Genomic DNA, 104,820 nt, shown 5'->3' with positions numbered 1-104,820 from the left:
GACCAGCAGTTTTTGGTTAATTTATACTTGTCTTAACATGAGACTACATATTAGTTATGAATTTCATATGAAAACATTCACTCCAAAGAGATTTTTCAGTAGAAACGCTTTCATATTTTTACCGTATGCTCAATTTCATTTTCCTATATTCCTCTTTCTTAAGAATAGTTAAACCAATTTGAATGAATTTATATCAACTGCTCATTGCCATAACTGTTGCATTTCAATTTCTCGCTATCCGGGGATTTGCTCAAACCACCGAACCCATTCCCGCTCCTACCGACTTTGAAGTCCATGCCGTATTTACTGAAAATCCGCCTTTCATAGATGGAAACCTGGATGATCCGGCCTGGCAGGATATTCAACCCATTACAACATTTACCCAGGTATGGCCACAGGACGGAGCTCCGGCTACGGAGGATACCGAAGTACGCATCGCCTACGATCGCGACAACCTCTACTTTGCATTCCGGTTTTATGATGAAAATCCGGATCTGATCCGAGCCAAGAATCTGGAGCGCGGCGGTCGAAATAACCGCGATGATCACGCCTATATCGGGATCGATACCTACCTAGACGGACGAAACGCCTATCTGTTTGAAATGAACGCCTTGGGAACTCAGGATGATGCTCTAATAACAGATGAGACCCTGAACTATGACAGTTTTTCCTGGGATGCCGTTTTTCTAAGCGAGACCACCATCGATGATGAGGGATGGACGCTGGAAGTTGCCATCCCATTTCGTCAGCTTCGTTTCCCGGAAGGAGAAGAGCTGGAGTTTGGCCTGATGGTTTCGCGCATGATTAATCGGAAAAATGAAAGGGTTCTCTGGCCTGCCATCGGAATGGAGTATGGAGGAAGTTTCGGAGCTCTTGCCGCCGCTTCTCAGTATGGGCGCCTTAAAGGTTTGAAGGGAATCAACAGGGGGAAAAATATTGAGATCAAGCCGTACCTCATTTCCGGTGCGCAGGAGATCCGTCCCGATCTTCAGAATGAAGAAACAGATATCGACTACAACTACGATTTTGGCGGAGACCTCAAGTACAGCATCTCCTCCAATATGACTCTCGATCTTACCGTAAATACCGACTTTGCCCAGGTGGAAGCCGATAATGTTCAACTGAATTTAACCCGTTTCAATCTTTTCTTCCCTGAAAAGAGGGAGTTCTTTCTTGAGCGTGCCGGACTCTTTGAGCACGGAAATGTCCGGTCCACTCAAACATTTTTCTCACGGAATATTGGCCTGACCGATCAGATACTCACCGGTGCCCGGGTAACGGGTCAAACAGGACGCTACTCCATCGGACTCATGAATATTGAAACCGGTAACGGTATGAGAGATCTTTTTGGAGTGAATTCCACTAACAATACTATCGCCCGGCTGCAGGCAACCCTGTTTCCCCGTGCAACCGTTGGCACCATTTTCACCAATGTGGAACGTCCGGGTGGCTACAATCGCGCCATTGGAGTCGATACCAAATATCGATTCTGGAGCTCCAGCCAGTTCGACGCATGGTTTACAAACGTTTGGGACAACAACACTCTCCTGAACGATGCGGCCGGAAACATCTCAATTCAACTTGAAAACGACCTCTACGAAGGCGGGACTTCATTTACCTCTGTTGGAGAAAATTACCGACCCGAACTTGGTTTTGTACGCAGGCTTGATTTCCGCCAATACTCCGCTAATCTTGAGTATAAACCCAATGTGGACTTCAGTCTGATACCCTCCACCTCCATCCGCAAGCTATACCTCCGATCTTCCTACGACTATTTTGAGGGTCAGGACGGAACACTTCAAACAACGGAGTTTTCAGCTTCCATTCGTTCCGAATTTGGAAACCGTCAGTCTTTTGAAATAGAGTACGAACGACAATTTGAACGTCTTGTCAGTGATTTCGCACTTCGGTCGAATGCAATCATCCCTGCAGGTGATTATACCTTTCACACTTTCTCAGCCCAGGGAAGAACAGATGAAGCCCGGAATGTCTTCGGATCGTTTGATTTTTCAACCGGTCAATTTTATGACGGAAACCGCACCGATTTTGGCGTCGATTTCGGATTCCGACAGTCCAAACATTTACATGTGGAAGGCGGGGTGAGTCACAATATTATCCGGCTACCCTTCGAAAACGGAGATTTTGAAGCCACGACTATTCGTACGTCCATTTTGGGCGCCATCAGCCGAAAGCTGTTTGCCAGGGCATTGGTGCAGTACGATAACTTTTCCCGGAATCTTCAGACCAATCTTCGCATCAACTGGATCCACCGACCCGGCAGTGATCTCTTCCTGGTGTTTAATACGAACTATCACATTTCCGGAGATAATGAAGATCTGTTCGATCCGCGAAAGAATGTCATCCTGAACAGCCGCGCCGGAATTGTGAAACTGACCTACCTTATCATGATTTGATCCACCGGTTTGCTGGTTAATGTGGTGAAATAAAGGAAGCCCAAGTGGGCTCAACATAGGAGCCGATCATTCATGGCCGTTTTATTTCTCGCTGAGTTTCGCAGATTATTTCGCAAAGCCTCGCTGATAGTTTATTCATCCAATTTATAAACTTTCCACTTCTTTATTCCAATGAATAAACGTTTTGTAAAGCAATTCATACAGAGCCCAGAATAGGTTCAAAACGCGAGATGGTCATCAATGGCCGGAAGATCCAATCTGAACGAAATAGCCGGTTTGGGGTTTTTAACAATACTCTGTAACCAACTACAATCCTATGAAATACCTGATCATCACCATTTCTCTTTTATTTGTGAGTCAAACGCTTTTTGCGCAAGATTTTGCTCTTGAACAACTGGAAGATTCACCTCGTCATCATGAGTGGGTTGAAGTTTCAGATGGCGACCGTACCATCCACAACTTTGTGGTCTACCCTGAAGTTTCTGAAGACGCCATGGCTGTTATTGTCATTCACGAAAACCGCGGACTGACCGACTGGGTTCGCAGTTTTGCAGATCAGCTTGCGGCTGAAGGTTATATCGCCATTGCCCCGGATTTGCTGTCAGATTTTGATGAGGAGCATCAAAAAACATCCGATTTTGAATCTTCCGATGCCGCCCGGAATGCACTTTATGAACTGGACCAGGACCAAATTACACAAGACCTGAAAGCTGTTCAGGATTATGTAACACAGCTGCCGGCTGCAAACGGAAATGTTGTGGTTGCCGGGTTTTGCTGGGGTGGATCTCAGACTTTCAGATATGCAACCAACGCGGATGGACTTTCCGCAGCTCTGGTGTTCTACGGCAGTGCTCCTACCGACGGTGAGCAGATCAGCCAGATCTCAACTCCGGTCTATGGTTTTTATGGTGGAAATGATCAGCGCATTAACTCCACGATTCCCGAGACTTCCGAACTGATGCGCGAATATGACAAAGAGTATATTTACAATATTTATGAAGGAGCAGGTCACGGTTACATGAGAACCGGCGATGCCCCGGATGCTTCTCAACTTAACAAAACTGCACGTGACAGCTCATGGGAGTGGATCCGTGGAATTTTGTCTGATTTAGATGAATAGAGCAGGTTTCTTAAACAACGTGAGTTCGATATGTCTTATACATAAAAAAGACTTATTCCTGTTTTTAAAGTACAAGATAGCCACGGAAACACGGAAGGCACTGAATAATCTCTGTTTTTCCTGTTTCAGTGGCTAATATATAACCAATTTCTATGAACAAATGATGTTTAAGGACTTTTAGCTCAGATTTTATCTCGAACTCACGTTAATTACCTGTAAGCCAGTTTGATCTTATCTGAAGTTGTGCCGAACCGGCAGTTTCGTCCAATTTTGTTTGAATGGTTGGATCTGCCGCAAGTTCTACCTCAACCATTCGCTCCTCTCCCATCCGTTTGAATCGAATTTCAACACGATCGCCCGGTTTTTTAGTGCTGAGAATTTCATCCACGCTCTCCACTTCAGACAACAAGATTCCGTCAATCGAAACAATCTCATCATTCCGATTGATACCTGCTTCGTAAACAGGAGAACCGACAAGCGCATTGGTGCTCAGCTTCCCTACCCCATTTTCAATCGTGATTGGTGTACCTAACACCGCTTTGTCCGGATTCGCTTTCTCCAGGCTGACGCCCGCCGTCTTCAATAACTGCTGATAGTCCGGCAGCTCGCTGTCATAGATGTAGCGTCTGAAAAACTCATTTGAAAATTCCTCCCCGGCGTATTCTGAAAGTGCATCCCGAATATCGCGAACCGTATATGGAATTTCTTCCCGACCGTATTTATCCCAGACCAATCTCATAAAATCATCCAGATTCAGGCTTCCCCCTTCATTTCTAAGACTTAAGTCGAGTGCTAGTCCCAGGATACTGCCATAGGTGTAGTATGAGATAAATGTGTTTTCGCGGTTGGTTGGATCCACTGATCGGGCTGCATCCACAAACGGCGCCTGATAGCTCATTTCAATCGGGTTGTGATAGTTTCTACCCGGTGAGTTCTTCACATAATTAATTCCGCCTGAAAGTCCCTCAACATAGTCTTGTTCTGATATGATGCCGGCCCGAACCAGCGTCAGATTTGTATAGTAACTGGTAAATCCTTCGGCGAACCAGAGTTCACCGCTCATGTTTGCCTCTTCAAAATCGAACGGTTCGAGGGAAGCAGGACGAATCCGCTCCACATTCCAGACATGGAAAAACTCGTGAGAAATGGTGCTGATCCGGTAGTTGCCCAGCTCCCGGTCCATCGGTTTGGATCCGGTAACTACGGTTGAATTACGATGCTCCATCCCGTCACCGCTGGCGTTGGGCATGTAGCAGTTCAGAAAAGTGTACTCTCCGTAATCGAACTCCGGCAGCTCCCCAAACACCTCACGCTGTTGGTGAACAATAGCCATCACATTCTCGAAATACGCATCAACCTCTTCATCTGAGGCATGCGTATGAAGTACCATCCGGATATTCTGTCCATCCACTTCCTGTTCCCGCAGATGAAAGTCGGCAATCTCTACCGGGCTGTCGAGAAAATAGGCCAAATCCGGTGCATGGTATCGATTTCCTTCCAGGTGCTTAAGCTGAGTGGCCACTTTCCAGTTTTGATCAAAGTCTGTATTAAAAGTAATTTCGATGGGCCGGTGCTCATAATTTCTGGCCCAGGCAAACGTCGCCGGCATATTCAGGTGGGCGTGGACTTCATCAACTTGTGAATACGTGCCGCCTCCACGGTTTGCAAAAAGCGTGTACTCAAAACGAACGGTTCCGTTATGGCCGCTAACATTCCACTGATGCGGATTCGGGCGCGTTACCGGAAGCTCATTTCCATCTTCATCATACGCTTTCACGTTATAGACATTCTTGGCGAATTCATGAAGAGCATAGCGTCCGGGCGAAGTACGGCTCATCCGAACTTCCAGCACCTTCTCTTCCAGGTTATCAAAATGAACCGAAATTTCCGCCTCGTGATGTATGGCATTCTCGAAGGAGATATCGTATTTCGTAGTGGTTTGAGCAGTTACAACACTGTGCAGGCAGAAAATGAAGACGAAAAAGAGGAACCGTTTTTTCATAGAATGAGATAGATATGGTTAACAGAATCAATCTGAAAGTAAGAAACGATCTCCTCTATTAGAAATCAGCTTTGAAAGCTCTGAACCGGTACGAAATCCGGTTCTATTCAGCAGCGATCAAACTGCTCATTTCCCCCGTATGCGTAAGCGTGAGCCGGTGCATGGCTCGCGTGCAGGCGATGTACAGCATGCTGCGATCCACAGCGGTCTGATAGTTTTCGGCCGATACATGCGGCACAATCACACGATCAAACTCAAGGCCTTTCGCAAGGTGCGCACTGGTAATCAAAACACCTGAACTCAACGCGCTGCTGCCGGGAGTGAGCAGGTGCAGATCCTCTTCGTGTTTCGACAGATATTTGAACAGTTTCTCTGCCTGTTTCTGCGTTTTACAGAGAACGCCCAGCGTATGATCCTCCGATTTTTTGAACTCCCTGATCTTCTCCAGGATCTATTTTCTTTTCATCCACCGGTTTTTCAAACGACAGAATTTGCGGCTCTTCACCGTGGCGTTCAACCGGTTCAACATCCGCCCGCGGTGAAACTCTCAATGTAAAGTTTGTGATCTCAAGCGTTGAACGATAGCTCTTCATCAACGTAACCGACTGAGCGTTCTGAAATACCTCTTCAATATCATCGGCAGTGGTGGAACTGTAAGGATTCACGTTTTGATTGGCATCTCCCAGAATGGTTTTATTGCATGGAAACAGGCGTGAAAGCACCGCGTACTGAACCGGCGTATAATCCTGCATCTCATCCACAATAAGGTGTTTCACCTCACCGAAACTATCCGCTCCTTTAAGCTGCATTTTCAGATACATGAGCGGGAAAAGATCGGCGTACTCATAGGTAGATCCTTTCGCGTACTGAAACATATCAGGCCGGTCAATTCTATCGTAGAACTGCTCATAAAGCACTCTCAGATTATCGCTGCCCATCATATTTTTGATTTTCTTGCGAACCTCCTTTTTTTCCTCCGCCTTCAGGTCGTACTTGTATTTCCTCTTTACCATTTGCAGCACATCGGTTGCAATCGCGCGATGGCGCTTCATCAGCGGCAGGTGATTATTGGCGTTGTAGCGTGCTTTTAAATAGTTCGAGTGAATTTTCTTGAACCGGATTTTCAGATCGTGTGCCCTGAACCGCTCTCTTTTGAGCCAGTTCGAGTAGGATGTCAGTTTCTGCAGAAAGTCAGGAGTAGATTTGAACTCAATCCTGCGTATGTAATCCTCATCATGATTTTCCAGCAGCTGATTAACCTGCTCGAAAAAGCCCTGAAAGTTATACTTGTCGTTCAATACCCGGTTGGCAAGCTCCTCCATTCCCATCTCCGGGATGGTATCCTCACCCAGTTCCGGAAGTACGTTGGAGATGTAATCGGAAAAGACCTTATTTGGGGAGATGATCATAATATCCTTAGAACTGATCTCCTCCTTGAAGCGATAGAGCAGAAACGCAATTCTGTGTAACGCAATAGACGTTTTTCCTGATCCGGCCACACCCTGTATAATCAAAACCGATGACGTCTCATCTCGAATAATTTTGTTCTGATCGCGCTGAATAGTTGCGACAATATTCTTCATCTTATCGTCGGCCGAGCGGCTCAGTTCTTTCTGAAGCACATCATCTCGGATATAGAGATCCGACTCCAGCATCATCTCCATCTCGCCCTCTTTGATTCGGTACTGACGCTTCCGCTCAATCTCTCCTTCTTTCTTGCCCGATGGTGCCTCAAAGGACGCCTGTCCCGGTTCAAAATCGTAGAACATGCTCGATACGGGTGCGCGCCAGTCGTGAATTACATTCTCATTCTCCTCTTCATCAAAAAAGGAGTGAATGCCCACATAGACCGGCTCGCTCTTTTGGCTTCGCTCTTCGCGAAAATCGATCCGGCCGAAGTAGGGAGTTTTTATCAGTTTCAGCAGACGTTTTTTGTATTCAACGGCGGCCTCTCCGGTGATCGCCTGCATATTTACAGACTGTTTGATCGAGGCTTTCTCAGCCGCGTCCATCCCGGTTTTATTTTCGTAGAGATAGTTTTTCTGCTCCTGCAGCTCTCTGGAATAGCGCTCTACATTTTCATCAACGTCCTGGTATGCGTCTTCCAGTTTGTCAATGACTTCGTTTAGATAGTTTCTCTCGTCTTCTTCGGTCTTGTTGAACATCTGTACTGTATAGGTTCGCTTTAAATAAAATTGAGGGAGTGAAGATAAGGCGATTCGGGCTGAAAGTTTAACACTGATAAAAAATCAAAAATAAAACCGCCGGTCTCATCAACCCTGCAGATTTTCAATCCATAAAAAAAGGCGAGCCGCACTGACTCGCCTTTAAAACCTGAGCTCGATTAATGAAAAAAAATCTTCACTAACAAGCTACCGTGTGTACAAATCTTAAAAAGATATTGAAGAAGGTATCAAGATCAATATGAAGTATATCAGCCATTATAGCCTCTATTAATGAGATCCCTCCGTGCGTTCGCTACGCCTGCCTGTGCTAAAGCTTCAGCAGACAGGCTCTCTTAGTCGGGACGACAAGGCATTGGGTAAGGCAGCAGCGGGCCTGTCCTCCGTAGCATCAGCGCAGGCGGGCATAACTGACTGTGTTTTGGAAAAGCTTGGGAGCTGCCCGCTGCCTATTCCCAGACTCAGCCTGTCATTCCGACCGGAAACCCCGACTGCTTTTTTGTCGGGGTTGCAGTGGAGGAATCTCCGGAAGACCATTTATGATTTACTAAGGCGATGATCTATAAACAAATTTATTAATCGAACTAAGGTTTAAACAATCAGAATGAATATAGAATATTACTCAAAATCTGTAATCAGTACCTCGGAAGGTTCTGTTTCCTGCTGAAGACGTTCAGCTGTTGCTTCAATACCTCTCAGTACCCGCAGCATATTTTCACCGGCAATTTTTCGGAGATCATCCTCACTGTACCCTCTTTTGAGAAGTTCCGCAAAAAGATCCGGATAGGTAGAGACGTCCTCAAGACCGGTTGGAAGGGAGGAAACTCCATCATAGTCACCGCCAATCCCGATGTGGTCCACACCAACTTGATCACGGATGTGATCGATATGATCCGCAACCTGTTCCAGGGTGGATTTTGGCATCTCATTCTCTTCGCTCCACTCATCCATCATTTCGCTGATGATATCCGGCTGACCGGGATAGAGCGACTCCATTTTTGCAAGATATCCGCTTCGTTCGGCATACCACTGTCGAAGTTCTTCGGAAGTGAAAGACTCCACAAATGTGACCATTACAAGGCCATCTTTTTCAGGCAGAAGTGCCAGTACATCATCCGGTACATTTCGGGGGTGGTTGGAAATCGCACGGGCATTGGAGTGTGAAAACATAACTGGAGCTTCGGATAATTCAATAGCGTCTTTCATTGTGGCCGGAGTTACGTGCGACAGATCCACCGCCATTCCAAGCCTGTTCATCTCCCGTATAACTTCCTCACCAAACTCGCTTAACCCGTCGTGCTGCGGTTCATCACCTGCAGCATCAGCCCAATCCAGTGTACGGCTGTGTGTAATTGTCATATATCTCGCACCCAGGTCATAAAACATCCGAAGTGTTGCAAGGGAATTTGAAATCGAATGGCCACCTTCCATTCCAATGAGAGATGCAATTTTACCTTCTGCAAAAATACGCTCCACATCATCAGCGGTGTAGGCCATTTCAAACTCATCCGGATATTTTTCGGCCATACGGTAGACAAAGTCAATCTGTTCCATGGTGCGTTTTACCGCTTCATCTTCCGGAATGCTTGCCGGAACATAAACCGACCACCATTGAGCTCCCACATATCCCTCTTTAAGTCTCGGAATATCAGTATGCATGGGATTTTCAAGCTGGGTTGTATCGTAAAAATCCAGTTCGCTGAATTTGTATCCCACACGATTACGGTACTGGTACGGAGCGTCGTTGTGCCCGTCAAAAAGCGGTACACTTTCCAAAATTTCAATTGCCTGCTGGCGATACTCGTCACGATCTGTTTGTGCAGACAGTGAAGCGCATCCCATAAACAGGACAGCTGTAATAAAAATTGCGATTAGTTTAGTAGTGTTTTTGAGCATATGATTTCGATTGATTTAATATTTCTTACTAAAATAGTGCTTCTGCTGACGAAGGCAAGCCGTAAAACAATCTATTACAATTCCTGTTCTTCAAATGATTCGTATGGAACGACTGCCGTTCGTATCCTGATAAACGGATCCGTTTGTGTCCACGCAAATAACAGACCATCATCAAACGCTTCCATTTGCGGAAATCCACTGGATCGCGACGGTGAAGTTACACCCACTGTTACAGAATTTTTCACGTTCCCGTCAGGATCCACTTCCGAAGCGACTACATCACCCACATCTCCGCGATGACGCAACCAACTCACATAGAGTGTGCCGTTTTCGAGCATGGCCAAATCAACGCGTCCGGTTGAGCGATCTCCGGCAATCAGAATCGGCTCACCGAATGTCTCGCCGCCATCGTCAGACCGAATCAGGTACGTTCGTGATTCATTCTCCTCCATTGTGTACCAGGCCACAGCTACCTGATCTCCATCAGCAACAATTTTGGGTCCGTTTACAGGGCAAGCCCCAATTTTCCACTGATCATCATGAACAGCTTTTGGCTCACTCCATTCACCCGTTTCCAGAGTGTATCGCGAAATATAGATATCCCGGATTTCATCTTCAGTCCGATTACGATAAACCGCAAGATATCCGTCCTCTGTTCTTACCAGGTCGGTCGGGCAGCAGTCACAAACAGAATCATCTATCAATCTGCTTCTTAAAATCTCGCCATCCCGGGTAATTTCAGCAGAACGGAGAGTCATGGATTTATTCATATCCTCGTACTCATCATCGGCTCTGCCATCAGTATCTCTACCGTCCAGCCAAATAGCCAGGATTCGATTTTCATCAATCGGGCGCATACTTACAAACCCATGCTCAGTTGGCGTATTATCCATATGAGGCGTTATGGCATCTCCCCACCGGTTGGAATCTTCCTGAGGAAAAGCGACCTGAACGTGATAGGCGTAAGGCCCGCCTTCAACTTTCTTCAGCCAGTGCGCAGCCGTTACCTCTCCGTCAAAACCGGTAATTGAAGGGAAATCTGCCCAGTTAACGAAAAAGTCAGTTCCCACTTTTACAGTGCCGGGTCTTGTCCAACCTCCATCATTATAGGTTGAATATTGAAAAGCAAACATATCCTCCTCTATTCCCATCAGCCAGCTCATATAAATTTTGCCGCTCTCATCCTGATGCATATATGGATAGCGTGATCCCGTTTCTGCAGGGCTGGTCAGGGCATACTCATAAACAGGCTGCTGTAGTTGATCCCCATTGCATGAGATCATAAACAAAAAAAGAATAGCCGCGCTAATATGTAACAATAACTTCATTTGAGAATAATTTAAATCAGATCAGAATGATTGGTATTTTTCAGGCTTAAAATAACTTTGAACGGCCTAACATCCTAAACCGGTTCAGGCTCCGAAAACCTTTTTGAAGAGTATTATTCACATCTATGCTTCAACTCGATAAGATTACACTTTATTTTGGCGACCGTCCGCTTTTTGACGGAATTTCTGCAACAATTAATCCCGGTGAACGAATCGGTCTTGTTGGACCCAACGGAGCCGGAAAATCCACGCTTCTGAAAATAATTGCAGGAGAACAAGAGGCAGACTCCGGCAGTGTGAATATGAGCAACAGCGCTACAGTCGGTTATCTTCCACAAGATGGTGTAGATCCCGATCCTGATCTTACGGTTTACCAGGAAGTTGAACAGGCTTTTTCAGAGATTTTATCATTGCGGAAAAAACAGGAGCAGCTTCAGCATCAACTCGATACGTTAGACCCTGAATCGAAGGAACACGAAAAAACTCTGGACGAATTCGGGCAAGTACAGCATCAGCTGGAAAATATCGGAAGCTATACGCTGCAGGCCGATATTGAGCGTGTGCTGATGGGACTCGGCTTCAATGAAAAGGATTTCTCGCGATCCACTACAGAATTCAGCGGTGGTTGGCTGATGCGTATCGCCCTGGCAAAATTACTGCTCAGGCAACCCACCTATCTCCTGCTTGATGAGCCGACTAACCACCTCGATATTGAGTCGCTTCAGTGGATTGAATCCTTTCTGAAGAACTACAATGGAACAGTGATCATTGTTTCTCACGACAGGGCTTTCCTGGATTCTGTTATAAAACGCACCCTCGCACTGCGCAGAGGTAATCTGGATGACTACGCAGGCAACTTCAGTTTTTATGAAAAGAAATATGCGGAAGAGCAGGAGCTTCTGAAAAAACAGTACGAGAATCAGCAGAAAGAGCGGAAGCAGACTCAGGAGTTTATCGATCGATTCCGTTATAAAGCAACCAAAGCGAAACAGGTTCAGAGCCGGATCAAGCAGCTGGAAAAGATGGAGGAGATTGAGCTGGATGAAGAACAATCTGAAATTTCATTCAGCTTTCCGCCTCCGGAGCGATCGGGACAGGTTGTTCTAAAGCTCAGAGACCTGGTTAAAAAGTACGATGACAACACGGTATTTGACGGCATCGATTATGAAATAGAGCGCGGCGATAAAATTGCGGTTGTAGGTCCAAACGGAGCGGGTAAATCAACACTCATTCGAATTCTGGCCGGTATCGAACCGATCACATCAGGAAAGAGAGAAGTCGGTTACAACGTTACACCCGGATATTTTGCACAGCACCAGGCAGAAGAGCTGGATCCGAAAAACAACGCCCTGGAGGAGATGCGCCTGGCCGGATCCGGAGAAAATGACACAAAACTGAGAACAATACTGGGCTGCTTTCTTTTTGTGGGCGATGATGTGTTTAAAAAAGTCGGCGTGCTGTCCGGCGGTGAAAAGAGCCGGGTTGCACTGGCAAAAATGCTGCTCAACAGCGGTAATTTTCTGATTTTTGATGAGCCGACCAACCACCTGGATATGCAGTCGAAAAACATTCTTCAGCAGGCTCTACAGCAGTATGAAGGCACCTTGATGATTGTATCCCACGACCGGGATTTTCTGGACCCGATTGTCAACAAAACACTAGAAATTCAGCCGGGCTATATTAAAACATGGCTGGGTAATGTGAGCTACTACCTCGACAAAAAGCGGGAGGAACGCGAAGCTGAAGATGTTCAAGCCGTAGAACAGAAATCAGAAAAAAAGAAAACTTCGGATCCGACCGAAGGAATGAGCCGGAAAGAACAGCGCAGGTTCGAAGCAGAAAAACGAAATACATTATCAAGAAAAGTTAAGCCGCTCAAAAAGCGCCTGCATGAATTTGAAAACGACATTGAAGAACTTGAGGAGAGAAAGATGGAAATTGAAGAGCTGATGGCGGATCCGGGTTTTTATGATGATGAAGACCGGGTAAAAGAGATCTCTTTGGAGTATGAGTCGGTAAAGGCAGAATCCGCTGAAAAGATGGAGAAGTGGGAAGAGATCGCCGGACGTATTGAACATATCGAAAACTCTTTCGATCAAGAGTATAAAGCTTCTCTTTGATATGAAGCTCGCTATCCTTCAGCCCGTTTTGATTCCCGACCTGCACGATATCGCCACCATGATTTCGGTTGATCAGATTGTCTATCAGGATAGCGAACAATGGTCACGAAAAGGCAGAACGCACCGGGCATTGATTAGAACTCCGGAGGGAACCGATTACGTCTCCGTGCCGGTGATGACCGCAGATAAGAAAAAACCGATCAATCAGGTGCGGATTGATCACGGCCGTGAATGGATCAATCCTCTTCTTCGCTCATTAAAGTTCAACTACAGCAACAGCGTCTATTATGATTTCTATGAGCCGGAAATCCGTGCGGATATCGAGATGGGACACAATTTCGAGCATCTGCTCGATTTTTCACTCTTTTTAAAAAAGCGCCTTTTTCAATTTCTTGAACTTGAGATTCCGGCTGAGATTCAATTTTCAAGCGGGATGGAGCAGTACACTTCTGATCCTGATGAACTGGCAAACAGATTGGGGGCAGATCTATATTATCAGGAGCATGATGCCCGGCACTACCAGCGGCAAGGCAAAAACAGAAGTAAAGTAAATTTCACCCATCCTGAATACCGGCAACACTTTGAAGGCTTTGAACCCTATTGCTGTCTGCTTGATCTGCTATTTCAATACGGCCCGGAGAGTTTCCGGATATTTGATGAGTTGGTTTGAAAAATCGTCAATTTGAAAAATACGGCTCCGGATCCACGGAGAGCTGGCTGTGAACTGCATCTCTAAAATCTTCAGCATTTTTCAGTCCCTTAATTCTTTTCTTTTGAATACCAATTCCAAACAGAGTCAATATTCCTTTGTTCCACCACTTATCTGTCAATGTCTGGTAAACTGTCACGTGTTCAATTTTATCGATCGGTATACTTTCGGCTCGCAAGTAAAAATAGCCGGAAACAACTACCAGACGCTTATTAGTAAGAATGTATTCCGTATATGTCCATTTAATCAATCCGAAAAGAGTCCAAATAGCCCCAGCAGAAATAAAAATCGTGTTTGCTATAGGATTCCCTCCACTTATGCCTACAACAATCATATAAGTTAAATAAAACACACCTCCATAAAACATTGCGGGATGTTTGCAACTCCGAAAAAGAATCTCTTCTTCTGAATCGAGCTGGATTTTCTTTTTTACCATCAATAAGAACTTAGATATTCAATACATACTTCCGGCACGAATATGGAAGGCCTCAAGTATTCACTACTTTCCAAAAAGTTTTCGATCCAAAGAGTATTTACCGGGACCCGTCAAGAAAAGAACGACAAAACTGATCAGAAAAAACAGCCCCAACTCTTTATCACTGAATGGATCACCCGCATGAGCTACGAAGACGGCAACAATCATCGTGATGATCAGTGGTATTAAGGAAATTCGGGTCATCAAACCAATCACTACCAGTGCAGCGCAAATCGCTTCGGCAAATGCGACCAGAATTAATGAGGCTGTCGGACCAATGCCGATGGGATCGCCAAAGCTGAAGTCTCCTTCCAAAACCTTCAACAGTTTAGGAATTCCATGAGTGAGCATCAGGGCCGCGGCACCGATTCGAAGTAAAAGAATAGCAACATCAGGTCTGACAAATTCATCAAGACGAGTAGAAAAAAGTTTTTTAATCATGATCTGTTTATGGGGTTAAAAAAAATTATAACAGAGACTATCTTAAGAACAAATACACTCCAATCTTTCTCTGTTTGTAAGTTCAACCATAACCACGATTAAAAAGCTCCATTTGCGACTCTCAAAAATTTGATAAGGTGAAATAAGCGACAACAGGACGCACCTACGGAGCATGATGGTAATCCCATCACATTTTCTATAAACAGGTGATTCCTCCGGAATATTTACTTTTTGGTTTCATTTTGCTCTATGACCTAATAACTATATTGCGGTTCATTTGTTTGAAATCCAGACCAATCCAGCAGATCACACTTCTTGAATTTGCTTAATCAGATCATCCAATACTCGCCGGTCGGGGTGCTCTTCATCCAGGCCTAATGCATCCAAAACCTCTCTGGCAGAAGATGCATAATCGGCAGCCTGTTCCTTGTTACCCTCAGCAAGTTCAAGTTCGGCCAGGTTGCGAAGATTGTCGGCAACGTGCCGGTGTTCCATACCCAATTCACGACGATTCATTTCCAGTGCCTGTAACAGCAGCCGCTCAGCTTCCGCACTATTCCCTTTTACCTGCATTGTTTGCCCCATATTTGCAAGCACAAGAGCGATATCATGGTGGGAATCGCCGAAAACCGAACGATAGATTGATAAAGCCCGTCTCAGCCACTGTTCGGCCTGATCCACTTCTCCCATGTCTCTTGCAACAACTGCTGCCGCATTCAGGATTACCGCTGTAGAGGGATGGTCAGGTCCGAGAACCCGGCTACGAATTTCAAGTGCTTCTTCGAGATGTATTCTTGCCTGTTCAAGTTCACCCCGGCGCGATTGCAGCCAGCCAATCTGATACAGCACACTGGCTACAGCCGGATGATCATCACCGAAAATGTTGCGACGGATGCGCAGTGCTTCCCGGTAACCGGCTTCAGCCTCTTCCAGCCGATTCATTTGATCCAGAAGAGTAGCCAGATTGGTCATTGAATAAGTAGTAGTCGGATGTTCATCACCCAGAACTGACCGTCTCATTTCCAGCGCGGACCTGTAAAGTGGCTCGGCCTCTTCACGCTTGTCTTGTGCAGCCAGTACCAGAGCCAGGTTATTGAGTGATGCTGCCAACTCAGCACTTTCAGGAAGCTCAGCCCTTCGCAGAGTAAGTGCCTCCTCCAGCAGTTCTTGTGACTCGTCAAGCTGCCCGAGTGAAAACAGTGCCAAGCCAAGATTGTTCAGACGTTCAGCCAGCGCCGGTTTATTTTCAGGGCTTGTCAGCTCCAAAGCTTGCCTGTGCGCCTCCTCTGCTTCATTGTAACGGCCTAAGGAGGACAAGGTGTATGCCCGCATTGTCCAGGCATTTGCCAGGCTTACTGAATCAGGGGATGCCTGTTCCTCCAGCAATGAGAGCGCCTGACCCGATAGATTATGTGCGGTTTCATGCTCAGCCAGTGAACGGTACACTCTTGCCAGAACCATATACATTTCGGCCTGAACCAATGGCGCTTCATCCAGCGTTTCTATCCTGTCTCTTCCCTGTGCCAGTAGGCTGCCAACAGTAAGTTCTTTTCCGGAGCTGGAGTAGGGATCGGATTGTTCAAATAGGCCTACCACAAATTCGCTGACCCGCGCCGTTTTAGCAGCTTCAAGCTCGGCCAAGTCACGCTGTATTTTTGCGATATCGCGCTCTTTTCTTATTTCGGTGGTATGATAGTATAAACCCGAAATAATGATGATAAGAAGAAGAGCTGCAAAGGATGAAATCTTCTTATTACGCTGTATAAATTTACGAGACCTGTAAACAATCCCCACCGGCCGGGCCGATACCGGTAAATTATCCAAATATCGTTTCAAATCGTCAGACAGCGCCTCAGCTGAGCGGTAACGGCGGTCGGGCGATTTTTCGAGAGCCTTCAGAATAATGTTATCCATATCCCCCTTAAGCTGCCTGTATAAATCCTTAGACTTTCGAACTACAGAGCTTGGTTTCGGTACCGGATCATCACATATTTTTCGCTCAAATTCGCCGTAGGTGGTTTGTTCAGTAATTGTGTACGGCAACGAACCGGTTAATAGTTTATAAAGCAGAACTCCCAAAGAGTAGACATCGGTAAGGGTATTTACCGGTCCATTTTGGATCTGCTCAGGTGCGGCATACTTCATTGAGAAATATTGCTGCCCCGACCGGGTTAATTCAGGCAAATCCCCATTCTGATCTAGCAGTTTTGCAATGCCGAAATCCAACAGTTTACATTCGCCTTCCGGATTAACCAGGATATTTGAAGGTTTCAGGTCCCGGTGAATAATCAGATTTTGATGGGCATATTGTACGGCTTGGCAAACAGAGATAAACAACTCAACGCGCTGCCTTACTGACAAATTATTTTCATCCGAATAGGTGGTGATGGGCTGGCCATCCACGTATTCCATTACCAGGAACGGAACACCGTGCTCATCGGTACTTGCATCGTAAAGACGAGCAATAGAAGGGTGATCAAGCGATGCCTGAATCTTCTTCTCACGGTTGAATCTTTTTTTGACCTCGCTGTTGTTAAGTTCTGTTCGAACAAATTTTATAGCCGTTTTCCGTTCAAACAGTCCGTCAGCTCGCTCGGCCAGGTAGACATTACCCATTCCACCCCTGCCAATCGGTTTAAGGAGTTTATATCTGCCAACTTTTCTAGGCATGAACTCTTCTTCTGTTTCCAGAACCGATTCAGATGCCAGATCTTTGTACAGACTGTTCAGGTATTTATCCCGACCCTCTTCAAGAAAATTTTGGGAGTTTTCAGTTAGTTCAAGAAGGTGCTTGAGATCCTTATAAAGCTGCGGGTTCTCTTCACGCAGAGTTTCTAGCCGTTTCTTCTTTTCACTCTCACTAAGGTCAAAAAGTGCATCAAATTCAGCTTCAGTATTTTTCCACCTTTTTTTATCCATGCCCCCTTAATATCTGATAAATGTTGTCATAATCAATCTGTAATTGATAACGACCTGCCTCAACAATAAGTAATGAAGTCATTTAAAAAATTCATCATCGGAATAACACGAATATTTATCTAACAACTATAAAAGTGTTATAAATACCCGCAGTTATTCCAATTTGATGAAATCTATCATTTACACATCAAACTCAATTCCCTGCGCCAGCGGCAGTTCATCGCCCCAGTTGATGGTATTGGTTTGTCGGCGCATATAAGCTTTCCATGCATCAGAGCCGGATTCTCGTCCGCCGCCGGTCTCTTTCTCACCGCCGAACGCTCCGCCAATTTCAGCACCGCTCGTTCCGATATTGATGTTCGCAATTCCGCAGTCTGATCCGGCATGGCTCAGGAATCTCTCCATTTCGCGCATATTCAGCGTAAACATGGATGAGCTGAGTCCTTGTACTACACCATTGTGAAGTTTGAGAGCCTCATCCAGTTCGCTGTATTTGATCATGTAGAGTATCGGTGCAAACGTTTCATGCTGTACAATCTCAAAGTGATTTTCAACTTCACAGATAGCCGGTTTCACATAGTGACCTTCCATGTTTTCCAATACGTCACCGCCGCAAACAACAGATCCGCCCTCTTCTTCAACTTTCTTCAGGGCTGACTGCATCATATCAACGGCATCCTGATCGATAAGCGGGCCTACCAATGTATCTGAATCGAGCGGATTACCGATTTTAATACTCTTATAGATATTCACAAGACGATCCTTCAGCTCATCGTACACATCTTCATGAATAATCAGTCGCCGGGTACTGGTGCAGCGTTGCCCGGCTGTCCCAACCGCGCCAAATACAATCGCGCGAATGGCCATTTCAAGATCTGCTTCTTTACTGATGATGATGGCGTTATTTCCGCCCAGCTCCAGGATGGTTTTACCCAATCGGGCAGCTACGGTTTTCCCAACCTGCTTACCCATCGGGATGGATCCGGTAGCAGAAATCAACGGAATCCGCCCGTCGTTGGTCATCCACTCGCCCACTTCACGGCCGCCTGTTATCATCCCAAAAACTCCTTCAGAAACATCATTTTCTTTCAGTACTTCTCCAACTATATTCTGAACCGCAACGGAGCATAACGGAGTTTTTTCTGATCCTTTCCAGATCACCGTATCACCGCATACGGCGGCAATCATTGCGTTCCAGCTGTAAACGGCAACCGGAAAGTTAAACGCTGAGATAATTCCCACAGGACCCAGCGGATGCCACTGCTCATACATTCTGTGCTCGGGCCTCTCGGAGTGCATCGTTTTTCCATAGAGCATTCGTGACTGCCCCACGGCAAAATCGCAGATGTCGATCATCTCCTGTACTTCACCCAATCCTTCCTGGTAGATTTTACCCATCTCATAGGAAACAAGCTTGCCGAGCGGTTCCTTGTACTCACGCAGTTTTAGTCCGATCTGGCGAACGATCTCACCTCTCTGCGGAGCCGGCATCATGCGCCACTCTTTGAACGCTTCCTGCGATGCTTTTACAACCTGCTCATAATCCTCTTTGGCCGTTTCGTAAACAGATCCAATTTCTGATCCGTCAGACGGAGTTCGGCTTGTAATCAGTTTGGCAGACGTGTTTTCAATAAAATTCTGACCGGTAGACGTTCCGGCATTTTTCTCTTTAATACCGAGCTTGCTCAAAAAATCTTTCATACTATATCTTTGTCTTAATTATTAGTTTCTTGGAATATAGAATGTTGAATAGCGAAACCCAATTTATGCTAAGGAGTTAGATTAAATTTATGGCCATTTCATCCCCATCAAATCGTCAGCTCACCGAATGGCGAAAACTGCTTCAGGGAAAATACCGCAAGCGCGAAAACAAGTTTATTGCTGAAGGCTTACGCTGTGTTGAACAGATCCTCAGTCAAAATCGCATTAAAATTGAAGCCGTTATCGTTGAAAAAGACTTTCATTTGGACGATTCTTTCAAGAGCTCCGATCTGCCGCTCTTTGAATTGGATACTGATGATTTCAACTCTATGTCTGATACAGATACACCACAGGGTGTCCTCGCCATATGCCACACACCGGAGGAAACAACCCTGGAGGAATTAACACAGTCCGATGGACTTTTAATTGCGGTTGATGCCGTTCAGGATCCCGGAAATCTGGGCACGATGATCCGAACCGCATCCTGGTTCAACGTATCCGGTTTACTGATCGGCCATGGAACCGTTGATCCGTTTCATCCCAAAGTAGTACGAAGTACCGCAGGTGCAACCGGCGCCCTTCCCTACATAAAAACAGATCTTTCCGAAGCGCTGAAAAACTTTGAAGCAGTCGGTTGGAATGTCTCCGCATTGGATGGTGGAACGGAATCTGTTTCTTTAAAAGAGGTTCAAACTCCAAAAAACAATATCCTGATTGTTGGAAATGAGGGGAATGGAGTAAATCCGGAACTTATGACAGCGAGACAAAGAATCAGGATTGACGGAAACGCAGATAATGTGGAAAGCCTGAATGCGGCAGTTGCCCTGAGTATTGCCCTGTATCAATTTTCTCAATAACGTGTATCTGATATAAATTCATTGTATTTAGCAACATCAGAAGTGAGGCTGTCCAAAAAGGTACATCAGTTCGAATAGCGCTTAAATAATTTGGTTTTCTCCTTCAGACTCACCCTATATCCCTCTCTAACTAATAGAGAGGGATATAAAGTTAAATTATTTAAGCTTGGTTATGTGTTGATTCACTTTTTGGACAATCTCAGATACTTTATCTAAATCCCTATACCAAACTTAAGTTAAATAAATATGCTGCAATTATGAGGCCAAATCCCGTTCATTAAATCAATATTAAGTTTCTCACTTTTGTTGATTCTATCAGGCCGTTTAGGTATTGTTTAAGTAGCAATCTACAGAAATAATATCATCAACCTGACCCGCTTTGCCTATGCCACGCGCCAAAAAAGCGAAGAAGATATTTGTACTCGACACCTCTGTTCTTCTCTACGATTCTGATGCTGTAAGAAACTTTGAAAAGCACGACATCGCTATTCCGATTACTGTGCTTGAGGAGCTTGACTCCTTCAAAAAAGGCAATTCGGTAACCAATCTTCACGCCCGGGAGTTTATTCGATATCTGGATAAGATTTCCGACGCCAATATGATTGAGAAGTGGATCCCGCTGAACGGAAAAACTCATGGAAAAATACGCGTGGTCAGTGATGAAGGATTGGATGATGTTGCGTCCAGACTTTTCGGATCGGTAAAAAATGATCACCGGATTCTAAATACAGCTCTTCATTTACGAGAAGAGGAATCCGGTAAGAAAGTGGTGCTGGTATCCAAAGATATCAACCTGAGATTAAAGGCTCGTGCATTGAAGCTGGATGCCGAGGATTATGAGACCATCCGGATCAAGGATATCGACCATCTCTACAAAGGCAAAACCGAGCTGGAGTTTGAAGACAATGCGCCTATCAACGATCTATACAAAAAAGGGCATATTAAACACAGCAAACTGGAGAAGAGTGAACCGATTAGCAATCACTACTACATCCTGAAGAATCACTCCAGCTCTGCTTTGGGACATTACAACGCCAAAAATGAAAATGTTGAGCTGATCAAACCGATGTGCGCCTACGGGATTTCACCGAAAAATGCCGAGCAGACATTTGCGCTTCACGCCATCATGGATCCTGAGATTCAGCTCGTAACCATCACCGGTGCAGCCGGAACCGGAAAAACGCTGCTGGCACTGGCCGGGGCACTTGAGCAGCGAAGAGAGTATCGCCAGATCTATCTCGCACGGCCCATTGTGCCTCTGAGCAATCGCGATATCGGATATCTCCCGGGTGATGTGAAGTCAAAAATTGATCCCTACATGCAGCCGTTGTGGGATAACCTGAGTATCATCAAAAATCAGTATAAGGAGAGCAGCTCGTCCTATAAAAAAATTGATGAGTTGATACAGACGGAGAAACTCTCCATCGAACCTCTGGCCTACATTCGCGGACGATCTCTGAATAATGTGATTTTTATTATTGATGAGGCTCAAAACCTGACTCCGCATGAGATCAAGACGATTATTACACGTGCCGGAGAAAACACAAAAATCATTTTTACAGGGGATATCTTTCAGATCGATACCCCATACCTCGATACCCAGACGAACGGACTCTCCTATATGATTGACCGGATTCACAACAATAAAATCTACGCTCACATCAACCTGGAAAAAGGCGAACGATCGACACTGGCAAACCTGGCGAGTAAGTATTTGTAGTTGATAGTCGTGAGTCCACAGTCTTGAGTCGTGAGAACTCACGACTCACATCTCATGACTCAAGACTAGCAATAGCATTCGCCGCCAGCCAACCGTTTGTCCATGCGGCTTGAAAGTTGAATCCGCCGGTCACACCGTCGATATCCAGAACCTCTCCAACAAAATAGAGATTGGGCACAATTTTACTTTCCAGTGTATCCGGGTTCACCTCATTCAGAGGAATCCCCCCGCAGGTAACAAACTCCTCTTTATAGGTGGTTTTTCCCTGAATATTATAGCGGCTTCGAAACAGCGTCTGCGTCAGATCGTGGATCTCTTTATTTGAAAGGTCAGCCCATCGCTTATCGGTTTTGATACCCGACAGTTCCAGAAATCGATCCCATAATCTGTTGGGAAACGGAAATTGATCCTGCTTCGATACTGTTTTTCGGGCATTTTTTTCACGAAGTTTGATCAATTCTTCTCTCGTCTCCTGCTCATTTAAAGGATGAACCCAGTTCACCAATGCATGAAACCGATACTCCAGATCGTGCAGATCCCGTGCTGCCCAGGCAGAAATTTTCAGAACAGCCGGACCGCTCAATCCCCAGTGTGTAATCAGAACGGGGCCTGCTTCCTCAAAGGATAACTCCTCAATTTTTACATGCGCATTTTTAACAGAGATTCCGGCAAGATCAGATAACACTTTCTCGCGAAAGTTAAATGTAAAAAGTGACGGTACCGGTGAATGAACCGAATGCCCCAGTGTTTTGAGCCACCCATACGCTTTCTCCCGATTATAACCGCCTGTGGCAACTACCACTCTGTCAAAATATTCTGGACTGCCTTTGTGAATTGACAGCTGAAAACCGCCATCCGCTTCAGGTACAACGGCATCAACTTTTGTTTTTGTGCGAATTTTCACCCCATACTTTTGGGCATCACTCATCAGGGAATCGATAATTGTTTGCGAATCATCCGTGATTGGAAACATTCGCCCATCCTCTTCGGTTTTCAAATTTACGCCCCGATCTTCAAACCACTCCACTGTGTCTTTGGCTTGAAACTGTTCAAAGCTCCAGCGCAGAACTTTTTCTCCCCTGGGATAGTGTTTTGAAAGCATATCAGGATCAAAACAGTGGTGCGTAACATTGCATCGTCCACCGCCGGAAACCCTAACTTTTGAAAGTACTTCCCTCGACTTCTCAAAAATAGTGACGTCCAATTGCGGATTTTGTCTTGCGGCATTCACCGCTGTAAAAAAACCGGCGGCTCCTCCACCAATGATTGCAATTTTTCGTGGCTCATTCTTTTTCATGAGCCAAAAATACAAAAAGAATCATTCGGGTTGAGATTAGATCAAACAAAAAAACCTCTTTCCAATTTACATGAAAAGAGGTTTTTGTACTTACAGGCAGAAACTATTCATTTGATGAATCCGATTGTTCGAACACTCTGATTTGTTCTTCAACAGGATCTCCTGATCTGTTTCTAAACTGAATCTTCATTTGTCGTTCGATCAAATCACTCTCAAGAATTTGGTATTCATCAGTCAGATCTGCCAACTCTTGGTCGGTCAACTCACCGCTATCTACGGTGCCATCTTCTTCCACTTGCAGATACATTTTATTTCCCAGCGAACGCACTTCGCCGGTCTCCCTGATTGTTACTTCTACTTCTCCCTCTTCTACCCAGATTTTATCATCGGCTGTTACACCAAAGCGTGTTCCTTTCACAGAAGCCACAGCCCGTGTTGTAGTTATCTCAAACTCACGGTTTGGGTTGCTCTCTACATCCAGAAACATACCGCCAAGTAACATGCCAACATGAGTACGTAAATTCAGATTTTTTTCGGGGTTGAGTTCACTACGAATAACCATCTGAGAAGATGGACTCACCCTCGCAATGGATTCATCCAGAAACAGAACCATTGCGTAACCGCTATTACCGGTCGTTAATGTATCACCGGAAATCAATGCTCTTCCAACCTCTTGTAATGAGTCAGCATATGAAACATTCGTTACAGTTACTGAAGGCACATATCTTCTTACAAATGCGACCTCATCATCTGTTTCATTCAAAACCGGCACTTCATAGCTGTCATCGCCGCTGTCTGATAGCAGCACAATAATTCCGGTTATAATCGCACCTATTATTACAAGTGTTATAATTGTTTTTTTCATTTCTGCCACCTTTCGTTAGCTAACTACTTTTAGTTGATTATTTTCAATTTTTTCTGACATTTCTCTTAAAATTTGAAGCACTTCATCTTTAGAGTATGTTGCACCGTCTACCTGAATCTGATCAAGCAGCAGACCGTTTTCTATAAACTCATTTGTTCGCTCTTCACCAAAAATGTTAACCAGCAATTCACGAATTTCACCTTCAATAGGGAAACTTGTAGTAAACTCAAGTCGATCCGTATAGGCTTGAACAAAATTATCCAGAACCGTCTGTTTAGTGGATTGTACTTGCCATGCATATGTTTTTCCGGGCTCAAACAGTCCTGCAAATCGATCCGGTATTTGATAGCTGGATTCACTGGCTATCACATCCAATACTACTCCGGCCTGTTCATCACGGATATCACTTTCAGAATGTTCCCTGGCAAATCTTTCGGAAAACAGAGCATCCGCGTTTTGTGCTCGATCATTATCTACAATTATCAGTCGATACGCCCTATTCTGTTCTCCGCTCCACGAAAATTCAGGAGCTTCGTTTGATACATTAAGGCTCATCAGCTCAGCTACAATCTCACGGTCTGTCTCAATAACAAGTTCACGTTCATTAAGAGCTGTCTCAAACGAAACAGATTCCTGTGTCACCGTTTCCCGGTTGTCCATTATATCTTGCTCTATTCTAACATTTAACGTGAAGAGATCATCGGTAATCAGATAACCTCTTCTTAAATTTTGAATAAGTTTCCTTCCATTCGATGTAATCACCAAGTCAAATTCGGGCTCACCTTGAATCTCAAGATTCGATATTTCCGTTATGCTCAAGTTTGAAAAGGTAATTTGCCCACCCGGGTTCAGACTAAAAAAACCGGATGATGATTGCTCTGCAGTGAGAATTGTTCCAAAAGCCTCACTGTGTATTTCAAGAATTACAAAATTATTTCTCAGGATGCCGCTGGATCTGTTTTCTGCAGTAATTTGGAAAAACTGAGCTGCACCATTTTGCTCAATCACTGCACTGAACATTTCAGACAGATCCTCTTGCGAAAAATCGGAATCCATTCTAATATCAAGCTCCATATCGGTTGACTGCGCTACTGCAGAAACCGAAAAAATGAGCAGTATCAGTATTGAATTAAATATGTTATTCACCATTTTGGTAAAACAGGCCTGTAATAAGTTCCTTGGTTTAGAATAGCAGAACCTACGCATTTATGCTTATAGATCTGATTAACAATCGCAGAATTTTGTTAAATCTATCTAACTCACTACATGCCATTGAGTATTATCTTTCCGGCATTTTTGTTTTTACTCATCATTAGATGTGCTTTCTCTACATCACTCCAATCGAATATTGCGCTGATAACCGGCGCAAGTTTCTCTTTTTCAAATAGATCTCTTGTGCTGTTCCAAAATTGCTCAGTAAGCTGTTTTTTATAATCAAGCGAGCGATTTCGCAGAGTAGACCCCCGAACGGTCAGTCTTTTCCTTAATATTGGCACAAGATTCATCTCTTCAACTTTGGCTCCTCCAAGCATAGACAGATAAACTAATCGTCCGTCCATCCCCAGACTGCTAATATTATTTTCCCAATAAGGCGAGCCCACAAAATCGATGATCAGATCAACGCTGTTTTCACCAAATCTCTCCCGAATCTTTTCAGCAAAATCCTGCTCTTTATAGTTGATCTGTAGCGTGGCTCCCAATGATCGACAGAGATCCAGTTTCTCTTTACTGCCGGCTGTTACCGCAATTTGAGCCTTTTTTAAATGTTTAGCGAGTTGAATGGCAGCCGTACCCACCCCACTTGCGCCCGCATGAATCAAAACCGTTTCTTTATTCTTTAATTCACCCAGCCACATCAGTGCCTGGTAGGCCGTTAAAAAAACCTCCGGAATTGCCGCTGCTTCCTCAAATGACATAAAATCCGGTATAGAAAGAGCCATCTCTTCATGGATCGTGCAGTACTCGGCATATCCTCCGCCGCCAAGAAGGCCAAACACACGATCACCTTCACTGAATTTTGTAACACCTTTTCCAGCAGACTCAACAACACCGGACATTTCCAATCCCATAATCGGGGACTCACCCTCAGGCACAGGATATTTCCCTTTCTTCTGAAGCAGATCAGCCCGGTTAAGTGCCGTGGATTTAACCTTCACAAGCAGTTCATTCTCCGCGGGTTCAGGAGTTGGATAATCTCCGAACTCCATTACCGGTTCATCCGATTGATTATTGACCAGTAATACTTTCATTTTCGATTTCCTTTTTTGAGTTAAAAATCAGCTGATGTATATCCTCCGATACCCGATAATAGAGTAACGGTGCCACAAAAAGTGCTAAGTAGATCAGGGACTTAAGCGTTCCGGAAATCCACAGGTTTTCAAAGCCAAAATTACTAAGCCCTGAGATGTACAGTGCAACAGCTCCCAAAAACAGTACTACAACTGTTTTGATTGTAAAAGGCGTCATTTTCATCCGGAATTTTACATATAAATACTTAACCCCGTTGTAGATAAATATTGCTCCTGCAGAGGCAATCGCTGCACCTTCAATCCCATACTGCGGTATAAGCAGATAGTTCGCCCCGATTGTTACCAATACTAAAATTATGTTCGTATAAAAACTTACTCTGTAGTGTTTGGAGTTGAGTAAGATTACACCGTTTGAGCCATTTCCAATGTCGATCAGTTTACCGATACCGATAATAAACACTACCCATTTACCATCCTGATATATTTCCGGTAAAAAAGTGAAGAGCAGATCTACATTCAGCCAGACGATTCCAAAAATTGTGAGCCCGAGAATAAGCTGATTAAGCGATGTCTTCTTGTAGATTTTGTCAACTTCTCCCCACTTTTTCTGTTTGATAAAGTCAGAAATTAAAGGAGTCGCAATTTTGTCGATGGAGCGCTGCGGTACAGCAATGACTGATCCTATGTAAAATGCAATTGCGTAAATGGCTGTACTTTCGAGCCCCGCCATTGAGCCAAGCATCAATACATCCACATTCCAGACCAGAACCGTTGTCAAACCGCCCAACAGTGAATAAAGGCTGTAATTAGCCATACCCTTCACCAAAGGCTTTTTCAGAATCCGAAAGTTTGGTTTAATCTGAAACTCTTTTTTACGGATAATCTGTGCCAGAATGATCATTGGTTGTGATGCATAGCTGAGCACAAACAGTGCTACAAACTGCGCGAAACTGATCCATCCAAAGAAATAGAAGCCGAGAAACAGTATCGCAAACAGCCGCTGTGAAACCTCATTTACGATGGAGCCCGTAGTTGAGTCACGAAGCGACCTCAGATAGTTATTGAGCACTTCAAAGTAGAGTACAAAAAGTGTTAGCGGCAGCAACCAGAGGTAGTAGTCCACAAAAAGCGGTGACCGCTCGTCATAAACAGAGATCAACAGTTCATCAAACAGAAAGAAGAGAATCGTAAAGAGTAAAAAACCACCAAGCGGAACCGTCAATGCCCAGAATAGAAAACCATGCTTTTTTGGAGATGCATTTTTAAAAAATGGGAAATAGCGCAGAATCAGATTCTGAAATCCCAGATGTGCAAACTGAGATAAAATTAAAGCCGCAGAAACCATCACGCGGGTAAGCCCGTATTGGTCAGGATTGAGAATATGAGGATAGAGAAAGATCGTCAAAACAAAACCCAGACTGATTCCAACATAGGTGATCAGGCTGTTCCAAAAACTCTGTTTTGCAATGATCCCCAACTCTACGCACCTCCACGATCAGATTTTATAAATCCGCTCATAACCCAAATCCTGAACTTTAATATAAAAGAAGCCGCTTTCGTTTTTCCTTTCAAGAGATACCCGAAACTCAATATTAAACTGCCTGCAAATTTCACAAATTCACTCAATATCTTTGCTGCTTTTTTCAGGGATGAGTGTTTCAGTCGAACTTTTTCACTGTATCCGATTCCAATCGACTGATTTTTAAGATACTCGTTGGTCAGACGTTGTTGTCCGATTCGGTGCTGCAAACTCATTTCAGGCCAATAGTGAAGCTTAAACCCGTGTGCCCTGGCCCGATCAAAAAAGGCCTTCTCCTCGCTACCCAAAAGCTCTTTCCCGATTCTGCCCAAATCCGTATCAAACCGTCCGATAGTATCAAAAACCTCCTTTTTGATCATCATGTTACCGCCTCGCGGAAAATTCGTCTTTGGATACACTTTGTGCCGATCTCCCAAATCATGCAGTCCAAACATCGGCATCAACTCGTCCGGTATCCAGTCGGGTTCACCGTCATCAAACGAGACCTCAATTCGTCCGCCGGCACATTTTACATCCGGATTTTTTTGCTGATTACGAAGAGCTGTGTTCACAAAATCCTTTGATAAATGAACATCATCGTCAATGTAGAGTATCGAATCAAATGTTGCTTCATCAATTGCCCTGTTTCTGGCAAACGACAGTCCCTGCTTGGTTTCTTCAACTGCCTTATAGTTCAGATGGGGATTCTCTTCTCCAAAATCGGCACATACTTCTGCTGTTTGATCTGAAGAGTTGTTGTTAATCACCAAAATCTCAAAGTGATTGAAATCTGCAGTCTGTTCAGACAAATATCTTAGTGTATCACTCAGATATTCTGCACGGTTGTAGGTGCAAATCGCGATCGTTATGGATGTGTGGTTTATCATATGTATTTTGTTCGGCAACAAATATAACGAAATGGTAGCAGAAGAAAATTGAGCTCAGAAAATCATTCCAAACCGCTGGTTTCGGCAATTATTCCAACACATAACAGGTCAGAACTCCTGAAGCGCGCTATTCAATCTGTTTTGGATCAAACCTGGGAGAATATGGAAATTGTAGTTGTCGACGATGCTTCCGGCGACGATACACCACAACTGTTGCAATCTCTTTCTGAAAAGCACAAGACTCTGAAAGTTATACGAAACAACGAGTCTAAAGGCGCTGCCGCAAGCCGCAACATTGCTATAGAAAATGCTGAAGGTGAGTATGTTGCCGGGTTGGATGATGATGATGTTTGGAGACCCAAACGCATTGAGCTTTTGATGGAAGAGTTTCAAGAAGGCTATTCAGCCGTTACCTCCAACGATAGAATGGACTTCGGGGAAAAGGAGATTGTCTGGAAGAAAAAACCGATCATCACGCTACATGACCTTCTTTTTTACAATCAGGTGGGAAATCAGGTATTGACTAAAAAAGAGTACCTGGAACAAGTTGACGGATATGATGAATCTCTTCAGTCCGCTCAGGATTACGATTTATGGATTCGACTGGCGCACGATTTCGGACCGATCAAGACTGCACCACACACGCTACAAGTTGTAAACATGAGCGATGAACGGGAAAGCATCACAACATCCGAACATCAAATAGACGGGTACATAGCCTGTTTCCAGAAACATCGGGATAAGATGAATGCGGAGCAGATTAAATATCAAAACTACCGCATCAAAATTACCGAAGGAAAAGAAACAGGATGGATTGAACTCTTTAAAGCAACACCGCGTCACCTTTTAATAAAGGAGATTACCAGGAAGCTTTTTCTCTAAAAAGAAGCCTAAACTGTTTGAAACCTAGTAAAAAACTTTTACACGATAGGTTGTATCTCTTTCTTTAGAGAATCCCCAACTTCATCATAGGTTTTTTCCAGTTCAAAGCGGTCTTGAAGACGGAGCCAAAATTCCGGTGAGGTATTCAATGCCAATCCGAATCGTATAGCTGTATCTCCTGTAATGGCACGTTTTCCATTTACGATTTGATTCACTCTATTGGCAGGTACTTTAATAATACGTGCAAATTCTCTTTGAGAAATATTCATTGGATCTAAAAATTCCTCCTTCAACATTTCTCCGGGGTGTACAGGTGCTAACTTTTCCATATCTGTTTCGTTAATGATAGTCTACAATTTCAACGTCAAACGCATCCCCTTCTTGCCATTTAAAACAAATATGATTTAATCTACAATTTCAACTTCTTACCCAGCTCAAAATCAAAACTATCCGGCTGATATGGTATAAACCCATTACCGGGAAAATTGGTCAACTCACCAAAATAAATTCTGTTGCTTAATGAGTAAAGATCAACTCTGATGAAATTAAACTCTGATGCAAGTTTTTCAGCAACTTCTAGCATTTCATGCAAATTCTGAGGTTTTGTAACCGGCTTTTCTGAATTTGGGTAAAGGCATTTGGCATCGATCAATTGAAAATCGCGAGTGTATAAATTTCTTCGCTGGTTTTTAAAACGCCCGATATCAATCTGTATCATCTCAACCCGGCCGTGAAAACAGAAAAATTTATAGTCTTCAGGAATCTCGTTTTCACTGTCAGTAATCAACTTTTCGGCAACAATTTTCCGAGGCACCTCCTCATACACCCACTCCCTTCCAAATTTTGCGTAATCGAAGTTAAGCCAGTCCTGAGTCAGTAAATAAATTTGATCATACTGAACAGCTGACTTCTCAAAAACAAGTTTAAGCATTCCACAGCCGTGACTGGCTTTAAGTACAAATCTGTTAGGCAGAGATTCCCAATCGGATAAACTCAGCTCATCGGTTTCCAGCAACAATGGAATCAAATACCTCTCGCCCACTTTCTCCCTTACATATTCTCTAACCTCTATTCGATCGGCAGCTTTTTGCCTGTAAGGATTACGGTTGTTTAGTTTTAAATATTGAATTTTTTCTGTGAATGCTGAAGGCTCATTCAGATTGAGCGATCGTCCAACATCAAGCCAATATCTTATTTTAGCGTACTGCCTGTCAGAAAGGATTTTGTGCAGACCGCCCCAAAAGACTTTTCTGGTGACCCCTCGTGCAATATTAGCTATTACTGACGGGATTTTTGGTCACCTTTCTCTTTTCGATACCGGATTAGGCCAATGCCTAAAATTAAGAAGAGTATCAACGTACCCGCACGGGATACCCACTTACCCGTTTCATACCAAACCGGTTCCATTTTCATATTCAATGTGTGATCACCGGCCGGAATTTCAAATCCTCTTAAAACATAGTTGGTTCGAATCACGTCGATTTCTTCCCCATTAAGGGTGGATACCCAGCCTTTGGGATACCAGATTTCACTTAGCACCAGAAAACCGGGTTCTTCAGTGCTTACCTGAAGCTCAATTTCATTCGCGTTATATGTCGAAACAGATACAGATCGATCATCTGCTGCAGAGACTGCATTTACCTCTTCACTCACAAACGCTACTTCTGAGGGATTAAAATCCTGAGAAATACGGTTTAAAATTTCGGTTTGATTTTCAACCGTTTCAACACGTTCTACAAACCATGCTTTCGGGAGTACATTTTGGTTTTCCATTACAACGCCATCCTGCCCCCGGTAAACTACTTCAAATCCGGGAATATTAAATGCTCCCTGAGCTGATAAATATTTCACATTCAGCATATTCAATACCCCTGTATTGATTCCAAATGATCCGGAAAAAATAGCTTCATCAATCAGGTCCTGATAATACCCCAGTTTTGCCCCGGAATAGCCCCCGGCAGATGGATAAAAATAAGCGGGTGTCGCGTTGTTAAACGGATTATCAAGCAGTGGTAAAACTCTGTATTCCCAGTTTTCATCCGTATTGACGTTTTCCTCTAAAAACTGATCTAACGGGCGTTCATTCCTCTCCAGAACCTGTTCTCGTTCCAATTCCTGGCTAACCAGTGAGCGTTCGCTCATGTATCGCTGATCAACGCGGATAAAATCAAATGCAAGCAGTACGCAAAACAGCATTCCACCAATGGAAAGTGAGAGTTTTTGCAAACCTACTGCAAATAAAATCCCAACGCCGGCAAAAAGTAGAAATGCAAATCGAAGAGTATCCCCTCTTGCAAGCTCCTCCCGCTGTGGGATCATTTCGTTCTGCAAATACCGGTCTACAGCCTGCGAAACCCGGGGATCATCGACAGGCACTTCATTTTGTGAGGCGATCTGCTCTGCAATATTCTCTCTCTCACCCGGCTTTTCGAACGATAGAAACTGGAAACCAATCAAAATTACTACAGCCGCCAATCCGGACGCAATATATACCGGCTTTTTCCACTGAAGTGAATTCTTCTTCTCTTTAATCTGATCCAAAATCCAGTCCATCCCAAAAACGGCAGGGACCGAAAAACAAAACACAGAGATCATCAACCACATTTCCGGCACTCTGAATTTATCAAATAGTGGAAAATAGGCAAACATGACATTGTTGAGTGCACCAAAATTTTCACCCAGCGAAAACAGCATCGTGGCAATACCGGGACCTAGAAATACCCACTTCAGCCTATGTGTTGATTTAAGTACTCCTACGATCAAGAAGAGAAAAGAGAGTGCACCAAAATAGTGAGGACCGCTCGTAAATGTTTTTGGGCCCCAGTATAGCTCAGAACCTCCGTAGGCTCCGGGGATTATAAGTGTCAGTAACTCCCCCCAGCCCTGCGACCATGCAAAGGCATAATCTCTTGCGAGACCGTCGTTACCGGCAAGCTCTGATCCGCCACGCATGCTAAATGTAGAATATTCAAGCGTGCTCCAATAGAGTTGAATGGTTACCATCACAGCAATAACCGCAGCGGCAACCAGCCATCCCGTTTGAATGGCAAACGGTTTAACCTCACCCTCACGAATCGCTTTTACCAGATCGTACAAAAAGAGTGTGCCCAGAGGGAAAAGGAAGAAATAGGTAACCTGCGGATGGTAGGCGCGAAGATGAAGAGTGAGCGCCCAGGCGAAAAGAAACATGGCAAGCCAGGGATTCACCTTCGATCTCGTTAGAAGAAAATATCCGTTGTAGAGCCAGGGAATATAGATGTAGGCCAAAAATTTTGCATTATGACCTGCCCCAATAATAATGGGTATGTAGGTTGAAAAACCGATTATGATTGCTCCAAAAACTGCTGACAGCGGTTTGGCACCCATCAGTATAAACATGAGATAGGCACCTCCCAATAAAATCCACATCTCTGCCGCCGGATAGATAAACTGAAGAAACCTCAACAGCGTATTATCGAGGTTACTGATTTGGGGAGGGTGTGAAATGGTGGTGGCCGGCATTCCCGAAAACATATTCGTTGCCCAGTGGGCCGGCTCATCATACTGTTCCTGATGCTCTATCAAAGATTCGGCACCGGCTCTCCACTGTAACATATCATGGCCCATATACTGCTGCCCGCCTAAAACCGATGAATAGAAAAGTACTACAGGCAGGATAAATAGAAAGGCTAAACAGAAGAGATGTTTTTTCCGGGCGGAAAGCGACTCCCAAAAGTCAGGTTTTTGAACCTTTTTTTCTTTGCCTTTACTTTTTTTGGAAGCCATTTATGAGATTAGATTAGAGTTGGAAAGTGACTCGCTTCAATAAAAAATATGACTACTCAATAACTCTTGGAACCCTAAAGTAGTCGGAGTCGGCATCCGGAGCATTTTTCAGAGCGTCATCATGGCTTAACGGCTCTTTCGCTTCATCCTTTCTGAAATCTGTAGATATCACTTCAGTCACGTGCTCAAGCGGTTCAACATCGGATGTATCAAGCTCGTTGAGTGTCTCAATATAGCCGAGAATATTATTCATATCCTTTTGAAGACCTTCAGCTTCATTGTCATCCAACTGCAGGCGGGCAAGATTGGCCACGTAATAAACATCGTCTTTTGTAACTGACATATACGGTTCTTTCTTTAATACAACTAATTACTTTTTTCGGTTGATAAAGGTAAGAAATCCTGATCAAAAGCTTAAGCCCTGGCACAGTATTTCTGCGATCAAAACCATGTTTAGCATTTTTTAGCTTTATTATTTCCCTGCTTTTTCTTTGCTTGATAGAAATATGATCAAAAATCACACTCTATGCTAATCGGCATTTGCTCAGATACTCACGATCACGTTGAACACATTAAAAAAGCCGTAACTAAATTTAAAGAACTTAACGTCAGCAGAGTCATTCATGCCGGAGATTACTGCAGCCCTTTTACCATTCCTCATTTTGACGGATTAAAACTGGACGGCATATTTGGTAATAATGACGGAGATAAATTTCTGTTGATGAAAAAGTTTGATGAGATCGGCGCAACTCTGCACGGTGGCTTTTACTCTTTTCAGGAAGAAAAACTAAAGTTTGCCGTCTACCACGGAACCTATCCGGAGATCACGGAAAGCCTCGAGAACTGCGGAAAATATGATGTGGTTATCTCAGGGCATACACATCAGGCGAAAGTTGGGGCAGCCGGTGACACTATTACCATCAACCCTGGAAGCGTGAACGGGTTTGATCAGGATCCAATGATCGCCCTGTTTGATACGGATACCAAACAGGTGAAATTCATTGAACTAACCGACTAAAAACAGAAAAGGCCGTATGAAATTCACACGGCCTTTTGAATAATATAGATTGACTAAAAGAGAGAATTAATCCCTTAATAGCTTGCAGATTGCCTCTGTATAGCTTTCAGTATTTCCTTTTCCGCCAATATCCAGAGTGCACTCTTCTTTGTGCTCTTGCAGCACGGTGTAAATTGCTGAACGTATTTTTTCAGCAAGTCTGTCTTCGCCAAGATACTCAAGCATCATAAGAGCTGAAAAGAGAAGAGCTGTCGGGTTGGCAAGTCCTTTGCCCGCGATATCCGGCGCTGAGCCGTGAACCGCTTCAAACATTGCGGCGTCATCACCGATATTGGCAGCTCCTGTTACACCTAAGCCTCCAACCAAACCGGATGCAAGATCAGAAAGAATATCACCAAACAGGTTTGTTGTAACAATTACATCAAACTGCTGTGGATACATTACCATCTGCATGGCCATGTTATCTACAATCAGATCTTCGAACTCAATCTCAGGATAATCTTGAGCAATCTCTTTACCAATTTCTAGGAAAAGTCCTGTCGTCAGCTTAAGAATATTTGCCTTGTGAACAAGCGTGACTTTTTTACGGCCTCGATTCTTGGCGTATTCAAAAGCTGCGGTGATGATTTTTTCACTTGCCTCACGGGTCACTACTGCTATGCTTTCTGCATGCGTCTCTTCTTCATCCACCCAATGTTCTTTTCCAATATACAGTCCCTGAGTGTTCTCTCTGAAAAGAACCAAATCCACTTCCTGAAATGGGCTGTGAATATTCGGCAGCGACCGGGCCGGACGGATGTTGCTGTATAAGTTAAATTGTTGACGTAAAGCCACATTAATAGATCGAAAACCCGCTCCAACCGGTGTGGTAAGGGGTCCCTTCAGCGCTATACGGTGCTCCTTTATGGCATCAATTGTTTCCTGCGGTAAAGGAGTTCCCAGTTCATCATTTGCACCCTCTCCTGCTTTGCACTCAATCCAATTAATTTTAGCGCCGGCTGTTTCTAAAATTTTGGTTACCGATTTTGTAATCTCTTTCCCAATCCCGTCTCCCGGAATCAATACAATATTATGCATAAGTTAGTCAGTTATGATGATCAGTTTTATTTTGCTTGAAGATATGGATTTTAAAGCTCAGTTTTGAATTATATCCCCTTTAACTCACTCTTGCGTAAGGCTTGAGGCGATAGTCGTCAAACTTACCGTCACGTGCCTTTAAAGCTCCGGTCATTGCAATCATAGCCGCATTGTCGGTACAGTATTGAAGCGCCGGGATCATCAAATTAAGATTTCGGGACTCTGCAAAATCCGATACTTTTTTCCGCAGCATTGAATTAGCCGACACCCCTCCCGCCAGCATCACATTTTTTACACCTTCCTTTTTAACAGCGCGCTTCAGTTTTGCAAGCAATACATCCGTAATCGCAGCAGAGACGCTGGCACAAATGTCATTCAAGTGTTTCTTAACAAACTCATCGCCCTTTCTCCTGAGTGTAATAAAGCACACTTGTCTTTAACCCGGAGAAACTAAAGTCCAGTCCCTTATTGATCATCGATCTGGGAAAGTCATGGAACTCCGGATCTCCCTTTTTCGACAGTTTATCAACAACGGGACCGGCCGGATAGGGCAACCCAAGCAGCTTACCAATTTTATCAAACGCTTCTCCTGCGGCGTCATCACGGGTATCTCCCAAAAGTTCGTGGTTAAACGCTTTATCAACATAGACTAGCCGGGTATGTCCTCCGGAGACGATTAAACCAACAAACGGATAAACCTCCTCATGCTCAATGAAATTGGCGTAGAGGTGTGCGTCGATATGGTTCACCCCAATCAGAGGTTTTTTGTAGGTAAGTGCCAGACCTTTGGCAAAACTAAGTCCAACCAGCAGAGACCCCATCAATCCGGGACCTTGCGCTACGGCAATCGAATCGATTTGATCCATCGTCATACCGGCTTCTTCCAGTGCCTGCTGTACCGTTTTCCAGATTGTTTTATGATGCGCCCGGGATGCAAGTTCAGGTACAACTCCGCCAAACTGCTCATGAATGGATTGAGAAGCGATTACATTGGATAGAATCTTACCGTTCGCCCATACAGAAGCCGCCGTTTCATCACAAGAGGATTCAATTCCAAGTACTTTCATCGCGGGTATTTTAGATTTTCTTGCCGTTTTTGATGTAGTCAAAGATACAATTTAATCACACAGGGATATAAAAAAAGAAGCCCGCATCCATTGGATACGAGCTTCTTAAATTAACTGTTGATTTCAGGGACGATTACTTCTTGTCATCCTCGTCTTCGTCCACAACTTCAAAGTCTGCATCTACAGCGTCGTCACCTTCTGCTGATTCCTCAGCTCCGGCCGCGCCATCCTGTGCAGCACCTTCAGCTTGTTGCTCAGCTTCAGCCGCTTGATAGATCTCCTGCGAAGCTGCAGCCCAAACCTGGTTCAACTCTTCAATAGCCGGCTCAATCTCATCCACTTTTTCTTCTTTGTGGAGTTCTTCGAGCTTGGTTAGAGCATCTTCGATCTTGGTTTTGTTTTCATCCGAGATCTTGTCTTTATGCTCATCCAGCTGTTTGCGGGTTGAGAAGATCAGAGAGTCCGCTTTGTTGAGCGTTTCAATTCGCTCACGAACTTTTTTATCCTCTTCTGCGTGCTCTTCTGCAGCAGTTTTCATTTTTTCAATCTCATCCTCACTCAAACCGGAAGAGGACTCAATTCGGATACTCTGCTCTTTACCGGTGCCTTTGTCTTTTGCACTCACATTCAGTACACCGTTGGCATCCAGATCGAAGGTAACCTCAATTTGAGGTACTCCGCGCGGTGCCGGTGGAATTCCATCAAGGTGGAATCGTCCAAGTGTTCGGTTATCCTGTGCTTTGGCACGCTCACCCTGCAAGATGTGAATTTCCACACTGCTCTGACTATCGGCAGCCGTAGAGAATGTCTCTTTCTTGCTGGTTGGAATCGTTGTGTTTGATTCAATCAGCTTGGTCATCACGCCACCGAGAGTTTCAATACCCATGGTAAGCGGAGTAACATCGAGAAGTACAACATCGTCAACATCTCCGGTAAGAACTCCACCCTGAATAGCAGCACCTACGGCAACTACTTCATCCGGGTTAACTCCTTTGCTCGGATCTTTTCCGAAAAACTCTTTTACAACTTCCTGAATTTTCGGAATACGTGTTGAACCACCGACCAGAATTACCTGATCAATTTCACTCTTGCTGATTCCTGCATCTTTCAATGCTTTTTCGCAAGGCTTGATCGTTCTCTTAACCAGATCATCAACTAACTGCTCAAACTTGGAGCGAGTAACGTCAATGTTCAGGTGCTTAGGTCCTGAGTCTGTCGCTGTAATAAACGGCAGGTTTACATTGGTTTTTTGAGAACTTGAAAGCTCAATTTTAGCTTTTTCAGCAGCATCTTTGAGTCGCTGCATCGCCATTGGATCTTTTCTCAGATCAATGCCTTCATCTTTTTTAAACTCATCAGCCAGGAAGTTAATCACACGCTGGTCAAAGTCATCTCCACCAAGGTGTGTATCACCGCTGGTTGATTTCACCTCAAACACGCCGTCGCCAAGATCCAGAACAGACACATCAAATGTACCACCACCAAGGTCATACACAATAATGGTCTGGTCTTCATCTTTTTTGTCCAAACCGTACGCCAGAGATGCAGCAGTCGGTTCGTTAATAATTCGTTTTACATCAAGTCCGGCAATTTTTCCGGCTTCCTGTGTTGCTTTACGCTGTGCGTCATTAAAGTATGCCGGTACAGTTACCACGGCTTCTTTTACTTCTTCACCTAAATACTCCTCGGCTGTCTGCTTCATCTTTTGAAGCACCATCGCAGAAATTTCCTGCGGAGCGTATTTGCGATCATCAATCTCAACACGAGCGGTTCCGTCATCGCCTTTTACAACTTTGTAGGAAACCTGACCTATTTCATCTTTCACTTCACCGAACATACGTCCCATAAAGCGTTTAATAGAGGAAACCGTTTTATCGGGATTTGTAATCGCCTGACGTTTTGCAGGCGCACCCACTAAGCGCTCTCCATCTTTAGAAAATGCAACTACAGATGGGGTTGTTCTTCCACCTTCTGAGTTTTGAATTACAACAGGCTCGCCGCCTTCCATTACGGAAACGCATGAGTTTGTTGTACCTAAATCTATACCTATAATTTTACCCATAATATTGTCTTTATTTTACTTTTTATTCTTATAAACTGTTTACTTGATTGGAATAGACTGACTATCGCCATCCTCTTCCGAAACTTTTTTTGAAACTGAAACTTTTAGCACCCCATCATTAAAAGCAGCATTGATTGATGATGTGTCGGAATGTTCGGGCAGGGCAAAAGCTCTGGAAAAAGAACCTTGCTTGCGTTCACTTTTCACCAGCTTTTCATCATCCTCAAGATAGAGCTCCCTGTCACCGCTAATGGTTAACACACCATTTTTCAGCGTGATGGAAACCTGCTCTTTCGCCATCCCGGGCAGATCCATGATGATTGAATATTTCTGATCATTTTCTGCCACATCACAGCGAGGATGAAAGCTTACCGCGCCCTGCGCGGGTACAGCTCGTTCAACCAATTGCTGAATGTCTCTGCCGAGTTTTGATAACTGTTTTTCCAAGTCTATGCTAAAGTTGCTCATAATAGTTTTCTGTTTTAATCTATTAAGAGCAACCTCAATGCCAACCTTAATACATGTGGTTGATCACTGACGTATTGGCATGTAGATATGCGGATTTATTTGCCGTTGCCAAATTGACAACTACGATTGGGTAAGCTCGTGTAAATGTGTCCAGAATTGAGGATAGGATATTGAAGTGCACTCAGCTCCCTCAATTTCACACATACCTACAGATCGGGTTGATAAAACAGCCGCCGCCATCGCCATTCTGTGGTCGTGGTAGGAGTTAAAGCGAGACGGACGCGGAGTAAATTCTGGATCACCGTAAATGATCATCCCATCTTCCTGAAGCTCTATTTCAGCACCGGCAGTGTTTAGAATCTCTGCCATTGCCGATAGTCGGTCTGTCTCTTTATGGCGAAGCTCTTCAGCGCCGGAAATCACAGATTTGCCGTCAGCAAAACACATGGCAACCATCAGCACCGGGAGTTCATCAATGCAGTTTGGGATCAATTTGGGATCCAGTTCAATAGGATTTAACTGCGCCGGTTTGATGTGGATATCTGCCACCGGCTCTTTTCCGGCAAATGCAGAATTTGTTTGGGTAAAATTAGCGCCCATCTCTTCCAAAATGTGATAAGCACCGGTACGGGACGGATTCATACCAACCCGGTTGAGTTCAAGCTCAGCTTCCGGATGAATGGATCCGGCTACTAGCCAGAATGCTGCCGCTGAGAAATCTCCCGGAATCTGATAGTTCTGAGCAGGCAAAAGATCATTTCTGCTGCTTTGTATGATTTTCCCTGTTCCAAAAGGTTCCGTTTTTAAATCCAACAGCCTTTCTGTGTGATCCCGGCTTGGAACTGTCTCTACAACTTCGGTAGGTTCATCGCCAAAAAGGCCGGCTAATAAAACACACGACTTAAGCTGCGCACTCGCTATCGGAAGCGGATATCTCATCGGTTTCACACCCGTATGCCGTCCAATTTTCAATGGTGCAAATTTCTGTTCCCGTCCTTCAATTGCACATCCCATTTGCTGCAGTGGATCAATAATGCGTTTCATGGTTCGTGCGGAAAGTGACTCATCACCAATCAATTCGCACTCTATTCCGGCACCGGCCAATATTCCGGATAGTAAGCGCATCGTCGTTCCCGAATTCCCGCAATCCAACGGTGCATCAGGTATCTTAAAACCATCTCGGCCAACTCCTGTAATTTCAACACGCTGATCTTCTGTATGAACGGGAACGCCCAACTGCCTCAAACAGGAAAGGGTACTTTGCGGGTCTGCAGCCGTCGAATAATTCTCAATCACGCTAGTATGACTGCTTATTGCCGCAAACAGAGCCGACCTGTGAGAAATAGACTTGTCAGGTGGCATAACCAAAGTACCTGCTAATTTCTTTGCAGGTTCAGTTTTTTGAATCATAACTTAATTTCTGTTTAGAAGAGCTTGCGCTTTTTCTGCGCCTGAAGTACCCGGATACTGATCGATAATAGATTCCAATAGCGAAATGGCGTCGCCTCTCCGGCCTTCTCTAATGTGAATTTCTGCAATTTTATACTGTGCTTCAGCCACCCAAATATCGTACGCTTCGAACAGAACCTGCACCCTCGAAAATGCCTCGCGGGCGGCTTCATTATCACCTTCATTCAGATAGGTTTCACCCAGCAGATACTGAGCCTCAGCTCCAACATCGGTGGTGCTATTTTCTGCAACAAGACTGAAAAATCTTCTGGCTTCTTCAACGCGGTCGTCATCCAGCAGAACTTTCCCTAATCCGACTCTGGCAGCATCGTTGTCTTCGTCGATAGAAAGTACCTGCTCAAAATTTTGCCGTGCCTGATTTACATTGCCCATGGCCAGGTTCGCATTTCCCATACCCAGGACGCCTTCCTGCCGGTATCTTGCATCAGCCTCGATAAGTTGTTCATATCTTTCCAGAGATTCACTGTAGTTCCCTTCTTCATACTGCAGGCGGCCAAGCTCTGCCAGTGCAGCTGCAACCCGGTCAGAGTTTGGATAATCGTTCACCAAGGTTTGAAGTGCTTCAATTGCGGATTCTCTTTCATCTATTCGCACATAGGCATCTGCCATATTTATATAAGCATCAGGAGCCAAATCCCGATTGTTCGTTATTCTGAGATACTGCCTGAATTCCCCAACCGCCGCTTGATAATCTCCGGACTGCATCATGTTTTCCGCCTGTCTGAACCTCAATCGATCCGCTGTTGTGGAAGTTGGATTGTCAGACAAAAAGTCCTCAAGAATTTCTGTTGATGAATCATCCTCCCCTGCAGAAAGTTGAGCAAACTGTATTCCATTGATCGCCTCAATGATGTAGTTACTTCGCGGATAATCGTCCAGCACTTTCTTATAGGCTTCTACAGCCTGATCATAGTTTCCGGCATTGTAGTAAGAGTCACCGATGTTGTATTGAGCGCGGGCTGCCCACTCCGTTCCCGGATAGCGGTTAATCACAGTCTGAAACTCTTCAATTGCTTGATCATAATTCCCCGTATTCAGGTAGATATAAGCAACGTTATACTGGGCCTGTTCCCGCAATGTTGAATATGGATAAATCCTTAAAACCCGCCGAAACTGGGATACCGCTTCAAAATTCTGATTCATCCGGTAGTAGCTGTTCGCCACCTGGAACATCGCATAGTCGCCGCCCGGTTCGGCACCGATTGCCATATTGTAATATTCGAGAGCATCGCGATATTCTCCCTGTGCGTAATAAGCATCTCCAATTCTCAACTCTGTGTCCGTATCGTAGGGAAACAGTGCAATGGATGGTGGTTCGTAGTTTTCGAGGAAATCAATTAAGGGGCTGGTTGCATTATCAAAATCGCCCATCATAAAATAAGACCATCCCAGCGCATATTTAGCTGCACCTACAAGTTCATGATTCGGGTAATTTTCAATAAAACGTGCGTACTGATTTGCAGCGGGTCCGTAATTTCTTGTTTGATAGTGTGCATCGGCACTCCAGAAAAGAGCCTCTCGACCCAATGGTGTATCGGGTGCATCATTGTAGACTCTTTCAAATACGGGCTGGGCTTGCTGATATGCCTGATTGCTATACTGAACCCACGCACGCTGAAAACGCGCCTGACGCTTCAGCTCAGGTGCCAGCTCGGTCAGCTCTTCAGCAATATCAAAAGTCTCCAATGCGCGGGAATATTCGCCATTGGCATAGTATACTTCTCCCAAAAATGTGATGACGTCACCGGGATTTTCCAGTTCATCTGCCCGTTGAGCAAGTGGCCGCAAGGCTTCAATGGCTTCTCCGTAAAAACCAACTTCAAAAGCCATGACAGCCCATTCAAAATAGGCTTGCTCAGTGAACGGCCCGGACTGAAAACGGTCTCCAAATTCGCGAAATGTGGTTATAGCCTGATCTGATCGTCCGGCCATTTTTTCATTTGCCCCTTTATAGTAGAGTGCTTTCCGAGCGAGTTCATCATCACCCACAGCTGCTTCACCAAATGATCGGGCAGCCCAGTGATAAATTTCCTGCTTATGATATACCCAACCCAGACCGTAGTGTGCAATTCGTAAATCATCACCTTCATCTGCTGCATTAATATACTGCCTGTAAAATCGAGTAGCATCTTCATATTGTTGAAGTGCATTGTAGCTCTCTGCTATCAAATAGACTGCTTTTTGCCGATTCTCGTGGTCCAAATTTGGCAGGGCATCATTAAACGCCTCAATTGCCTCCTCAAAATTTCGTTGCTGATAATAGGATTCTCCCAGTGCGGTACCTATTCTTCTAGTCATCGGATCAAACGGATGCCTTTCCCTTAAAAGCTCAAAAGCCTCAGCCGATTCATTAAACTTCTCCTCTTCCAAAAACAGCCTTCCCCTGGCATAGAGTGCCTTGGGCGACCACTCACTTCTTCGATGATTATCTGAAAGAGTTAAGAAATACTGTCTCGCCAAATCGTAGTCACCATTCTGGGCCGATGCTTCCCCAAGCATGTAATAAAGTTCAGCTTTATCGCGGTTCGATTGCGGATAATTCAGGGCCTCATCCATTCTTTGAACTGCATTTTCTAAATCTCCCTGTTCGAAATGTAAATTGGCCAGTTCTTTTAACAGTACGGCAGAACGGTTGCTGGTTGGATGTGATTGAACAAATCGATTGACATGATGGTCCACTCCCGAAGAGTCAATTTTGATAAGAGCACGGGTATGGTAAAATTCAGCAGTTTCCTTTGCTACAGAGTTTTCTGCGTTGTTTTTTGCTGCCTCAAACAGAGGAATTGAAGACTCAAAAAGCCCCTTATCAAACAGATTAATAGCTTCCTGGAATTCTTTTTGATAGGATTCCTGATGCTGCTGAGCATTCAGCAGGGATGGTGCAAAAAGTAAGCAGGCTGTCAGAAGGATTAGGTAGAACGTTCGACTCATGTAAATTTTAGAATAATAGATTCTTTGCAAGGGGTGTAATATACCAATCAGCAAAACATCAAATCATCTTTCTATGATGATTATATAAACTATACATCCAGATAGCGCAAAAGCTCATCCGCCCGCGATGAAATGTCTGTTTGAAACAGATCATTTCGGTTTTCTGTTGTAGTATGATAGCCATGACGCTGGAGTGAAGAAACCACTGCAGACGTATCAATATGGCTAATCTTTATCGAGATACGCAGTCTTAAAGTATCATCAAGAGGCTGGTCTACAGTTAAGCCAAGAATTTTGGCACCTTCCGTCTCGATCAAATGAACCAGCTCAGAAATCGTAAAATCCTCTTTGGTTACTTCTACGGTTATTACCGATCCGGTGGTTGTGATATTGAGCATTTTTGAGAATGCCTCCAGTACATCCTTTTTCTCAACAATTCCCAAGTAAATCCCGTCCATATCCACAACAGGCAGTAACCTCACTTCAAATTCAAGCATTTTGCGAGCTACTTCAAACAGATGCTGACCTGAATAAACGTAAATGGATGAGTTGAGCTCAACGGTATTTACCTCTTGCGAGTCATCCGGAATATCAGCGATATCCTCAAACGAAATCATTCCAACCAGTTTCCCGGTTGTTACTTCTCGAACAGGTATTCGTGTAGTTTGCCACGCATCCATCTTGGCTAAAGCCGCAGAAATTCTATCCTGTGGTGCGAGCGGGGTAAATTCGGTATTTAAGAGTTCTCTAGCTAACACGTTATTGTGAGTTTACCGGTTGAATTTCAGCCAGAATGCTTTCAAAACGATCGCGTTCGGCTTTTGATACACTGCCTTCTACTGTTACGTGATTTCCTTCAAAATGTTCGCGGTCAATTACAGCAACTTCATGAAGATACGCAACGGCTTTATAATGCGACATTGGCACGTCGTATGCAAATTCCACATAGTCTTCTTCAATCAAGGATTTTAAACGCTCTTTCAATTTTCCTAAGACCAATCCCTCTGGCTGCAGATACAAACACCGCTCCGGGATACTCTTTTTTTAAACCTATGAGTTCATTTGGCTCAAGGCGATCGATCTTGTTAAGCACCAAAACCATCTTTTTACCCTCAATCTCAAGCTCTTCGAGAGTATCATTCACCACATCAATATAATCTTCCAGAAGTTTACTGGAAGCATCTACGACGTGCATCAGAATATCCGCGTCACGAACCTCATCCAGTGTAGATTTAAAACTTTCTATGAGGTTATGAGGAAGCTTTCTTATAAAACCAACCGTATCAGATAGCAGTATTTCGTGATCTTCCACTTCAAGACGCCTGACGGTGGAGTCAAGAGTTGCAAAAAGTCTGTCTTCCGCCAATACATCCGTGTCTGTCAGCGCATTCATGAGTGTAGACTTGCCCGCATTCGTATAGCCAACCAATGAGACCCGGTCAATTCCTTCTCTGTTTTTTCGCTGAGTTGTACGCTGGCGATCCAACTTTTCGAGCTTATCCTTGAGTGTGGATATCCGCTTGCCGATTAATCGACGGTCGGTCTCAATCTGAGTTTCACCCGGACCTTTCGTTCCAATTCCACCTGTTTGACGGGATAAGTGAGTCCAAAAACGGGTCAATCTTGGCAGCAAATATTGAAGCTGGGCCAGTTCAACCTGAGTTTTTGATGCGGCTGTTTTCGCCCGGGATGCAAAAATATCAAGTATGAGTCCGCTTCGGTCCAATACTTTGTTGTCTACAGTCTTTTCAATATTTCTGATCTGTGTCGGGCTCAGATCATCATCAAAAATAAGTACGTCTGCATTTTTCTCAGACACTATAGATTTCAACTCTCTTAATTTCCCGGTTCCCACAAATGTAGTAGGATCGGGATGAGGGCGATTCTGAAGCACTTTTTCAACAGTATCAGCTCCGGCCGTATCGGCCAGTAATTCAAGTTCTTCAAGATACTCCTCGGCCAGCCATCTAGGAGTGTCTGCTCCGTAAATACCTACTAAAACTGCTTTCTCTTTGCTGAGAGATGGTTTGCGTATATCTTCTAACAAATTATTTTGTGTGTTTTATAAAAATTCAATCGAAAGCTTTGATATCGAACGAAGTACCTGTGACCGGCGACATGGTTTTTCCAATCTTTAAAGTAACGAGCTTATCAAATTTAGAACATTTCTCATCGGGAACTAGCAGTTCAAGCCGTATCAAGCGACTATTTTTTGTTTTCAAACGGCCATTCTCTTCATAAATAAAAATGTACTCCGAACCTTTTTCTGTTGGCTTTTCAACATAGTCGCGAATTTGATGCCACGCTATGGTTTGTGACGGATCGTTCACATTTTTAACAATTCCATGGTCGGTTACATAAACTTTTGTGGAAAAGTAACTGGCTAGAAACCAGCTTAATCCCATCCAGCTATAGCTTCCAAGGATGATATTGTATTGACTCATCTCCATGCTCCATACGTATCCTCCAACCACTATGCTGAAGGAAAGAAACAGGGTTGAAAAAAGCGGGTAGCCAAAAAGTTTGCCGCATTTCCAGCTAAGCCTGATGTTTCTCAGCCGCCATGCATTCGCGATGGAGTATGCGGCCAACAGTGTAGCTCCTAATGTAAAGAGCGACAGCAGGAGCACAAATAAACTGTATGTATCGGTAGTGATATTCATCTATTGCTAAATAATTTCAACTTTATATAAACGGGCGATAAATGACTCTGCGATTAATAATATAATGGCCGAAATGATAAACCAAAACCAAATTTCTTTGCCAAAGGAAGCTGACTCCAATTCTGAATAAAATGATTGTCTGTTGTCATCAGATTGAATCACTGATAGATTTTCAAAAACTGATTCCAACTTATTCTCAATCTCTGTTCTGTTTAACGAATTTAATAGTGATTCCATTGCATCCTGATTCACAGAAAAATGCTGTTCCCGGTCTTCTGATACAATTTTACCAAATCCCGGTTCCCACTCCTTTCCATCATAAGATATTACTGTACCTTCAAACCTTTGCGCAATTTCCGGAACGAATGTTTCACCATCTTTTTCTATCTCAGCATAATCAACAGATTGTCCTATCACCTTCTCGAATCTTTCGCCCAGTTTATGATTGCTAATTTTTGCCCCCTCTCCCCTGGCCAGATATTCAACCGTTCTGAAAAAGAAAGGAGCAAAGAACGGTTTAATTGGAAAATTAGACCACCCCGGATCACTCCCTATTGCAGAGAAAATCATTCTTCCATTTCCGATATTCTGTTCCTGCAGCAATATTTGTCCCGACCTTGTTGATAAAATCGGAAATGATCCGCTCAAAGAACCCTCCTCTATCTGGTAGAGATAAAACAGTTCAGGCACGTTTAACCGAACGGTTTCTCCTTCGCTAATATCAAAAATAGAGTCAATAATCGGATGACTATCATCCGGTTCGGCCATCCTGTCAATCACATCAAATGAGCCGTATGAACCAATCACGTCGATATATCTTCCCGCATTACCGAACCCGAGCATTCGGTTGTAGCTGTTGATATCGCCATCAGCGGCCGGCAGCAGCAAAGCACCACCGCCGTTTTGTACAACGTCCAACACCGTTTGTGACAGATAATCGGGGATTGATTGCAGCCCATCCAGAATTAGTGCATCGTAGTCATATAAAATGTCAACATCCAGATTTTGCAACTTGTAAAACGAGATATTAAACCGATCCTCTTCTTGTGCCATAACTTCCAGCATGGGTGTTAGATAAGACTGAAATCCCTGATTTCCGTTCTCCTCAGAAATTACAGCTACAGAACGGCTGTCAGGCAGCTGAATATTTACATAATAACGATCGTCGTACGTGAGCTCATCCCCTTCAATAAAAACTTCAGCTGCGATACTTTTATCGTCGGAATATGTAACCGGAAACGTATACTCTTCAGTTTGACCGGCTTCGAGTTGAATGGCCTGCTGGCTTATTAACTCCCCATCAATAGATAAATTTAAAAATTGATTGCGTGCTTCGCGGTTTCCATAGTTCCGGATGTTTACGCGCAACGAAAGATCTTCCACCCCATCTAAAACGGAGCTCTCTAAGTCCACTGATTCAACTCCGGTGTTGGCCGGTTCGGCATTGCCAACCGTGATGAACTGAACAGACTCTTGCTGATCCGGAAATGATAATTCCGCCAGTTCATTCAGCTGCGTTTCCTGCCCATCAGAAATAATAAAGATCTGTTTGTTTGGCTCCGGTGCTTCCTCTAACCTGCGAAACGCATTTTCAAGCCTGTCAACAAGGTAGTTCCCTTTATTTTCTATAGTGAAATCCGATAGCCTGACTTGTGCGCCGGATGCCGAAACAAAGGGAAACGGCAAGGATTCTCCATTCGTAACATTCAATAAAATTCTGTCATCAGAATCTGCCATTCCAATCAGTTCTTCAGCTATTTCTAAAGCTTGATCGAAGTAGGGCCCATTTTGATCCACCTGCTGCATGGATGGACTGTTATCTACTAACACAACGATTGCTTTGGGCTCACCGTCACTCATCAAACCTCCAAAGCTGCCCGGCAGTAAAGGTCGAGCGGCGGCCAGAACAAGCATCAAAATAGCCAGCATACGCACAGCCAGAAGAAGCAGCCGTTTGAGCTTTAATCGTTTTAAAGCAGTCTGTTTCAGGCTGTCAAAAAAAGCAAGAGTTGAAAAGCGGACTTTTTTTGGTTTCCGCACGTTCAGCAAGTAAATCAACAGCGGTATGGCTGCTGCAGCCAACGCAATTAGAAACAGTGGATTTAAAAAGCTCATTACACGAAAAGTTTATACCTTTACAGCCTTCCCATTTGAAACATTTCGAACGAATGGGTACTAAGCTATGGTATTAACCAATCCTGAACAAACATATTATACCGGACCAGGCAGTGATTAATCAATCCCTATTTTCAAGACTTTCAATTCTATTTCTATCGATCCTATTTCTCTCAGGTTGCTTTAACAGATCGGCCAATCACTGGTCTGATTTAGTTCCCGACGATACCCCGTTCGTTTTGGTACCGGAGCAGAATAAAACCATCCTTGATCTAATGGAGGCCTCCTACATTCCTCTTATGGATGATATTACTCCTTCTGCCATTCAGCTTATAAACAGGATTGAAGAGCAATCCGACAACGGTGTAATGATCGAAGCCGTTCTCTTTTATACGGATACCGCCAACGATTGGCAGCCTATCTGGATATCCAAATCCCAACCCGGCCTTTTTGAGAAGTTAGTCGAGAACTATCAAAAAAGATTCGAGCAGAATGAATATTACTTTAAAGAACATACGATAGAGAAGATATTTTTATCGGATCGCGTGATGTTTGCGTTTCAGAATGGTGATTATTTCATCTTTTCTGAGTCAAGTCTGGGAATTGAAAACATGATCCGGACCTTAACCGGCGAAAAAAACTCTATCGAATTAACACAGGAGCAAACTGCACCGGGTTCGTTTATTGCCAACACAGAAAGTCTGGAATACTGGATTCAACAGGTTGCACAGGTTACTTACCGTCCTCAACTGCAAAACATATTAACAGGCGGCAGTCCTGTATCTTTTCGGTTTGATCAGATAGAAGATGAAAATCCGGTTTGGAGAATGTCAGGGGTAATGGATCTTTCCGAAGATCGATCGACACTGCTGAGTTCAATTTCGCAACCCTCAGATGAGTTTACACTGGATCGATACATTCCTATGAACAGTGCAGCTTTCTCGCTTCAAAGATTGCAAACGCGTTCAGTTCCCGCCGACGATTTGCAGGCAGAGACCGAAGTTGACAAATATATAGAAGATAATTCCTCTATTTGGCAAAACATTTCGGAAGTGCTCGGCGATGAATTTGCTTTCGCTACTTTTGACCAGTCCGGAGCTGAAAGTGCGAGTGAATTTCTCTACTTGAGAAAAATTACTGACCCTGGTACAGTTCGATCAGAGCTTAACAAACTGGTGCAGGAAGATTTAGCCATCCGCGATGGCAACACCTTTTCTATTCGAAGCAGCTGGCTTGCCAAACTTTTTGGAAGTGAGCTTAACCCCATGGTTGATTTTTATGTCACCGTTTATAACGAAGTAGCAGCTCTTGCCAGCCGAAAAGGACTTTCTGAAAGTATCGGTGGTGATGCCAGCCGACGGCGGGTAATGTACTACGATGATGATTTTATGGATATAAAAAACTCTCTTCCTTCATCACTGAGTTCGCTTTTCTTTATGAATGCATCTCAATTTGGAAATTTTGTACAGCCGTGGCTCTACCCACAACACAATTTAAATACCATACTCTCACCACTGGATCAGTTTGTCATCACCACAGAACTTGTTTCTTCTGATCAGCTGGAGGTACAATTCCATTCATTTAAAAGAGAAACCGTCGATCAGCCCTATCGTGAACGTTGGATTTTTCCCCTGGGAGGAGCTGAAATCACCGGTCCATCCGTATTAGCTGACATTACGGGCAGCGGGCGAAATGAAGTGATATTTTCGACCAATCGCGGAAATGTTTATGCACTTGCGACCGACGGTACCACCGTTCTGGAAACATCAACCGGCTCAGACACCCCGGTAGGACCGCCGGTTGCTTATGACTGGTACGGCAATAACCAGAAAGTTATCCTGCAGGCGGCCGGAAATAAAGTCTATGCGTGGAATAATTCAGGAGATGAACTTCCAAACTTCCCAATTATCCTTGAGGAATCCATCACAACCCCATTAACTGTAGAAGATGTAACGCGTAACGGTGTGGCTGAATTGATTGTTGGAACCAATAATCGAAACTTCCACATACTAGATTCGCGCGGACAGGCTATTTCCGGGTGGCCCCAAAGCACCAATACTGTTGTTAACGAAAAACCCTTAATCGACACGTATTTAGGTCAGCGATCCCTTTTTGTCTATTCAGAAAATACACTGCATGCATGGGCCATCAATGGGCAGAGACGAAGTGGATTTCCGGTATTTTTACCCGCACAAATCCATGGAGCTCCATCCATGTTTAAAGATCACATTATGGGAGCCGGTTATGATGGGAATCTATATGCGATAGGGAGAGATTCTCTATTTACGGATTCACTCTCTGTAACTCACTCAACTGACTCTCTATTCGTACAGTCCATCCAGGTGTCGAATACTTCTCTTAATGCAACTCCAAAAAGTTACAACCTAATGATGAGAGTGGATGAGGAGTTGATCCGTGATGATTTTGTTTTAGCACAGGCCAGCAATGGTTCACTCTTTTTATACGATGATATAGGTCAGTTAATTTTCACACAAAGCATGGGTCAACCATCTTCAGGAAGTTTTACCCCGATAGTTACTGATCTTGGCGGCAATCAAAGAATGGATTTAATTTCATTGGCGGGCTTTGGGCGTCTCTATGCTTGGGATCTGATATCTAATCGAAGACTGTTAGATCTGCCAACCACGGGCATGAATTATCCGATTATTTACGATATCAACGGGGATGGCAATAAGGAGATCGTTGCACAAACCAGAGATGGCATGAGAGCCTGGTCGATCATTCGCACCCGCATGGAAGGTGAGACGGAATAAATTTCTAAAGAATATCTCCCAGAGCTGTTTCCAGGTCTTCAAATTCAAACTCAAAATCTGCTTTTTGAAGCACTTTAGGCTGAACTCTCAGGCTTGCCAATATGGGTTCAGCTGCCTCACCTAATGCGATATTGAGCAGGAATTCCGGAACTTTAAATATTGATGGGCGATTCATAACACTTCCCAAAGCGTTAGCCAGCTCATTCATCGTTGCCGGATTTGGTGAGCAAGCATTGTAAGGTCCTCTAAAATTCTGATTTTTTATCGGAAACAGAATGGCATTACACAGGTCTTTCATATGTACCCAAGGCACATATTGATCTCCGGTACCGATTGGGCCTCCAACAAAAAATTTAAACGGTGTGATCATCTGCTCAAGCACACCACCACCCTTCTCGAGCACAATGCCAATTCTCGGGTTTGCAACGCGAACACCAAGCGATTCCGCTTTTTTTGATTCTTTTTCCCAGTCTTCGCATACCGTTGCCAAAAAATCAGACCCGAAAGGGCTCTCTTCATCTAAAAGCGTATCATCCGAATCACCGTAAATTCCTACTGCAGAAGCCGAAATAAAAAGCTCCGGTCTGTCTTCGGTAGTCTCCATTGCTTCCACCAGGGAGCGTGTTGTATTGATACGGCTCTCGTATATTCTGTTTTTCACTTCATCCGACCAGCGCTGGCCAAAAATGCTCTCGCCTGCAAGATTAATCACAATGTCCATATCAAGCATTCTTTCTGTTGCCTGATCCAAAGTAATAAACTGCTGATTTTTAGAACTTACAGACTTATACTTTTCGGGAGATCTTGTAACAATCGTCAAAAAATGTCCGTCTTTTAGCAGCTCTTCACTTAGATATTCGCCAATAAATCCTGTACCGCCAGTAATAAGTATATTTTTTTCTTTCATAGTATTTAGTAAACACTTTGGGTAAGCAGATCAATCCAATCGATTTAAAGAAGTGCGTAGAAATAGAAAAACACAAAAGGAGCTGATAGAATCATCGAATCGAACCGGTCAAAAAATCCACCGTGTCCCGGCAGTATAGATGAGGAGTCCTTCACCCCTGCAATTCGTTTTATACGGCTTGCAGAAATATCTCCGAGTGGTCCTGCAATACTGACGATCAAAACGGCCGGTACCAGTGTCCATAGCTCAAGCGGATAGGATTCTGCTGCATAGTAGGCAATTAAAAAACCAACGGCGGCTCCAAAAAATCCAAAGCCAAAACCTTCCCAAGTTTTTTTAGGACTAATTTTTGGTGCTAGTTTATGTTTGCCGAATGATTTTCCTCCAAAATAAGCGAATACATCATTTCCCCATATCATCAGCATTAGTGTCATTGTAAGCCAAAAGCCTTCAATCGGTGCTCCAAGCTCTCTGATGTTGATGAGCATTACAAAACCTACCGCCGGATATACCCCGGTAAACAGAGTGGAAAGCCATCTAACGGATGTTTCCGAATGTTTGCTTATCACAGCGATGACCGTCAAAAGTGCTGCCGCCGCTGCGATGGATAGATTTAACCACTGTGGCATAAAGTCAGGATTCCATACCAGCAGTACGAAGACCAGTGATACAGGGAAAAAATCACTAAATCCCGTTTGCTGCATCATTCTGTGTACTTCCCAAACCGTTAGTAACAAAATGGCAAGTATGGCTATTTGAAATGCGGCCCCACCCAGCCAAATAAGCCATATAAATAGAGCTGCAGCCGGAACACCGACTAAAACGCGCTTTGATAACTCACTCAAGATTCATCCTCCTCATCCTCATCTTCATCCTGATCCTCGTCCACATCTTCATCCTCTATCGGTTCATCGAGCTCTTCCAGTGCCTCTCTGGCTTCTTCTTCGAACTCATTAGGCACATAGAGGTATACCATCGACATTTCACCAATATTGAGACTGTAAGACCGATCTCTTTTAGATAAAATATTGGAAGGTATCTGCAGGCTGTTCAGATAGTTTTTAGCCATCTGTACTTCATATTCAGTACCTCTTTCAAGTATACAAACCCAATTTTCAAACTTATTTGGTGTAGGATCCTTAAACATAAATTACTCCAGAATAGCTTCTGTTCGATGGATCATAGTATAAATCACTCCCGCGGTAAGTATGATACTGGCCAATAGCAGCCAAACCGATGGCAGTGTCTCAGCGGATACATCTCCAAAGGCAAGATCGGGGTAGGCTGTGGCCAGTAGAACCGCACCTCCGTTATTTACAAAATGTGCGACTATAGCCGGCCAGATGCTTCTGCTAAGCCACGTCATTGCAGCAAGCAGGATTCCTAATGTTGCCAGCGGTAAAAGGTTTGGCACCTGCAAATGAAACATCCCAAATACAAACCCTGAAAGAATAATAGCCAGGAGGATTCCCCAGCTTCTTTGAAAAGCTCTGAAAATGTAGCCTCTGAAAAGTATTTCTTCACAAATTGCCGGAACCAGTGCAATGTGGAACAGGCCAAACCATACAATACCCTCTGTTTTCAGAAACTGCTCAAACATCTCGTACTGCGACACCTGCAGATCTGACCACGACTCAGGAATTGGAAGCAATGAATTGAAGTAGCCCAGATAAAGAATAATCGGCTGAACAACTACAACCAAAACGGCACCTAAAAAGACATAAGTGGGGGTATCCTTCTTCCATCTAAATCTGAGAAAATTAGATACTTTCTCCCTTTTTAGGTGAAGTTTGGTAATAAGAAAGGTTGTGGCTCCCAAAAAAACGATCTGCCCTGTGGAATTGCCAATAAATAGCAGATCGAGATGATTATGCAACACCTGTTCCACTTCTGCAGCCGATGTGATTTCACCAAAAATCAGCAGCAATGCGAAGAAAACAACACCGGCCGTTACCTGAAACATCACAAATGCTACAATCAGCCAAATAAGAGCTACAGCCCAGTCTGCAAAACCGTTACGTTCCGCCCAGGATTGAATTTGTAATTTTGAGAATGAGTTACCCGATGAATCTTTGGTCATAAATTTAGAAACTTATCTCGTCTTCCTTCTTGGCAAATATCTTAACTCCAATCATAGCGGTTGCCATATTCAACAGTCCAGGTATCGGAATACCAATAAACAACTGTTTAAAAAAAGACTGGTCGCCCATCGATTGGGCCATAGCGTCTACCATATCGTTGCTTGCATCTTGTGGAAGATCCATCGCTTCAACATTTGCGATAGTTGCATCGATAAGTTTTTGTGTGTATTCGGGATCTATCAAAAGCCATAACTCATTTAAAATGGTGCTAAACAGTACAATAGCCGCTCCGGTTAAAAATCCAACCAAGGCCCCCTGGCCCAGTTTCATAAATGGACTAACTTCCTTTGTGTAGTGCCAAACTGCCAGCATACCGGCAAAAGCTGTTGCCAGGCAGATAACACCGCTGCTTATCATTACAGGAGAAATAAAAGATCCTGAAGGTTCTGCGTTAATCTGCTGATAACCGAAATAAAGTCCTATCACAAAGCTTACCAAGCTAAATATTGCTCCCACAATTGCAATGGACGGCCAATAGCTGCTAAAGCTGAATGATTTCTCCTGTTCCTGATTTACTTCTTCCATTTCCATAATTGTCCCGTTTTATTTAGTTGATTGAAACAAATCAGCAATCACGATTGAACTGAACATTCCGAGAGGTAGTCCCAATAAGAATCGAGAGCTGTTTGTATTTTCCCACAGTAAAAATAAGTTGCCTGAATAATCGATGATTTGAAGTAAGCCTGCAAACAAAAGACAAATAAAAGGCCATTTTTTTTCTGAAATCATATCTTTTAACACTGGAATGAGTATCCAGCCTGCCAACAAACCTGAGAAAATGCCGAAACATCGGGTATTAACCGCCATTAATTCTCCCATAAATGTGAACGTGCGGTTTGGTAATTGATGGCATACCCCGCTAAATAGCTGTTCTGTCCAGTGTAAACCGTCTGATCCTCCCCACAAACCGCTTCCCAGCGAAAACAGAACCAGAAGTATGAGCCCAACGAGAACTCCTGCATATAGCGCTTTGAACTTCATCTATCGGCTTGATTTTCCAAATGCATCAGAAAATGCCCCGGAGCCTTACACGGACGCCGGGTTTTGCTGTCAGTAAAGCAGAGATTCACTTGACCCAGTATATGTGGAGTATCATTCCGTTCTGTAAAAACCCGGTAATATGTTTCGAGGCGAACTAATGGTTTATCAAAAACAGATATCTCAATGTTCATCTCTTCATCATAAAAAATTGGAGATTTATACTCGATTTGAGAATAGATAACCGGTAGCATCACTCCCTCTTCTTCAAGCTTTTTGTAGGAAAATCCAAGAGAACGGATCATTTCGGTTCGGGCTACTTCGAAAAACTCGAGGTATCTGCCGTAGTATACATACCCCATCTGATCTGTTTCCCCATACCTGCTTCTGAGCATGTGGTTGTACCGCAATACCGGATCCTTTTCCGGGAATTTAATCATCAGATCTAATCTTTTTTACCTGATGCCACTTCCCAGTCACCCATCGAGGCGTACTTTTCAATTCGTTGTTCAATCAGCTTATCACCCTTTAATTTCTTCAGCTTTTTGAGACTCTTTGTAATCTGCATCTTAACCGCCTCAGCAGCTTTTCCATAATCGCGATGTGCCCCGCCAAGCGGCTCAGGAATAATTCCATCAATAACTTTAAGTTCCAGAAGATCTTTAGCGGTAGGCTTCAGTGCAGAAGCAGCCTGTTCTTTGTAGTCCCATGTTTTCCATAAAATTGATGAGCAAGATTCAGGGGCAATAACCGAGTACCAAGTGTTCTCCATCATGTAAACCTCGTTACCCATACCAATACCGATAGCACCGCCGCTGGCACCTTCACCAATTACGATACTTAGGATTGGCACTTCCAGAACGGCCATCATCTTAAGATTTTTGGCAATTGCTTCCGCCTGTCCGCGCTCCTCAGCTTCCAGCCCCGGAAAAGCACCCGGTGTGTCGAGCAGCGTTACTACGGGAATGCCAAATTTCTCGGCCAGTTTCATCAGGCGATACGCTTTCCGATACCCTTCGGGATTAGCCATGCCAAAATTTCTATACTGACGGCTTTTGGTATCTCTTCCTTTTTGATGACCTATAATCATCACCGACTGCCCGTCGATGGTAGCAAAACCACCAACAATGGCCTTGTCGTCGGAGTGATAGCGGTCTCCATGGAGCTCAATAAAATCGTCCGTAATTCTCTCTATATAGTCCAGCGTGTATGGGCGCTCGGGATGACGTGCGAGCTGTACCCTTTGCCATCGAGTAAGATTGGTAAAAATAGATTCCCTCAGTTGATCAGCCTTTTTTCTAAGGCGGTCAATCTCAGGTTTCAGAACTTTATCATCAACAGAAATTTCCTGCAGTTCATCTATTTTCTTTTCCAGATTGGCAATGGGCTGTTCAAAATCGAGATATTGCATAACTATCAATTTATTTTATTCAGAATGACAATATAATAACAATTCTGCTGCGTGTTATAACACTTTTCTTATTCAGAAATTTCCATCTTTTCGGCAAAATAGGCACAAAAATCACGCATATCCCCGCTTATCCGCGGATCATTGATCGATTTTTCAAGTGTATCGGCCATGGTTACAAGTGTTTGATGAAAAAAGATTTTCATCTCATCCACGGTCATATCTTTCGTCCACAAGTCGAGCCGAAGTGTATCCTTTCGCTGATGATCCCACAAAGCAAGAATCATTGCGCGGCAGTTCGCCTCGTCGTACCCTTGCAGATCCGTGGCGCTCCACCGAATATTTTCAGGGATATTTTTTTCATCAAGCTCTACTTCAATATCAATTTTTTTATTCTTTTCAGACATGGGTTTCTATGGTTTACAATTTGTTCGTAATGTATCCAGCACAAACTGAAAATCTTCAGGCAGTTCTGAATTAAACTCTACATACTCCTCGGATCCGGGGTGAATAAACCCAAGCGTTTTTGCGTGAAGTGCCTGACGTTCCAGTTTGGAAAATAGGTTATTAAACATCGCTTTCCTCGAACCTGTGTTTGGTCCGTATCGCACCGAATTCCCACCATAAGTTGGATCACCAAAAACATAGAAATGCTCGTGCTGCATGTGAACACGAATCTGGTGGGTTCGGCCTGTTTCCAGATTAATTTTCAGAAGCGCTAAGTGGTCAAAACGTTCAATGGTTTCAAAATGGGTGACGGCACTTTTCCCCTTCTTTTCCTTCAAAACTGTCATAATTTTCCTGTCGCGAGGCGACCTGCCGACATTCCCCTCAATGGTACCGCTATCCGGCGGATTACCCCAAACGATTGCCCAGTAAGTGCGTTCTACACTCTTTTTAGCAAACTGTTTTGCCAACTTTTTATGAGCCACCTCATTCTTTGCCACCACAAGTAATCCACTGGTGTCTTTATCCAGGCGATGTACAATTCCGGGCCTTAAGGTCTCTTCATCATCTTTTGACAAGGTATCGGCATGATAGAGCAAACCGTTCACCATCGTCCCCGACCAGTTCCCAAACGCAGGATGAACAACCATTCCCGCCTCTTTATTTACCACAAGCAGTTCGTCATCTTCATAAACAATATTGATGGGAATATCTTCCGGTTTGGCTTCGGGAGCAGGAGGTTTTGGCAGGCTTATCTCAATTTTATCGCCCGGCTGCATGATGTACGAAGATTTCTCAAGTTTACCGTTCACCAGCACATGGCCGTCTTTGATCGCCTTCTGCACCTTATTCCGCGAGGCATTTTGAACGAAAGACGTGATATATTTATCCAGACGAACGTCGGTATGCTGTCCTTCAGGGACATTAAGCAAATATTCGGTTCTGTTCGGGTTTTCTCTTTCAACTAACATGCGGGCAAAAATACAAAAAATCTCAGTTCGAATTCAGTCAGGCGATTTTAAAACCCCGTATTAATTATTTGATGGGTTCGACGAATTATCTTTCACTTTTTGGCGAAGCATCATTTCAGTTTGATACAGATCTCCTTCTCTCAAAAGCTCCACCTGCATTTCATCCCCCACGTCGTAGTCTCGCAGAAGAGCCCAGGCATGCATTTCACTCATCACTCTTTCGTCTCCAATTCGTACAATAACATCGCCCGGAAGTATGCCGCACTCAAAAGCCGGGCCGTTTTTATTCACACTGGTTACCAGCAGCCCCTGAACGTATGGAAGTCGATATCGGTAAATGAGTTGCTCCGTCATGGATGTAAACTCCATTCCGGGATCATAGTCGAGCATCACAACTCCGCTGGTAAGCAGCTGAGATATAATTTTTTCAATTCGATTGCTCGGAATCGCAAAACTCAGGCCCACAAATCCGGCACTTGTGCCCCCTGTATAAATAAACGTATTCATCCCGATAACCTCGCCGTTGCTGTTCAGAAGCGGTCCGCCGGAATTACCCCGGTTAATCGCCGCATCCGTTTGAATCATATCAATAAATACGCGGGGATTATTCGGATTGGCTCTGAAATCCCGATTCTTTGCGCTCACAACGCCTACCGTAACTGACGGGCGGCCGTCGTCAAAAAGTCCGAAAGGATTACCTAAAGCAATCGACCATTCACCCACTATAACACTGTCTGAATCCGTAAAAGTTAAATAGGGAAATGTTTGATCGGACTGAATTCTGATTAGTGCTATATCTGTAAGTTCATCAAAACCCACCAAATCAGCCTCAAACGTTGAGCCATCTCCCATGGATATCATAATTTCTGATGGATCTTTGCCCACCACGTGCTGATTTGTTACTACCAGACCATCCTCACTAATAATAAAACCCGAACCCATGCTGGAATTTTCTTTGGGGAACTGATCACCGAAAAAGAATCTAAAAAACTCGTCTCTTGTTGGATCTTGTTGCCGGATTGGTTCAGTGGCCATAATGCTCACAACTGCTCCGCTTCCTTTTTCTACAGATCTTGTAATTGCATTTACCCGGCTCGATTCTATTCTGTCATCGGTCTCTTCAGCTTCAGGCGGTGAGATTAAGGAACGGCTGGCTTCTCCCTCTGAATTTTCCACATAGGCCGCCGAGAATGGTTCGCTATCAGTTAATTGGCTAGCCTCCGAATTGGTAACATCGTCACTCTCACCCGATGATTGACACGAGGCCAAAAACAGGGCAAATGTAAAAAGCGCGATATGTCGTAGAATTTTTTTCAATCTGAATTTAACTGCTTTCTGCCAATTGCTATCACATCTTCAATGGTTTTTTCCAGCGGTCCCGGATGCCAGGCTCCGGCTGCTTTTTTATGTCCGCCGCCATCCAGTTCCCTGGCCCACTGATTAACATCCACGTCACTTCTGGACCTGAGGCTCATCTTAACGCCATCCTCTGCTAAATCTTTCATTAAAATGGCAGCTTTCACACCGGCAATACTAAGGGGATAACTCACAAAACCTTCCGTGTCGCTATTGGTAGTGTCTGTTTTCTCAAGCATCTCTTGCGTAACGTACATCAATGCAATCTGATTGTTTTCGTACAATTTTATAGTGCCCAGTGCCTCGCTAAGCAATTTATACTGTGCCTCTGTTTTGGTTGAAAAAACCTGTTCAGCTACAATATTGGGCTTAAACTCTCCTCGTTTCAAAATATCGGCAACTGCCTCAAGCGTTTCAGGTGTTACGCTGTCGAATTGCAGTGAGCCGGTATCTGTAATAATACCAGTATAGAGCGCCTTTGCTGCATCCGTGTCAAGCTGCTCAATATCGTGTTCGTTATATAAATTATAGATTAGCTCACAGGTTGAAGACGCGCCGGGTACAGAAATCTGAAGATCAAACTCGTCGTTAGGATCGGGGTGATGATCTATCATCCAGAAAGGAGCCTCAATCGAATCAGTCCAGCTTTCTGAGTGGGCAAATCTGTGAAGTGCATTTCCATCCACTAAAATCACCAGATCACACTGTTTAATCTTCTCTAAATCAAATTCCTGAATTGGAAAGTAATGTGTGAGCCATTCAAGATTTACGGGTACGTCGTCATCGTTGAAGGCCTGTACGTCAAATCCATTTTTTTTCAACCAAAGAGACAGTCCAACCTGCGACCCAATACAGTCACCATCGGGCCGAATATGTGAAATAACACCAATTCGTTCGTATTTTTTTATCTTTTTGATGAATTCTTTAAACATAATTCTTTATCCTGAAGCTGATTTTTAAACGGCTTATAGCTCAATTTTTGAAAAGATATAAACGTAGGTGTAATTGAGGTAAAACGTCAAATTAAACTTTAACTGTCGAGAATTACCAGATTGATGAATGTAGTAATATTATGTGACGGTAATCCCCCGAGGCCTGAACAACTAAAAGAGGCACTCAAACATTCATCCCTGTTCATCGCAGCAGACGGTGGCGCATTTATTGCGGAATCCATGGGAGTTAAGCCCGATATTATCATAGGAGACCTCGACAGCTATTCTGAAACAGGCTATGAGCAAGCAAGCGTAATTCACGACCCTGACCAGGAAACTAACGATCTTGAGAAAGCGTTAGCATACGCCTACAAACAGGAAGGGAAAGAAGTTATTGTTTTTGGTGCCACGGGTAAACGTTTGGATCATACGCTTAAAAATCTTTCTGTATTGAAACAGTTTAATAACCAGTTCAAATCGCTCGTTTTTAAGGACAAATATTCTGTCGTGTTCCTGCTTCCCGAAAATTTTGAAACAGAATTACCACTCGATACAACGGTTTCTCTTTTTCCGCTTTCGGGTAGAGTTGAAGGCATTACTACAACCGGGTTAAAATACGCTTTATCCAATGGCACACTTGAAAATGGAATACAGGATGGCAGTTCAAACTTAACCGTTGAAAAAAAGATCGAAATTAATCACAAAAAGGGAGACCTTCTCATCTTCATTAATCACAAAACTGACAGGTAGTGGAATCCACATTTTCTGTACTCGACTGGTTACTCGTTGCAAGTTATTTTGTATTTCTAATCTTGCTCAGCTGGAAAAAGGGATGGTCTTCCGATAATGAGGAAGAGTTTCTGTTAAGCGGCCGGAAAGTCACCCTTCCCGCATTTGTCGCTACATTGGTATCCACATGGTACGGTGGAATTTTAGGCGTTGGCGAATGGAGTTATCAATTTGGCATTTCCCAATGGCTCATCCTTGGCGCTCCTTTCTATATTTTTTCTGCACTTTTTGCAATTTTCCTGGCCGGTAAAATCCGCCTTAACAAGGCCCTGACTATTCCGGAGGCGATTGCAAACCGCTACAGTGAAAGAGCGGGACGTTTGAGCGCACTACCCATTTTTATCCTGGTAAGTCCCGCCCCGTATATTTTAATGCTTGGCCTGCTTTTCCAATTTCTTTCGGGCGGTGATGCACCGTTTCTTTTTTATGCCTCTTTGGTAGCTCTTTTCTCAGTGCTTTATATCACCATCGGAGGCTTTGGTGCGGTTATCCGAACCGATATCCTTCAGATTATTCTGATGTTTTCGGGTTTCATCATTTTACTCTTGTTTGCTATCGGTACGTTTGGTGGCTTTGGAGAGCTGTCAAATGCCGTTACGGACGTCCATTTCGACATCACCGGAGGAAACAGCCTTCAGTATATCCTGGTGTGGTTTTTCATCGCACTCTGGACATTTGTAGATCCCAGCTTCCATCAGCGAGCAGCGGCCGCAGAATCACCTGAAACTGCCCGTAAAGGTATTTTTGTATCCATCCTCTTTTGGATAGGATTCGACTTTTTAACAGCTTTTGCAGGACTTTATGCGTTTGCCATCCTTGGAGCGGGATTAGAACAACCGGTTCTGGCATACCCAATGCTGGCAGAAGAAATTCTGCCGATCGGTTTGAAGGGCCTCTTCTTTGTGTCGTTGCTGGCTACCATCATGTCTACCCTGGACAGTTATCTTTTTATTTCAGGTCAGACTCTTGGACGGGACTTTTTGGTCAAATATTTCCCCAAAACAAATCCCAATCTGCTCACCAGAATTGGAATATTGATCTCTGCACTTCTCGGAATACTGCTGATCATCATCTACCCGAGCGTCATTGATCTATGGTATGTTATCGGTTCTGTTTTCATACCGGGATTGTTGATACCCGTACTTGGAATTTACCTTCAGCCGTTTAAACTGAAGAACATATTCGTAATCGGTACCATGGTTGGAGCCTCGGCTGTATCTTTTTTCTGGCTCATTTTGGGGACAATGAGCCCGGATCAATCCGTCGGATACGCATTTTACGGAGTAGAACCATTTTATCCGGGATTGGCAGTAGCTATACTAATTTGGCTGGTTGGAAGAGGTGAAGACGAAGAGCCTTCAAGTTGATTTAAGCAAGTGGCTTAAATTGAGCTTATGGATAGGAATCAAATACTTGTTTTGAAAAACATCTTTTTGAATACCCAACAAACCTGTCCCTCTGAAGTCTACCACACAGTAATTATCTTCGGCACTCACCACTTCACCGATACCATAATACTCAGGTGACGGCCCATAGTACACCAGATCGCCCAGCTGAATGGGATTCGTTGCCCGCCGGTGATATGGATAAATCACCGGAAGCAGATCGAGCCGATATGAAAGCCGTCGATTTTTGGTACTCATGAATTAAATCGTATTTCCCGTTCCGAGGGACCTGTTGAGGTAATAGTTACGGTTTTGGAATGTGAAGGTAAAATTGCCCTTATTCGTTCAGGCCATTCAATAATACAAATTCCATCACCATAAAAGTATTCTTCTGCGCCTATCTCTAGCGCTTCCCGAACATCTTCGAGGCGATAGCAGTCAAAATGAAAAATTTCAATATTATCGCCCTGATACTCATTGATTAGCGCAAACGTAGGCGATGATACGATCTCTTTTTCAAGACCGAACGCCATGACAAAACCTTTGGTAAAGTGAGTTTTCCCGGCTCCCAAATCACCTTCCAGGCAAATTACATCTCCGGGTTTGGTTTGCTTTGCATAATCTTTTGCAATGCGGAACGTCTCTTCTTCACTGCGACTGATTTTCTTTTCCATTAACCTACTTTTTCGACTTCAAAACGGATACAGGCAAAATCATCTCCTCCATCGAGGCTCCGCCGTGCTGAAATGTATCTTTATATCGGTTTTGAAATTTGTGGTAGTTATTGGGATAAACAAAGAAATAATCCTCCTTAGCTATGATAAAACTGTTCGCAGGGGGATCTACAGGCAGCATATACTCTTCCGGCTTGTCGATGTAGATTGCCGCGTTCTCTTCCGCCCTGAGGTTGCGCCCATATTTATATCGCAAATTGGTTGCCGCGTCTTTATCACCAAAAACTTTCGTATCCCGCAATGCGCGAACCGAGCCGTGATCACTAGTAACAACTACAGTCACATCCTCGTCAGCCAACTCTTTAAAAATCTTCAACAGTGATGAATGCTGAAACCAGGTCTCTGTCAGTGATCGAAATGCAGGCACATCGGGAGCAATCTGTTTCAACACTTCTGAGTCTGACCGGCTGTGGACCAGTGTATCCACAAAATTATAAACGATGGCCGTAAGTTGAGTTTGCGTGTAATTTGAAATTTTTGACGCAATCCGGTTTCCATCCTCAGGATCGATGATTTTTTCATACTTCACCTGATCCGATAAGTGGTTCCGCTGCAGATATCTTTTCAGCAACTCCTCTTCGTGTCTATTCAGAGAGGTTTCATCCTGCCCCATCTCCCACAATTGCGGGTATCTGCGTTTTATTTCCTGCGGATACATCCCTGAAAAAATCGCGTTTCTGGAGTAAGGTGTTGCCGTGGGAAGAATGGAATAGTAATAGTCGGTATCAATGGTATAATATTCAGACAAGATCTGTTGAAACAACAGCCATTGGTCGTACCGCATGCAGTCGATCAGTACAAAAACCACCTTTTCGTCATTTCTCAATTTGGGGAACACTTTCTCTTCCAGTAAAAAAGGACTGAGAAGCGGATCATCATCATTCCCTTTCAGCCAGCTCCGATATTCCATTTTGATAAAGCGCCCAAATGCCTGATTCGCCTGCTGAAACTGATCCTGCAGCACTTGCTGAAGTCCTTCATCGCTCGACTCCAGGTTCATTTCCCAATGCGTTAGCGTCTTATAAATTTCAATCCAGCCCTTCCAGTCAGTGTCATCACTAAACCGAGCCGACAATTCATTGAAATTTTTAAGATAAGACTGTGCCGCCTTCTCATTTTGAATTCTCTGTTTATCCAGAATGCGTTTAACCGTAAGAAGAATTTGATTCGGATTGACCGGCTTAATCAAATAGTCTGAGATTTTACTCCCGATCGCGTCCTCCATGATCGATTCTTCTTCACTTTTCGTAATCATGACGACCGGCAGAGAGGGTTGTATGTTTTGAATCTGATCAAGCGTGGCAAGACCGTCCATTCCGGGCATTTGTTCGTCCAGAAAAACAATATCAAATGGTTTTCTCTTGATCAGGGATACTGCATCCTCGCCGTTCGTTACAGGAGTAATATCAAATCCCTTGTTTTCTAAAAAAATAATGTGTGCCTTGAGCTGGTCGATTTCATCATCAGCCCATAAAATTCGGTTTGCCATAAATATGTTTTAAAAGTTTCCCTGAAAATAGGGAAAGCACACGGGTATAGAAAAGCATATTGGGAACTGAGCAGAGAATTAAACTGATTTTTCAGCTTTTAACTAAATCACCAACTTATAATGTTATGAGTGGCTGAATTGCTTCCAGCCTTTTCTCGCCTATTCCTTTTATTTCCAGTAGTTGCTCTTTAAAAGTAAATGACCCGTTCTCTTTTCGCCACTCCAAAATCCGTGAGGCGTAAGCCGGTCCAATTCCGGGTAATTCCTGCAGCTTTTCTGCCGATGCTGTATTTATGTTTATCAACGAACCGGACACCGCCTTCGTGCTCTCTTTTGTTGAATCGGGCGGAATGGTATCTTTTTCTACTTCAATCAGGGAAGTTTCTGTCATCTGAACATCGTCTAGGGGCCGGTATCGTTCTAATATCTTTTCCCTTTCTGTGGCAAGCTGTGCACTTTTTGCTGCAAATATTGAATCCGATACGGAGTAATCAAACTCAGGTTCAGGAAAGATCAAATCAGTACCGGCATATGCAAACGTCATCATAATAGTAAGCACCATTAACAGTGATATTGCGATCCGTTCACTTCGTTTAATCTGAAGTCGTTCGAGAAAATAAAAGAGTCTTCGTTTCATAATTCTCTTGTTTAGGTAAGGTTGACAAAGGGTTTTTCAATCCATTCCCTTACCTTTATGAAACAAAAAATCGTAAATCCTTACAGTTTATTATCTACTTGTGATCTATGGATCAGCAAACATTTACTTTTGAGGGGAACAGTGCCGGCTGGTATAAAACCGGAACCGGCAAACCGTTGCTAATTCTTCATGGATGGGGAAGCAGTTCTGCAGTAATGACTCCGCTGGCTAAGAGTTTGAGCGATATTCGAACTTGTTATCTGGTAGATTTCCCGGGATTTGGAAATTCTCCGGAGCCTGATGAAGCCTGGGATGTCGACAAATACACCGATTTCACGGAAGCATTTATCAAAACTGTAATCAAAGAAGATTCTATTGATATTTTAGTTCACTCTTATGGAAACAGAGTGCTTTTAAAACTGCTGAACCGCAGTATCCGGGATATCATAGACAAAATAATAATTACAGGAGGAGCCGGCCTCAAGCCAAAACGGTCAGCCAAATACTATTTTAGAAAATACACCGCAAAAGTGCTTAAAGCGCCGTTTTCAATATTACCGGGCAAATTGCGGGAAAAAGGATTGGAAAAACTCAGGTCAACAAAACTTTGGAAATCCCTGGGGTCATCCGATTACAAACAACTCTCCGGCACTATGAGGGAGACGTTTGTGAAATCTGTAACTGAATACCTGGATGATTTGCTTCCCGGGATTGAGCATGAGGCACTGCTGATTTGGGGTAAAACAGATACAGCAACTCCGTTAGATCAGGCCTTCAAAATGGAAAAAGGACTAAAAAATGGAGTATTGGTTCAAATAGATAATGCGGGGCATTACGCCTTTCTCGATCAACAGGAGCAATTTATTTCTATCTGTCGAGCCTATCTTAAACCAACGAACCAACAGAGAAGTTAGAGTGCTGATTTATAAGATGTGCAGGGACCTTCCTCTTTGCCATTTTTCTCACACTCTTCGCGAGTTTCAAAACCTTTTTTGGAGAATTCAACAATGTCACCATTTTTTTTGACTTGTCTCCATCTCCATTCGCCTTTTAAATCTTCGTAAATTTCACACTTTGGCATAAGTATCGAATTAGGTTTGAGGTTTGTTTTTAAACGTTTTTTTGCATTCAATATTGCAAAACATAAGTCTATATAATACCGTAAGTGATTAGCAGTCACAAATTAATCTCAATAATTTCCGTACATCAACATCAACTCAGTTAATTTGATTGACCATTTTCATTCGAGTTACTGCAAACGTACATTTCATCAATCTCAAATTTTCAAATAATATACCATGGAATCGGAATCAACCCGAAAACTTGCTGTTCTAATCGATGCTGATAATGCTCAACCTTCAGTTATTGAAAATCTCCTTGCAGAAGTTGCCAAATATGGAGTTGCCAACGTAAAACGTATATATGGTGACTGGACCTCCCCTCAGCTTAAAGGATGGAAAGAAGTGTTGCTTAATTTTTCCATTCAGCCAATCCAGCAGTTCGGGTATACAAAGGGGAAAAATGCAACGGACAGTGCACTGATCATCGATGCTATGGACCTCCTTTACAGTGAAGGATTTGACGGTTTCTGTCTTGTTTCGAGCGACAGTGATTTTACGAAGCTGGCCGCCAGGATACGTGAATCCGGCCTTTCTGTTTATGGATTTGGTGAGAAAAAAACACCTGAGCCATTTGTTGCGGCATGCGACAAATTTATCTTTACAGAAGTACTTCGCGATGATGAAGAAGAGGCCGGCTCAAGTAAAAAAATGTCGCCTCTGGAACTAAAACAAGACACAAAACTTGTAAATCTGTTCCGTGGTGCAATTAAAGCCTCATCCGATGACAGCGGCTGGGCTCATCTCGCACCCGTGGGAAGCCATATTGCAAAGCAATCTCCCGAATTTGATCCCAGAAATTACGGCTATTCAAAGCTCGGAGAGCTCATCAAAGCTATGAAGCTTTTTGAGGTAGAAGAGCGTCCGGTGGGACAAGGGCAGTCCAAAGCAATATTTGTAAAAGATAAGAGACGTTAAACCCTTCACTTAAAATATAAACCAGCTGTTTAAAACGGCTGATTGAAATCCATCTTACTGACTCTTATCCATTATTTGGCAGTTACTTTTTCACTGTAAGTACCGCCTATATAATTTTTTACACTTTTAATATCTGCTCATTCTTACTTTGGGTTGAACTGTATAACTAAAGAGCTCAGCCAACATGCTCAAACATATTTTACTCTTTTTATCGACTGCACTTCTCTTAGTAGCCTGTACTGCAGATCAGTATGATGTTGTGATCACCAATGGAATTGTATACGACGGTTCCGGAGACTTTCCGGAAGATGCTGATATAGGAATTCGCGGAGATAAGATTGTTAAAATCGGAACAATTCATAATACCTCGGGAGCTAAAAAAGTAATCAATGCTGGCGGCAAAGCCGTCACACCGGGATTCATAAATATGCTGAGCTGGGGAGCCGGCTCATTACTAAACGATGGTCGATCCATGAGCGGTATCAAACAGGGAGTAACCCTCGAGCTATTTGGAGAAGGAAGCTCCGTCGGCCCTCTCAGTGAAGCGATGCAGCGCAGCCGGTGGGGAGAAAATCCGGACAACTATCTTTGGAAAACTTTCGGTGAAGGACTCGAATATTTGGAAAATAGCGGAGTTTCTACAAACGTGGGCTCTTTTGTAGGTGCCACAACACTGCGGATTCATCAAATCGGTTATAATGACCGTGAGCCAACCGCGGAGGAGATGGAAATGATGAAACAGTTAACAGACGAGGCAATGCGTGAAGGCGCGATGGGACTGGGTACATCACTAATTTACGCTCCCGCTTTTTATGCAAAAACGGATGAGCTTATCGAACTGGCCGGAGTTGTCGGAGATTATGATGGCATGTATATCTCTCACATGCGTAGTGAGGGAAACCGTTTGGTCGAATCGGTTGATGAGTTAATCGATATTGGAAGGGAAGCCGGCGTTCATGCAGAAATACATCACCTTAAAGCCGCCGGCAGACAAAACTGGGATAAACTGGATGAGGTAATTGAACTCGTTGAAGAGGCACGGGATAACGGCCAGTCTGTTACTGCAAACATGTATACCTACGATGCAGCAGCCACAAGCCTTGCCGCCATATTTCCACCGTGGACTCAGGATGGCGGACACTCTGCCTGGATTGAACGGCTCAAAGATCCCGAAACCAGGGAGCAGATAATCCAAGAGATCAAAACACCCACGGACGAGTGGGAGAATTTTTACCAGATGGCCGGTGGCGGTGATGGAATCATTTTAGTCGGCTTGCGAAGCGATGAGTTACAAAAGTATGTAGGAATGACTTTAAGTGAGGTTGCCGCCGAACGCGGTGATGAGGATGAAGTTCGTACAGCTGTAGACCTCACCATCGAAGACAACAACCGAATTGGAGCAATCTACTATCTGATGAGTGAAGAAAATGTACGGCGCCAAATCAAACTGCCCTGGGTAAGTTTCGGCTCCGACGGGGGGACATTTGCTGCTGAAGGTGATATTTTAAACAGGCAGATGCATCCGAGAGCATGGGGAAATTTTGCCAGGCTACTTGGAAAGTACGTGCGTGAGGAAAAACTGATCTCACTCGAAGAAGCTGTTTACAGACTTACCGGTCTTCCTGCCACCAACCTGAAACTGAATGATCGCGGTTTTCTAAAAGAGGGTTTTTATGCCGACATCGTTATTTTTGATCCTGAGACAATTGAAGATCACGCAACTTTCGAAAACCCGCATCAGTATGCGACAGGTGTAGAACACGTTTTTGTCAATGGAATTCAGGTTTTAAACAATGGAGAACATACCGGAGAATTCCCCGGACGTTTCGTAAAAGGGCCGGGTTACTACCTTTCACAAAATTAAGCCTCACATCATAAATGAAAGATAATTAAATCCTTCATCTATAAAGGACAGTCATATCTTTTTTTTGCCATTTGAAATCCCTGTGATTAGTTTCTTTTAAAACTTTGTACTGCTATTGGATATCATCATGCAGCGAACTACAGCCTGATTTACAGGGGCATCTATGTCTAAACTTTGGGAGAAATATAAACTGAGAGTCCGTCAAAACTGTATGGGTGATTTCACCCGGATAGACGGCCTGCAGTACTGGCGAAACAGGCTTTTTGCAAGTATTGTTGTATACCTGTTTCCTCTTGGAATTCTCATTCTGATTCCCTCGGCATTTGTTGTCTATTCGTTAAGTTTACCTGCTCTTACTGCAGCATATTTCTTGTTTGGTGTAGCCATTACCCTGATTTCACTATATGGTGGCTTTGAACTGAATCAAAGAAAGTATCTCTTTCTAACACTTATTTATACCGTAGCGACTGTTTTGATATTTTTTATGGGAGAACACGGCGCCGGATTGACCTATCTTTTTGGCGCCACCATTTTTGCGCTCCTTATTCTACCGACTAAAGCAGGAGTTCTCACAATCTACATCAATGTAGCAGTTTGTTTGATCCACGCAGCTTTGATCCATTATCAAATGGTTGACTATCCCCTTCGCGAAAGCTATCAGGTTGCGTCCTGGCTGGCTATTTCGGCTAATTCTATTTTGCTGAGTATTGTATCTGTAATTTTTCTTCCCATGCTTTTCAGGGGCTTACAGGAGACGATTGAGTCTCAGCAAAATTTAAAGCACAATCTCATCCAACATCAGCATGAGCTTGAGGAATCATTGGAAGAGAAAGAAACGCTGCTTGCTGAAATTCATCATAGAGTAAAAAACAATCTGGCCGTTATTTCCGGCATGCTTCATATACAGTCATTTAAAGAATCTGATAAGGAGATCCAGGAGAAGCTCCTGAATAGTACTCTTCGTGTAAAATCGATGGCCAATATTCATGAGCAGCTTTATCAGTCAAAGAACTTTTCAAAAATGGAGTTTGATGAAGGTCTGAAGAAATTGGTTGATACGATTTTAACAACCATAAATCACTCAAAAGAAGTTAATGTACATTACGACCTGGATTCAATTCATTTGAACATCAATCAGGCCGTGCCCTGCTCACTCATTGTTAATGAGGTTGTAACCAACTGCTTGAAACACGCTTTTAAAGATCAGGATACAGGGAAAATCGAGATTAGTTTAAAAAAGAGCGGGAATGAGGTGAATCTTAAAATTCTGGATGACGGAATAGGTATTTCAGAGCCTATAGATGATAGCGAATCTGAGTCGATTGGTGTGGAATTAATCCAGACACTGACCAAACAGCTGGAAGGTCAATATTTTTACAAATCCCGATCTGAAGGCAAGGGAACACTCTTTGAGCTGTCATTTGCTGTAAACTAAAGTTATAAATACTTCAAAATATTAATGCATATAGATCCGTATCAAAACTAATTCCGGGTATCCGCCAGCAGTTCCTGCAGTTCTTTTTCCATCCGATGTGTATCATAGTGATCTTTACCTCCGTGATTCTCCATTATCGCAATCGCTTCCCGATAAAGATCAACTGCGGCATCATATTGGCCCATCTGCTTGTACAATTTAGCAAGGGATCCCCGTACAAGTGCTCCTGAATTTTCACCGTATTGCATTGTTTGAATCTCAAGAGCTCTTTCAAGCAAAAACTCAGCTTCCTCGAACCTTTCCATTTCCGCAAGTGTGGTTGCAAGTCCCACAGAAGCACCACTAACTACCACATGATCATGCCCCAACAGCTCTTTCCAAAGATTAAGAGATTTCCGGTTGTAATACTCCGCGCTATCCAGAACACCGGCGCTTCTGTAGGCATTACCCATATGACCATACCCTTCAGCCGTAGACGGATGATTATCTCCAAAAACGTCTTTTCGGATCTTTAAATTTTGTGCATACAAATCAATTGCATCATCATACTTCTCCCGATCCAACAGGAGAGACGCGAGTCCGGTAAGCGGATGAAGAATCTCACTCTTGTCATAGCCATGCACCTCTGTCAGAATCCGGAGAGCTTCCCTGAAATATTTTTCCGATTTATCTTGATCTATATCATACGTTTTATATAAATCCCCTAAAAAAGTCAGCGATTTTGCCACATCCGGGTGCTCCGGTCCAAGTTTACTCTTTCGGATCTCCAGCGCCTCTTGAAAATATGCAATTGCCTTATCCGGGTTTGCACTGCTCCGCTCAATTTTTCCTACCTGCATCAGTGCATCAGCCGTCAGCAGATGGTCGTCTCCGTACAGTTCTCTCCTTATCCTAAGCGCCTCTTTACGGAGCTCTTTAGATTGGCCAATTCCAGTGACCGGAATCCACGCCCCCATTTTGAGCATTGAGTTTGCAACTTCCGGGTGATACATTCCATATTCCTGTTTAAGAATCTCCAAAGCCTCATTGTGAAGAGAATAGGCTTTATCATAATTCCCCAAACGGGTTTGTGCCACAGCAAGATCATTTAAATAATGTGCTAAATGATTATTATGATTACCAGCGTTCTGCCGGTGAATCTCAACAGCTTTTTCCAGAATTTCTGCTGCATCAGCATACCTTCCGAGACTGACGTAAACCTGGCCGATCACATTATACATGTTAGCCTGCACCTCGGGTTGAGTGCTGAGCATATTCGCCTCCTCCAGTCCGCGGTCCAGCAGCTCCCTTGCGGTTACCTGATCCGCGGGTTCAACCCGTGGATCTCCGGCCTCAAACATACCCATCATAAAATCGACCACCTGTTCTGATTTCTCAGTCTCTTGCTCGGCCCGTTCCAGGGCAGCCTGCGTTTGTTGTGAATGCCAGGTAATACTTATTGCATATACAATTATGAGAGTAAGAATAACAGCCGAAGAAGCCGTCCCTGTTTTGTGACGAATGATAAACTTTTTAGTTCGATACAGCTTGGAGTCAGAATAAGCTGAAACCGGATGACCTTGAAGGTAATTCTTTATATCATTTGAAAATTGCTCGGCCGAATTATATCGTCGTTCAGGTTCTTTGTGAAGGGCCATCAGGGTGATGGTATCCAAGTCCCCTTTCAGCCGGTTTTTCCATCTCTTATTAATCTTTTCAGTTGTTTGTACCGTTTTAGATTGATCCTCCTTATCAAAATGCGTTCCTGTTTTAAGTCCAACTGAACTTGGCCGTGCAGGCTGCGTTGTGCACACTATATTCTCAACCTGACCGGGAGACTTATTTTTCAGATTAAATGGCCTGCAACCGGTAAGCAGCTCATACAGAACTACCCCCAGCTGATAGATATCAGATGCGGTGGTGATCGGTTCTCCCCTGATCTGTTCAGGACTGGCGTAGGATGGTGTAAGCGGCAACATTCCAGGTTGCGTGAGTGGGGCAGACGTTTCTATGTCACGATCATCACCCATTACTTTTGCAATACCAAAATCGAGCAGCTTCACACGGCCGTCATGCGTCACCAGGATGTTGGATGGCTTCAGATCGCGATGTACAACCAGCTTGCTGTGTGCATACTGAACCGCGTCGCAGATGTCCAGGAAAAGATTTAGTCGCTCTTTAATATCCAGCCCCTGGTCGTTGCAATAGGTATCGATTGGAGTGCCTTTTACGTGTTCCATCACATAATACGGCTGTCCGTGGGAGGTTACCCCTCCATCCAGCAGACGGGCTATATGTTCATGATTGAGCGATGCGAGTATCTGTCGTTCACTTTTGAAACGCTTCACCTGCTTCTCATTTGCAAAGGCGTCTCGTAACAGTTTTAAAGCAACCTGCTGCTTAAACTCACCATCAGCCCGTTCAGCCAGGAACACGCTTCCCATACCGCCGTGACCAAGTTCTTTGATAATCCGGTAGTTTCCGATTTCCTCCCCTTTCATATATCCAACTTTGGCGTCCGATATAGCAGACATCCTTATCTCATCCAGCGATCGATCAAGAGCCCCGGTTTCCTCATGGGCCTTCAGCAGTGACAGTACTTCTTCCCTCAGTTTATCGTTACCCTCACATGCTTCCTGAATAAACCGCTTCCGTTCAGCCTCCTCAAGTTCAAGGGCTTCGGTGAAGATCTGTTTTATTTTTTTCCAATTTTTCATGGCAAAGTGCATAGCGCCTCGCGCATAGCGTAATTCGCGCCTAAACCTAAGTGTTCAACTTGTTAACAATAATTGAAGCGTTACGATTATCCTGCAGGATTTATCATGTTATTGTTTGATTGTGTACCTACATAAACCAGAATCTCAAAACACCTTACATTTTTTTATAAATCTATGCTATGCGAAAGGCACCAAACGCCATGCTCTATACGCTTAGCCCTTTGCACCATGCGCATTGCCCTTAGCGATTTAATGATTTTTGAAAGTTTGTGATTTTTCTGCAGAGTTTATCCAGTTCCTCAGAGATTACTTCTTTGTCTGACTCAGAAACCAATCCTCTTCGATTCATTAATATCAGTATATTCGCATTTTCAAAAGTTGAATTCCTTGCATATTCCAGATATTGAATAAACACTTTATTCGACCTTGACCCTGATCCCTCAGCAATATTGTTTGACATGCTCATGCCTGCTCCTCTTAACTGATCCGCAAATCGATAGAGCCTTTTTCGTTCAAGATCATCCGCTATATCAAAAAGACAATCAGCTATTTTAACTGCCAGCTCCCAAATTTCTAAATCCTCAAATCTGAACTTTGCCATAATTTCATCCATATAAGTTATTGTTTGATTGTATACTTATATGAACCAAAAACTCATAAATCCTTACACTTTTTGATGGTGCATGGGGCAAAGCGCATAGCGAATGGCAGCCATGCGCTATGCGCTTAGCGCTCAGCGCCAAGCTCTCTATTCAACCAGGCACGTGCCATTTTCCAATCACGGCTGACTGTTGGCTCTGAGATACCCAGTGTATTTGCGGTCTCCTCAATAGTCAACCCTCCAAAGAAACGACACTCCACCACTTTAGCCTGCCGTTCATCAATCTCTGCGAGTTTTTTTAGCGCATGGTCTACAGATATAATCTCCTCCAGGTTCATTTCCCGTTTTATATGCTCTTCACCTAATGTTACTCTTTGATTGTCTCCGCCACGCTTTTGCGCGTTCTGTTTTACGGCATAATCCACCAGTATATTTCTCATCACCTGCGAGGCAATTGCAAAAAAGTGGCTCCGGTTTTGCCAGTCGATACGATTGAAATCCACCAGCTTAAGGTAGGCCTCATGAACCAGGGCTGTAGCGCTGTAAGTATGATCGGGACGTTCTCCAACCAGGCGGCCATATGCCATTTTGTACATCTCATTATAGACAAGTGGTATCAGTTCATCCAATGCATGTTCATCACCGGCGGTATGCTTCTTGTAAAAGCATTGTAATATCATCTTCATCCATAATTATTTCCCTCTTCCACTCTAAAAACTCTTCGCCGTAAATCTTTCGGCTAATCTTATTTGATAGACTCTTCAGCTTTTTTCGGCTTTATCATTATAGGAGGGTTCTCTCATCCCTCAACAGAAGTTCTTACATCTTTTTAAATAACTAAACCTAAGTCAATTTTCAAACACTCAGAATGTACGCACATTTTAAACCCCCATGAATTTAGCTGAACCGATATGACACCTGTAAAACCATATCTGTGACGCAGGATATCTTCATCTCAATTCAGTAAACCATTCATTAATTAAATCTGATATGCACATTTTAAAAACTATCTCCATTTTCACATTCATTCTGTTATTTCCTCTCACTCTACTCTCTCAAAATTCATCCTCTGATGATAGAGAGGCGGCAATCGTAACGGGAATTGAAAACGAAAATCTCCACTGGACTCCCTGCCCTGAATTTATGCCGGAAAGTTGCAGAATCTCCGTCCTCCACGGTAATCCGGCGAATCCGAATGCAGATGTCTTTTTCAAACTGCAGGGACACACCTCAGTCCCGGAACATACGCACACGTCTGCCGAACGGATGATCCTCATCTCGGGAGAGCTTGAGGTGGATTATGAAGGTCAGCAGCCTTCGCTGATGACCGCAGGCGACTATGGGTACGGGCCACCTCAAAAACCTCACAGCGCCTCCTGTGTTTCAGATGAGCCCTGTGTTCTGTTTATCGCATTTGAAGAGCCGGTTGATGCATTTCCAGTAAGTGGTCAAAAGTAGAGGTATGAGTCAAAGCTGTGTCAATGTCAACAAATAAACCACCAATATGTCTGATTCCGAAACACTGAAAAACTCCTTCAAGCGAGTAAAGAAACTTCTAACCATCAAACCCGAGAAAGGGCAGTATACCACTACGACAAAAGTTCGGGTTCGAAATGGAACTACCTGTGAAATTGAACATAAGCACTGGACTTTTACCGCCGACGTCGGTGAAATGGAGGGCGGCAATGATGCCGGGCCGGGCCCGAGTGTTTTACAGAGGGGAGCGCTGGGAAGCTGTCTCGCCATCGGCTATGCAAAGTGGGCAGCATATTTGGATGTTCCCATCGATGGCATCGAAGTTGATGTAGAAGCCGATGTGGACGCCCGCGGCGCCTACGGGCTGGATGGCATTGAACCCGGATATCAAGGCCTGAGATACAAGGTGTACATCGATAGCCCTGCTTCGGAAGAAGAGATCATGAACGTGATTGAACAGGCCGACAGCCACAGTCCGGTACTGATGGATTTTAAACAGCCGGTGGAGGTTGAGCGGGAGGTGAATTTAGTGAAAAGGCAAAAGGAAAAGGTGAAAAGTCCCTCCTACGCTAAAGCTTCGGAAAGCAAGTAAGCTGAAGACCTGTCAGCGTCTGATTTGATAGGCAAAATTTTATTCAACGAGTTTTGCGCTAAGCGCCATGCGCATGGCGCTTAGCGTTAATACAAACTTTGTGTCATAAAATTTCCAATAACATTTTTCTACCGGACGCTGTCAGGATCTTTCAAACGCTGACAGGTCCTAATCTCAAGACTCAAAATTAAATTAAAATGGAACCACAATTACAGCGAAGAGTGCAGCGATACGGCTGGAATAAAGCCGCTGAATTTTACGATAAATCCTGGGAAGATCAGCTCAAACCGGCACAGGATAAAGTTCTTGAAATGATTAATCTGCAGCCCGGTGAGGTAGTATTGGAAACTTCCTGCGGAACCGGACTTGTCACCTTCAGAGCAGCAAAAGGGGTTGGTAAAGACGGTAAAATAGTGGCAACTGACCTTTCGGAGGTGATGGTTGATATAGCCAGGAAAGAATCTGAAAAGCTAAAAATAGACAATATCACCTTCCACAGGATGGATGCTGAGCAGCTTCAATTTAATGAGGAGTTGTTTGATAAAGCAATCTGCTGTCTTGGGCTGATGTATTTCCCCTATCCGCTGAAAGGTTTAAAAGAAATGCACCGTTTACTAAAACCGGGCGGTACTGCTGCTGTTTCAATCTGGGGTGAACGAAAAAACTGCGGCTGGGCTGAGATATTTCCAATTGTAGACAGGCAGGTTGCCTCAGATGTGTGTCCGCTCTTCTTCCAACAGGGAACGGGCAATGCATTGCAAACTACGTTTCAAGAGGCCGGTTTTAACGATGTTGAAGTACATCGATTTAAAGTGAAACTGAACTATACCGATTCAAAAACCGCATTGATGGCGGCGTTTGCCGGCGGGCCTGTGGCTCTGGCTTATCAGAAATTTGATGCTGAAACCAGAGACATTGTTCACGGTGAATATTTAGAGTCGATCGAGCCCTATAAAAATGGAGCTGGTTATAAAATACCCGGGGAATTTGTCGTGGCAAAGGGAGTGAAATAGCATCTAAAACTGCTGCAAATGATTCTCAGACGCAGCCGGATCTTAAATAATCAAAACAACGAACATAAGAATCAGGAGCATTCAATGTATATGAAAAGAAATAGTAATTCCACCAGCATAGACTCAGAAAAAATTGAGGCATTTCAAGCCAAAACACGTGGTCAGCTAATCCAGCCGGAGGACCATGAATACGATGAAGCCCGAAGTATCTACAATGCAATGATAGATAAACACCCTCGGTTTATCATGAAGTGTGAAAATATTGCTGATGTGATTGCATCCGTAAACTTCACACGGGAAAATGATTTGGAAACAGCTATTCGCGGTGGTGGCCATAATGGTCCCGGCTTGGCGTTGGTTGATGAAGGTTTTGTGATAGACCTCTCTCCAATGAAAGGAATGCGAGTAAATCCGGAAGCAAAAACCATTCGCGTTGAGCCCGGCTGCACATGGGGCGATGTGGATCACGCTACACACGCGTTTGGCCTTGCTACAGTGAGTGGAGTCATTTCAACCACGGGTGTTGGCGGACTCACACTTGGAGGCGGACACGGATACCTGACCCGGAAATACGGCCTGACAATTGACAACCTGCTGAGCGCCGATGTAGTTCTTGCAGACGGACAGCTTGTGCACGCCAGTGAAAATGAAAATCCTGATCTGTTCTGGGCAATTCGCGGTGGCGGCGGAAATTTCGGAGTTGTTACATCATTTGAATTCAGACTCCATCCTGTGGATCAGGTTTTTGGCGGACCCATGTTCTGGAAACTTAGTGAGCTCGAATCCGCCATGAAATGGTACCGAAACTGGCTGAAAAATCAGCCGGAGGATATCTATGCTTTCTTTCTCGTAGCTGAAGTTCCGCCGGGAGATCCGTTCCCCGAAGAAATTCACGGTGATAAAGTGTGCGGACTGCTTTGGTGCTCTACCGGAGATGAAGAGCAGTTCAACAAAGCAACTAAAGAGGCGCGAAATGTTGCAAAACCGATTTTCGAATTCACAGGTAAAATGGATTATCCCGCACTTCAAAGTTTATTTGACGGACTCTATCCTAAAGGCCTGCAGTGGTATTGGAAAGGGGATTTTGTTAAAGAGCTGAGTGATGAAGCGATTCAGAAACATGCCCAATTCGCCGAAGTACCTACCACACATTCCACCATGCACCTCTATCCCGTTAATGGGGCAGCCCATGATGTTGGAAAATCAGATACCGCATGGGACCAACGCGATGCAACCTGGTCGATGGTTATCGCGGGTGTAGATCCTGATCCGGCTAATGCGGAAAAAATAAAGTTATGGGCACGAAGTTACTGGGAAGCCATTCATCCATATACTATGGGTGGAGCATACATCAATTTTATGATGGAGGAAGGTCAAGACCGCATCAAGGCTACATATGGTGAAAATTATGAAAGACTGCGGAAAATCAAATCGAAGTATGACCCCGATAATTTCTTCCACGTCAATCAGAATATTGAGCCTGCGTAATAAACTGCTAAATTTCTCGCATCGCCTCTACCCTCTGTAAAACCGGAGGATGGGAGTAGTTCAGAAATACGTAAAACGGGTGAGGTGTCAGATTGCTGAGGTTGTCTTTCGACAGTTTTTTCAAGGCCTCAATCATCGCCTCCCTGTTTTCGACGGTTGTTGCAGCAAAGCGATCAGCTTCATATTCATGCTTTCGACTCAGCACCTGCATTCCTATCCCCAAAATCGTTTCGATAGGTGAATAGAGTAAGCCAAAGAAACAGAAGCCCCGCGTAGACACTCATCTGATCCATAAAGAAGGCATCAAATAGTGCCGGCACCTGCAGGAATATGGATAGCAGCGCAAACATAATTCCGGTATGCAGAATCGAGATGCCCATATTCTTGATGATGTGTTTCTTCTTGTAGTGGCCGATCTCGTGAGCCAATACCGCCACCAGCTCTTCGGTAGTATGCTTTTCAATCAGCGTATCAAACAGGGCTATGCGTTTATTCTTTCCAAAACCGGTAAAAAATGCATTGGATTTTGATGATCTTTTTGAACCGTCCATCACATAAACGCCCTGCAGTGGGAAGTTGACGCTTTCCGCATATTCTTCAATAGCCTGACGAAGCTCTCCGTCTTCAAGCGGTTCAAACTTGTTGAACAGCGGCATAATCCAGGTGGGTGCAACGTACTGCATAATCAGTGAGAATGCGGTGACTGCAAGCCACGCGTATACCCAGGCCCACGGGCCTCCGTACTCAAAAAAGGCGATGATCCCAGCCAGCAGTGGCGCACCTATTAATACAGATAGCAACAATCCTTTCAGCCGATCCATGACAAAAGTGCCCGGTGTGGTTTTATTGAATCCAAATCGCTCTTCAATCACAAAAGTGGAGTAGATTCCGAACGGCATTGATATGATCATTTTACCCAGAACCAGTGCTCCTATAAAAATCAGGCCTGTGCCGATCACTCCAAATTCGAATCCCCTCGCCCACTGATCGAGCCAGTTAAACCCGCCGGCAAACCAGAAACCAAGTAATAACAACACGTCGATGGTCCCGGTTAGAAATCCGAACTTTGTTCGCACTTTCGTGTACTCCTGCGATTTCGCATAGGTCTCCTCATCGTATACATCCTCAAATTCATCCGGTAGATCTTTGGAGAGGGCTTTCAGGTTCAGCCGGTTTGATATAATCTCCAGCGTAAAATCGATCAGGATGGCCGCCAAAATAATGATGGTGTAGATATTCATATATGAAAAATCGTATTTCTCAGCAATGTTAAACGTTTGTCTGCAAAGTGGAACAAAGATAACGATTATCACCGGCTTTTCGCTTTTTTCTGTCAGACCGGATTCAGTGCATTCGTTTAATCTTTATTTGCGCCCCATCTCACAAATTCTGACCTTCTCGTACAATTTTATTTAAATCAATAGGTATGCATTTACTCAGATCCCTGGTTACAATCTCATCTTTAATTCTGCTGGTTTCGTGCGGCACCATGCAGAAGTCCTCTCAGACAACCACTGCCTACAATTCGGATCCATGGGATTCCGTCATGATTCCCGAATGGTATGATCCGGCCGAGTTTGACACTATTTCGGTTGTTACCTGGAACCTGGAACATTTTGTAGATGATTACGACAATCCATACATAGATAATGAACGCGAAAACAACCCGGGCGAAGGGCTTGACGAACGCCGCGCACTGCTTGCCTATGCTATTGAGAAGATCGATGCAGACATCATTGTTTTCCAGGAGATAGAGAGTGCGGCCTATGCATCTCTACTAGCTGACGAGCACTTTGAACAGCAGGGATACCGGCTTTTTACCGGGCGGGAGAGCAGTGACTGGTATATGAATGTGGTCATCATGAGCCGTCTGCCGCTCGGCATCCTCTACAGCTATGCCAACATCTCAACTCCAATCGAGGGGCAATTGACTGATGAAGGAGAACAGGCCCGCCAGCATTTTACGAATAACCGGATGGTATCGGTTGATGTTCTTGTGAACCCGGATTACACATTTACGCTGACCGGAGTGCACCTGAAGGCCGGCCGCGGAGACCGTAACGAAGGATGGCGCATGGGCCAGGTAAATCTGCTCAGATCGCACTATAGCGGAATTCTCTCCAGGGATCCTGACGCAATGATTCTCTTTACAGGAGACCTGAATATGCAGCCCGGAGATCCGGAATATTCTCTTTTGATGGGAGAAGGAACCGATGTCAGGTTTGTGGACCCACTCGCCGATGTGGAAAGCCTCACACATCCCGCTGATGATCCCACCCGGCAGCTGGATTACGTTCTGCCAAACGATCAAATGATGGAGAGTCTTGTGGAGGGATCGTCCCGGGTCCTCACACCGCTCGACACCCAATCCATGAGAAAGATCAGCGATCACCTGCCGGTTATTGCCCGTTTTATAACCACAAAATAGCAGCTGTTCTCGAGGAAATAGAATTTTTATCGAGTCTGTTAATTTGTGATTTGAAGTCACATCTATACAAATAATTGTCACAGCTTTATATCTCGGAGAATGTAAACCTGTAAATATCTTATTTAAGATTATATAGGGTTTAATATCAGTACAATTAACTATTTGATTGGGAACTTTTAATACAGAGTACCAAACTTTTTTTATATCCTCTTACGATTAAGTTTTCAGATACGGCTATCTGATTCTGTGTTCACTCTTATATTTACTTAAAATTAATTTCCCTATAACTATGAAAAATCTCATCTACATTACTCTGTTGTTCGTTCTCTTTATCTGCACGAAACCCGCAAAAGCTCAGGATGCTCTTCTCAATTTGGGATATATCCCTGAAATCGAATCATTAACGGTAGGGATATCTGCCAACAGCTATGAATTAGATGCGCTGTTTAAAAGTACTGACAATACATCTGGTTTTGGTCTTAGAGGTGGTTATATGATTACACTATTAGGGGATAAATACTCATCAAACTTTTACATCGCACCCAGGCTAGGCTATCGTTTTGAAAGTTATTCTGACGGTACTGATGACGCGGAAGGATTGTTTTATGAAGCTGCAGCAGGCTTTTTACTCGAACGCTTTAATTTTAGCGTTGGATATGGAAATGATGAATTAGCTGAAACAGAATATATTTCCGTTAAACTTGGTTTTGCTTTCTATTTTTAAACTGTAATGAAAAATATGGCAGGTGTTAAATTTTATTTTGCATGAATTTCACTAAAAATTCAGCACTTGTCATATCTCTTTTCTCATATTTATGAGTTGATCTTACTCTAAAACATCGATCGCCGCCTCATACCCCTCTTCAATCAGTTTTTCAGTCTGACTGGTATCGGCTTTGTTGAATGCGCTCAGTTTTGGCTGTATCATCAAGATTTTGTCATCATCGATTTGCTGTTTGATCATGTTATTCAGGCCGATATCAAATGTATTCACCAATAGATCCACGATGTCATCCGGGCGCTTGTATTTGCGATTGGTTGTCAAGTCCACAGCAATGATATCTTTGGCCCCCATCTCACGTAACGGACTCACCGGAATATTTTCACACAGTACGCCATCCACCAAAAGCATATCATCCCATTCAACCGGTACAAAAACACCCGGCAAACAGGTACTGGCCATTACGGCTTTGTAAAGCGGGCCTTTATTCAACACCACTTTTTTTCCCGTGGATATATCCGTTGCAATCATACTCAGCGGTATTTCTGCATCTTCAATGTTTACTTTTCCCAGCTGATCGAGAATGCTTTTACCCAGTCGGTCATTGCTCAAAATTCCCAGTTTCGATAGTTTAAATCCGGTGATATCGAGCCAGTCCAGTTCGGTGGAAATCTCTTCCAAATTTTCAATTGATGTACCAAACGCGATGTGTGCTGCCACGAACGCCCCAATACTGGTACCCGATATAAATTCCGGCTTGATTCCCTTTTCAAACAGAGCTTTCAGTACGCCCACATGGGCCGCTCCCAGTGCTGCACCACCGCCTAAAGCGATTCCAAGCTTTTCGAATTTAGTGTCATTCATACCGAAACTCATTTAGTTTAATGTTGAACTATTTTTGATTATCTTGTGTTCAGATAAAAAAGAAAAATCAGAAACTCACTATGGCACAATTGATCAAAGGCCTGCACCATATAACTGCTGTGTCAGGGCCACCCCAAGATAATTTTAACTTCTACAGAAATAAGTTAGGGCTTCGGTTTATCAAAAAAACGATCAATTTTGATGATCCATTTACCTACCACCTCTATTATGGTAATCACAATGCAGAACCCGGAAGCGCCATCACGTTCTTCCCGTGGCAGCATGTTGTAGATGGTCAGCCCAATAAAGGCGAAGCTACTGCTGTGCAGTATGCTGTTCCCGGCAATTCATTGGATTATTGGTCAGATCGATTTAAAAAACTGAACATCAAAACCGGGGATTTATTCAATCAATTTGGGTTCAAGCATCTTCCGCTGACGGATAATGACGGAATGAACATTGAGCTGGTAGCAGATTCCAAGGTTGATGACAATCAAACCAAGGGGTACGGCGGAGTGGAGGATCAACACGCTATTCGCGGATTTTTTGGGACAACACTAAGCTTGCGCGACATTGGCCGAACCGGCGAACTTCTGGCTGAGATGGGCTGGAGTAACGAGGGAGAGGAAAATGAACTGACCCGTTATTCATCTGAACCGGACAGCAATTTAGGACGTTATGTAGACCTGAAAGCTGAACCCAATTTAAACGGCCGGTTTGGAAGAGGCTCTATTCACCACATCGCGTTTCGTGTACCTGATGACGAAGCACAGGCGGAGTGGAGAGAAAAGATCCGGAAAATGGGATTTCAGATCACACCTGTTAAAAACCGTGACTATTTCAGATCGATCTACTTCCGGGAAGCCGGCGGAGTTCTGTTTGAAATTGCAACCGATATTCCCGGGTTTGACGTGGATGAGCCTTTTGATGAGCTCGGAGAAAATCTAAAGCTTCCCGCCTGGTTTGAAAAGCACAGGGATGAAATCGAAGCTCGACTGCCGGAGTTGAAGACAGATTGAGAATTTTCGAGATGTAAATAAGATTTCAAAACACACCCCTGATTGTTTCGCTGAACGCTCAACACTCTTTCCCCTCTCAAGAGGGGAATTACAATTCACTAAATTTAAATCATCAAATGAACATGTTTATAGCAAGCAGAGAAAATCCATTTCAGGGACCGCATCAAAAAACAGCGGTTGCTACAGATGGCGAAGCACCGGAAAATGCAACCGGCGCCATCATTATGATTCATGGACGCGGTGCAACGGCCCCAAGTATATTAACGCTAAAGCACGAGCTCGATACTGAAGGTTTTCACCTCGCAGCACCTCAAGCCTCCGGCAACACGTGGTATCCAAACTCATTCATGGCTCCATCAGAGAGAAACGAACCCGGGATATCGTCAGGACTTCAGGCGATCTTTAACATTGTTACAGATCTCGAAGAGAAAGGAATTCCAAAAGAGAACATTATTATTCTCGGCTTTTCGCAAGGCGCCTGTCTTGCAAGTGAGTTTGTGGCACGTCATCCCGCCAGATACGGCGGACTCATCGCATTCAGCGGCGGCATGATCGGGAACGGTGATTCAATAAACCCTGACAACTACGAAGGTTCGCTGGAGGGAACGCCCTATTTTGTCGGATGCTCGGATAACGATGCACATATCCCGGTAGAACGAGTTGAAGAGAGTGCGGCGGTCATGCAGAAACTTGGAGCCGATGTCACCAAAAAGATCTACCCCGCCATGGGACACACAATCATACGGGATGAAATAGAAGAGGCTCAAAAAATAATTAACGCCATAGAAAGCAGATAAACATTCTTATATTCAGAATCCGAATTCAAAGAATCACCAATAGAGCTAACTAAATGGACATAATCTGGATCGGTGTCGCATTTCTACTGGGATTTGCGGCTTCAAGAATTCATCTACCTCCTCTTGTAGGATACTTGGCTGCCGGTTTAACACTTGCGGCCTTTGGATATGAGGGTGGGGAAATGCTTGATGAAATAGCTCACCTTGGTGTTCTTTTCCTTCTCTTTACGGTTGGGCTCCATATTCGCCTCAAGAATATTATTCGATATGATATTCTTGGAATTGGAGTGGCTCATTTAATCATTTCGACCGCTATTTTTACCCCCATATCGCTTTTTTTTGGATATGGCCTTGAAGCTGCAATTATTATCTCCATCACGCTTGGTTTTTCCAGTACCGTACTTACTGCCAAAAATCTGGAGAGAAGAAATGAGCTCGGCGCGTTATATGGACGTGCTGCAATCGGAATTCTGATTATTCAAGATCTGGTTGCTATCGCAATTATTGCATACACAGGTGGAGGAATGCCCTCAATTTGGGGTCTTTCGATTTTAGCTATTCCTCTTTTTCACCCTCTGTTAATCAAACTGCTGGGTTTCATCGATGAAGATGAGGTGTGGATGCTTTTCGGGCTTGCACTGGCTCTTGGCGGTGCTTCACTTTTTGAATATTTCAACTTGTCAGGAGAGCTTGGTGCATTGGGCGCCGGTATGCTATTGGCATCAGATGAACGGGCCGATCAAATAGGAAAGAAGATGTGGGGTGTGAAAGAAGCATTTTTGGTGGGCTTTTTTCTGGATGTGGGACTCACCGGATTTCCATCTTTTTCTGATTACTATTACATCATCGTCGTTCTTCTCTTTCTACCCGTTAAAACAGCATTCTTCTATCTCTTTTTCATGGTATTTAAATACCGTGCGCGTACCGGATATCTCGCCTCCATTTCGCTAACCGCATTCAGTGAATTCACACTGATCGCCGGAGCGGTTGCGAGTCAAAATGGGTTCATACCTGAATCAACCATGGTCATTTTAGGTTTGATTACAGCTATATCGTATGCGATTAACGCGCCCATTTCTATCAACGAAGAAAAAATATGGAAGAAGTGGGAAGATTTTCTCCTCAAGTTTGAGCGGGAGGGCAAGCATCCCGAACACCAGGCTGTTTCGCTCGGGTCTGCGGAATATCTGATTGTTGGAATGGGAAATGCCGGACGAGCCGCCTATGACAAGCTCAAAGAACAGGGGAAACCGGTTGTTGGCATGGATATCGACCCGGACAGAATTCAACATAACCTTGAGTCTGGCCGACGTGTGGTTTACGGTGATATCCAGGATACAGATCTCTGGACAAACATCGATCTCGGCAAAATCAAATCTGTTATGATTGCCATGGGTAATCAGGATGTAAAAGAAAACGCGACAAGAACATTGCGAACACTCAGATTTGAGGGATTAATTTATGTACTCACCATGCGCGAAGAGGAAGCGGAGATTATGCAAAAAGCCGGGGCAAGTGCGGTATCCATACCGATCAAAGAAGCCGGTGAGAAGCTTGCGGAGTTAAGTGCAGAAAATGATAAAATTCCAACTCACATTGACCTGAAAGTTAAGACACCCAAAGACGATGAACAGTAAAATAACTCTGGTTTACGTTTACGATCCGCTCTGCGGCTGGTGTTACGGATTCCACCCCGTGATAGATAAAATAGCCAAGCGTTTTAAGGATCAACTCAATATTCGGGTTATACCCGGCGGATTGGCTATTGATGAGAATGCTCAGCCAATCTCAGAGGGATACGACTATATCCGGGATTCACTAAAGATTGTAGAAGACAAAACCGATGTAAAGTTTGGCAAACCGTTTGTGCAACTCGCAGAAGACGGCACCTACATCTATGACTCACTGCCGGGCTGTAAAGCGCAAAATGCCGTTAACCGTTTAGCACCGGTGCAGGCATTGCAGTTTGCAGGTGCCATGCAATCAGCTATTTTCAGCAATGGAAAGGACCTTAACAAACTGGATACATATCTGTCAATTCTTGAAGATTTTTCTATTGATCCGGCTGAGTTTGAGGCCGTATTTACAAGTGATGAGATTGAGAAAATAACCCGTGATCAATTTGATTGGGTTCATCAAAACAACGCTTCTGCATTTCCGACACTTCTGCTCGAAATTGGCAACGACACAGGTTTGATGTCAAAAGGATACCGGCCGTACGACACCGTCGAATCTCACCTTCACCATCTCATCCGCAACATCGAAAAAATGAGTTCATGAAAAGATTACTACTGTTCCTTCTTTCGCTGTTTCTTCTGTCAGCCTTTCCTAATTCCTCGGATGCCCAAGCAAGCTTTGAGCTGTTTGAAGGTGAAATCAATGAATCACCGTATAAAGTGGCCGTTCCCGAAAACCGGACAGGCAATAAGGTCTTTTTTCACGTTCACGGCTGGCGTCCGGCAGAGGCACCTCATGAAGCCAATCTTGATCCTGACGATCCATTCTATCAATCCTTGCTAGCTGATGGCTGGATCATAGCCCGAACGGCGTCAACCGGAAATGGTGCAGATCACGAAACGTACACAGAGTCAATTCGTGAATTAAAGAATTGGATTCAAACCAACATCGGTTCGATTGAGCTTACCATCCTGGAAGGTGAGTCCACTGCGGGTACTTTGGTTTTACAAATCGCTGAAGAGAGTCCTGAAATAGCAGACGGCGTAATTGCGCTGGGAGCTTTTGTTGAATTGAACGATCCTGCGTCCGAATCGTATCTCAGAGCTGAACCGGAGATTCCGGCCGTTTTGATGAGTAATTTGACAGAGCTGGACGATCCAATAGCCTATGCGGCCAAGGCAGAGAATGCGCCGGTAAAACCAATGCTCAGACCGCTTTTACGTCCGGGTCACGTTAATGTGAACCACGTTGAACGATATGATGCTCTGAAAGATCTTATCTCGTGGATTGAATCCGGAAATTATTCTATGATCACCGATGGCACACGATCTGTCCCTGAACGAAATACCCGAACAGTGTACGAAAACGGCTCAATTATCAATCAAATAACAAATATTGACCGGTATTTCGGGAATCTGGAACTTGGGTTTCACCCTGATGAGTTTGCCGAGGTTGGTATTGAACAGGGGCAACATTTTATTATGGAAATTGACGGACAACAACGGGATGTGTTTTATGGAGAGTCTTACGGAGATGTTGAGGAGGGCCGATGGATAGCTTTCCCGCATGCAAACGATCATATACTTGTAGCACGCAATTACGGTCATGCCGCGAATACGGCAAATGTAAATATTGGTGATGAAGTTAAAGTGCAACCAAAATAATCTCTTACCCCGGATTATTCACGAAGAAGTATATTATCAAGGGTTATAATATTGCTATGCATTTATCTATATGATTTATTGAGCTTCCAAAATTTAGGTGTGAGCTTTAGCTGCGAAATTTTACTGTGCCCGGCGTTAAAATGAAAATAGCTTACTCAGGGTACTTCAGTACCCTTCCGTCACTATTTCCACTTCGCCTTGTTCACAATCAAATTTCTTGGTGAATAAACCGGGATAAATTTTCACTTCTTATTTTATCTGATTTGGCTTAGTATCCAACTATGAAAAAAAGCCGTTTATCCATCTGTTTTCTGCTGAATCCTGCCGCAGGGAGAAAGGATCCTAAATTACTTTCCCGATCCATCCAAAAAGAAGCGGAAGCGAGATGGACCACATTTGAAGTGGTCACCATAAAGCCCGAGGACTCGGTAGCTGACCTGGCCAGAATTAAATCCGATCAATTTGACATTGTTGTTGCATGTGGCGGCGATGGAACGGTAAACAGCGTTGTGAACGGTTTGGCAGAAACAGATGCCATTCTCGGCGTACTGCCAATCGGTACCGGAAATGATTTCGCAAAAGCTATTCAGGTAAACTGTTCCCTGATTCAATGTTTTGATATTCTTGAATCGAAGGAAGCCATACCGCTTGATTTGATTCAATTTACCGGTGATGCCGAAGGCTGGTGTGCAAATACATTGGGAATGGGACTCGACGGTTTAGCCAATTACTACTCAAAATCATACAAGTGGTTAACCGGGCCTATTGTTTATGTAATCGGAGCCATAAAAGCAGCTTGGAACTTTCGAGGTACTTCTGTGGAATTGACGGTAGATGATCAGACTATAAGACAGAAACTGGTCATGATGACGGCCTGCAACGGTAAATGGGAAGGTGGGAAGTTTTACCTGGCACCTGAAGCAGATTTAAAGGATGGATTGATCAACTTCATTACCATCGGAAAAATATCCTTTATCAGAATTCTCTTCTATCTGCCATTCTTCAGATGGGGTCCCAAAAAGTGGATGAAAGAGTTAAAGTCTGAACTGGTCCGTAAAATTGAAGTAAAGTCCGATCAACCGGTTACGGTGCATGCTGACGGGGAGCATATCGGATCGGATATCAAAGTGTTAAATATCCGTATTGTACCGGGAGCGTTAAAGGTGATTACCGGTTATTGAATTTCCAGATACTCTTCATACACGTAATTCCATAGACCTGCCAGGTCAGAACCTTTGTTGTGTGGATTTTTTGATGATGAGGATTTCATCGCATCAATGCAGGCACGTTCACGAGCGTGGTGAATAGCTTTTAGTTGATGTTTTGTAGGATTCTCAATCATATCCTCATATTTTTCTTCATCGGCCATGATAGTATGTTTTATTTCATTAATGCTCTTTAAAATGGGAGAAAATGTAAATAAGTCAAACTAAATATCTGACAATCATATCAACATAAATATTAGCAATTTAATTCAATACAAACAGTTACGAATTTTATCAATCCTTTTATAATGGCTACAAAAAAACTGAAGATTCACCCACAAGGCCCTTTTCTATCACCGCTGGTTGCCGGCATGATGCGCCTTCACGACTGGAACCTCTCACTCCCTGATCGAATAGATTTCGTAGAATTTTGCATTGAACAGGGTATTACAAGTTTTGATCATGCGGATATTTATGGAGGTTATCAAAATGAGGCGATCTTTGGTGAAATCATCAAAGAGAGGCCTGACCTGAGAGAAAATATTGAGCTGATTTCAAAATGCGGAATCTGTCTGACTACCGAAAACAGGCCTGAGAATAGAATCAAACACTACAACACCACGGCTGAGTACATCCGGCAATCCGTTGATAACTCTCTCCGGAATTTAAACACAGAGTACGTAGACCTTCTGCTCATCCACCGCCCCGATCCGCTAATGAATTACTCAGAGGTCGCAGAATGTTTGATGTCATTGCAAGAAAGCGGAAAGGTAAACTATGTAGGAGTCTCCAATTTCACGCCTTCTCAGTTTGACCTGCTGCAAAGTAAGTTAGATATTCCGCTGGTGACCAATCAGGTTGAATACTCGCTCATGCACATAAATCCAATTTATGATGGAACCTTTAACCAGGCGCAGAAAATGGAGTATAAGCCAATGATCTGGTCACCTTTAGCCGGTGGCAGGATTTTTCACGAGGATTCAGAAATAGCGGGACGCATACGGCACTCCTTGCACCAATTATCCGAAAAATATGATGCCTCGCCTGATCAAATCGCTCTTTCCTGGATTCTAAGAAATCCTGCAAATCCAATTCCGATTTTAGGAACCGGTAACAGAGAGCGTATAGTCTCAGCAGTAACTTCAATGAAGCTGCAACTTGAACGGCAGGATTGGTTTGAACTGCTCAGAGCCGTGCGGGGACACGATGTGGCTTAATCAAGATTTGCAATAACTTTGGTTGATGTTTGTTTTCAAACACCTTTTTTCATTAGATTCAATGGATTGTTGATTGGACATAATCAAAATCATCTACTTTTAAATAATTTATCGGGTCTTAAAAATTTCCCGCTGAAACCTCATTCTATATGGATTTATTTGACAAGCTAGAAACCCGACCCGGCCCACTTGGCGAGTTCACTACAAACGGCTACGGCTACTACACATTTCCGAAACTGGAAGGTCCCATCGGACCTGAGATGAAGTTTAATGGAAAGGATGTTGTGGTGTGGAGCGTAAATGATTATCTCAGCGTCGGGAATCATCCTCACATCAGGGAAACAGATAAAAAAGCTGCCGAAAAGTATGGGCTTAGTGCGCCAATGGGTGCCCGCCTGATGACCGGTAACTCCGACGAACACGAAGCGCTCGAACGTGAGCTTGCAGATTTTATCCACAAACCCAAGGCGCTTCTTCTTAATTACGGCTATCAGGGGATCATGAGCGTAATTCATGCTCTGGTAGACAGAAACGATTTCCTCATTTATGATGAGTTGAGCCACGCCTGCATTGTAGACGGCAAACAGCTGGCGATGTCCGAGAAATCCGTGTTTAAACACAATGACATGGAGAGCCTGGAGAAACAGCTAAAACGGGCTTCCAAAAAAATGAAACCCAATTCCTCAATTCTTGTTGTAACCGAAGGCGTTTTCGGGATGACGGGTGATCTTGGAAAGCTCAAAGAGATTATCGCACTAAAAGAGAAATATCCTTTCAGACTTTTGGTTGATGATGCGCACGGATTTGGCACACTGGGCCATGACGGTTCCGGTGCCGGTACACAGCTTGGCTGCCACGAGGGAATTGATATCTATTTTGGCACATTCGCGAAAGCTGTAGCACTGATTGGCGCTTTTGTCGCTGCTGAACCGAGAGTTATCGAGTTTCTTAAAGCAAATACAAGGAGTCAGATTTTTGCAAAATCTCTGCCGATGCCCATTGTTGTATCAGCCAGGGAGCGAATCAAATTGATTCGGGAAAATCCCCAATGGAGAGAGCAGCTTTGGGAAAACACCAGAAAGCTTCGCTCGGGTTTAGTTGATCTCGGATATAATGTACTGCCTTCAGAAAGTCCTGTTACTCCCGTTCTAACTGAGGGAAGCACGGATTTGGCACAGACGATAATGCGCGAGATGCGTGAAGAGCACGGTGTATTTGTAAGCGGTGTTGCTTATCCTGTGGTACCTAAAGGAGTAGTGCTTCTGCGCTTAATCCCTATGGCAGGTCATACCGATGAACACATTGAAAAAACATTAAAGGCTTTTGAAGCGATCAAGCCTCTCGTGTTCAAAGAAGCCGGCGAAGCTGTAACGGCGGATTAAACCGGCTTTCAACTCAAAATTCAGGCGCATTTGATATTTCAATCAATGCGCCTTTTTTAATTTGTAAAATTATTTTACCGGCAAAGATGTACGAGAATCCGGCCTTCCAATATCCTTCTATTTTTCTATTTTAGCTCACGAACAAAAAAACTTAATACTTTCCGCATGCGACTGATCAGCTACCTTTTTGCCTCACTTATTCTTTTTAGCATTCAGGCTCCGCACATTTTGGCTCAGGATGTGCCTGAAAACCTAACACTGAAAGAGATTTTTCACGAACCGGTCATTCCGGGAATTCGCCCCTCTTTGAGATCCTTTAATGCTACTCAGGACTCCCTCTATTTTTCATGGAACGACTCCTCCTATTACGATACCGGACTCTATAAAATGGCAATCACCGGAAGTGAACCTGAGGCGGTAGAAGATACACCGGCAAGATTCACCCCATCCCCTAACGGCCGGCTAAAAGCGTACACAAAAGATGGGAATATTTATCTGTCCAACATAGACGGGAGTAATGAACGCCGAATTGTAGCGAGCAAGGAACGGGACATCAGCCCGGTTTGGGCGCCCAACAGCCGCAAACTGGCTTTTGTGCAAGACGGTGATGTGTGGGTTACCGATATCATCAGGCCTGATCTGATTCAGGTAACCGACCGTCCGTCTGATGCCCCCGGTATTGCGATTCAGGATTGGTCTGGAAGTGATCGGCTTCTGCTTCGTCAAACCGATTATTCCGATGCCCGAACCATTTACTTTCCGGAATATGTGGATGAGTTTGTAACTCCGGGCGCTTCCACAAGAGGTATTCCATCCGTAGCATTCTACACTGCTGATTTATCCACAATGGAAATTGACACCCTCTCATCCGGTGTTCAACGCAGCAGCCTCGTCGGAAGCCGTTCTGGAAATTTCTCCGTTAAAGATTCCAGTGATGCCGCACTGAAAGAACGTAAAGTGATTGTTTACGATCACAGGAATAACACTAAATCGGTCATTTTTGAAGAAGAGACAGACGGATGGCTGAGCGGTACTTCGGTCTCATTTGCACCGCGTACAGACAGACTCATGATTCGTTCTGAAAAGTCCGGGTGGAATCATATCTATATCGCCAACCTTTACACCGGCCGGGTTGAGCAGCTTACCGAAGGTGATTATGAAATCACTTGGGCCAGCTGGCTGGATGATCAAACCATCATCTACGCCAATAATGAAGCCGACTACGGTGAACGACATATTTTTATCCATGATCTGAGTAACAACTCTATTCAGCAATTGACGAGTGAGGAAGCATATCGCTACCAGTTCAGGCTTTCCGAGGATAAAACAAAGCTTGTTTATGCAAAAACGTATTTCAACGAACCTTACGATCTCTACATGATCGACCTCGAAAATCCCGGAGAAGAGATTCAGCTCACAAACTCTGTTCCCGAATCCTTTTACGACTATAACTGGCAGAAAGAGGAGTATGTAAGATTTACCGGTCGGGACGGGGAAACCGGACTCTCCATGTCTGTTCTCTATCCAAAGAACTTTGATACTAACCGACAGTATCCGGTTGTGGTTTTTGCTCACGGTGCGGGATCGCTTCAGAACGTTTACAAGGGCTGGTCGAACAACTATTGGCGCGAATATATGTTTCATCAATATCTGCTTAATCAAGGTTATGTTGTTGTTGAAGTTGATTTTCGTCACAGCACCGGGTATGGGCGTAAATTCCGCGAAGACGTAACCAACTGGATGGGTAAGTATGAAGTAGAGGATATTGTAGACGGACTCGACTGGGTTCAGGAGAAAACCGGCGGTGCTCTCGACTTAAATAATGTTGGGATTTATGGCGGGAGTTACGGCGGATTCATGGCGCTTTATGCTGTTTCGGATGCGCCGGATCGATTCCATGCAGCCGCTGCCCTTCGTAAGGTTTCAAACTGGAGAAATTATTACTATGCCAATCCATGGTACACCCTGCCCCGTTTAGGTGATCCGGAGCAAGTCCCTGAACACTACGACCGCAGTTCTCCCCTGACCTATGCCTCCGAACTGGAACGGCCCGTTATTTTACTGCACGGTTTGATTGATGATAATGTTGGTGCACAGGATGCTTTTCAATATGCCGATGCACTCATTCAAAGCGGCAATACCAATTTTGAGATGATGATCTATCCATCCGAGCGACATGGATTCACAAGTCCTGACTCCTGGTATGACGAGTATCTCCGGATCTATGAATTCTTTGAAAAACATTTGAAATAAGGTTATCGGAATACACTCGTGGTACGACTCCAAGGCGTGCTACGAGTAGTTTTTGAATACACTCGTGGCACGCTTTCAAGTCGTGCTATGAGTGATCTATTCAATAAACAATTCGTTGTTTTTTTAAGTGGCATCAGTTAACGATTGGTTATTTAAGTAACACTTGGCTTCAAGAACTCCCGAGGAGTTTACTGCTTATAGCATTCCAAGGATTTTATAACATCAAAGCTCCTTTAGATGCTTCCTAAAACATGACCAAGTCCCTGAAAGCACGAACAGATCGCTCCGATGGAGCGGGATATCATTGGGTTTTCGTTAACTATACACAGAGTATTCCTACGGAATAGTGAAATCCAGATCCATTTCATCCTTGGGATAATTTCGGACTTGTGTTTTAAACCACTCGTGGCACGACTCCAAGGCGTGCCACGAATATTCTAAATCTTTATTCATTTAGTTCAGTAATTTTTGAACTAATTAAACTTCTCTGTAACTTTTTACTATGGAAAACGAAAAACTGATGTATATCGAAGAGTGCGGATTGCTATTTGACAAGCTTGGCCTTACACGGATGGCCGGCCGCGCATTCGGTTACCTGGTGGTTTGTGATGAAGATCATGTCTCATTCGACCAGATCAGAGAAGCCCTGAAAGCGAGTAAGGGTAGTATTAGCGGAACCATGAAACAACTGGTTCAGACAGGAATGGCGGAAGCGGTAAGTTTGCCGGGCGACCGGAAAACCTATTACAGAATCAGCCGGGTAAAAATCGGAGATATGATTCGTAAGCGGATCGGGCAGTTTATTGAATTGGCCGATGCTCTTGAGAAAGGAAATGATCTGAAAGAGCAAGACGATGATACTTCCGATTGGCTGAAAGAGGCCTCCACATTTCATTACTGGATTGGTGATCAGCTTGATGGGATCATCAAACAGTGGGAAAACGAAAAGCAGCAAATTATCCATCAATATCATGAAAAAAGAGAAAAGCAACACAACTAGATCTCCTAAGGAGAATCAATCCCTGTTCAAACAGATCGACCTGAAAATTGAAGTTTGGGTACAGCACCTGGTTGAACAAATTGAATACGTAAAAACGCACTGATTTTTCTTAAAAGACGATCAGAGAGGAATTCATGAATATTATAAAAAAAGCGCTTCCAATTATTTTACTGCTTCTTTTAGCCGCATCGAGTGCCAGCGGGCAGTCAGCTGAAGAGATCATTCAGCGAATGGAAGATGTGATGCGGGGAGAGTCGAGCTATGCAGAAATGACCATGACCATTGACCGTCCGCGATACACCCGCGAAATCAGTATGAAAGCTTGGGCTCTTGGGGAAGATTACTCCTTAATCCTGATTACCTCACCTGCCCGGGATGAGGGAACAACTTACCTAAAAAGACAAAATGAGATCTGGAACTATGTACCCAATATCGACCGCACGATAAAAATGCCTCCATCTATGATGTCTCAGTCTTGGATGGGATCTGATTTCACCAATGATGATCTGGTACGTGAAAGTTCTACGCTTGAGGATTATGATCACTCCATTCTGCGGGAAGAGACTCTGGATGACAGGGAAACGTGGGTTTTGGAACTAATTCCCAAACCCGACGCCGCCATTGTGTGGGGCAAAGTTCTCATTTGGGTTGATAAAGAGCACTACATTTTATTGAAAGAGGAGAACTATGACCAGCGCGGACAGGTCGAAAACACAATCCATTTTTCAGAAATCACCCAGATTGGAAACAGGGTTTTTCCAACTAAAATGCTACTGCAACCGGCCGACAACCCGGATCAAAAAACCATTATGGAGTATCAAAAGCTGGAGTTCGATATCGATATTGACAAGTCGTTCTTTACCCAGCAAAATATGAGGAGAGTCAGATAACAGTATGTCAGTGCCAACAGTTTCAGTGCGTCATATATGATATGATATTGAAATTCGGATCACCCTTCGAAGAGCTGAGCCGAGACTGAATCATCTTTTCTAGTTTTACTTAGAATCACTATAGAGGATTGTAACCAGTTCAAATCTGCGTCTTCAATAACATACTTAAGGAATATTGCCTGATGCTATGAATCCTGTATCCTTCAAAAGCGATAGCCAGTATTTTGTTTCTAAACACTCTTTGTATGATATGAATAACTTAGAAGAGAAATCAGCTTTTGATATTGCGCCATTAGCCTCGGCAACATTTGCACCAATACTGGTACCACTACGCAGTAATTGTTTTGACAAAATGAATTCCCGTTTTTCATTACTAAGATATTGATATGATTTAACAACTCATGAATAGCGAAGAGCAGTATGAATTTGGATAAATAGAGACAAATAGTTCATCGAACAGCTTGATTTTACTGAATTTATAGATTTACTTATATGAACCAAAAACCGATTAACCCTTACAGTTTTATATCAGTGATCAGTGTTAAGTGTATGTTAAAAATGCTTTAATTAAGTTTCTAACCCACTGAAAAACTGTACCCCTGTTGTCACTGTAAACTGAATCCTAAAACCATGTACCTAAAACTGGCGTGGCGGAATTTATGGAGGAACAAGCGGCGGACGCTGATTACCGTCAGTTCGATTATGTTTGCCGTGGTTGCTGCGCTATTCATGGAATCGCTGGGACAGGGAACCCGCCAGCAGCTTTTGGACAACATGACCGGTTTCCAAACCGGATATATCCAGATTCAGGATTACCGGTATAGAGATGAACCCTCACCCGATAACGCTTTTCTCTATGATGAGGATCTGAAGCAGAAAATTCTCTCATCACATGAAGATATAAACTACCTGATCCCCCGGGTTGAAACCTTTATGCTTGCAGCCGGTGAGGAGATCACACGCGGGGCCATGGTGATGGGAATCGACATCGAAAAAGAGGATCGGTTCAACCAGTTGCGGGAGCGTTTGACTGAAGGAGAGTTCACCGGCTCAGGTCAACAAAAAGCCGTTTTGGGAGAGGGGTTAGCCGGACGATTGAACCTGGCTGTTGGGGATACACTTGTCCTTTTGGGACAGGGACGATTTGGAATGACGGCATCGGGACTGTTTGAGATCAGCGGTCTGATCGAGTACCCGATCCGGGAAATGGACAATCAGATTGTCTACCTCCCACTCGAAGATATGCAGTGGATGATTTCTGCAGAAGAGCTGATTACAAACCTTGTAGTTGTTCCGGAGCAGACTGATCAAGTCAGTCAGATTGCGTCGTCAATTTCTCAAACCGTATCAGAAAATGAACTGCGTGTGCTTACGTGGCAGGAGATGATGCCCGAACTGATTGAAGCGATTGAATTTGATGAGCTCTCCGGCCGGATCATGCTCTGGATTCTGTATGTGGTAATTGGATTTGGAATCTTTGGGACAATTCTCACAATGACTCTTGAGCGAAGGCGAGAGTTCGGCATTCTCCTGTCAGTCGGTATGTATCGACGAAAACTGGCATTTGTCGTTTTCATTGAAACGTTTTTTATCAGCATTCTGGGAGTCCTCTCCGGTTTTGCCCTGGGTTCACTTGTGATATTTTACTTTTACATCAACCCGATACAGTTTACCGGAGATATGGCAGAGTTGATGAACGATTTCGGTTTTGAAGCAACCATGGTGGTCTCATTTTCACCTGAAATATACCTTTTACAGGGAGCCGCAATCTTCATCATCACCACGTTTATCTGCCTCTACCCCACATTAAAAATAGCCCGTATGAACGTACTCGAATCAAAAAATTAAATACCCAACACTAAGAATATGAAAATGCTCCTTTCCATAGCATGGCGTAACGTCTGGAGGCATCCCGGACGAAGCGGGGTTTTGATCGCATCCATTGTAGCCGGGATGTGGGCGGGAATTATGGTTTCATCATGGGCGAATGGGCTGATCGATCAAAGGGTGAATAACGTGATCAATGAAGATCTGACGCATGCCCAAATTCATCATCCGGAGTTTTTGACTGAACGGGAACCGGGAATGTATATCGAACCACATGATGAAATCATCACATTTTTGGAATCCGATGCCAGGGTTCAGTCCTACAGCTCCCGCACGCTATTGGATGGAATGATTCAATCGGCCGCCACAACTTCCGGCGTACGCATCATTGGCGTTGACAAAGAGCAAGAGAGGGAAACCACCACGTTTCATCAAAACTTAACAGAGGGTGAATATCTGAGCAGTGATTCTCGCAATCCTGTATTTATCGGAGAAAAATTGATCAACAAGCTGAATGTGGAAATCGGTGACCGGATTGTACTCACCTTTCAAAATATCGAGAACGAAATCACATCGGGAGCCTTTACTGTAAGCGGTGTTTTCAGAACCGGGCAAAATCTTTATGATGAACAGACGGTATATGTAAACCGCGAGGATCTGACTGATTTAATTGCCAATCGACCTCTGTATCATGAAATTGCAATTATGCTACACGATCGTAATCAGGTAGAACAGCTCGTATCAGACATCAACCGGCAATTCAGTTCCATTACAGCTGAAACCTGGATTGAACTCTCCCCTGAAATGCGATATATGACACAAGCCAGCGGAAGCTACATGTTTTATATTATGATTGTGATACTGTTTGCTCTCGCTTTTGGGATTTTGAACACCATGACCATGGCCATATTTGAACGGATGCGCGAACTGGGCATGCTGATGGCCATCGGGATGAATAAATTGAGAGTTTTTACGATGATTATGCTCGAGTCGGTAATGCTAACCCTTACCGGAGCGGCAGTCGGGATATTTGTTGGATATCTGACCGTAAACTATTTCAACAAAAACGGGCTGGATTTAACGGCTATCGGCGGAGATTCTTTCGAGATTTGGGGATACGGAGCAGTGGTCTATCCCTATGTTAATCCGGAAGAGTATTTGTATGTCATGATTTTGGTCATTGCAACGGCACTGCTCGCGGCTGTATATCCCGCTCTGAAAGCACTCAAACTGGTTCCCGGTGAAGTTGTAAGAGAATAACTAAAACAGTGTACAGTATTCAGTGGCAACAGTTTGTGAGGAATGTTTTAATAATATTATAAGATCATCAAACTTTGTGTCCTGAAAGTCCCCTCCTTCCTAAGGAGGGGATTTAGGGGAGGTTTAAACAATAACTGAATTTAATTTTCTTTACTTACTGAGCTAAACAAGGATTTTCAACCACCCCTTGCCCCTCCTTGCAAAGGAGGGGAAACTCATATATCAATCATTTTCATCGAGTTCAGATTAATAAATTATTGAAATTATAAAACTGAAAACCATGCCAATTATTACAACACATAATCTCTCCAAAGTCTATAATCCGGATACCGTGCCGGTGCATGCCTTAAGGGATGTAAACCTGGAATTTGAGGAAGGAGAGTTTACAACCGTACGCGGACCGTCCGGGTCGGGGAAAACCACGCTGCTCAACATGATTGGCGGACTCGATAATCCATCGGAAGGCCATGTTGAAATTGGTGACATTCGAATTACCGGTATGAAAGAGAGCAAGCTGATTGAGTTTCGGCTCAACAACATCGGATTCGTTTTTCAGGCCTACAATCTTATCCCGGTTTTCACCGCCTATGAAAATGTAACCTTCATCATGCTTCTTCAGAAACGAAGCAAAAAGGAGATGAAAGAGCGGGCACATGAACTGCTGTCAGCCATGGGATTGAAAAACAAAGTTGATTCCCGGCCGAAAGAGCTTTCAGGCGGTGAGCAGCAGAGGGTGGCAGTTGCCCGGGCACTGGCATCCCGTCCAAAATTTATCCTGGCTGATGAACCGACTGCAAACCTGGATACCGACTCCGCGATGAACTTGTTGGACATGATGGAGAAGATGAACAGGGAAGAGAATGTTACATTTATCTTCTCCACTCACGATCAACGCGTGATAGACCGCGCCAGAAGAGTTATTACCATGGTGGATGGTGCAATACACAAAGATGAGAAGAAAGTCTCCCCTTGAGGGGAGTACCGCCTTCAGGCGGGGAGGGGTGTTAACTGAGCGTTGTTTTAATTCCTGATTTTGTGGTATTCAAACAAAGTTAATGGCTGTTGAATAAAAACTAGATAATATAAATGCATCACAACACCCCTCCCATGCTCACGCATGGACTCCCCTCAAGGGGAGAATTCATAGAACGTCACTAAATTTTCAAGAATGAAACTCCTGATTCTCATATCAGCACTAATCTTCTACACTACAACTGCCACCGCTCAGTTCAGTTCTGATGATGTTGATATTTCGGGATATCTTCAGGCCATGCCGGTCTGGATCCATGCGGATCTTCCGCCCCCGTTTGAGAAAGATTCATTTTGGGAGTACCGACTACAAAACCGCCTAAACCTGCAGTGGTATGTATCGTCTGATCTTACGTTTAACTGGGAAATGCGAACACGGCTTTTTGCCGGGGATCTTGTAGAGGATATTCCATTTTATGCAGATGCGATTGATCAGGACAACGGCTATATCAACCTCTCCTGGCTCGTTGCTGATCAAGACAAATGGCTGCTGCACTACATCCCGGACCGTCTCAACATGGACTGGTACAGCGGGAACTGGCGAGTGACAGCCGGCCGACAAAGAGTAAACTGGGGAATCAACACCATCAGCAATCCAAACGACTTGTTCAACCTCTACTCCTTCTACGATTTTGACTATCCTGAAAGACCCGGATCCGATGCTATCCGGATTCAGTACTTTTTAGATTGGGCTTCGCGGATTGAGCTGGCTTACCGTCCTGCGAGAGAGGTGAAAAATTCGGTAGCCGCCATGCTTTACGGATTCAATACCGGCGGTTACGATATTCAATTTATTACCGGCTATTATCAGCACCGATGGGCTGCAGGTGGCGGTTGGGCCGGAAGTATCAACCAAACCGGATTCAAAGGGGAAGCGATGTTTTTTGTAAACCTTGATGAAAATCCCGGTCAAGAACCCACCAACCTGATAGCCGCTGTTTCTGCAGACCACATGTTTGACAACAGTCTCTTCCTGATTGTTGAAGCTCTCTACAATAAGAATGGCGGACGAGATGATTTTCTTCTTTTGGGTGAACCGCTTACTGCAGACAATCCATCGTTTTCACGATTTCAACTTTCCACAATCGCATCCTATCCTTTCTCTCCAATTCTGAACGGTTCACTATCTGCCATTCTCTACCCCGATGAAGAGGCCCTGTTCATCTCCCCCTCCATAACCTGGTCACTTTTCCAGGATGTTGATGTCAACCTCCTCACTCAGATCTTTGTAGGAAGCGACGAATCTGCCTTTTCAAATGCTGGGAATGTGATAGCCGGTTCACTCAAGTGGAATTTTTGACAGCAGAGCTGTCTTGATGCCGTCGGGTAGCGGAGCTACCGACGAGGAGTCACTTACTCGTTCACAGCTCTGCCTCAATATCCTCGTCCACAGCTCCGCTGTGAGACGCTCCACCGGCAGCTCAGCTGCCACTTAAAAAGCCATACCCAACGAATTCATTATGTAAGGAAATCCAATTTCCCGGTTCATATCTATACACCATCAATAATTCAGAACTTTCAAACCATGTCAAGATCAAGGTACCGAGTTTATGATTCAGACTATCCCTACTTCATCACGAGCAGTATAGTGGAAGGATACCCTGTTTTTTCAAACCCACTGGCGGCACAAGTTATCCTGGATGCTCTCGAATTCATTCAAAACAAGAGAAGTACAATTGTTTACGCCTATGTGATTATGGAGAATCATATTCATATGGTTATTCAGGATGATAAACTTCCACAACAAATACAGGCATTTAAATCATGGACAGCAAGAGCCATCATCGATCTATTTTCTGATAATGGCCACTACCTCCAGTTACATAAGCTTAAAAAAGCCAAAAACCCTTCTCATGTTGATTCAGTACACCAGCTATGGCAGGAAGGGTTTTACCCAAAGCAGATTTTTGATGACAAGATGATGATTCAAAAAATTGAATACATTCATAACAATCCCGTTAAACGCGGATTTGTTGATCAACCGGAAGAGTGGAGGTATTCATCTGCAAGAAATTACCTGGGGATGGAGTCTTTGGTGCCTGTAACGCTGTTTGAACTTTGACAGCAGAGCTGTCTCGGGTGTCGTCGGGGAGCGGAGCTCCCGACGAGGATTCATCGCTCGCCCACAGCTCCATCCCTACCCTCGTACACAGCTTCGCCTAAACATTCTCGTCCACAGCTCCGCTGTGAGACGACTCCCCCAGCAGCTCCGCTGCCAAAAACCAAATTCCATTTTGTCTGCAAATTAAATACTTTCAAATCAAATTTTTCTAAAAACGACGAATCCAATACTTTCTCATTTTGGATACATATTTTATGAAGGGTTTTTATTCTGTTCTTATTCTCTACTTTGTAGGTGCAGGTAAGTTATAGATGGAGTAAAACGGGTAAAATATCCATAGGATTACCCGGAAATAACTGAAACGATAACGCAACAGCAGATGTAATTTAATTTTATGTTAGAAGATTTGGATTTAAGCATGGAGAATATGGCAGCTTCAGGATCTATATATGGATTACTCATAAGTACTGCCATCCTTATTTTTTCAGTACTTATTTTTCATTTTTTGGTGACCCGCTATATCCGGAAAAGAGTCCGTGCAAATGAACTTCGGCGAAAATGGCTGATTCAGACCCGTAACAGTTTTATCCTGATTCTGCTTTTAGGCCTTGTTCTGATATGGGGATCAGAACTTCGTACACTTGCACTCTCAATGGTGGCCCTTGCTGTAGCGCTGGTAGTTGCAACCAAGGAACTCATCCTTTGTGTCTCCGGATCAATTCTAAAAACCATTTCCGGTTCGTTTGATCTGGGAGATCGGATTCAAATCAAAGATTTCCGGGGCGATGTGATTGATCAAAACCTACTTGCAACTACTTTACTGGAGGTTGGGCCCGGCAAAATCACCCACCAGCGAACAGGTCGATTATCTGTTATTCCTAATTCGTTGTTTGTCTCTGAACCGGTCATCAATGAGAGCTATACTTCCGATTATATCATCCATGTCTTTACAGTACCTTTTAAACGGGAAGATGACTGGCAAACTGCCCAGAAAATGTTTTTAAAATCTGCAAACAAACATTGCAAGCCTTATCTCGAAGATGTCCGAGATCATATGAACAAGTTAAGTAAAACGAAGGGATTGGATGTTCCCACCGTAGATCCACGGGTTACTGTTCAGGTTCCTACATCAGGTGAAGTTCATTTAATTATTAGAATGCCAACAAAATCCAAGCAGCAAGGCTACGTTGAGCAATCCATTTTGTCGGAGGTATTTAGTACCCATGACTTTTCGGCGAAGAAAGCGGATGTGGTAGACAAAAAATCCAAAAGTGAAGAATCATAGATTGCACGGAGGAGTGGCGATTTTCAACTGCAAAAATTTACCTGGGGATGGAGTCTATATTTAAATTTAATACTGGTTACGCTGTTTGAGTATTGACAGCAGAGCTGTCTTGGTGTCGTCGGGCAGCGGAGCTACCGACGAGGAGTCATCCCTCGTTCACAGCTCCATTCCTACCCACGTCCACAGCTCCGCCTCAACATCCTCGTCCACAGCTCCGCTGTGAGACGACCACCCCGGCAGCTCCGCTGCCACATCTCTCTAATGAGAACAACTGCCAAAAAAGGTATTCACACATATATTCCGTATATTGCTCATTCACATTTTTAAGCCCGGCTTTTAATTTGAAAGCGGGCTTTTTTCATTTTATACCCTATATGACATTTAATTCACTGAATCTAACGGATCCAATCCTCAGATCCCTAAAAGAAGAAGGATACACTAAACCAACCCCTATTCAATCTCAAGCTATCCCGGTTGCACTAAAAGGAACAGATCTTTTAGCATGCGCACAGACGGGTACCGGTAAAACAGCCGCCTTTGCGGTTCCAATTCTGGAGATCCTGAGCAAAAACAAGAGCAGAGATCGTAACAGAAAAATCAGGAGCCTGATTGTTACGCCAACACGCGAACTCGCGATCCAGATTGATGAAAGTTTTCAAAACTATGGCCGGTATACCGGCCTGACCACCGCGGTCATCTTTGGCGGCGTAAATCAAAAGAGCCAGGTAAAACAACTGAAACAGGGCGTTGATATCTTAACCGCAACACCCGGCCGACTGCTCGATCTGATGAACCAGGGATTTATCTCACTGTCAGATATTGAAATTTTTGTACTGGACGAGGCCGACCGCATGCTCGACATGGGATTCATTAACGACATCAAAAAAATGCTGGCTGTGCTTCCCAAAAAACGACAGAACCTGTTCTTTTCGGCAACCATGCCGCATGAGATCGTAAAACTGTCGAACTCCATTCTTCACAATCCGACGAAAATTGAAGTCACTCCTGAGTCTCCCACCGTGGATGCCATTCAGCAGGGACTCTATTTCGTAGATAAAGGCAACAAAAAGGATCTGCTGATTGACGTTTTGCAGGATGATGAGATCAAATCGGCCCTTGTGTTTACACGGACAAAGCATGGTGCCAATAAAGTTGTGAAGCTGCTGAACGGACAAAACATTCAGGCTGAAGCAATTCATGGCAACAAGTCACAATCTGCCCGGCAAAAGGCCCTTGGAAATTTCAAGGATCAGCGGACCCGGGTGCTGGTAGCTACCGACATTGCCGCCCGAGGAATTGACGTGGATGAACTGCATTATGTGATCAACTATGAGATCCCAAACATTCCGGAAACATACGTTCACCGTATTGGTCGAACCGGACGCGCCGGATCAGACGGAACTGCACTCTCCTTTTGTGATGCCGTGGAGAAAGAGTATCTGCGAGACATCGAAAAGCTGATTGGCAAGAAGATTCCCGTCATAGACGAGCATGAGTTTCCACTTCAGGATCACAACCCTGCCCAACCGGCAAAACAGCAGCAACGCCAGTCACAGAAAAATCGTGGAAATGGGCGTCGGAAAAATGGTGCTAAGTCAAAAGGCAGCAACAGCAGAAAAAGAGTCAGGCGTCAGCGGTAAGATCTGAGTTTGACTTTTGATGTGACTATCAAAAAGCTTTGCAAAAGGAATTCATAGAGGCATATTGTGTGCTTTGTGAGTTCCTTTTTTTATTTAATATCTGTAGCCTATTATTTCATTCACGTTAAAGCTCTCTTGCAATACGTGTAGTCCAATTTCTGGCTTGATCTATAAGTTCTGAATCTGCATCTGTTTTATTCAGTCTATCAAGAAGTGTATCAGCAGAGACCA

At 44.0% G+C, this 104,820-nt stretch carries 92 protein-coding genes and 2 pseudogenes; 39 read left to right on the top strand and 55 right to left on the bottom strand.

Annotated features, from left to right (window positions below; all coding sequences use genetic code 11):
- Positions 1-182 precede the first annotated feature (182 nt).
- Together U5K35_RS17305 and U5K35_RS17300 are read left to right on the top strand one after the other, a co-directional pair.
- Entirely contained in the window at positions 183-2,414 is a 2,232-nt protein-coding gene (locus U5K35_RS17305) for a carbohydrate binding family 9 domain-containing protein (protein WP_322572773.1), read from the top strand.
- A gap of 316 nt (positions 2,415-2,730) precedes the next feature.
- Entirely contained in the window at positions 2,731-3,534 is an 804-nt protein-coding gene (locus tag U5K35_RS17300) for a dienelactone hydrolase family protein (protein ID WP_322572772.1), read from the top strand.
- A gap of 205 nt (positions 3,535-3,739) precedes the next feature.
- On the opposite strand, the gene U5K35_RS17295 is transcribed toward U5K35_RS17300, so the two are convergent.
- From U5K35_RS17295 to U5K35_RS17275, 5 genes are all read right to left on the bottom strand, one after another.
- Positions 3,740-5,536 (bottom strand): M61 family metallopeptidase, encoded by a 1,797-nt coding sequence (locus tag U5K35_RS17295; RefSeq protein ID WP_322572771.1) that lies wholly within the window; start codon positions 5,534-5,536, stop codon positions 3,740-3,742.
- A 103-nt stretch (positions 5,537-5,639) separates the two neighbouring features.
- Positions 5,640-5,825 (bottom strand): ATP-binding domain-containing protein, encoded by a 186-nt coding sequence (locus U5K35_RS17290; RefSeq protein WP_416221660.1) that lies wholly within the window; start codon positions 5,823-5,825, stop codon positions 5,640-5,642.
- Between the two features lie 100 nt (positions 5,826-5,925).
- Positions 5,926-7,701, bottom strand: coding sequence for a HelD family protein (locus U5K35_RS17285; protein WP_322572770.1), 1,776 nt, complete (start codon positions 7,699-7,701; stop codon positions 5,926-5,928).
- Between the two features lie 636 nt (positions 7,702-8,337).
- Positions 8,338-9,615, bottom strand: a complete 1,278-nt coding sequence (locus U5K35_RS17280) for a dipeptidase (protein ID WP_322572769.1) — start codon at positions 9,613-9,615, stop codon at positions 8,338-8,340.
- Positions 9,616-9,689: 74 nt separating this feature from the next.
- Positions 9,690-10,943 (bottom strand): hypothetical protein, encoded by a 1,254-nt coding sequence (locus U5K35_RS17275; protein WP_322572768.1) that lies wholly within the window; start codon positions 10,941-10,943, stop codon positions 9,690-9,692.
- A gap of 125 nt (positions 10,944-11,068) precedes the next feature.
- Here U5K35_RS17275 and abc-f point away from each other — a divergent pair, with 125 nt between their 5' ends.
- Complete coding sequence (gene abc-f, locus U5K35_RS17270) at positions 11,069-13,063, top strand: ribosomal protection-like ABC-F family protein (RefSeq protein WP_322572767.1); 1,995 nt, start codon at positions 11,069-11,071, stop codon at positions 13,061-13,063.
- A gap of 1 nt (position 13,064) precedes the next feature.
- Positions 13,065-13,733: a WbqC family protein gene (locus U5K35_RS17265; RefSeq protein ID WP_322572766.1), complete on the top strand. Its 669-nt coding sequence runs from the start codon at positions 13,065-13,067 to the stop codon at positions 13,731-13,733.
- 7 nt (positions 13,734-13,740) lie between these two features.
- Here the strand turns inward: U5K35_RS17265 and U5K35_RS17260 are convergent, their stop codons facing one another.
- The 4 genes from U5K35_RS17260 to U5K35_RS17245 all read right to left on the bottom strand — a co-directional run bounded on the left by U5K35_RS17260 (position 13,741) and on the right by U5K35_RS17245 (position 19,308).
- Entirely contained in the window at positions 13,741-14,208 is a 468-nt protein-coding gene (locus tag U5K35_RS17260; RefSeq protein ID WP_322572765.1) for a PH domain-containing protein, read from the bottom strand.
- Positions 14,209-14,271: 63 nt separating this feature from the next.
- A complete protein-coding gene (locus U5K35_RS17255) occupies positions 14,272-14,688 on the bottom strand; it encodes a DoxX family protein (RefSeq protein ID WP_322572764.1) in 417 nt (138 codons plus the stop codon).
- Positions 14,689-14,994: 306 nt separating this feature from the next.
- Entirely contained in the window at positions 14,995-17,607 is a 2,613-nt protein-coding gene (locus tag U5K35_RS17250) for a tetratricopeptide repeat protein (RefSeq protein WP_322572763.1), read from the bottom strand.
- Between the two features lie 180 nt (positions 17,608-17,787).
- The gene (locus tag U5K35_RS17245) at positions 17,788-19,308 is read right to left on the bottom strand and encodes an aldehyde dehydrogenase family protein (protein WP_322572762.1); all 1,521 of its coding nucleotides are present in this window, start codon (positions 19,306-19,308) and stop codon (positions 17,788-17,790) included.
- An 89-nt stretch (positions 19,309-19,397) separates the two neighbouring features.
- Between U5K35_RS17245 and U5K35_RS17240 the strand changes: the two genes are divergently transcribed.
- Both U5K35_RS17240 and U5K35_RS17235 read left to right on the top strand, forming a co-directional pair.
- The gene (locus U5K35_RS17240; RefSeq protein ID WP_322572761.1) at positions 19,398-20,165 is read left to right on the top strand and encodes an RNA methyltransferase; all 768 of its coding nucleotides are present in this window, start codon (positions 19,398-19,400) and stop codon (positions 20,163-20,165) included.
- Positions 20,166-20,550: 385 nt separating this feature from the next.
- Complete coding sequence (locus tag U5K35_RS17235; protein ID WP_322572760.1) at positions 20,551-21,885, top strand: PhoH family protein; 1,335 nt, start codon at positions 20,551-20,553, stop codon at positions 21,883-21,885.
- A 52-nt stretch (positions 21,886-21,937) separates the two neighbouring features.
- Here U5K35_RS17235 and U5K35_RS17230 read toward each other — a convergent pair whose 3' ends face one another.
- The 6 genes from U5K35_RS17230 to U5K35_RS17205 all read right to left on the bottom strand — a co-directional run bounded on the left by U5K35_RS17230 (position 21,938) and on the right by U5K35_RS17205 (position 28,702).
- Entirely contained in the window at positions 21,938-23,182 is a 1,245-nt protein-coding gene (locus U5K35_RS17230) for an NAD(P)/FAD-dependent oxidoreductase (protein WP_322572759.1), read from the bottom strand.
- A 103-nt stretch (positions 23,183-23,285) separates the two neighbouring features.
- Positions 23,286-24,047, bottom strand: a complete 762-nt coding sequence (locus tag U5K35_RS17225) for a FecR family protein (RefSeq protein ID WP_322572758.1) — start codon at positions 24,045-24,047, stop codon at positions 23,286-23,288.
- A 15-nt stretch (positions 24,048-24,062) separates the two neighbouring features.
- Positions 24,063-25,196 (bottom strand): hypothetical protein, encoded by a 1,134-nt coding sequence (locus U5K35_RS17220; RefSeq protein WP_322572757.1) that lies wholly within the window; start codon positions 25,194-25,196, stop codon positions 24,063-24,065.
- A 113-nt stretch (positions 25,197-25,309) separates the two neighbouring features.
- The gene (locus tag U5K35_RS17215) at positions 25,310-26,296 is read right to left on the bottom strand and encodes an NAD(P)H-quinone oxidoreductase (protein ID WP_322572756.1); all 987 of its coding nucleotides are present in this window, start codon (positions 26,294-26,296) and stop codon (positions 25,310-25,312) included.
- Positions 26,274-27,773, bottom strand: coding sequence for a lipopolysaccharide biosynthesis protein (locus tag U5K35_RS17210; protein WP_322572755.1), 1,500 nt, complete (start codon positions 27,771-27,773; stop codon positions 26,274-26,276). The genes U5K35_RS17215 and U5K35_RS17210 overlap by 23 nt, the downstream gene beginning before the upstream one ends.
- 2 nt (positions 27,774-27,775) lie before the next feature.
- The gene (locus U5K35_RS17205; RefSeq protein WP_322572754.1) at positions 27,776-28,702 is read right to left on the bottom strand and encodes a glycosyltransferase; all 927 of its coding nucleotides are present in this window, start codon (positions 28,700-28,702) and stop codon (positions 27,776-27,778) included.
- Positions 28,703-28,750: 48 nt separating this feature from the next.
- Here U5K35_RS17205 and U5K35_RS17200 point away from each other — a divergent pair, with 48 nt between their 5' ends.
- Complete coding sequence (locus U5K35_RS17200) at positions 28,751-29,584, top strand: glycosyltransferase family 2 protein (protein ID WP_322572753.1); 834 nt, start codon at positions 28,751-28,753, stop codon at positions 29,582-29,584.
- A 38-nt stretch (positions 29,585-29,622) separates the two neighbouring features.
- Here the strand turns inward: U5K35_RS17200 and U5K35_RS17195 are convergent, their stop codons facing one another.
- From U5K35_RS17195 to gatC, 4 genes are all read right to left on the bottom strand, one after another.
- Entirely contained in the window at positions 29,623-29,913 is a 291-nt protein-coding gene (locus U5K35_RS17195) for a HigA family addiction module antitoxin (RefSeq protein WP_322572752.1), read from the bottom strand.
- 80 nt (positions 29,914-29,993) lie between these two features.
- Positions 29,994-30,713 carry an ATP-grasp fold amidoligase family protein gene (locus U5K35_RS17190; protein WP_322572774.1) on the bottom strand — a complete coding sequence of 240 codons (720 nt, stop codon included), beginning with the start codon at positions 30,711-30,713 and terminating at the stop codon, positions 29,994-29,996.
- Positions 30,714-30,862: 149 nt separating this feature from the next.
- Entirely contained in the window at positions 30,863-33,349 is a 2,487-nt protein-coding gene (locus U5K35_RS17185; RefSeq protein ID WP_322572751.1) for a hypothetical protein, read from the bottom strand.
- Between the two features lie 52 nt (positions 33,350-33,401).
- Entirely contained in the window at positions 33,402-33,692 is a 291-nt protein-coding gene (gene gatC / locus U5K35_RS17180) for an Asp-tRNA(Asn)/Glu-tRNA(Gln) amidotransferase subunit GatC (RefSeq protein WP_322572750.1), read from the bottom strand.
- Positions 33,693-33,875: 183 nt separating this feature from the next.
- Between gatC and U5K35_RS17175 the strand changes: the two genes are divergently transcribed.
- Positions 33,876-34,367 carry a metallophosphoesterase gene (locus U5K35_RS17175; protein ID WP_322572749.1) on the top strand — a complete coding sequence of 164 codons (492 nt, stop codon included), beginning with the start codon at positions 33,876-33,878 and terminating at the stop codon, positions 34,365-34,367.
- 66 nt (positions 34,368-34,433) lie between these two features.
- On the opposite strand, the gene U5K35_RS17170 is transcribed toward U5K35_RS17175, so the two are convergent.
- The 11 genes and pseudogenes from U5K35_RS17170 to U5K35_RS17115 all read right to left on the bottom strand — a co-directional run bounded on the left by U5K35_RS17170 (position 34,434) and on the right by U5K35_RS17115 (position 48,220).
- The gene (locus U5K35_RS17170; RefSeq protein WP_322572748.1) at positions 34,434-35,444 is read right to left on the bottom strand and encodes an isocitrate/isopropylmalate dehydrogenase family protein; all 1,011 of its coding nucleotides are present in this window, start codon (positions 35,442-35,444) and stop codon (positions 34,434-34,436) included.
- 79 nt (positions 35,445-35,523) lie between these two features.
- A pseudogene (gene tsaD, locus U5K35_RS17160) lies at positions 35,524-36,511 on the bottom strand (tRNA (adenosine(37)-N6)-threonylcarbamoyltransferase complex transferase subunit TsaD).
- A gap of 133 nt (positions 36,512-36,644) precedes the next feature.
- Positions 36,645-38,573 carry a molecular chaperone DnaK gene (gene dnaK, locus U5K35_RS17155; RefSeq protein ID WP_322572745.1) on the bottom strand — a complete coding sequence of 643 codons (1,929 nt, stop codon included), beginning with the start codon at positions 38,571-38,573 and terminating at the stop codon, positions 36,645-36,647.
- A 39-nt stretch (positions 38,574-38,612) separates the two neighbouring features.
- Positions 38,613-39,041: an Hsp20/alpha crystallin family protein gene (locus U5K35_RS17150; RefSeq protein WP_322572744.1), complete on the bottom strand. Its 429-nt coding sequence runs from the start codon at positions 39,039-39,041 to the stop codon at positions 38,613-38,615.
- A 120-nt stretch (positions 39,042-39,161) separates the two neighbouring features.
- On the bottom strand, positions 39,162-40,451 hold the full coding sequence (gene aroA, locus U5K35_RS17145; RefSeq protein ID WP_322572743.1) for a 3-phosphoshikimate 1-carboxyvinyltransferase: 1,290 nt from the start codon (positions 40,449-40,451) through the stop codon (positions 39,162-39,164).
- 3 nt (positions 40,452-40,454) lie between these two features.
- The gene (locus tag U5K35_RS17140; RefSeq protein ID WP_322572742.1) at positions 40,455-43,442 is read right to left on the bottom strand and encodes a tetratricopeptide repeat protein; all 2,988 of its coding nucleotides are present in this window, start codon (positions 43,440-43,442) and stop codon (positions 40,455-40,457) included.
- An 89-nt stretch (positions 43,443-43,531) separates the two neighbouring features.
- Complete coding sequence (locus tag U5K35_RS17135; protein ID WP_322572741.1) at positions 43,532-44,200, bottom strand: CBS domain-containing protein; 669 nt, start codon at positions 44,198-44,200, stop codon at positions 43,532-43,534.
- A 1-nt stretch (position 44,201) separates the two neighbouring features.
- Positions 44,202-44,405 (bottom strand): hypothetical protein, encoded by a 204-nt coding sequence (locus U5K35_RS17130; RefSeq protein ID WP_322572740.1) that lies wholly within the window; start codon positions 44,403-44,405, stop codon positions 44,202-44,204.
- Entirely contained in the window at positions 44,398-45,489 is a 1,092-nt protein-coding gene (gene hflX / locus U5K35_RS17125) for a GTPase HflX (RefSeq protein ID WP_322572739.1), read from the bottom strand. Before hflX ends, U5K35_RS17130 begins: the two co-directional genes overlap by 8 nt.
- Positions 45,490-45,514: 25 nt before the next feature.
- On the bottom strand, positions 45,515-46,105 hold the full coding sequence (locus U5K35_RS17120; protein ID WP_322572738.1) for a hypothetical protein: 591 nt from the start codon (positions 46,103-46,105) through the stop codon (positions 45,515-45,517).
- A 6-nt stretch (positions 46,106-46,111) separates the two neighbouring features.
- Entirely contained in the window at positions 46,112-48,220 is a 2,109-nt protein-coding gene (locus U5K35_RS17115) for a BatA domain-containing protein (protein ID WP_322572737.1), read from the bottom strand.
- 113 nt (positions 48,221-48,333) lie between these two features.
- On the opposite strand from U5K35_RS17115, the gene U5K35_RS17110 reads away from it, so the two are divergent.
- Positions 48,334-50,994 carry a hypothetical protein gene (locus U5K35_RS17110; protein ID WP_322572736.1) on the top strand — a complete coding sequence of 887 codons (2,661 nt, stop codon included), beginning with the start codon at positions 48,334-48,336 and terminating at the stop codon, positions 50,992-50,994.
- Between the two features lie 4 nt (positions 50,995-50,998).
- Here U5K35_RS17110 and U5K35_RS17105 read toward each other — a convergent pair whose 3' ends face one another.
- From U5K35_RS17105 to U5K35_RS17050, 12 genes are all read right to left on the bottom strand, one after another.
- Positions 50,999-51,901 carry a TIGR01777 family oxidoreductase gene (locus U5K35_RS17105; protein ID WP_322572735.1) on the bottom strand — a complete coding sequence of 301 codons (903 nt, stop codon included), beginning with the start codon at positions 51,899-51,901 and terminating at the stop codon, positions 50,999-51,001.
- A 44-nt stretch (positions 51,902-51,945) separates the two neighbouring features.
- Positions 51,946-52,746, bottom strand: coding sequence for a phosphatidate cytidylyltransferase (locus tag U5K35_RS17100; RefSeq protein ID WP_322572734.1), 801 nt, complete (start codon positions 52,744-52,746; stop codon positions 51,946-51,948).
- Positions 52,743-53,048: a putative signal transducing protein gene (locus tag U5K35_RS17095; protein WP_322572733.1), complete on the bottom strand. Its 306-nt coding sequence runs from the start codon at positions 53,046-53,048 to the stop codon at positions 52,743-52,745. The genes U5K35_RS17100 and U5K35_RS17095 overlap by 4 nt, the downstream gene beginning before the upstream one ends.
- A 3-nt stretch (positions 53,049-53,051) precedes the next feature.
- Entirely contained in the window at positions 53,052-53,981 is a 930-nt protein-coding gene (locus U5K35_RS17090) for a type II CAAX endopeptidase family protein (RefSeq protein WP_322572732.1), read from the bottom strand.
- A 4-nt stretch (positions 53,982-53,985) separates the two neighbouring features.
- Entirely contained in the window at positions 53,986-54,573 is a 588-nt protein-coding gene (locus tag U5K35_RS17085; protein ID WP_322572731.1) for a DUF4199 domain-containing protein, read from the bottom strand.
- A gap of 12 nt (positions 54,574-54,585) precedes the next feature.
- Positions 54,586-55,023, bottom strand: a complete 438-nt coding sequence (locus tag U5K35_RS17080) for a DUF2085 domain-containing protein (protein WP_322572730.1) — start codon at positions 55,021-55,023, stop codon at positions 54,586-54,588.
- Positions 55,020-55,460 (bottom strand): thioesterase family protein, encoded by a 441-nt coding sequence (locus U5K35_RS17075; RefSeq protein ID WP_322572729.1) that lies wholly within the window; start codon positions 55,458-55,460, stop codon positions 55,020-55,022. Before U5K35_RS17075 ends, U5K35_RS17080 begins: the two co-directional genes overlap by 4 nt.
- Positions 55,461-55,465: 5 nt before the next feature.
- A complete protein-coding gene (locus U5K35_RS17070; protein WP_322572728.1) occupies positions 55,466-56,431 on the bottom strand; it encodes an acetyl-CoA carboxylase carboxyltransferase subunit alpha in 966 nt (321 codons plus the stop codon).
- A gap of 68 nt (positions 56,432-56,499) precedes the next feature.
- A complete protein-coding gene (gene gldC / locus U5K35_RS17065) occupies positions 56,500-56,835 on the bottom strand; it encodes a gliding motility protein GldC (RefSeq protein ID WP_322572727.1) in 336 nt (111 codons plus the stop codon).
- A 6-nt stretch (positions 56,836-56,841) separates the two neighbouring features.
- Entirely contained in the window at positions 56,842-57,846 is a 1,005-nt protein-coding gene (locus U5K35_RS17060; protein WP_322572726.1) for an RluA family pseudouridine synthase, read from the bottom strand.
- Between the two features lie 60 nt (positions 57,847-57,906).
- Positions 57,907-59,163 (bottom strand): S1C family serine protease, encoded by a 1,257-nt coding sequence (locus U5K35_RS17055; RefSeq protein ID WP_322572725.1) that lies wholly within the window; start codon positions 59,161-59,163, stop codon positions 57,907-57,909.
- A complete protein-coding gene (locus U5K35_RS17050; RefSeq protein WP_322572724.1) occupies positions 59,160-60,134 on the bottom strand; it encodes a bifunctional oligoribonuclease/PAP phosphatase NrnA in 975 nt (324 codons plus the stop codon). Before U5K35_RS17050 ends, U5K35_RS17055 begins: the two co-directional genes overlap by 4 nt.
- 123 nt (positions 60,135-60,257) lie before the next feature.
- Here U5K35_RS17050 and U5K35_RS17045 point away from each other — a divergent pair, with 123 nt between their 5' ends.
- Together U5K35_RS17045 and U5K35_RS17040 are read left to right on the top strand one after the other, a co-directional pair.
- Positions 60,258-60,884: a thiamine diphosphokinase gene (locus U5K35_RS17045; RefSeq protein WP_322572723.1), complete on the top strand. Its 627-nt coding sequence runs from the start codon at positions 60,258-60,260 to the stop codon at positions 60,882-60,884.
- On the top strand, positions 60,884-62,290 hold the full coding sequence (locus U5K35_RS17040; protein WP_322572722.1) for a sodium:solute symporter family protein: 1,407 nt from the start codon (positions 60,884-60,886) through the stop codon (positions 62,288-62,290). The genes U5K35_RS17045 and U5K35_RS17040 overlap by 1 nt, the downstream gene beginning before the upstream one ends.
- Here U5K35_RS17040 and U5K35_RS17035 read toward each other — a convergent pair.
- From U5K35_RS17035 to U5K35_RS17020, 4 genes are all read right to left on the bottom strand, one after another.
- Positions 62,282-62,566 (bottom strand): hypothetical protein, encoded by a 285-nt coding sequence (locus U5K35_RS17035; RefSeq protein WP_101073349.1) that lies wholly within the window; start codon positions 62,564-62,566, stop codon positions 62,282-62,284. The two genes, U5K35_RS17040 and U5K35_RS17035, sit on opposite strands and share 9 nt — an antisense overlap.
- Positions 62,563-62,982: a tRNA (adenosine(37)-N6)-threonylcarbamoyltransferase complex ATPase subunit type 1 TsaE gene (gene tsaE / locus U5K35_RS17030; protein ID WP_322572721.1), complete on the bottom strand. Its 420-nt coding sequence runs from the start codon at positions 62,980-62,982 to the stop codon at positions 62,563-62,565. Before tsaE ends, U5K35_RS17035 begins: the two co-directional genes overlap by 4 nt.
- Positions 62,983-62,986: 4 nt before the next feature.
- Positions 62,987-64,531, bottom strand: coding sequence for a response regulator (locus U5K35_RS17025; protein WP_322572720.1), 1,545 nt, complete (start codon positions 64,529-64,531; stop codon positions 62,987-62,989).
- 115 nt (positions 64,532-64,646) lie between these two features.
- A complete protein-coding gene (locus U5K35_RS17020; RefSeq protein ID WP_322572719.1) occupies positions 64,647-65,168 on the bottom strand; it encodes a helix-hairpin-helix domain-containing protein in 522 nt (173 codons plus the stop codon).
- 107 nt (positions 65,169-65,275) lie between these two features.
- Between U5K35_RS17020 and U5K35_RS17015 the strand changes: the two genes are divergently transcribed.
- Positions 65,276-66,082, top strand: coding sequence for an alpha/beta hydrolase (locus U5K35_RS17015; protein WP_322572718.1), 807 nt, complete (start codon positions 65,276-65,278; stop codon positions 66,080-66,082).
- On the opposite strand, the gene U5K35_RS17010 is transcribed toward U5K35_RS17015, so the two are convergent.
- Positions 66,079-66,249: a hypothetical protein gene (locus tag U5K35_RS17010; RefSeq protein WP_322572717.1), complete on the bottom strand. Its 171-nt coding sequence runs from the start codon at positions 66,247-66,249 to the stop codon at positions 66,079-66,081. The two genes, U5K35_RS17015 and U5K35_RS17010, sit on opposite strands and share 4 nt — an antisense overlap.
- Positions 66,250-66,466: 217 nt before the next feature.
- Between U5K35_RS17010 and U5K35_RS17005 the strand changes: the two genes are divergently transcribed.
- The 3 genes from U5K35_RS17005 (at position 66,467) to U5K35_RS16995 (ending at position 70,503) form a co-directional block, all read left to right on the top strand.
- On the top strand, positions 66,467-67,204 hold the full coding sequence (locus U5K35_RS17005; protein ID WP_322572716.1) for an NYN domain-containing protein: 738 nt from the start codon (positions 66,467-66,469) through the stop codon (positions 67,202-67,204).
- A gap of 184 nt (positions 67,205-67,388) precedes the next feature.
- Positions 67,389-69,068 (top strand): D-aminoacylase, encoded by a 1,680-nt coding sequence (locus tag U5K35_RS17000; protein ID WP_322572715.1) that lies wholly within the window; start codon positions 67,389-67,391, stop codon positions 69,066-69,068.
- A gap of 163 nt (positions 69,069-69,231) precedes the next feature.
- Positions 69,232-70,503 (top strand): sensor histidine kinase, encoded by a 1,272-nt coding sequence (locus U5K35_RS16995; RefSeq protein ID WP_322572714.1) that lies wholly within the window; start codon positions 69,232-69,234, stop codon positions 70,501-70,503.
- 47 nt (positions 70,504-70,550) lie between these two features.
- Here the strand turns inward: U5K35_RS16995 and U5K35_RS16990 are convergent, their stop codons facing one another.
- The 3 genes from U5K35_RS16990 to U5K35_RS16980 form a co-directional block, all read right to left on the bottom strand.
- Positions 70,551-73,199 carry a serine/threonine-protein kinase gene (locus U5K35_RS16990; RefSeq protein ID WP_322572713.1) on the bottom strand — a complete coding sequence of 883 codons (2,649 nt, stop codon included), beginning with the start codon at positions 73,197-73,199 and terminating at the stop codon, positions 70,551-70,553.
- 241 nt (positions 73,200-73,440) lie between these two features.
- Positions 73,441-73,812 carry a four helix bundle protein gene (locus U5K35_RS16985; protein WP_322572712.1) on the bottom strand — a complete coding sequence of 124 codons (372 nt, stop codon included), beginning with the start codon at positions 73,810-73,812 and terminating at the stop codon, positions 73,441-73,443.
- Positions 73,813-73,925: 113 nt separating this feature from the next.
- Positions 73,926-74,480 (bottom strand): sigma-70 family RNA polymerase sigma factor, encoded by a 555-nt coding sequence (locus U5K35_RS16980; protein WP_322572711.1) that lies wholly within the window; start codon positions 74,478-74,480, stop codon positions 73,926-73,928.
- A 310-nt stretch (positions 74,481-74,790) separates the two neighbouring features.
- On the opposite strand from U5K35_RS16980, the gene U5K35_RS16975 reads away from it, so the two are divergent.
- From U5K35_RS16975 to U5K35_RS16960, 4 genes are all read left to right on the top strand, one after another.
- On the top strand, positions 74,791-75,258 hold the full coding sequence (locus U5K35_RS16975) for a cupin domain-containing protein (RefSeq protein ID WP_322572710.1): 468 nt from the start codon (positions 74,791-74,793) through the stop codon (positions 75,256-75,258).
- 46 nt (positions 75,259-75,304) lie between these two features.
- Positions 75,305-75,868: an OsmC family protein gene (locus U5K35_RS16970; protein WP_322572709.1), complete on the top strand. Its 564-nt coding sequence runs from the start codon at positions 75,305-75,307 to the stop codon at positions 75,866-75,868.
- A 197-nt stretch (positions 75,869-76,065) separates the two neighbouring features.
- Positions 76,066-76,881, top strand: a complete 816-nt coding sequence (locus U5K35_RS16965) for a class I SAM-dependent methyltransferase (protein ID WP_322572708.1) — start codon at positions 76,066-76,068, stop codon at positions 76,879-76,881.
- 90 nt (positions 76,882-76,971) lie between these two features.
- Positions 76,972-78,369: an FAD-binding oxidoreductase gene (locus tag U5K35_RS16960; protein ID WP_416221661.1), complete on the top strand. Its 1,398-nt coding sequence runs from the start codon at positions 76,972-76,974 to the stop codon at positions 78,367-78,369.
- 7 nt (positions 78,370-78,376) lie between these two features.
- On the opposite strand, the gene U5K35_RS16955 is transcribed toward U5K35_RS16960, so the two are convergent.
- Both U5K35_RS16955 and U5K35_RS16950 read right to left on the bottom strand, forming a co-directional pair.
- The gene (locus tag U5K35_RS16955) at positions 78,377-78,580 is read right to left on the bottom strand and encodes a M48 family metalloprotease (protein ID WP_322572706.1); all 204 of its coding nucleotides are present in this window, start codon (positions 78,578-78,580) and stop codon (positions 78,377-78,379) included.
- Positions 78,555-79,682 (bottom strand): M48 family metallopeptidase, encoded by a 1,128-nt coding sequence (locus tag U5K35_RS16950; RefSeq protein ID WP_322572705.1) that lies wholly within the window; start codon positions 79,680-79,682, stop codon positions 78,555-78,557. The genes U5K35_RS16955 and U5K35_RS16950 overlap by 26 nt, the downstream gene beginning before the upstream one ends.
- A 113-nt stretch (positions 79,683-79,795) precedes the next feature.
- Here U5K35_RS16950 and U5K35_RS16945 point away from each other — a divergent pair, with 113 nt between their 5' ends.
- Both U5K35_RS16945 and U5K35_RS16940 read left to right on the top strand, forming a co-directional pair.
- Positions 79,796-80,797 (top strand): endonuclease/exonuclease/phosphatase family protein, encoded by a 1,002-nt coding sequence (locus tag U5K35_RS16945; protein WP_322572704.1) that lies wholly within the window; start codon positions 79,796-79,798, stop codon positions 80,795-80,797.
- Between the two features lie 289 nt (positions 80,798-81,086).
- Entirely contained in the window at positions 81,087-81,521 is a 435-nt protein-coding gene (locus tag U5K35_RS16940; RefSeq protein WP_322572703.1) for a hypothetical protein, read from the top strand.
- Positions 81,522-81,623: 102 nt separating this feature from the next.
- Here the strand turns inward: U5K35_RS16940 and U5K35_RS16935 are convergent, their stop codons facing one another.
- Entirely contained in the window at positions 81,624-82,382 is a 759-nt protein-coding gene (locus U5K35_RS16935; RefSeq protein WP_322572702.1) for a patatin-like phospholipase family protein, read from the bottom strand.
- Positions 82,383-82,462: 80 nt separating this feature from the next.
- Between U5K35_RS16935 and U5K35_RS16930 the strand changes: the two genes are divergently transcribed.
- From U5K35_RS16930 to U5K35_RS16905, 6 genes are all read left to right on the top strand, one after another.
- Positions 82,463-83,401 (top strand): ring-cleaving dioxygenase, encoded by a 939-nt coding sequence (locus tag U5K35_RS16930; RefSeq protein ID WP_322572701.1) that lies wholly within the window; start codon positions 82,463-82,465, stop codon positions 83,399-83,401.
- Positions 83,402-83,523: 122 nt separating this feature from the next.
- Positions 83,524-84,198: an alpha/beta hydrolase gene (locus U5K35_RS16925; RefSeq protein ID WP_322572700.1), complete on the top strand. Its 675-nt coding sequence runs from the start codon at positions 83,524-83,526 to the stop codon at positions 84,196-84,198.
- A 53-nt stretch (positions 84,199-84,251) separates the two neighbouring features.
- A complete protein-coding gene (locus tag U5K35_RS16920; RefSeq protein ID WP_322572699.1) occupies positions 84,252-85,835 on the top strand; it encodes a cation:proton antiporter family protein in 1,584 nt (527 codons plus the stop codon).
- Entirely contained in the window at positions 85,825-86,478 is a 654-nt protein-coding gene (locus U5K35_RS16915; RefSeq protein WP_322572698.1) for a DsbA family protein, read from the top strand. The genes U5K35_RS16920 and U5K35_RS16915 overlap by 11 nt, the downstream gene beginning before the upstream one ends.
- Positions 86,475-87,539: an SAM hydroxide adenosyltransferase gene (locus U5K35_RS16910; protein WP_322572697.1), complete on the top strand. Its 1,065-nt coding sequence runs from the start codon at positions 86,475-86,477 to the stop codon at positions 87,537-87,539. Before U5K35_RS16915 ends, U5K35_RS16910 begins: the two co-directional genes overlap by 4 nt.
- A gap of 281 nt (positions 87,540-87,820) precedes the next feature.
- Positions 87,821-88,720 (top strand): diacylglycerol kinase family protein, encoded by a 900-nt coding sequence (locus U5K35_RS16905; RefSeq protein ID WP_322572696.1) that lies wholly within the window; start codon positions 87,821-87,823, stop codon positions 88,718-88,720.
- On the opposite strand, the gene U5K35_RS16900 is transcribed toward U5K35_RS16905, so the two are convergent.
- Positions 88,714-88,908, bottom strand: a complete 195-nt coding sequence (locus tag U5K35_RS16900; protein WP_322572695.1) for a hypothetical protein — start codon at positions 88,906-88,908, stop codon at positions 88,714-88,716. The genes U5K35_RS16905 and U5K35_RS16900 overlap by 7 nt on opposite strands.
- A 144-nt stretch (positions 88,909-89,052) precedes the next feature.
- On the opposite strand from U5K35_RS16900, the gene U5K35_RS16895 reads away from it, so the two are divergent.
- The 5 genes from U5K35_RS16895 to U5K35_RS16875 all read left to right on the top strand — a co-directional run bounded on the left by U5K35_RS16895 (position 89,053) and on the right by U5K35_RS16875 (position 95,486).
- Positions 89,053-89,961, top strand: a complete 909-nt coding sequence (locus U5K35_RS16895) for an aldo/keto reductase (protein WP_322572694.1) — start codon at positions 89,053-89,055, stop codon at positions 89,959-89,961.
- Between the two features lie 149 nt (positions 89,962-90,110).
- Positions 90,111-91,343 (top strand): pyridoxal phosphate-dependent aminotransferase family protein, encoded by a 1,233-nt coding sequence (locus U5K35_RS16890; RefSeq protein ID WP_322572693.1) that lies wholly within the window; start codon positions 90,111-90,113, stop codon positions 91,341-91,343.
- A gap of 165 nt (positions 91,344-91,508) precedes the next feature.
- Entirely contained in the window at positions 91,509-93,596 is a 2,088-nt protein-coding gene (locus U5K35_RS16885) for a S9 family peptidase (protein WP_322572692.1), read from the top strand.
- A gap of 502 nt (positions 93,597-94,098) precedes the next feature.
- Positions 94,099-94,596: a hypothetical protein gene (locus U5K35_RS16880; protein WP_322572691.1), complete on the top strand. Its 498-nt coding sequence runs from the start codon at positions 94,099-94,101 to the stop codon at positions 94,594-94,596.
- A gap of 134 nt (positions 94,597-94,730) precedes the next feature.
- Positions 94,731-95,486, top strand: coding sequence for an outer membrane lipoprotein-sorting protein (locus tag U5K35_RS16875; RefSeq protein ID WP_322572690.1), 756 nt, complete (start codon positions 94,731-94,733; stop codon positions 95,484-95,486).
- 186 nt (positions 95,487-95,672) lie between these two features.
- On the opposite strand, the pseudogene U5K35_RS16870 reads toward U5K35_RS16875, so the two are convergent.
- A pseudogene (locus tag U5K35_RS16870) lies at positions 95,673-95,885 on the bottom strand (four helix bundle protein); the annotation flags it as partial.
- 231 nt (positions 95,886-96,116) lie between these two features.
- Between U5K35_RS16870 and U5K35_RS16865 the strand changes: the two are divergent.
- From U5K35_RS16865 to U5K35_RS16835, 7 genes are all read left to right on the top strand, one after another.
- Positions 96,117-97,334 (top strand): ABC transporter permease, encoded by a 1,218-nt coding sequence (locus tag U5K35_RS16865; protein ID WP_322572689.1) that lies wholly within the window; start codon positions 96,117-96,119, stop codon positions 97,332-97,334.
- 18 nt (positions 97,335-97,352) lie between these two features.
- Entirely contained in the window at positions 97,353-98,573 is a 1,221-nt protein-coding gene (locus tag U5K35_RS16860; RefSeq protein ID WP_322572688.1) for an ABC transporter permease, read from the top strand.
- Between the two features lie 280 nt (positions 98,574-98,853).
- Positions 98,854-99,546 (top strand): ABC transporter ATP-binding protein, encoded by a 693-nt coding sequence (locus tag U5K35_RS16855; RefSeq protein WP_322572687.1) that lies wholly within the window; start codon positions 98,854-98,856, stop codon positions 99,544-99,546.
- 195 nt (positions 99,547-99,741) lie between these two features.
- The gene (locus tag U5K35_RS16850) at positions 99,742-100,902 is read left to right on the top strand and encodes a hypothetical protein (RefSeq protein WP_322572686.1); all 1,161 of its coding nucleotides are present in this window, start codon (positions 99,742-99,744) and stop codon (positions 100,900-100,902) included.
- Positions 100,903-101,127: 225 nt separating this feature from the next.
- Positions 101,128-101,664 carry an REP-associated tyrosine transposase gene (locus U5K35_RS16845; RefSeq protein ID WP_322572685.1) on the top strand — a complete coding sequence of 179 codons (537 nt, stop codon included), beginning with the start codon at positions 101,128-101,130 and terminating at the stop codon, positions 101,662-101,664.
- Positions 101,665-102,058: 394 nt separating this feature from the next.
- Positions 102,059-102,949, top strand: a complete 891-nt coding sequence (locus U5K35_RS16840; RefSeq protein ID WP_322572684.1) for a mechanosensitive ion channel domain-containing protein — start codon at positions 102,059-102,061, stop codon at positions 102,947-102,949.
- 374 nt (positions 102,950-103,323) lie between these two features.
- On the top strand, positions 103,324-104,589 hold the full coding sequence (locus tag U5K35_RS16835) for a DEAD/DEAH box helicase (protein ID WP_322572683.1): 1,266 nt from the start codon (positions 103,324-103,326) through the stop codon (positions 104,587-104,589).
- The last annotated feature ends 231 nt before the right edge of the window (positions 104,590-104,820 follow it).

This window comes from Rhodohalobacter sp., from assembly GCF_034521535.1.
Lineage (GTDB): Bacteria > Bacteroidota > Rhodothermia > Balneolales > Balneolaceae > Rhodohalobacter.
The sequence above is the reverse complement of the archived record's forward strand: the minus strand, read 5'-3'. Positions and strand labels throughout refer to the sequence as shown.

Bases quoted from the DNA above. Each gene is read 5' to 3' on its own strand.
- U5K35_RS17305 (WP_322572773.1), top strand. From the start codon at position 183: ATGAATTTATATCAACTGCTCATTGCCATAACTGTTGCATTTCAATTT.
- U5K35_RS17300 (WP_322572772.1), top strand. From the start codon at position 2,731: ATGAAATACCTGATCATCACCATTTCTCTTTTATTTGTGAGTCAAACG.
- U5K35_RS17295 (WP_322572771.1), bottom strand. From the start codon at position 5,536: ATGAAAAAACGGTTCCTCTTTTTCGTCTTCATTTTCTGCCTGCACAGT.
- U5K35_RS17285 (WP_322572770.1), bottom strand. From the start codon at position 7,701: ATGTTCAACAAGACCGAAGAAGACGAGAGAAACTATCTAAACGAAGTC.
- U5K35_RS17280 (WP_322572769.1), bottom strand. From the start codon at position 9,615: ATGCTCAAAAACACTACTAAACTAATCGCAATTTTTATTACAGCTGTC.
- U5K35_RS17275 (WP_322572768.1), bottom strand. From the start codon at position 10,943: ATGAAGTTATTGTTACATATTAGCGCGGCTATTCTTTTTTTGTTTATG.
- abc-f (WP_322572767.1), top strand. From the start codon at position 11,069: ATGCTTCAACTCGATAAGATTACACTTTATTTTGGCGACCGTCCGCTT.
- U5K35_RS17265 (WP_322572766.1), top strand. From the start codon at position 13,065: ATGAAGCTCGCTATCCTTCAGCCCGTTTTGATTCCCGACCTGCACGAT.
- U5K35_RS17260 (WP_322572765.1), bottom strand. From the start codon at position 14,208: ATGGTAAAAAAGAAAATCCAGCTCGATTCAGAAGAAGAGATTCTTTTT.
- U5K35_RS17255 (WP_322572764.1), bottom strand. From the start codon at position 14,688: ATGATTAAAAAACTTTTTTCTACTCGTCTTGATGAATTTGTCAGACCT.
- U5K35_RS17250 (WP_322572763.1), bottom strand. From the start codon at position 17,607: ATGGATAAAAAAAGGTGGAAAAATACTGAAGCTGAATTTGATGCACTT.
- U5K35_RS17245 (WP_322572762.1), bottom strand. From the start codon at position 19,308: ATGAAAGATTTTTTGAGCAAGCTCGGTATTAAAGAGAAAAATGCCGGA.
- U5K35_RS17240 (WP_322572761.1), top strand. From the start codon at position 19,398: ATGGCCATTTCATCCCCATCAAATCGTCAGCTCACCGAATGGCGAAAA.
- U5K35_RS17235 (WP_322572760.1), top strand. From the start codon at position 20,551: ATGCCACGCGCCAAAAAAGCGAAGAAGATATTTGTACTCGACACCTCT.
- U5K35_RS17230 (WP_322572759.1), bottom strand. From the start codon at position 23,182: ATGAAAAAGAATGAGCCACGAAAAATTGCAATCATTGGTGGAGGAGCC.
- U5K35_RS17225 (WP_322572758.1), bottom strand. From the start codon at position 24,047: ATGAAAAAAACAATTATAACACTTGTAATAATAGGTGCGATTATAACC.
- U5K35_RS17220 (WP_322572757.1), bottom strand. From the start codon at position 25,196: ATGGTGAATAACATATTTAATTCAATACTGATACTGCTCATTTTTTCG.
- U5K35_RS17215 (WP_322572756.1), bottom strand. From the start codon at position 26,296: ATGAAAGTATTACTGGTCAATAATCAATCGGATGAACCGGTAATGGAG.
- U5K35_RS17205 (WP_322572754.1), bottom strand. From the start codon at position 28,702: ATGATAAACCACACATCCATAACGATCGCGATTTGCACCTACAACCGT.
- U5K35_RS17195 (WP_322572752.1), bottom strand. From the start codon at position 29,913: ATGGAAAAGTTAGCACCTGTACACCCCGGAGAAATGTTGAAGGAGGAA.
- U5K35_RS17185 (WP_322572751.1), bottom strand. From the start codon at position 33,349: ATGGCTTCCAAAAAAAGTAAAGGCAAAGAAAAAAAGGTTCAAAAACCT.
- gatC (WP_322572750.1), bottom strand. From the start codon at position 33,692: ATGTCAGTTACAAAAGACGATGTTTATTACGTGGCCAATCTTGCCCGC.
- U5K35_RS17175 (WP_322572749.1), top strand. From the start codon at position 33,876: ATGCTAATCGGCATTTGCTCAGATACTCACGATCACGTTGAACACATT.
- U5K35_RS17170 (WP_322572748.1), bottom strand. From the start codon at position 35,444: ATGCATAATATTGTATTGATTCCGGGAGACGGGATTGGGAAAGAGATT.
- dnaK (WP_322572745.1), bottom strand. From the start codon at position 38,573: ATGGGTAAAATTATAGGTATAGATTTAGGTACAACAAACTCATGCGTT.
- U5K35_RS17150 (WP_322572744.1), bottom strand. From the start codon at position 39,041: ATGAGCAACTTTAGCATAGACTTGGAAAAACAGTTATCAAAACTCGGC.
- aroA (WP_322572743.1), bottom strand. From the start codon at position 40,451: ATGATTCAAAAAACTGAACCTGCAAAGAAATTAGCAGGTACTTTGGTT.
- U5K35_RS17140 (WP_322572742.1), bottom strand. From the start codon at position 43,442: ATGAGTCGAACGTTCTACCTAATCCTTCTGACAGCCTGCTTACTTTTT.
- U5K35_RS17120 (WP_322572738.1), bottom strand. From the start codon at position 46,105: ATGAATATCACTACCGATACATACAGTTTATTTGTGCTCCTGCTGTCG.
- U5K35_RS17115 (WP_322572737.1), bottom strand. From the start codon at position 48,220: ATGAGCTTTTTAAATCCACTGTTTCTAATTGCGTTGGCTGCAGCAGCC.
- U5K35_RS17105 (WP_322572735.1), bottom strand. From the start codon at position 51,901: ATGAAAGAAAAAAATATACTTATTACTGGCGGTACAGGATTTATTGGC.
- U5K35_RS17095 (WP_322572733.1), bottom strand. From the start codon at position 53,048: ATGTTTAAGGATCCTACACCAAATAAGTTTGAAAATTGGGTTTGTATA.
- U5K35_RS17090 (WP_322572732.1), bottom strand. From the start codon at position 53,981: ATGACCAAAGATTCATCGGGTAACTCATTCTCAAAATTACAAATTCAA.
- U5K35_RS17085 (WP_322572731.1), bottom strand. From the start codon at position 54,573: ATGGAAATGGAAGAAGTAAATCAGGAACAGGAGAAATCATTCAGCTTT.
- U5K35_RS17080 (WP_322572730.1), bottom strand. From the start codon at position 55,023: ATGAAGTTCAAAGCGCTATATGCAGGAGTTCTCGTTGGGCTCATACTT.
- U5K35_RS17075 (WP_322572729.1), bottom strand. From the start codon at position 55,460: ATGATTAAATTCCCGGAAAAGGATCCGGTATTGCGGTACAACCACATG.
- U5K35_RS17070 (WP_322572728.1), bottom strand. From the start codon at position 56,431: ATGCAATATCTCGATTTTGAACAGCCCATTGCCAATCTGGAAAAGAAA.
- gldC (WP_322572727.1), bottom strand. From the start codon at position 56,835: ATGTCTGAAAAGAATAAAAAAATTGATATTGAAGTAGAGCTTGATGAA.
- U5K35_RS17060 (WP_322572726.1), bottom strand. From the start codon at position 57,846: ATGTTAGTTGAAAGAGAAAACCCGAACAGAACCGAATATTTGCTTAAT.
- U5K35_RS17050 (WP_322572724.1), bottom strand. From the start codon at position 60,134: ATGTTTAAAGAATTCATCAAAAAGATAAAAAAATACGAACGAATTGGT.
- U5K35_RS17045 (WP_322572723.1), top strand. From the start codon at position 60,258: ATGAATGTAGTAATATTATGTGACGGTAATCCCCCGAGGCCTGAACAA.
- U5K35_RS17035 (WP_101073349.1), bottom strand. From the start codon at position 62,566: ATGAGTACCAAAAATCGACGGCTTTCATATCGGCTCGATCTGCTTCCG.
- tsaE (WP_322572721.1), bottom strand. From the start codon at position 62,982: ATGGAAAAGAAAATCAGTCGCAGTGAAGAAGAGACGTTCCGCATTGCA.
- U5K35_RS17025 (WP_322572720.1), bottom strand. From the start codon at position 64,531: ATGGCAAACCGAATTTTATGGGCTGATGATGAAATCGACCAGCTCAAG.
- U5K35_RS17020 (WP_322572719.1), bottom strand. From the start codon at position 65,168: ATGAAACGAAGACTCTTTTATTTTCTCGAACGACTTCAGATTAAACGA.
- U5K35_RS17015 (WP_322572718.1), top strand. From the start codon at position 65,276: ATGGATCAGCAAACATTTACTTTTGAGGGGAACAGTGCCGGCTGGTAT.
- U5K35_RS17010 (WP_322572717.1), bottom strand. From the start codon at position 66,249: ATGCCAAAGTGTGAAATTTACGAAGATTTAAAAGGCGAATGGAGATGG.
- U5K35_RS17005 (WP_322572716.1), top strand. From the start codon at position 66,467: ATGGAATCGGAATCAACCCGAAAACTTGCTGTTCTAATCGATGCTGAT.
- U5K35_RS17000 (WP_322572715.1), top strand. From the start codon at position 67,389: ATGCTCAAACATATTTTACTCTTTTTATCGACTGCACTTCTCTTAGTA.
- U5K35_RS16995 (WP_322572714.1), top strand. From the start codon at position 69,232: ATGTCTAAACTTTGGGAGAAATATAAACTGAGAGTCCGTCAAAACTGT.
- U5K35_RS16990 (WP_322572713.1), bottom strand. From the start codon at position 73,199: ATGAAAAATTGGAAAAAAATAAAACAGATCTTCACCGAAGCCCTTGAA.
- U5K35_RS16985 (WP_322572712.1), bottom strand. From the start codon at position 73,812: ATGGATGAAATTATGGCAAAGTTCAGATTTGAGGATTTAGAAATTTGG.
- U5K35_RS16980 (WP_322572711.1), bottom strand. From the start codon at position 74,480: ATGATATTACAATGCTTTTACAAGAAGCATACCGCCGGTGATGAACAT.
- U5K35_RS16975 (WP_322572710.1), top strand. From the start codon at position 74,791: ATGCACATTTTAAAAACTATCTCCATTTTCACATTCATTCTGTTATTT.
- U5K35_RS16970 (WP_322572709.1), top strand. From the start codon at position 75,305: ATGTCTGATTCCGAAACACTGAAAAACTCCTTCAAGCGAGTAAAGAAA.
- U5K35_RS16965 (WP_322572708.1), top strand. From the start codon at position 76,066: ATGGAACCACAATTACAGCGAAGAGTGCAGCGATACGGCTGGAATAAA.
- U5K35_RS16960 (WP_416221661.1), top strand. From the start codon at position 76,972: ATGAAAAGAAATAGTAATTCCACCAGCATAGACTCAGAAAAAATTGAG.
- U5K35_RS16955 (WP_322572706.1), bottom strand. From the start codon at position 78,580: ATGCAGGTGCTGAGTCGAAAGCATGAATATGAAGCTGATCGCTTTGCT.
- U5K35_RS16945 (WP_322572704.1), top strand. From the start codon at position 79,796: ATGCATTTACTCAGATCCCTGGTTACAATCTCATCTTTAATTCTGCTG.
- U5K35_RS16940 (WP_322572703.1), top strand. From the start codon at position 81,087: ATGAAAAATCTCATCTACATTACTCTGTTGTTCGTTCTCTTTATCTGC.
- U5K35_RS16935 (WP_322572702.1), bottom strand. From the start codon at position 82,382: ATGAATGACACTAAATTCGAAAAGCTTGGAATCGCTTTAGGCGGTGGT.
- U5K35_RS16930 (WP_322572701.1), top strand. From the start codon at position 82,463: ATGGCACAATTGATCAAAGGCCTGCACCATATAACTGCTGTGTCAGGG.
- U5K35_RS16925 (WP_322572700.1), top strand. From the start codon at position 83,524: ATGTTTATAGCAAGCAGAGAAAATCCATTTCAGGGACCGCATCAAAAA.
- U5K35_RS16920 (WP_322572699.1), top strand. From the start codon at position 84,252: ATGGACATAATCTGGATCGGTGTCGCATTTCTACTGGGATTTGCGGCT.
- U5K35_RS16915 (WP_322572698.1), top strand. From the start codon at position 85,825: ATGAACAGTAAAATAACTCTGGTTTACGTTTACGATCCGCTCTGCGGC.
- U5K35_RS16910 (WP_322572697.1), top strand. From the start codon at position 86,475: ATGAAAAGATTACTACTGTTCCTTCTTTCGCTGTTTCTTCTGTCAGCC.
- U5K35_RS16905 (WP_322572696.1), top strand. From the start codon at position 87,821: ATGAAAAAAAGCCGTTTATCCATCTGTTTTCTGCTGAATCCTGCCGCA.
- U5K35_RS16900 (WP_322572695.1), bottom strand. From the start codon at position 88,908: ATGGCCGATGAAGAAAAATATGAGGATATGATTGAGAATCCTACAAAA.
- U5K35_RS16895 (WP_322572694.1), top strand. From the start codon at position 89,053: ATGGCTACAAAAAAACTGAAGATTCACCCACAAGGCCCTTTTCTATCA.
- U5K35_RS16890 (WP_322572693.1), top strand. From the start codon at position 90,111: ATGGATTTATTTGACAAGCTAGAAACCCGACCCGGCCCACTTGGCGAG.
- U5K35_RS16885 (WP_322572692.1), top strand. From the start codon at position 91,509: ATGCGACTGATCAGCTACCTTTTTGCCTCACTTATTCTTTTTAGCATT.
- U5K35_RS16880 (WP_322572691.1), top strand. From the start codon at position 94,099: ATGGAAAACGAAAAACTGATGTATATCGAAGAGTGCGGATTGCTATTT.
- U5K35_RS16875 (WP_322572690.1), top strand. From the start codon at position 94,731: ATGAATATTATAAAAAAAGCGCTTCCAATTATTTTACTGCTTCTTTTA.
- U5K35_RS16865 (WP_322572689.1), top strand. From the start codon at position 96,117: ATGTACCTAAAACTGGCGTGGCGGAATTTATGGAGGAACAAGCGGCGG.
- U5K35_RS16860 (WP_322572688.1), top strand. From the start codon at position 97,353: ATGAAAATGCTCCTTTCCATAGCATGGCGTAACGTCTGGAGGCATCCC.
- U5K35_RS16855 (WP_322572687.1), top strand. From the start codon at position 98,854: ATGCCAATTATTACAACACATAATCTCTCCAAAGTCTATAATCCGGAT.
- U5K35_RS16850 (WP_322572686.1), top strand. From the start codon at position 99,742: ATGAAACTCCTGATTCTCATATCAGCACTAATCTTCTACACTACAACT.
- U5K35_RS16845 (WP_322572685.1), top strand. From the start codon at position 101,128: ATGTCAAGATCAAGGTACCGAGTTTATGATTCAGACTATCCCTACTTC.
- U5K35_RS16840 (WP_322572684.1), top strand. From the start codon at position 102,059: ATGTTAGAAGATTTGGATTTAAGCATGGAGAATATGGCAGCTTCAGGA.
- U5K35_RS16835 (WP_322572683.1), top strand. From the start codon at position 103,324: ATGACATTTAATTCACTGAATCTAACGGATCCAATCCTCAGATCCCTA.